Below are 80,825 nucleotides of genomic sequence, written 5' to 3'. Positions count from 1 at the left end.
TATCAAAAGCTAGTTAAAAAGCTAAACCTTGGACAATCCATGTCAAGAAGAGGAAACTGTTGGGATAACGCCCCACAAGAATCATTTTTTGGTCATCTGAAAGATGAAGCTCATATAAAACCTTGCGTGTCCTTTAATGAATTGAAACAAGAGATTAAGAAATATATGACGTATTATAATCATTATAGATATCAATGGAATTTAAAAAAGATGACTCCTGTTGGATACAGAAATCATCTTCTTGATGTTGCCTAACTTTTTTCAAAATGTCCTTTACAAAGGGTACAGATTAAATCGACTTTCAGTTTTTTTTATTTGTTCTGGAAAAATGACAAAAAAATGAACTTTTAGTCGAGGAAGAGGGAAGTTATTTTCTATTTTTGAATAACATTATTTCGAGTTTGAATTTTAAAAATACATTTTTCTCTTGACAAAAAACAAGCGTTTATCGAGGGTGGTTTCGAGGACATTTTTTCGGGTGAAAGTCAAGTGTATGAAGAGAAAAACGATTGTTTTATAGATATAAAAGTAAGAAGTATATTGAAAAAACACATTTTGCTAATGAGAAAAATCTGATTCAAAAAAATGACAAAAGACATATTTCAGACAAAATGATGTCAATAATACGTCAAAAATAACCTGAATTTACTATGCAGGTATATTATACAATTCGATTAACGAATAAAACACTACAGAAATAGTGAAAAGGTAAAAAATAGCATTACAATAGTTTGAAAAACTGAAACTTCATATTTTTCGACAATACATACAAAATGTTTTTGTCTTTTCGTATTTCTTAATAATTGAGTTTGATAAGATTGCTCAATTAACTTTTATTATAAAAACTATGAAGGAAGTGATTTTAGTATGGAAACGCTCGAATTGGCACGAATACAGTTCGCATCAACAACGATTTTCCATTACTTTTTTGTTCCGCTGTCAATTGGTTTAGCTTTTATTATTGCGATCATGCAAACGTTGTATGTGGTAAAAGGGCAAGAAGTATATAAGAAGATGGCAAAGTTTTGGACGCAATTATTCCTTATTAACTTTGCAGTAGGTGTAGTAACAGGTATTTTACAAGAATTCCAGTTTGGTATGAACTGGTCAACGTATTCACGTTTTGTAGGTGATGTATTTGGTCCATCACTTGCGATTGAAGGATTACTGGCATTTTTCATTGAGTCTACATTCCTGGGGTTATGGGTATTTGGTGAGGATAAATTACCGAAGCGAATTCACTTAATGTGTATTTGGCTCCTTTCAATTGGAACGATGTTATCAGCATTCTGGATTTTAACTGCAAGTGCATTTATGCAGTCACCTGTCGGGTATGAAATGGCAGCTGATGGTCGTGCGCAAATGAATGATTTCTTAGCCATTATTCAAAACCCACAACTATGGGTACAATTCCCGCATACAATTACAGCGGCAATTGCAACAGGTGCATTCTTTATTGCTGGTGTAAGTGCATGGAAAATTACAAAAGGACGAGAAACTGTAGTATTTAAAAAATCTTTCCGAATTTCTATCATTGTTGGAACAATTACAACGGCGCTTGTATTATTCTTCGGTCATGCACAAGCGCAACAATTAATTAAGACACATCCAATGAAGATGGCGGCAGCTGAAGCGCTATGGAATACAAGTGAGGATCCAGCACCATTTACAGTATTTTCGAAAATTGATACAGAGAAGAAAGAAAATTCGTTTGAAATTCAAATCCCTTATATGCTAAGTCTATTATCGTATGATAAGTTTAGCGGTCAAGTTGAAGGGATGAATCAAATTCAAAAACAATATGAGGAAAAATATGGACCTGGAGATTATATTCCTCCAGTGCATACAATGTTTTGGAGTTTTAGAGCGATGGTAATGAGTGGAACATTCATGCTTCTTCTAGGAGCTTACGGATGGTTCTTATCAAGAAAAGATCGTTTAGCGGAAAAAACGTGGTATTTAAAATTAATGGTGTATGCAATTTCTCTTCCATTCATCGGTAATACAGTAGGGTGGATTATGACTGAAATGGGTCGTCAACCTTGGGTTGTATTTGGTGTAATGAAAACAGAAGATGCTGTATCACCAAATGTAACATTCGGTGAAGTATTATTCTCACTTATTTCATTCACATCAATGTATTTAATTATGGGTGGAATTTGTGTGTACTTATTTGTTCGTACCATTAAGGGCCACACGAATAAGAAAACGAAAAAGGATTATCAAAGCCATGATCCATTTGATAAGGAGGAAGAGTATGTTATCTCTTAATGAGTTATGGTTTTTAGTTATTGCAATCTTGTTTGTTGGATTCTTCGTACTGGAAGGTTTCGACTTTGGGGTAGGAATGGTTTCGAGGTTTTTAGGAAAGAATGATTTTGAAAAACGAGTTTACTTAAATACAATAGGACCGTTCTGGCACGCGAATGAAGTATGGCTTGTTTGTGCTGGCGGAGCGATGTTTGCGGCATTTCCGCACTGGTATGCAACTTTATTTAGTGGTTTTTATATTCCGTTTGTATTTATGCTTCTTGCTTTAATTTTAAGAGGTGTTTCCTTTAAATTTCGTGCGAAAATAGATAATCATAAATGGAAGAGTGCATGGGATTGGGGAATGTTTATTGGAAGTATGTTACCTCCTATCCTTTGGGGAGTTGCGATTGCAAACTTTATGGTAGGTGTACCTATTGATGAGAGTAAAAATGTTGTAGGTGGATTCCTGCAATTACTTCATCCATTTGCGTTACTTGGAGGAGTAATGTTTCTCCTACTATGTATTGTTCACGGATTACAATTTCTTACGATACGTACAACTGGTAAATTGAGAGAACGTGCACGAATTGCTGCAATAAAAATTGCACCATTTTCATTAATTACACTTCTTGTTTTTGCTGGTGTGGGGTTATGGAAAACCGACATTTTCACTGCTCATGGAACAGAATGGATTATGGTGCCAATCGGAGCTTTTGTAGCACTATTAGTGTCCACTTTATTAAATAAAAGAAGAAGAGATGGTTGGGCTTTCTTTATGACGAGTTTAACAATCATTTTACTAAGTGCGAGTGTATTTATCGGTATGTTCCCACGTGTTATGATTAGCTCTTTAGGAGCAATGAATGATTTGACAATTTACAACGCAGCATCAGGAGCTTATGCATTAAAACTTATGACTTACTTTGCGATTGCTATTTTGCCTTTCGTTATCGGAAGTCAAATATGGAGTTATTATGTATTTAGACAACCTGTTAAGTCAGACAACGATTTGGAGTACTAATGAAAAGAAAAAGAGGACTTCCGTCTTATCCCGGTAGCCGTATTTTATATGTAGCGTTAACGATTATTAGTATTTTAGAAGCTTTTAGTATTATTGCGCAAACAATCTTTTTAGCACGAGCTATTACGTTTTTATTTCATGGAGAGACAGTACAAACAATATTAAGTGAAATTGTTTATTTTGGTATCGCGTTTGCAGCGCGTCATATAGTAGTTCGAACATCACAAATATTAGTGGAACGTTTTGCTGAAAAAACAGGGTCGTTACTAAGAAAACAACTAGTAGAGGCATATTTCACATTAGGTCCAAGGTATGTTCAAACTGTTGGGACTGGTCATCTGGTTACCTTATCAATTGAAGGGATTGAGAAATTTAAAACATATATTGAATTAACGATTCCTAAAATGATTAGAAGTAGCATCGTTCCAGGTCTAATTGTACTATATGTTTTTACGCTAGATATTGAGTCTGGAATCATTTTAGTTGTAACGATTCCTATCGTGATCATATTTATGATTCTTCTCGGATTAGCAGCGCAAAAAATGGCAGATAGTCAGTACGAGATATATCGTGTACTTTCGAACCATTTTGTAGATACGTTAAAAGGTTTAGAAACATTAAAGTATTTAGGGAAAAGTGAACAGCACGAAGGAAAGATTGAAAAAGTAAGTAAAAGGTATAGAAAAGCAACGATGCGTACTTTGCGAGTTGCTTTTCTTTCTTCTTTTGCATTAGATTTCTTTACGAGTTTATCAATTGCGTTTGTGGCAGTTGGATTAGGGATACGTTTAATAGATGGAACGATTATACTATTACCAGCCCTTACAATTTTGATTTTAGCTCCGGAATATTTTCTGCCGATTAAACAAGTGGGAGCAAATTATCATGCGACATTAGATGGACAAATTGCGATGGAGCAAATAGAAGAGATTTTGCAACAACAAAAAGGAATACAAAAGAAAGATTTAAATGAAGATATAGTATGGAATGCCTCTAGTAGCTTGAAATTACAAGACATCAAAGTTAATAATACTGAATCTGAAAAGGCTATATTAGAAGGAATTAATTTTACTTGGGAAGGTAACGGTGCTATTGGTGTTATTGGTGAAAGTGGTGCAGGCAAATCGACGTTAATCGACGTATTAGCAGGTTTTTTATCTCCTTCGAGTGGAAAGATGTTAGTAAATGGTGTAGAAGTTGATGGATCTACTCGTGAAGATTGGCAAAAAAATATCGCTTATATTCCGCAGCAACCTTATATTTTTCCGCTTTCATTAAAGGATAACATTTGTTTTTATGAAACAAATGCAACAGATGAAGAAGTTGAAAGAGTTATTAATGAAGTCGGCCTTCGTTCACTCGTTACATCACTTCCAAATGGGATGCACGAAAGAATTGGAGAAGGTGGACGTATGCTAAGTGGCGGACAAGAACAGCGTGTTGCTATGGCGCGTGCGCTTTTAAGTAAAAAACCAATCATTTTATTAGATGAGCCTACGGCACATCTTGATATTGAAACCGAATTTGAAATAAAGCAAGCGATGTTACGTCTATTTAATGGAAAGTTAGTATTTTTAGCAACCCACCGTCTACATTGGATGAAACAAATGGACCATATTCTTATTTTAAATAAAGGGGAAATGAAAGAAAGTGGGACGTATGAAGAACTTTTAGAGAATGAGACATTACATTTTCATAGGGAAGAGAGGGGAGAGAAATGAGTAACTGGGTTAAACCTTATATAAAACAAAATAAAGGTAGAATGACTTTAACTATTTTCCTTGGTCTTCTTGGAGTTAGTTCAGGAGCGATGTTACTTTTTATTTCAGGTTATTTGATCTCAAAATCTGCCCTTAGACCAGAAAATGTAATGGCTGTATATGTTCCTATTGTTGCAACAAGAGCGTTTAGTATAGGGCAAGCTGTATTTCATTATATAGAGCGCTTAGTCGGACATGATGTCGTACTACGTATATTAGAAAAAATGAGAACGAGGCTATATATAATAGTAGAACCACAGGCGTTATTTTTCCGTTCTCGATTTCAAACGGGTGATATGTTAGGAGTGTTATCCGAAGATATAGAGCATTTGCAAAACCTATATTTACGTACAATATTTCCTAGCATATTAGCGCTAGTTGTTTATAGTATCTTCGTACTTATTATCGGTGCATTTGATTTTGTTTTTGCACTTATTGTAGGTTGTATGTTAGCTATTATCGTTTTTCTTCTTCCGTTTGTATCATTACTTTTGATGAAGAAACATCATGTTACTTTAAAGCAAGGAAGAAACCGTTTGTATCAACAACTGACAGATGCTGTTTTTGGATTATCTGATTGGCAAGCAAGTGGTCGTAAAGATGAATTTATTAATGAGTATGTAAAACAAAATGATCAGTTGTTAAAAATCGAAAAGAGAGTGAAACGCTGGTATCATATTCGGGACAGTATCATTCAATTAGTAGTAGGTATTGTAGTTATTTCGATGATCATATGGACTGGGAATGAAGCGGCAAGTGAACAAATTGCTCCTACAGTTATCGCAGCTTTCGTATTAATGACTTTATCTGTAACGAACGCGCTTATTCCTATTGCAGATGCCATCGATCGAATACCGTCGTATGTAGAATCTACCCATCGTCTTAATGGCGTAGAAAGTGATAGTGTTTTACATGATGAAACGGATTTGCATGGAGAGAAAGATTATATTGAACCAAAGCATGTAGATATTGAACTGAATCACGTATCGTATAGTTATCCAGATAGTAATGAGATTGTATTAAAAGATGTATCATTACAAATAAAAGCAGGGAAGAAAATTGCTATTTTAGGGAGAAGTGGGACAGGGAAATCTACTTTACTAAAATTGTTAACAGGGGCGTTAAGCCCAGTAAATGGCCAAGTTGTACTAAATGGTGAACGAGCTCATACGAATCTTTTATCTAAATATATTTCTGTATTAAATCAAAAGCCGCATTTGTTTGATACGACAATTGGAAATAATGTACGAATTGGCAAACCAGAGGCGACGGATGAAGAGATATGGAAAGCTTTAGAGAAAGCACAATTAGCTTCACATGTTACTTCTCTTCCAGACGGATTACAAACAAAAATGCATGAAATGGGAAAGCGGTTTTCTGGTGGAGAAAGACAAAGGGTTGCTTTTGCTAGAACTCTTATGCAAGAAACACCAATTATTGTACTTGATGAACCGACTATCGGTTTAGATCCAAAAACAGAATTGTCTTTAATTGAAACAATGTTTTCTGCAACGGAAGAAAAGACGGTTATTTGGATTACGCACCATCTTGTAGGAATAGAACATGTAGACGAAGTTATATTCCTTGATCGTGGCCAAATTGTCATGCAAGGTAGTCATAAACAACTTCTGAAAGAAAATGAAAAGTATCGTAAACTTTATGAGTTAGATAAAGGAATATAATTTGAATAAGCAATAATTGTAAAAATAGCTACGCCTAATGGTGGAGCTATTTTTTTTGTTAGATTGCAGGTGTATATGATTGTTACGAATTAAAAATGAATTTCATATTATACATATAATGGAGGGGATGTACATGAAGGAGCAATATAAAATCATTGTTTTAAGTGATGAATTATCAGGGGATAGGATTCGAAATACGTTAGACAAAAATAAATGTAAAACAATAGTTCATGTTGTGGACGTTTCAGATGTTGTTCGTCTAGAAAGTTCTTTTCAATATATAGTCATTTGGAGAGGGGACGCAGAAAAACTTACAAATGACTTGATAAATAGGGGCGTGCAAAGTTCAAAAATTATTAATTTAACAAAATACATGTATGAATGGAAGGATAAATTAATTTCTATCTATCAAATAAATCCGGATCTTATGTCTTTATACATTTCTATGAAAAAAGCAAAGAGTGATCCGACGTATGAATTGTTTGCTACCGGTTTGTCTTATCCGCATTGTGGCATAAGTACGGAGCTTCTCTCAAAAAAGTCAATAAAATTAACACTTCCATCGCAAGATCTATACTATGATTATTTAATAGCGTCACAACTTTTATCAAACAATCATTCATTTCAATATTGTTTAATAGGAATAGCCTATTTCTCGTTTTACTTTGATATGTCGTTATCCTCCGAATCATATAGAATTCACAAAGTATATTATCCATTGTTTCAAGATGGTCATCATACTGTAGTTCACTCTCCTCTACCCACTGATGGATTCTCCCATCTAAATACTCCGAAACCACTTCTTTCTATTTTTAATTTGCATTTTGAATATATTTTATTAGATGAACTAAAAGATGAATCATTGATACTGCCTTGGATAAATGCTGAGTGGAATACCACTCCTCTTCACATTCCTTTTGAAGAACACGGGAAAATAAGAGCAGCTTCACATGCTAAATTGGCGTATCCTCAAACTTTAGTTGAAAATAAAATAATTTTTAAAAAATATTTAGAATTACTGTTAAAAAATGATATAAAACCATTAATTGTTGTATTCCCAGTTACTTCACATTATTTCAATTGTAGTAGTAAGAAATTAAAAGAAGATTTTTATAAAGTTATAAATGATTTTCAAACTCAATATTCTTTTCAAATTATAGATCTATTTGATTCACCATTATTTTGTGATGATGATTTTTATGATAGTGATCATATGAATAAAAAAGGTGCAAATAAAATGTCCGCATTATTAAATATGTTTATTCAGGAACGAAAAGTATGATAATTTGTTTCATGTTTGCATAAAAGTATATAGGCTCCATACAGTTAAAGTAATGTGATTTTTGTGTCGCGTATATAAATAATATGCGAAGAGGTGAGAGAGTTAAAATGAGAACTCGTATCGAAAGAACTGAAGAGGTGGTAGAGCAACTTCCGTTGGTAAGTGTATTAATTCCTACGTATAATCGTCCTCGTTACTTTGAAAAGGCGCTATGTAGTGTGTTAGAACAAACGTACCCTAATATAGAAATTATAGTTGGAGATGACAGCACGAATGATGAAACAGAAAAAGTGTTACAAAAATACTTATGTGATCATTCAAATATTATTTATATAAAAAATAAATCAACTCTTGGACAGTTTGAAAATGCGTTAATGTTATTTAATGAAGCGAACGGTGAGTATATAAATTTTTTAATGGATGATGATGTATTTCATGTGAATAAAATTGAAAAAATGATGAAGTATTTTTTCGATGATTTAGATAATGAAATTAAGCTTGTAACATCTCATCGTCAAGTCATTGATGATAAAGGGAAAGAGCTACGACATATTTATTCGACTGTCCGTTTATTTGAAGAGGATACCATTATAGCGGGAACAGAATTAGGAAATAAGGTAATTGTGGATCAAAAAAATTATATTGGAGAACCGACAACAGTTTTATTTCGTAAAAATGATTTACAAGAACCGTTTGGGATTTTTGATAAGAGGCGGTATTTATGTAACGTAGATATAGCTTCATGGTTATCTTTATTAAGTAAAGGAAAAGCTGTATATATAGCAGAGACACTTAGTTACTTTCGATTACATCCAGATCAACAGTTAAATGAATCTAATAAAATGATGGATGGTTTAGAAGATTTTTCACACAGTATTATAGCAGGAGAACAATATGGTTTCTTATCCACTGAAAAAGAGTTAGACAAAGCGATAACTAATTTTCTAGATTATGCAAGAAGGATAGTTCCATCATCAATATTATATACATTAGACTATTACCAAAAAATTAGAGCGAAGAAAATAAACATAGAAAAGAAAAAACAACATATAAATAATAATTCTTCTTTACCGAAAGTAAGTATACTTATTCCCGCATACAATAGACCTTATTACTTGGAATTAGCACTCAACAGCGCTTTGAATCAAACATATGAAAATATTGAAATTATTATTTCTGACGACAGTACAAATGATGAAGTCAATGCTATGATTCAACCGTACTTACGTGAATATGAGTGTATTACATATGTTAAAAATGAAACGCCGTTAGTTGCTGAAAACTTTAATAAGTGTGTAGAACTTGCGAATGGGGACTATATAAACTTTTTATTAGATGATGATTTATTTCATCATGAAAAGATCGAGAGAATGATGAAATACTTTTTGACGTTAGAAAATATTTCATTTGTGACGTCATATCGTGAACTGATTGATGAGAATGGAGAGATATTACCACCTTCAACATTAAATATGAAAATCGCGAAAGAAACTACACTTTTTGAAGGAAAAGAATTAGGGAATTATATGTTAAAAAACTTGAAAAATGTAGTTGGTGAGCCAACAACTGTTTTGTTTAATCGGAATTTGTTTGACGGGAAGTTTGGATATTTTAAAGGAAAGGCTTATTCTGCTATTAATGACATTGCAACTTGGCTAGATATGATGAGGAAAGGAAAAGTAGTTTATATACAAGAACCTCTTAGTTATTTTAGACAACATAGTGGACAAAATCAAAAACAAATGCATTTTATTTTAATGACAATTGAAGAGTGGATTGAATTAATTATAGATGCATATAATAGTGGATTTTTAAGCTCCGAAAGTGAGTATAAAGAGAGTTTATCTTATTGTTTAGAAAATGCGGGATTTATAGTTAAGGATGCAGTAAGAAATGGCGAACTAGATCAAATTTATAATGAAAAGATAAAAAAAGGGTTAAACAAGTTAGTTGCTCATATGTTTGAGAAAGAATTTTGTTATTGTCAATATTGCAATCAACAATTTGAAAAATTTTCACCTTGGCCAGCACATTATGATTTTCCGAAATATAAATTTGAAATGTGGAATAAAGATACAGGGATATGTCCAGTTTGTAATTCGATGGATCGTGAAAGATTGTACCGTGCGTACATTGAAACGGAAACGGACTTGTTAAATAGAAACTATACTATGCTTCATATTGCACCTGAAGCAAAGTTAAGAGATTGGTTTAACGAGTATAAAAATATTACGTATGTATGTGGTGACTTAGAACCAAAGGATCCATTAATGAAGGAAATTGATGTTACAAGGATTACATATGATAGTAATACTTTTGATGTAATATTATGTAGCCATGTGTTAGAACACGTTCCTGATGATGACAAAGCAATGCGAGAGTTATATAGAGTGTTAAAGCCAAATGGATGGGGAATTATTCAAGTACCGATCGTAATGAATGTAGATTTTATTATAGAGAATGAATTAATTGTAACACCACAATTGAGGAAATTAGCTTTTGGTCAAGAAGATCATGTGAGAATTTACAATCAATCGGGATTTATTCAACGATTAATGAATGCAGGATTTAAGGTAGAATTATATAACATAGCGGAAAAACAAGGAATGAAAAGTGCTAGGAAATTTGGATTATCTGAAACAGATATGCTCTATATTGTCCGAAAATGATAGGAAGGAATAGATAGATATGGAGAATATTCCTTTTTTACGTGCTTCAACTGTACCTGTAAGTGAGTATTTGGACGAATTGAAGGAAATTGATACATCTCACATATATACGAATTATGGACCTATAAATCAACGTTTTGAGGAAACAATTATGTCGTCATTTTTTCAAAACAGGGGAGCTGTTACAACAGTAGCAAACGCAACGTTAGGGTTAATGGCGGCTATTCAACTAAAGAAAAGAAGAAAGGGAAAGTATGCTCTCATGCCTAGCTTTACATTCCCTGCGACTGCCTTAGCCGCTATTTGGTGTGGATTGGAACCTTACTTTATTGATATTTCAATAGATGATTGGTATATGGATAAAACCGTACTTTTGGATAAGATAGAAGAATTAAAAGAAGAGGTTGCGATTGTTGTCCCGTACGCCACTTTTGGATCATGGATGAACTTAGAAGAATATGAAGAATTAGAGAAGAAGGGGATTCCGGTTGTCGTAGATGCGGCGCCGGGATTTGGTTTAATGAATGGAGGAATGCATTACGGTCAAGATTTTAGTGGAATGATCGTATATAGCTTTCATGCAACAAAGCCTTTCGGAATTGGTGAAGGAGGGCTCATATATAGTAAAAACGAAGAAGATATACAACGTATTAAAAGAATGGGGAATTTCGGATTTGATAAAAATCGTGAATGCACGATGATGGGGTTTAATTGTAAAATGTCTGAATACGCAGCAGCTATTGGGATTGCGACTATAAAAAAGTGGGATCAAAAATTAAAAGAACGCACTCGTATTTCTGAATGGTATAAACAGTTGTTACAAAATACTGGGTTAATGAAAAAAGGGTGGAAAGTCCAAAAGACAGAAGCAGTTATTCACCAATTTATGCCTATCATTTGTCCAGAAGAAGTTCGCAACATACAAGTAATAGAAGAACTGAAAAAACAGAAAATAGAAGCTAGATTATACTTTTCACCATCTTGCCACCAACAAGTTCTTTTTAAAAACTATAAGTCTACAGATTTAACAAAGACGAATAAAATAGCAAAACGAATCGTAAGTTTACCTTTATGGGAAGGAATGACGAAAGAACTAGTAGAGCAAATTGTAATCTGTTTAGAGCAGAAGGTGGTGTCGGTAGATGAATAGTTTTTATAGTCAAGAAGAACTAAAGGAAATTGGATTTTTATCTGTTGGGAAAAATGTATTGGTTAGTAAAAAAGCAAGTATATATAATCCGAGTGCTATATCAGTTGGCAATCATGTAAGAATTGATGATTTTTGCATTTTAAGTGGCAAAATCACAATTGGAAGTTATTCGCACATATCAGCGTATACAGCGTTATATGGAGGGGAAGTTGGGATTGAAATGCATGATTTTGCAAACATCTCAGCTAAAACAATCGTATATGCAGTACTTGATGATTTCAGTGGAAATACATTAATGGGGCCAACCGTCCCGAATCAATATAGGAATGTGAAAGCAGAAAAAGTTATTTTTAAAAAACATGTGATTATTGGTGCTAATTCTATTATTTTTCCAAATGTAACGGTAGGAGAAGGTACGGCAGTCGGTGCGATGAGTATGGTAAAAGAGAGTTTAGATGATTGGTATATTTACGCTGGAGTTCCCGTAAGGAAAGTAAAACCTCGTCAAAAAAAGATGCTAGAGTTAGAAATTGATTTTTTAAAAAGCATTCATTCTTAACAAAAAAGAATGAATGCTTTTTATTTTTATCCCGCTATTTGCCGATAAAGAGTCGACTTGTGAGGGCTAATTAAAGTTTCACTTTATGATAGAGCAGAGTGTATCTTAACTTATTATGTTTTAAATTTTGCTGACCAAGGCAATACTGAGCCATAGTGAATGTAAAGTTGGAGGGCGAGCGTATATGTTTGATGAGGATGGGATTGTTTTAATTATGGAACCAGCTGATGAAAGAAACTTGAGGAGATTTATTTTTTCAGTGCCAAAGTCAGTGTATGAAAAGAAGGGGCTTACATTGCACTATGGAACAGCTATAGGACAAGGGTATATGGATATAATTGAAGATATTATAAGCGTACATATAGAAATAGATGTTGTAACGATAATAGGGCATGTAAGAGGGTAAATAGCTATTTGAAAAAGGTTATAAACAATTTAGCTAGAAGTTATGTATAGAGAAAATTACAGACAATTATAAGGACGAAGGGGGTCTAAAATGAAAATAAAATCAATTGTATTAGTATTCATAGTTTCAATTGGTTTAATGGGATGTTCAATAGTGGAAGAAGGAAAGAACTCCATAGATTATGCTCAAAAGGCGACAGACTATGTAAATGAAATAAGTGCATTTGCAAATGATGCACCAGCATTAGCAGAAAAGGCCGTTAATGATAGCGAGGCTCGAAAAGAATTAGAAACGAAGCTTAGTGAAATTAAACAAGATATACCCGCATTCAATGAATTAACGCCACCTGATGTAGCAAAGGATCTTCATCAACAAATCGTCGGATATAACGAAAAGTTAAATACGTTAATTGATACGGCGAAGACAAAGATAGAAGAAGGCAAAGTGGATGTAGAGCAATTTAAAAACTCTGAGCTTATGCAGACGGTAGATCAAGTTCGAGATTTGAAAGATAAAGTGCAAAATTTAGGTCAATAGTAAAAAGCTCCGTTTGTGATAAACGGAGCTTTTTACTATTGGATACAATAAACGATTACACCAACGATAATAATCATGTTGCCGATGAGTTTACGTTTCGTTATTTTTTCTCCTAGGAAATACCAACCGAAAATTAATATGATGATATAACTTAAGGATTCTAATGCTGATGCTTGTTTTAATGCCATGCCCTTCATGGCGATAACATTTAATCCGGCGTTAATTACAAATAAAGAGTAGCCGATAATAACATAAGGATTCACATATTCTTTTATTCTAGAATCGTATTGTTGCAAAGTAGCTTTTTTTAATAATATTTGTGAGTAATTAGCTAAAATTATCCCGAAAATAAATAATAACATATAACTATTCATCTTTTGTCACCACCACAATCCCGACGATAATAATAGCTGCACCAAGTAAATGATTCCACTGAATCGTATCTCCAAATAGAAATACTGACCAAAGCATTGACCACAGTATAATAATTCCGCGATGTGAATATGCTTTTGAAATTTCGAAATGTTTAATTACTTGTTGCCATAAAATTGCATATCCGAATAAAAGTATAACTAGTCCGAAATAAGCAACAAAAAATGAGATGGAAGCAATGGGGAATTTAGCTGCCCATTTCATGTAAACCATAATGATAGAATATATCAAAAAAGCTACATGTAAAAATACGTAATTTTTAATAGTTGGTTTCATTTATTCACTCTCTTTTGCATATAAATATATATTTATACCTAATTTTTCTAATGATATATATTGGAACGTATTTTGTTTAACCTTTCACATTCCAAATTATATAGTATCATGGCTTTTATTGTAAAACAATAGAAGCTATCTATGAATTCATTTTTTCCAAGGTTCTACAATATGTATCGTTTTATTTGTTGCATCCAACTCTACTTGAACACCGATAGGTATGGTAATCATGGGATGTGTATGACAACAATCGAAGTCAGCTAGAAAAGGAATTCTTTGATTTTGAAGTACTTCTAATAGTATTTCAAAAGGTTTTCGGTTGGTACCACAATCATCAAATTGCTCGTGTTTTCCAAGAATGATACCTGAAATTTTATCGAATACACCGTTAATTTTAAGTAATGAAAAGCTTCTTTCAATAGTAGCTGCATCTTTTGAACTGTCCTCAATAAAGAGAATGTCGCCTTCTTGAATATGTGGCATATAGGGGCTACCCAAAATTCCTTGTATCGTGTTTAAATTCCCGCCAATAATACGCCCAGTAGCTTTTCCATCAATTACTGAAATCCAATCGTTTGGTCGAAGTTCTTTCTCCTTCGTCTTTTCTTCCCAATTAATAAATTCATCTGACCAAAATAATGGTTGTTTTATATGATAAGGAAGAGAATGATCATGTAGTAAAGTTTCAGCAAAATATTTGTATGTGCAATCAACAAAAGGTTCAAATTCGCCAAAGGAAGGGACGAGAGCTGGTCCATAAAATGTAGGGATTCCTGTTTTGGCGTAAATTGCTAGTAATAAAGCAGTTGCATCTGAATACCCAATCATTATTTTAGGGTTCTTTAGAAAAGCATCATAATCAATATAAGGTAATATTGAATTTGAATTCATCCCACCAATTGTTGACATAATACAAGAAATATTAGGATTTCTTATTAAGACATTTAGCTCCTCAGCACGCTCTTGTATACTACCAGAACGATAAAAATCATATCGACCTGTTAATGAACCTTCTAATATATGAAACCCTTTCTGTTGTAAGTAAGATTTTGCTCGTTCAAATCTTTTTGGAGAAGTGTAGGTTACTGGTGAAGAAGGGGAGTAGATCCCAATTGTGTCTCCGTATTTTAATGATTTTGGAAGTAGCATTTGTATGAATCCCTTCTATTAAATAGTTTATCTCGCTATTTGACGGGTAGCCCGATTGGGGGGCTGATTAAAGTTTCGCTTTATTTACGAGATTTTATTATTGAATATTCTTACGTTTCAATATTGTAAGTTTAACATAAATAAATTAAAATAATCATTGCTGTATATGAATAAATATACCTTTTACCTTGACTATATAAAGGAATTGTTGTTAAGGTTAAATGTGAGTGTATAAAAGGTTTGCTAAAGGAGTTTTGAAATGAATCGGTTAAAATGGGGAAGGATGACAGTCCTATTAGTTATTATTTTAGGGATATGTTGGTTCTTATTCCAAGGAAATCAAAAGAGCATAGCGAATGTAGAGGGACAACCTTTGCAAGTGGCAGAACTACCTAAAGCAGGATTTACTGAAAAAGTAGTCCCGCCAAAGTACATCCCACCAGAAATTAACGCAAAAGCAGCTATGATTATCGATGCGAGTGATGGAGATATTATTTATCAATATAATGAAAATGAAGCTTTTGCACCGGCTAGTATGTCTAAGATGATGACAGCGTATCTCTTACTAGAGAGTATACATAACGGGAAAGTTCGCTGGGAAGATCCAGTAAAAATGAGTGCGAAGGCGGCACAAACAGAAGGAGCGAGAATCCCAGTACAAGTTAATGACACATTAACTGTTAAAGATTTATATCATGCATTAATGATTGAGTCAGCTAATAATTCGGCTGTGGCTTTAGCAGAACATATGGCAAAATCGGAGAAAGATTTCGTTCAGCTTATGGATGCAAAAGCGAAACAGTTAAAAATGTCGGAACATGCTAAATTTGCAAATGCTTCTGGATTACAAGAGCCAGATGGAAGTGAAACAAAAATGACGGCTGGTGATGTAGCACAATTGGCGTATCATCTTATAAAAGATTATCCGGAAATATTAGAAGTGACTCACTTACGCCAAAGTCAGCTAGCATTTAATAATATTAATGTTATAAGCACAAACGACATGTTAAACAAAAATAATAAAAGTTTATATATAGAAGGAATGGACGGACTAAAGACTGGATTTACAGATAGTGCAGGATACTGTTTTACTGGGACTGCAAAGCAAGGTGATAATCGAATTATTACAGTGGTCATGGGGACATCAAGTAAAACAAAACGTTTTACAGAGACAAATAAGTTAATGTCGTATGCATTTGGATTAGTTAATTAAGTAAGTAAAATACGAATCTAGATCGCTACATAAGTAAGACTGTTTGTTGTTACTAATTTTAGATAACAACAAACAGTCTTTTTATTTTTATTTTAAAAAGGAAAAAGCTTCTAAATATAAGTGTTATTATTTGAGTTTGTTTGTTGCTGTGATATTATAAAGTTATAAGCTTATTAATAATAAGTTTGAGGGGCGTAATATGATATATACATATGAAATAGCCTCAATTGAAAATTGGAGGGAATTATGATGGCAAAAGATTTTTACTCAGCAATTGAAGACAGAAGATCTATTTATGCAATTAGTAAAGAGCAAGTAGTTTCTGATGAGAAAATTCAAGAAGTGATTTATCATGCTGTAAAACATACACCTTCAGCTTTTAATTCTCAAAGTGCTCGCGTTGTTGTTTTATTAGGGGAACAACATGATAAATTATGGGATATTACGAAAGAAACGTTACGAAAAATTGTACCTGAAAATAACTTTGCACCTACTGAAGAAAAAATGAATGCATTTAAAAGTGGTTATGGAACGGTTTTATATTTTGAAGACAGTGAAGTAGTGGAAAGCCTTCAAGCAAACTTTGCATTATATAAAGATAATTTCCCAACTTGGTCTCAGCAATCATCAGGAATGTTACAATTTGCAATTTGGACAGCTTTAGAAATTGAAGGGTTTGGTGCTACGTTGCAGCATTACAATCCGCTAATTGATGAAGAAGTGAGAAAAGAGTGGGATGTTCCAGCAAATTGGAAGCTCACTGCGCAAATGCCATTTGGTAAACCGGTAGTACATGCTGGTGAAAAAGAATTCCAACCGTTAGAAGCCCGTGTGAAAATTTATAAATAAAATAATTTGATAAAAGGTGAACAGGAATATAACCTGTTCACCTTTTTTTATACGTAATAAGGGTTTTTTTGTCCAGCATTTTTCATCTGATTTTTTAATTCATTTTTACGTGTTTCAATAGCTGATACTTTTTGTAATGTTATCATTGAAACGAATTGAATAAAAGCATAGTATAACTCTATATTTTTTTGTATTGGATCATCTATTATATTTCTCACAAATATGCTCCTCTTTTTATTCCAATAAAACTCCGCATTAATGGGCAGCCCGAGTGGTGAGGGTTAATAATTAGCGGAGGATGTATAAAACCCTTACTGATTAAAGTTTCATTTTATAAGGGAGTGAAACTTTAGTCAGTTCGCTAAAATTCTATTTTATTAGGATATATATAATACTATAAATATCCTATAAATTCCAGTATCGGAAAAAGAGAACAGTTGATATAGTGTGTGTTTTCTTTAAAGGAGAAATGGCTTTTTTGAAATAAATCTTACAATTCGTCAAATTATTTCAAAATTGTAGATAGTATAGAAATTTAGTTTTCTAAAAATATTATACTATTGATAAATAGAGTGATTTTTGTCATGATGAAAGTATACTTCATGTAAGGAGCTTTATAAGGAAATACATAATGTGGTTTGTATTAGGTTAATAGAATTTTTTATAGAAGATAGAAAAGGGATGTTTTATATTGAGATATTAAATGAAATGTCGAATTTTCATGCGATATATGAGAAATTTGAAAAAATCATTGCAAAAACACTATAATTAATGATAAAGTTCACATGAAGTTCACACGGATTTCACTTTGTTCATTTAAAATGAACTCTGTGTGAAAAATAAAACTCTTGCTAAAAAATGGAACTGGATGAATATTTTACTTTGATAATATTGTAAAGTATTAAAGTTTTAAGTTTTTTTAAGAGGATAGTAGGGAAAGGAAGTAAAGACAACTTATGAAAAAAGTAATTGCAGGTTTAGCAGCAGCTTCTGTAGCTGGCGTTGCAGTTCCAGGAATGGATTCTGCTCATGCACAAGTTTCAAATGAAGCGCTAAAAGAAATTAATGGACAAACTCAAACGACTGTAACTGAAACAAAAACTGTAGAAACAACTTCTGAATTAAAATACACAGTAACTGCTGATGTATTAAATGTTCGTTCAGGTGCTGGTACAGGACATAACGTTATTTCTAAAGTGAAATCAGGTCAAGTGCTACAAGTAGTTGGACAAGAAAACGGTTGGTTCAAAGTAAACGTAAATGGTCAAACAGGTTATGTAAGTGGTGACTTCGTAACGACTGGTGGTAAAACAGGAACGACTGTTCAACAAGGAACAGGTACTTACACAGTAAACGTTTCTTCACTTAACGTACGTACAGGCCCAAGTACATCTCATACAGTATTAGGTTCTGTAAACAAAGGTAAAACAGTACAAGTTGTAGGTGAAGTACAAGATTGGTTTAAAATCAACTTCAATGGTGGAACTGGATACGTAAGCAAAGACTTCGTAACAAAAGGTGGTTCTGCTGTATCTAACGAAACACAACAACCAACTACAAACAACAATACTACAACAGTTCAAACTGGTGGTTCTTATGTTGTTAACACTGGTGCTTTAAAAGTACGTACAGGCCCAGCTACATACAACGCTGTAATCGGTGGAGTAACAAATGGTAAAGTATTAAACGTTACTGGTGCTGAAAATGGTTGGTACAAAATTAACCATAACGGCCGCACAGGTTATGTAAGTGCAGACTTCGTTAAGTTTGTAAAAGGCGGAGTAAACAACGTTACAAATAACAATAATGTTACAAATAACGTTCAACAACCAGGTAAAGACGTACAAAAACCAACAACAGGTGGAGATACATCTTCAATCGCTGGATTCGCTAGATCTTTAAATGGTTCACCATACAGAACTGCTGGTACAACACCTGCTGGTTTTGACTGCAGTGGATTCATTCACTACGTATTAAATCAAACTGGTCATAAAGGCGCTCGTCAAACAGTTGCTGGATACTGGAGCTCTAAAACAAAAACTAGCAATCCACAACCAGGTGATTTAGTATACTTCCAAAATACTTATAAATCAGGTCCTTCTCACATGGGTGTTTACTTAGGAAACGGTCAGTTCATTAGTGCAGAAACAGATGCAACTGGTGTACGTATTAGTTCTGTAAGTAACTCTTACTGGAGCAAGCACCTATTAGGTTACACAAAAGCATACTAAGAAAAAGTAGTTTTATATACTTTTCGTATAGAGAAAAGGCTTTCCAAGGAAACTTGGGAAGCCTTTTTATAGTTGAATAAATTGGAAGTTTAATAGTTTTTATTTTAACTTTCCATTTAAAAATCGATCATATAAGTCATGGAAATAGTTAGGACGAAATAAGTTCGCTGCATGTCCCGCTAACGGTATTTCCTTATATAGAACGTTAGGTAAAATAGATTTTAAATCAAATAGACAAGATTTATAGAGATGATCATGCTCTCCCATTACCCATAGTATAGGGTGAGGAAGTGATTTTAATTTAGATTTTAAATCGAATTCTAACCGATGTCGTAATGACTGGGCAATTATAGATGAATGTAATTGTAATCCGAAACGGTAGTAAATATTTCTTGAAATGACTGCGAACGGATTTGCTTTTAATATACCGCTTGGAAAAATAGTATTTGCGTATTGAGAGAGCCATTTAGAGTATTCATCTCCTCGCTTCTCCCAAAAATTTTGAAATACATTATATAAACGAGAAGGGTTATTGTAATGTCCTCCAATATGACAAATACTTAATACTTTTTCTGGATGCATTTGTGCAAAAATTGTAGAGATGTAACAGCCGTAACTTAGCGCACAAATATGTGCTTTTTTAATACCTTCTTGTTCATATAAGTTTAATAATTGATCTACGAGGCGCTGTAATGAAAAGTCGATTGCTTCTCCTTTATCATCACCGTGACCTAATAAGTCATAAGTTATAATGTTGTAGGAGGCAGAAAATCGTTTTTGCTCTTTTTTGAAGGCGCGACGATTGCCAACTAATCCATGAATAAAAATAATTGTTTCCTTTTCAGAATGTATATTTGTTTGCAAAAAGGATACTCCTTTCACTAACTGGAGATTTATATCGTGTTGTAAATTATTTATCTATAATTTACATAGAATAATATTAAGTACCAGGTAATAATATCAGATGTTTATATCTGTTGTAAAGATGAGTTTTTATGTATATTTTGTAAAAATAGAAAAAGTGTGTTTACATTCAGTTTACATTTGTATCGTATTCTAATTTTAGAAAGAACAGTTTTGTTTAACATGAGGAGATGAACAGGAATGGAAGTTAGAAATGAAATAAAGAAAAAAGGGAGTTGGAGGCAGTTTTTACGCCTTATTCAAGATACAAATCCTCCGAAAGGAATTTTAGTTTTTGCGTTGTTAATGAGTTTGCTTTCTACGGGAGCGAGTTTATTTATTCCTATGCTGACAAAAGGATTAGTAGATAATTTTTCGCTTTCTTCAATTAGTGCAGGACAAATTGTTGGGTTAGTTGCTTTCTTTGTAATGCAAACTATTGCGGCAGGGTTGTCTATATATTTACTAAATTATATTGGGCAGAAGATTGTAGCGGGACTAAGAGAACGTTTGTGGAAAAAGGTACTTATCTTGCCGGTATCTTATTACGATCAAAATAGAACAGGTGATACTATTAGCCGTATGACGAATGATACAGGTGTTGTGAAAACGTTAATTTCTGAGCATTTGTCAAACTTATTAACAGGTGGTATTTCAATTGTTGGATCGTTAATTGTATTATTTGTTTTAGATTGGAAAATGACTGCGTTACTTTTAACGGTTATTCCGTTGTCTGTGTTAATTTTAGTTCCACTTGGACGAAAAATGTATAAGATTTCAAAAGCGCTTCAAGATGAAACTGCATCTTTTACAAGTGTGTTAACGCAAGTGTTATCAGAAATTCGTTTAGTGAAATCTTCAAATACAGAAAAGAGAGAATATGAAACGGGTAATACAGGTATACAAAAGTTATTACAATTTGGTTTGAAAGAAGGAAAAGTGCAAGCATTAATTTCGCCAGTTATGTCGTTTGTTTTAATGGCACTACTTGTTATTATCGTAGGGTATGGCGGGATGCGAGTTTCTAGCGGTGCATTAACAACCGGTGAACTTGTAGCGTTTATTTTGTATTTAGTTCAAATTGTAATGCCAATGAGTCAATTATCTATGTTCTTTACACAATTCCAAAAGGCAATTGGTGCAACGGAAAGAATTAGTACGATTTTAGAATATGAAGTAGAAGATCATGAAACTGGTGTGAAAGTGACAAATGCTAAGCAACCGATCGTTCTTGAAAATGTACATTTTGAGTATAACGAAGAAGAGCAAGTTTTGAAAAATATTGATTTCACAATTGAATCTGGAAAAGTGACAGCGATTGTAGGACCAAGTGGTAGTGGGAAAACAACGTTATTCTCATTACTGGAACGTTTTTATGAGCCAACTAGTGGTGCCATTAAATTAGGAAAAGAATCAATTACGAGTTATTCATTAGAGTCATGGCGACGTCAAATCGGTTACGTATCACAAGATAGTCCGTTAATTGATGGAACGATTCGTGATAATATTTGTTATGGTGTCGAGGGCGAAGTAACGGATGAAGAAATTGAAAAAGTAGCTGCAATGGCATATGTTGATGCATTTATTCATGACTTACCAAACGGTTATGCAACAGAAGTTGGAGAACGCGGTGTGAAACTTTCTGGAGGACAAAGACAGCGAATTGCCATTGCCCGAGCGTTACTTCGAAATCCGCAAATTCTTATGTTAGATGAGGCGACTTCAAGCTTAGATAGTAAATCTGAGTCTGTCGTTCAAAAAGCGTTAAATAACTTAATGAAAGGCAGAACAACGTTAGTGATTGCGCATAGACTTTCTACTGTTGTAGATGCAGATAAAATTGTCTTTATTGAGAAAGGGAATCTTACAGGTAGTGGTACGCATGATGAATTATTACAGACGCATGATATGTATCGTGAGTTTGCAACGCAGCAATTGAAAATTAAAGAGGGGGCATTATAAAATGAATCATCAGTGGGATTTTACTCAACTGATGATTCATTTTTAAACAATATATTAGATGCTAAGTAGAAAGGAAATGGTTCCTTTGATACCAAAAATTTTAATAGTAGATGACGATCCACACATTAGAGAACTCGTTTCGGTATTTTTAGAACGAGAAGGTTTTCAAACATATGAGGCAATTGATGGAGTAGATGCACTTCAGAAAATGGATGACGTAAAAGTCGATATGGTTATTCTTGATATCATGATGCCAAATATGGATGGATTTGATGTATGTTTTGAATTAAGAAAATACTATGATATCCCGGTTCTGATGCTAACTGCCAAAGGGGAAACATCACAAAAAGTAAAAGGATTTCACCTTGGGACAGATGATTATCTTGTAAAACCATTTGACCCTATAGAATTAGTAGTGAGAGTAAAGGCATTATTGAAACGTTACCAAATTACAGTTTCCCAATCGATTCAAGTTGGAAATGTATTATTAAATCGTAAAACATTCGAAGTTACATCTGGAGAACAAACGGTTACATTACCGTTAAAAGAATTTGAGCTGCTCTTTACTTTAGGGTCTAAATCGGGAAGAACTTGTTCGAGAGAGCAATTAATTGAAGAAATATGGGGATATGATTTTGAAGGGAATGAGCGTACACTAGACGTTCATATTAATCGGTTACGTGAGAAGTTTCAAGAAGAGCAGTCGAAATTTAGTATTAAAACAATAAGAGGATTAGGGTATCGCTTAGAGGTAAGTAAATGAGAAAAAGAAAACGAATGAGTAAGTTGAAGATGCTGAAAGTATTTGGAGCGGTATTAGCGCTCTTTTCTTTTCTTACTATCATTTGGTCTATCGCATTTTATGTAGCAACTAGTATATTGAATGCTTTTGACGTAAACGTATCGCCGTTTGTTGCCTTTCTAATTAGTGATATGGTCGGTTTTGTATTTATTATTCTTATTTGGACATTGATTGGAATATTAATGAGACCAAAACGAGAGGCGATGATTTGGACTATTATTGAACCGATACAAAAAATTGCAAAAGGAGACTTCTCCGTAAAAATACGAAATGAAGAAAAGTATGATGGAGAAATTGGCGTGCTCGTAAAAAGTATAAATGATATGACAGATGAACTGAATACGATGGAGAAAATGAGACAAGAATTTGTATCGAATGTTTCTCATGAAATACAGTCACCATTAACTTCTATAAAAGGATTTGCTAGAGCACTACAAGAAGATAATTTTTCTGAGGAAAAAAGAAAGCATTATCTTACCATTATTGAAACTGAAACAACGAGATTATCTAAACTAAGTCAAAACTTATTGAAGCTAACTCTTTTAGAATCAGAAGAGTATACACCAGAAAGAGTGAGTTATCGATTAGATCAACAGTTAAAGCAAATTGTGTTAAATAGTGAACCACTCTGGGCTGAAAAAGAAATTGAGTTAGAACTAGATTTAGAAAAAGTACATGTTATTGCTGACCAAGAAAGTATGAGTCAAGTGTGGATTAATTTAATTCATAATAGTATTAAATTTACTCCAAGCGGTGGTACGATTACTATTCAGTTAAAGGAACATGAGACAGTAGTGGAAGTGCGTATCCGTGATTCAGGAATTGGTATATCAGAAGAACAGAAACAACATATTTTTGAACGTTTTTATAAAGCGGATTCTTCACGAAATCGTGCCTATGGAGGAAGTGGCTTAGGTTTAGCTATTGTAAAGAAAGTACTCGACCTTCATCAAGGAGAGATAAAAGTGGAGAGTGAGGAGGGAAAAGGTACTGAATTTATTGTGCGTATGCCGAATCATGAAGAGAAATAGTGTTAGAAGGAGAACCTTCTAACACTATTTCTCTTTAAAAATGCATTTGCCGTTACTGCAATTATATTGATAAGCTTTTCCTTCGCTTTTCATACTCATACACTCCCCTATGCTGGATTTGTTTTTATTTTACATGAATAATGGTAAAAAAATGAAACTTATAAATAAAAACTTTCTATAGTTACCTACAAGTAACCTACGCACATGAAAGTGCATCATTGCCTTTTTACATAAACATAGATACAATTTTAATATAATACATAACTGAAATGATTAAGGAGTGTTATACTTGGCAGAATTATTACAAGGTAAAAATGCTTTAATTACAGGAGCCGGTAGAGGGATTGGTCGCGCTGTAGCGATTGCATTAGCGAAAGAAGGCGTAAATGTAGGACTTTTAGCTCGCTCAGAAGAAAACTTAAAAGCTGTAGCGAAAGAAGTAGAAGCAGAAGGCGTAAAAGCTGTTATTGCAACTGCAGATGTTTCTTCATACGAAGAAGTAACAACTGCGATTGAAACGTTAAAAAATGGTTTAGGATCTATTGATATTTTAATTAATAACGCTGGTATTTCTAAATTCGGTAAGTTTTTAGAACTAGACGTTGCTGATTGGGAAAAAATCATTCAAGTAAACTTAATGGGTGTATACTATGCAACTCGTGCAGCCTTACCGAGCATGATTGAACAACAATCTGGTGATATCATTAACATTTCATCTACAGCAGGACAAAAAGGTGCACCTGTAACAAGTGCATATAGTGCTTCTAAATTTGGTGTCCTTGGCTTAACAGAATCGTTAGCGATGGAAGTTCGCAAACATAACATTCGTGTAACAGCTTTAACTCCAAGTACAGTAGCAACTGATATGGCTGTAGATTTAGGATTAACTGATGGAAACCCTGATAAAGTAATGCAAGCGGAAGATATTGCAGAATTTATCGTAGCGCAGCTGAAATTAAATAAACGTACATTTATTAAATCTGCTGGACTTTGGTCTACTAATCCATAGGAATTAAATTTAACTTTAAAAGAAGGGATATCTATTCTGTAAGGGGGAGATGTCCCTTCTTTATTTTTTGTATTTGAGACGGAATTTTCTGTATGATTAAAAGTGAATGGTAGAAAGCATTGGTAAATTGAAAGGAATGGCAGTTGTAAAAGAGTGATGTAAGGAGGAAAAAGGGATGAAAAAGAAGTTTCAAAAATTATAACATGTATCGGGTATAACGAGATTAGCTCGTGGACCTCCAGTATACATAACACTATATTGTATATTAAAAAATTGGAGGCTATAAGTAGATGAGAACTGAAAAAGAAATGTTAGATTTAATTATAAATACAGCAATAGAGGATGAAAGAATTCGAGCTGTCATCATGAATGGATCGCGTGTAAATCCAAATGTGAAAAGAGATTGTTTTCAAGACTATGATATTATGTATGTTGTAAATGATATACAATCTTTTACGTCTAATCATAATTGGATTCATAGATTTGGAGAAATAATGATTGTACAAATGCCAGAAGAAATGTCGTTAGTTCCACCAGATGAAGATGGGAAGTTTCCATATTTAATGCAGTTCGTGGATGGGAATCGGATTGATTTAACGCTAGTTCCAGTTGAGTTAATAAAAAAGTTCGTTGGACAAGATAGTTTAAGTAAACTGCTTCTTGATAAAGATAATTGTCTGGAAGAATTCCCGCCAGCAAGCGATAAAGATTACTTAGTAAAAAAGCCTACAGAAAAAGAGTTTTTAGATTGCTGTAATGAATTTTGGTGGTGTAGTACGAATATCGCAAAAGGGTTATGGAGAGAGGAGCTTTCTTATGCAAAAGGAATGCTTGAAGGACCGGTGCGAGATATGTTCATCGTAATGCTAGAATGGTATATTGGTATGAAAACAGACTTTACAGTTAATACAGGGAAGTTTGGAAAGCATTTTGAGCAATATATTGAAGAAGATATGTGGGAGCAATTTAAAAGAACATTTTCTAATGCAGAATATGAAAACATATGGGATTCATTCTTTGTCATGGGTGATTTATTTAGGGAAGTGGCGAACGAAATTGCTAACACGTATGAATATCAATATCCGCAAGATGATGATGATAAAGTGACGAACTATTTAAAACATGTGAAAGCTTTGCCGAAAGATAGTACATCGATTTATTAATAATATAAAGCAGCAAGACTGTCCTAATTAAGGACAGTCTTATTTTTTGTTTATGAATAACAATTTCTCTAACAAAGTGCAGATGAATCACATATGAAACTTTAGGGAGGTTTTTATTATGTATTATTTTTATTCGCCACAAATGTTTGCCCCATATCATTGGGGACTAGAACGAGATGTTTCATACGCCTATATGCCATATGACTCATTTTATTATGGAGACTATATAAGTTCATTGCCATACGTATATACCCCTCAAAACTATGAAGTACAAATGAAAGCATATGAGCGTGGATCGTGGACACCATTTTCATGGGTCGAAAAATATGCGTACGCATTTTCCGGACCGTACAATAAAGCGGAAGTAGCTCTTACATTTGATGATGGACCAGATTTAGAATTTACGCCAAAAATTTTAGATAAGTTAAAACAACATAATGTAAAAGCGACTTTCTTCTTACTTGGTGAAAACGCAGAAAAATTTCCGAACGTAGTAAAGCGTATTGCGAATGAAGGGCATGTAATTGGTAATCATACGTATAGTCATCCGAACTTAGCGAAAGTAAATGAGGATGAGTACCGTAATCAAATTATAAAAACGGAAGAAATATTAAATCGTTTAGCTGGTTATGCACCGAAGTTTATACGTCCGCCATACGGTGAAATACTTGAAAATCAATTAAAATGGGCCACAGAGCAAAATTTTATGATTGTACAGTGGAGTGTTGATACGGTTGATTGGAAAGGTGTGAGTGCTGATACGATTACAAATAATGTGTTAGGGAATTCATTTCCTGGAAGTGTCATCCTCCAACATTCAACACCAGGTGGGCATTTACAAGGATCTGTAGATGCACTAGACAAAATCATTCCGCAGTTAAAAACGAAAGGGGCACGTTTTGTAACACTTCCAAGTATGTTCCAGACATCAAAAGAAAGAAAGTGAATGTGTTATGAATTGGGAAAATAAGGTTTATGTCGTATAATGAAAGTGTAAGTTAGGGGGGATATAATTGATTTATGCACTAGTAAACATAGGAATAAGCATATTGATTAGTATTATTTTTATATTTGCGGCAATTATTCTTCAAAAGAATCCACCGACCGATATTAATGCGGCATATGGTTATCGTACGAAACGATCTATGAAAAATAAGGAATTATGGGGTGCGGGTAACAGGTATAGTGCAGAAGTGATGAAGCAAAATGGATTCATCATGATGTTAATTGGAAGTGTTATTAGTATACTGTTTAGATACTCCCATACAACGTTAGCTATAATGATCTTTATGCTAGTACTAATCATTCGCTTATTCATACGAGTAGAGAAAAGATTGAAGGCACTTGAGCAATAATGAAAAATAGGACTCCACGCAATATAATGCTAGGAGTCCTATTTTATTTATAAACTATTATTTTCTAGTAAGTCTTTTCCTTGTTCAACAACAAATTCATAGTATGCAAGATCATATGGATAAATATCATCAAAAGTTATCGTTATCGGTTTATTGCTCAAAACAGAAGTAGCTGTAAAAGATGAAATTTCACCATTTAATAGTTGTAGAAAAGAAGTTGCATGTACTTTCATCACATCGTCTACTTCTTCACCTGGTGCGAATGGAAGTGGATTGATGACATTGTGAAAATACATATGACAAAATTCACGATCAGTAAGATTTGAAAGTTCATAATCTATTTTAAAGATTCCTTTGTATACTAAATCAGTAGTTTGAAAGGAAAGCCCCAATTCTTCTTCGATTTCACGAAGACCACCAATTTGTACATCTTCATCATGCATAATATGTCCAGCTGAAGTAATATCCCATATAAGTGGAGCTTCTTTTTTATTTTTAGAGCGTAATTGGAAATATAAGAATATATCTTTAGCATCTTTTTCTACAAACCAACAATGAAATGTTTCGTGCCAATCACCGTCACGATGCACTTCATCGCGTAATTTCTTCCCAAGTGTATTTCTTTCAGAATCAAATATTGTTAACCACTCTGTCATTTTAATTCCCCTTTCTGCAAATTTTATTATACAATATTCGTATTGAATTTTGGGAAAATAAAGAAAAAGGGGCGATTATAAGTGGAGATAGAGCGTATGGAAATAAAATCGATTATTTCAACAGAGGAAGAGTTACGGAAAATATTGGGGAAACCAAGTGAGCGAGCATTGAAAAAAGTTATTTCATCATTAGACCACCATTGTGTAGATTTCCTTTCTAAATCTCCTTTTCTAGTATTATCTACTGCAAATAAGTTGGGGGAGTGTGACGCCTCGCCGAGAGGAGACGCACCTGGATTTGTATACGTACTCAATAATAATAAAATTATCATTCCAGAAAGGCCAGGAAATCGTCGTATAGACTCCATTTTGAATATTATTTCAAATCCACGTGTAGGACTAATCTTTTTTATTCCAGGTCTTGGGGAGACACTTAGAATAAATGGCCGAGCGTATATTACAAACGATGAAGAAATTTTGAAAGAAATGCAGGCGAATGGACGTAATCCGTTGCTTGGAATTGTTGTTGAAATAGAAGAGTGTTACATTCATTGTGCAAAAGCGTTTATTCGTTCGAAGATATGGGATCCAGAATCTTGGTTACATAAAAAAGAGTTACCTTCAGCAGCAAAAATGTTGTTAGAGCATGCGAAAGTGAATGCTTCAGAAGAAGATGTTGCACGTTCTTTAGAAGAAAGTTATACAAAAAGATTGTATTAAAAATTTTATTGATATAATTTTGTAAGGTGAGTATGTACGGGTTTTAGAATGGGGATTTATCCCGCATTAACGGGCAGTAACACCCCTACCTCAAAATTCAGCGAAAGCAAAGAAGTTAGGTGGGGATCAACTGCCCGTAAAAGCCCGATTGGTGAAGGCTAATAATCAGTGGGGATGAACAAAATCCCCACTGATTAAAGTTTCACTTTATATATGAACCGTTGATTTATAAACTGGAGAAATGACAAAATAGGTAAATTGAGTGGCAGTTGCATAATGCTATTGTGAAATATAATAAAAAATTATTTTGAAAATAGTTAGTAAAAATAGGCTTGCTTTTTAAAAATTTGATAACTATAATAAGTTAACAAATAGACATGAACGAAAAAGTAATGATAAGGACACGAAATCATTTTTACGGTTTACAGAGAGGGAAGCCAAGGGTGTGAGCTTCCTAACACGAGAAATGATTTTACCACCTTTGAACTTCAATAGTGAACGAGTAATCTAGTAATTATTGGCGGTATCAGCCGTTATCTGAACTTGAGCAATCTAGAAGGAGATACGTCTAGATTGGAACAAGGGTGGAACCACGAAAACACATTCGTCCCTTTCCTAGGGATGAGTGTGTTTTTTATGGTATAAGAGATTGAAAATTTAAAATAATTAAAAAATAGTATTGATTTTGTTTTTTATGCGAGTATAATGAGTTAACAAATAAACATGAACGAAAAAGTAACGATAAGGACACGAAATCATTTTTACGGTTTACAGAGAGGGAAGCCAAGGGTGTGAGCTTCCTAACACGAGAAATGATTTTACCACCTTTGAACTTCAATAGTGAACGAGTAATCTAGTAATTATTGGCGGTATCAGCCGTTATCTGAACTTGAGCAATCTAGGAGGAAATACGTCTAGATTGGAACAAGGGTGGAACCACGAAAACACATTCGTCCCTTTCCTAGGGATGGGTGTGTTTTTTTACTTTGAAAGGAGGTGCGGTAATATGAAACGATTTATAAGTACGGAAATAACCACCACCTGCATGACAAAAAAGCAGAGTAAGGTGATGTATAGATGTAATAATTAAACTTTTAGGAGGAGATTAGAAGATGAATAACGTTATAAATGTTGGGGTATTAGGTTTAGGTACGGTCGGAAGTGGTGTTGTTCATATTTTGAAAGAACATTATAAAAAAATCGCACTTGATACAGGATACGAAGTGAAAGTGAAAACAGTCGTTGTACGTGATTTGGAAAAAGAACGCGATGTTTGTATTGACGGGATTGCAGTAACAAGTCATGCAGATGAAGTTCTAAATGATTCAAATATTGATATTGTAGTAGAGGTAATGGGCGGAATTGAAGAAGCAAAACAGCATATTGTTAAGGCTTTACGAAATAAAAAACATGTCGTAACAGCAAATAAAGATTTAATGGCTGTATATGGTGCAGAGCTTCTTCAACTGGCGAACGATAATGATTGTGATTTATGTTACGAAGCGAGTGTAGCGGGCGGTATTCCAGTGTTAAGAGGACTAACTGATGGGCTAGCATCAGATCAAATTGAAAAAATAATGGGAATTGTAAATGGTACAACAAATTATATGTTAACAAAAATGAGTCAAAATGGATGGTCTTATGAAGAGGCTTTACAGGAAGCACAAAAATTAGGCTTTGCAGAATCGGATCCGACAGCAGATGTAGATGGACTAGATGCGGCGAGAAAGGTAGCAATTCTTGCAAACTTAGGTTTTTCGATGAATGTTTCATTAGATGATGTGCAAGTAAGAGGGATTCGAAAGGTCGAAAAAGAAGATTTACAAATGGCTGAAAAGTTAGGATTTACTATGAAGTTAATTGGTAAGGCTGAAAAACAAGGACCAGCCATTCATTTAAGTGTAGAACCGACGCTTTTACCGAGCCAGCATCCATTATCAAATGTGAATAATGAATTTAATGCGGTGTATGTCCATGGCCAAGCGGTAGGAGAAGTGATGTTTTATGGACCCGGAGCTGGGAAGTTACCGACTGGTTCTGCTGTAGTAAGTGATATTATTTCAATCGTTAAAAATATGAATCAAGTTCCGAAAAATAAAAGTGCGTTAAAAGAACCAGTTCCTTATGAATTACAAGGTGATGAAGAAGTAGTTTCGAAATATTTCTTACGCATTTCATTACAAGATGAGCCTGGGATGTTACAAAAAATAACAGAATGTTTCGTTAATTATTCTGTAAGTTTAAAAGAGGTTATTCAATTACCTTTAAACCGTGAACTGGCAGAAGTCGTTGTTGTGACACATCGAACTTCCAAGTATCAATTTGAACGAGTTTTAGAAGCGATAGAAGCTGTCGCAAGTGAAATAAACAGTTACTACATTATTGAGGAGGAAAAACAATATGTATAAAGGACTATTAAAACAATATGCGTCTTATTTACCGGTGAATGAAAATACACCTGATGTCAGCTTAATGGAAGGAAACACACCACTTATTCCATTATTAAATATATCAAAACAATTAGGGATTCAGCTATATGGTAAGTACGAAGGAGCGAATCCGACAGGTTCTTTTAAAGATCGTGGTATGGTCATGGCAGTTGCTAAGGCGAAAGAAGAAGGTTCAGAAGCAATCATTTGTGCATCAACAGGTAATACATCAGCATCAGCTGCAGCATATGCGGCACGTCTTGGGATGAAATGCATTATCGTAATACCGGAAGGAAAGATTGCACATGGGAAATTAGCGCAAGCGGTCGCTTATGGAGCTGAAATTATTTCAATAGAAGGGAATTTCGATGATGCGCTTAAGGCTGTAAGAAATATTGCTGCAGAAGAGCCGATTACGTTAGTAAACTCAGTAAATCCTTATCGAATTGAAGGGCAAAAAACAGCAGCGTTTGAAATTTGTGACCAATTGCAAAATGCACCAGATGTTCTAGCTATCCCTGTTGGGAATGCAGGGAATATTACAGCGTATTGGAAAGGCTTCTGTGAATATGAGAAAGAAAAAGGTTATAAAAAGCCAAGAATTCATGGCTTTGAAGCGGAAGGAGCAGCTGCAATTGTAAAAGGGCATGTAATTGAAGAGCCTGAAACAATTGCAACAGCGATTCGCATCGGTAACCCAGCAAGTTGGGCGTATGCAGTAGAGGCTGCCGAGCAGTCTCGTGGTGAAATAGATATGGTATCAGATGAAGAAATTTTACATGCGTATAGGTTATTAGCAAAAACTGAAGGAGTTTTCGCTGAACCAGGATCAAATGCTTCATTAGCCGGCGTAATTAAACATGTTCAATCTGGGAAAATCAAAAAGGGAGAAACAGTTGTTGCGGTATTAACTGGAAATGGTTTGAAGGATCCTGATATCGCTATTTCTTCAAATCAACTAGACATCGCAAGTGTGTCAAATGATATAGAACAAATTAAAGATCATATTAAAGGGGTGATTATGTCGTGATACCATTTAGCGTTCGTGTCCCTGCTAGTACGGCGAATGTTGGTCCTGGATTTGATTCAGTTGGAATAGCTTTGTCATTGTATTTAGGTGTGGTGGTTAAAGAAAAAGCTGATAAATGGCAAGTAATCCATTCCTTTGAAGAATCAATTCCGACAGACGATAAAAATTTAATCGTTAGCACGGCATGTAAAGTATGTCCTTCTATATCACCCCATATAATAGAAGTTACTAGTAATATCCCATTAACGAGAGGGCTAGGAAGTAGTGCATCAGCGATTGTAGCTGGGATAGAGCTTGCGAATCAACTAGGCAATTTGAACTTAACTGCTGATCAAAAAGTTCAAATTGCTACAAATTTTGAAGGACATCCTGATAATGTTGCTGCTTCTATATTAGGTGGAACTGTAATTGGAGCACTTGATGGAAAGGATGTTTCCGTCGTAAGAATTGAGAGCAAGGAATTGGGTGTAATTTCTCTCATTCCGAATGCAGAATTAAATACAGATGAAAGTCGATCTGTATTACCAAAGATGTTTCCGTTTCATGAGGCAGTTAAAGCTAGTGCGATAAGTAACGTATTAGTAGCTGCATTATGTCAAAAGCGGTGGGAAGTTGTAGGTGAAATGATGGAGAGAGACCATTTTCACGAACCATATCGTTTAGAACTCGTACCATTATTACCATCTATTCGTAAATGCGCAAAAGAATTTGGTGCGTACGGCACAGCACTTAGTGGTGCGGGGCCATCTATTTTTATATTAACGCCATATGAGAAGCGTCAAGAAATCGCTGAGCAATTAGCGAGAGTATTTACAGATATGAAAGTATGTGAGCTTGAAATCGACCATAAAGGTATTATTGTAAATAAGGAAGAGCATATTGGATCGTAAAGAAAGCTGGCATGGCTAGCTTTCTTTACGTTGCAAACCTATTTTAAATTAGGTTTTTTCGGAAAAATATAAAACAAATGTTGATTTTGAATAATGTAAGTAAAGAGTGCATTCATTTTGGAGGTGATTAAATGAATAAAGAGTCACCAGAAGAAAAAAGAGAGCGTATGAGACAAAGTGAATTAAAAAGTAATCCTACGGGTTCTTTACGTGACGGACTCAATAGAGCGGAAACGGGTAGTCCAGTTGATATAGCAGGCGGTATGAATTGGAAAGGTACAGGAATAATCATTTTAGTACTACTTTTAGGATACATTGTATACACTTATTTTTTCAGTTGAAGAATGCTTGTTAAAATTTTGATTTGTTTAGTTTCATAATTGTTGAGAAAAAATGTAGTTACTGTATTACATATCTTCTAAGCGAATTATAGTTGTTCATATCAACTTTTAATACTCCAAACAGAGCTAGCAAAATGCTAGCTCTATTCTTTTTTGCCACATTCCTGTAACAAAGCATCTGTATATTCATTGGTGGAGGTGCAGAGGATGAAAAAAACGATAGCGATATGTCTTCTTACAACTATGTCGTTTTCGACTTTAGTCGGTTGTGACGTAAAAGGTAGTAATGCTGTACAAGAGTCTAAAATAAAGAAAGCGACGTATAAAGATTTTACTTATGATGTAAATCCAGAAACATTCACATTAACTGTAGAACATGAGGGGGCAAAGGAACAGGCATCACAACCCCTACCGAAAATGAAGGTATCGAATGTAAAAAAAGAAAAGGATCGTACATCGTGGGAATATCCAGATCAAAAAGTAAAAATAAAATTAGAAAAGAAAAAAGACCACTTAAACATTGAAATGGAATCGACTGGTGCAGAAAGCTTTACATGGCCGAAAGTAGAAGCTGAAAATTATACACTTCCGTTATGGGAGGGTAAGCAAATTCCGAGCAATGATGAGAATTGGAAGAAGTTTTTAAAGGATGATGCATATTCATTTGCTGAATCATTTTCTATGAAGTTTTTCGCATTAAATGGTTCGAAATATTCAATTGTATATATTGCAACGAATATGTTTAATAATGAATTGAAATTTCATTCGGATCCGAAAATAGGATTTGATTTTACACATGAATTTCCGAGCATAAATAAAAATAAAACATATGGATTTCAATTATATGTGACAAATAATGATGCGGTAAGCATTGCTAAACTGTATAAGGATGATATTGTTCGAAAAGGTGAATTTAAAACATTACAAGAAAAGGCTAGAAAAAATAAAGAAATCGAAAAGTTATATGGAGCGGCGCATTTTTATTTTTGGAATCAAAATGGTTTATTAGAAAATAATATAAATTGGCCAAAACTAAGGGAGCAAATAAATAGCCCGCTGTTTAGTCATATAAAAGAACTTATTCAAAAGAATAGTTCCGAGCCTGGGGAACTGAATGTATTGGATCAAGTAAGTAAACAAGATTTCATTGATAAGTATCAAAAAAATGTTATTTTACGTTATATAAACGAAGTATTATCGATGAAGGAATTTTATAAAGAGGATATTTTTCAAAACGTTAATCAGGAAGCTAGTGTGCTATTAAAGAAAGGTGTAGGTCACTTAACGAATACAGAATTGTATAGCTTAAATAAGCATTTATTAAAGTCGCTACTTGGTGATGCGGTTGAAGAGGTAAGTAAATGGGGTAATGCAGATGGAACGGATATATTAAAGGAAATGAAAGAGGCAGGAATAGAAAAAGCGTGGATTGGTCTGCCGAACTGGGAACAAGGATTTATGCAACCTAATTTCGTAACAAAAGCTAAGGAAATGGGGTATTTAGTTGGTCCGTATGATTCGTATCATTCCATTCACGAAAAAAGTGATAAAAATTGGAACACAGCATCCTTTAATGACCCGTCATTATACGAAGAGGCTACTGTAACGAAGAAAAACGGAGAAAAGGTGCAAGGCTTTTTAGGAAGAGGTCGCAAGTTAAACCCGACTTTATCGCTGCCTAGTGTAAAGGAACGCATGAATGATATATTACAAAATGGTCCTAAATATAATTCATGGTTTATTGATTGTGATGCGACAGGTGAAATTTACGATGACTATTCAGCGAAACATATAACGACGCAAGAGCAAGATTTAAAAGCACGTTTAAAACGAATGGACTACATTGCGCAAGAAAAGGGTATGGTCGTTGGTTCTGAAGGCGGAAATGATTTTGCTAGTAGTACGATTGCATTTGCACATGGAATTGAAACACCTGTTATTAAATGGGACGATGAAGATATGCGGAAAAATAAAACAAGTCCGTATTATGTCGGTGGATATTGGTCACCAAATCAAAATGTGCCTGAAAAATATGCAAAACAAGTACCATTGAAAGAAGAATATAAACAAGTATATTTAAACCCAGTATATTCGGTACCATTATATAAATTAGTATACAATGATTCCGTTATTACAACACATCATTGGGAATGGGGAAGTTTAAAGGCAAAAGATGAAGTTGGAAATCGAATGCTGTCTGAATTATTGTATAATGTTCCTCCGTTGTACCATTTAGATGAAGTAGAGTGGAATAAGCATAAAAAAGAAATTACAGAGCATCTAAAAGTTTGGAATGAAGTTCATGAAAAAGCAGTAAAAGAAGAGATGACGAATTTTGCGTATTTGTCAGAAGATAAGCTAGTACAATCTGTTTCTTATGGAAAAGATATTAAAATCATTGTGAACTTCTCAAATGAAGACATGGAAGTAGAAAAAACAAAAATAAAAGCAAAGTCGGCTTACATTGATAATCAGGGGAAGAAAAGCGTGTATACGCCGTTTGAGAAATAATAACGTCAAATATACTGTATTCATAGAGATTTTATAATTAGCTGGATTCTTTATTCATATCGTTTGTTAAGAAAAAGACATCCTAATTTAAAATGAAAGAGTTAATAAATTTGTAAATTCATATGTTGCGAAGTGCTAAATTTTTGAAATTGGTAAATAGTGACTTGCCAAAAATAAGTACGAGAGTATAATGTGAAATGGAATACGTATTGGGTTTAAGTAGTAACCTTACAAAATTGTAAGGTTAGTGAAAGGAAATTCAATATGAAGATAAATAGACTTACATTATACTTGGTAAAGAGAAAGAGAGGCGAATGGGTATGAGCTCTGAATTAGAACAAAATACGAGAAGTAATAAAAAGCGTTCTAAAAGAAAGTCAATAAAATGGTTCATATTAATTCCATTTTTCCTACTTATTTTTGGAGGAGTAGGATATGGTTCGTTTATATATAATAAAGCAAAAGCTGTTGTAAATGATGCGTATGCAAAAATTGATAAGTCATCAAAGCGTGATAAAGAAGTCGAACCTTTAAAGGATAATATTTCAATATTAATCATGGGTGTAGATGGAAGTGAAATGAGAAAAAGCCAATATGGCGAAGCAGTTCGAACAGATGCACTTTTATTAGCAACAATTAATAAAGATGATAAGTCTGTTAAGCTAGTAAGTATTCCACGTGATTCACGTGTTTACATTCCAACTAGAAAAAAATTAGATAAAATTACTCATGCTCACGTATTTGGTGGCGTAGAAAGCACACGCGATACGGTGGAAAGATTTTTGAATGTACCTGTTGATTATTATGTGAAGTTTAACTTTGAATCATTCGTACAAATTGTCGATTCAATTGGTGGTATTGATATTGATGTACCAGTTACTTTCACTGAACAAGATAGTAAAGACCAAGCTGGTATGATCCATTTAGAAAAAGGTTACCAACATTTAAATGGAGAACAAGCTCTTGCACTTGCAAGAACGCGTAAAATTGATAGTGACGCAATGCGTGGACAGAGACAGCAACTTGTAATAGAAGCAATTGCTAAAAAAGCGATGTCTGTTCAATCAATTAGCAAAATGGGCTCTTTACTAGATGCGGTTGATAAAAACATGAAAACGAACTTAACATTTGACGATATGCTTGCTATTACAAAAAATATGGCAGGATCTAATTTGGAAATGGAAAAAATGCAAATAGAAGGTACAGATAAACGTATCGGTGGTATTTATTATTACATTCCAAATGAAAAAAATGTAAAAGATATTTCCAAAAAATTAAATGATCATTTAGGTGTAACGCCAAAATCAGTCCGAAACGAATAATAAAAAAAGATTGGCTTTTGCCAATCTTTTTTTTTGGAATGTATTTGTAACTTTTCTGTAACGATTTTTTAGTTTAGAAAAATTATACTCATATGTATGAGTATAATGGATAGGTAAAAAAGTAAAAGGACATATTCAAAATTTGTGGTAAGGAAAGATATCATATGCAGAAATGGTTAAGCATGATGGGAATTATCTTTATATTGACTGGATGTAAAATGTCTGAAGCTCCAACAAGTCTAATGGAAGCTCCTACAAATGAAAAATGGATTAATGAATTAAAGGAAGAAATTGATAAAGATTTACCTGTTAATTATCGCTTACTTACTCCAATGTCTAACAAAGATAAACAGATGATTTGGTCAATGAATTTTAAACAAGATAATAAGAAGGAAGCCATCTTATTTTATAAATTGCCGAATGAAGATCATAGCGTATATTTAGCCGTATATGAAGAAATCGGAAATGGCTGGAGAATAAAGTCCACACATAAATTTGATGGAGGAGATGTAGATATCGTTGAAGTCGGTGATTTTACAGGGAACGGGAAGAGAGAGTTGTTAATCGGAATCTCTGTAAATCGTGAATCGTTAGAACATGTTATGTATGTTTTTTCGGAAGAAAATGAAGAGATGAAGGAAATATATAATCGAAGTTATACGAAGTTATTCATAGAGGATCTAAATGAAAATGGACTGAAAGATATAAGCCTTGTTACATTTGAAAAAGATGAGAAGCTGACAGTTGAGTTCATGGAACAATTTAAGACTTTATCTGAAGTGTCATACGATCCATTTATAAATAGTATTCAAAGAATACAAATGGGGCGTATATCTAAATCACTAAAGGCGGTAGTAATTGATGCAGGAGTTGGCGCTCATTCAGGTATAACTTATGTAGCAAAATTTGATCAGGATCATTATGAAGTATTACCTATAGATGGGAAAGAAGATTTATTTAATGAATATGTTGTAGAAAGTAAAGATGTTAATGAAGACGGCATTATTGAATTTGTTCGTACTGTACGTCCAAAAGGTTGGGAGGATAAATCACATGGCGATAGTCCGCTTTTTGAACGTTACATACAGTGGAGTGAATCTGGAATTAAACCAATTGAAGAACGATATATAGATATAGAAAAAGGGTATTATGTGAAAATTCCTAAAGAGTTAATAGGGAAAATTACAATACCAGATCAGCAAAAAGAATCAAATTCTCAAAAGTTTTTGGATACAAGAACAAATAAAATATGGCTTGAAGTTCATATTTTTAAGCGGAAAGAATGGTTCAATATAAAAGGCTACAGCGCAGCAATTAAAACGGCTTCTCACGTATATGCAGTACCGAAGCAATCGGAATTTGAAAAAGTGAAAGCATATATAAAACCGCTAGCGGATTATCAACAAGAGTAGGAGGTGGGAATTATGTCAAAAATTTTAGTTTTAGAAGATGAATTAACGATCCGTAGCTTTATTGTTTTAAATTTAAAACGTGCTGGATTTTATGTAATAGAAGCTACTACTGGAGAAGAAGCGTTACAGATTTTGAGTGAACAAACTGTTGATATAGCACTGCTGGATGTTATGTTACCGGGAATTGATGGTTTAGAAGTTTGTAAGGCTATCAGGAAAGAAAATGAAAAAATAGGTATTATTATGTTAACCGCACGTGTACAAGATGAAGATAAGGTGCAAGGACTAGGAATAGGGGCAGATGATTATATTGCAAAACCGTTTAGTCCAGTAGTATTAACTGCACGTATACAGTCTTTATTAAGAAGAATAGAAGTACATGAAGAAAAAACGAATATTGTTACGTCAGGTCCATTTTCGTTAAATATTATAGAAGAAAGATTGTATAAAGATGGACAATTAGTCGATTTAACACCTACAGAGTATATGATATTACAGTATTTAATGAATCAGGCTTCAAAGCCAGTTTCGCGTGATGAAATTTTAAATATGATTTGGGGAACCAATTACGTAGGCGAGACGAAAGTAGTAGATGTAAATATGAGACGGTTACGTCAAAAGATAGAATGTAATCCATCAGAACCTGAATTTATTCTTACGGTGTGGGGAAAAGGATATGTGTGGAAGGAAAGTATGAGATGAAACGGAAAGTGACTTTATATTTTATGACGGTCATTACACTTATGCTTGTATTATTTGAAGTTGTATTTTCAGTCTCAATTTATCGATACTATTATAATGGTATTGTGCAATATATAGAGTCTCATGCGAAAACGAGTACACGTTTTTTTTCAGAATACAATTCACTATACTTTATTCGATTACAAGAATATAGTGGTGACATAATTAGTAGCTTTCAATTAGAAGGAACAGAATTACAGTTAATTGATCGTCACGGCTCGGTTATACAATCTTCAAGTGGTGAAAAGGTAGAAGGTAAAGTGAATATTCCACAATCATTATTAGAAGGTGAAATGTATAATCAAGTTACTACGAAAGGTAATAAAAAACAACTAGAGGTGCTAAGCCCACTTATACATCAAGGACAAACTATTGGTGTTTTAAAATATACGACTGTTTTAACAAATGTAAATAAAAAGATTATTGAAATTATTACGTTTACTATTTCTGTAGGTATTGTTATTTCGGGAGTCGTCTTCTTAATTAGTAGACGTTTGGCAAATTCATTTGTTGAGCCAATTGAATCCATTATTCAAGCCTCTTCACAAATTGCAGAAGGCACATTAAAGCAAAAAATTAAAGAAGATTATCCTGGAGAATTAGGTGAATTGGCACATAGTTTAAATTATATGGCCTATAAAATAGATAAGGCTGAGCAGATGAAAAATGAATTCATTGCTTCTATTTCGCACGAAATACGAACGCCTTTAACAGGAATTAAAGGTTGGAGTGAGACGTTAAAAACAGTAGATTATTTAACAGAAGAAGAAATAAAGCAAGGTATGGGCATTATTTCAGGTGAGACAGATAGATTGATTCATTTAGTAGAAGAATTGCTAGATTTTTCAAGATTACAATCAAATCATTTTAATTTATATAAACAAAAGGTGCAGTTGTACGATATACTAGAGGAGACGATTTGGCAATTAACTCCTAAATCGGAAGAGAAGGAAATTCAATTTATTACTACTATAGACCGAATTGAATTGATGGGAGATCGAAATAGGTTAAAGCAAGTTTTCTTGAATATTGTTCAAAATGCAATTAAGTATTCACATAAAAAAAGTACAATACACATTGAAGCGACTAAAATAGAAGGACAAGCAGTGATTAAGGTAAGAGACGAAGGGATTGGAATTGCTAAAGAACATTTACCATATATTGAGCAATCATTTTACCAAATTAATAATCATGCTGCAGGTGCAGGTATTGGTTTAGCTATCGTTAAAAAAATGGTAGAGCTTCATGGTGGTGTGCTTAGTGTTACAAGCAAAGAAGGAATAGGAACAACAATTTTGATAAAACTCCCATTATAATACAAATAAAATCTATTTATATGGTGAAATAAAAATAAATAGATGTATAATTATATTGGGCGATTTATATATAAGATTAATAGGGAGAGGAATTCGATAGAATGGAAAAAGCTTTAAAAATTAAACAAATAGTAGTCGTTTTAATAGCGATTGCCGCAGTAGCTATTGGGTATTACATGTTCCAATCAATTACTTCACCAGCAAAAGCTGTTGCGAAACAAGAAAATGTAGTGCAGCTTGCAAGTGAACAGCCGAAAGTTGAAATGAATAAAACGGCACCAAGTCGTTTTAATGGAAAAGAAAGAAAAGTTGCTTATCTTACATTTGACGATGGGCCAGGGAAATATACGGCTGAATTATTAAATACGCTAAAACAACATGATGCGAAGGCGACGTTCTTTTTAATTGGAGCGAATGTAAAAGAATTTCCTGATTTAGTGAAACGTGAAAATGCTGAGGGTCATTATGTAGGCATGCATAGTATGACACATAATTTCGCAAAGTTATATAAAAATGGCGAGTATGTAAATGAGATGAAAGAAGATCAAGGTTTAATCGCTAATATTATTGGGAAATCACCTAAATTAACACGTCCTCCATATGGTTCGATGCCTGGATTAAATGAAGGTCTTCGAAATAAAGTGGTAGAAGGCGGATTTAAAGTATGGGATTGGACAATTGATTCATTAGATTGGAGATACAATAAAATGCCAGTTGATGCAGCTGCAGCACAAATTGCTCAAAATGTATTAACAAACGCAACAAAACCACAAGAAGTAATTTTAATGCATGATATTCACCCGCAATCAGTTGCTGCTGTGCCAGCAATTTTAAAGGGGCTAAAAGAAAAAGGTTATGAGTTCGAAGCTTATCATGAAGAAAGTCACTTCCCAGTGAACTTCTGGCATGATAACCGTATGTAATGGAGGAATGAACGTTGAAGTATGGAAAAGTAGCAGTAGTTGGAGCATTATCAGTAGGACTTTTAACAGGTTGTTTCGGTGAAAAGCCAGAAGAAAATCTATATACAGCTTTTGAAACAGCAGCAACACAAGAAAAATCTTTAGTGGATGAAGCAAAAAAATTAGAGCAGTTAGAGAAACAAGGCCAAGAATTATATTCTCAAATTTTGCAAGAAGGCAAAGATCATAATGAAGCAGTTGTGAAGAAACTAGAGCAAGCTACTGCAAATGTAGATGATCGTGAAAAAGTATTGAAAAATGAAAAAGAAATGCTAGAAAAAGCTCAGAAAGAAACAAAATCTGTACAAGGAAATATAGAGAAGCTTGAAGATAAAAAGTTACAAAAACAAGCAAAAGCAGTAGAAGAGTCGTATAAGAATCGTTATGATGCATTCCAAAAGATGAATGAAAATTACACGAAAGTGTTAGCGACTGAAAAAGAACTGTATGAAAAATTAAAAGTAAAAGAAACGAAATTAAAAGAAATCGGTGAAAAAGTTAAAACTGTTAATGAATTAAATGTGGAAGCACAAAAGTCGAAAGAGCAGTTTAACAAATTTACAAAAGAGTATAATGACAGTAAATTAGCATTCTACAAAGATGCAGAAATTAAGATTAAAGATCAGAAATAAAGAAGAATCTGAAGTGTAATAAAAAGCCGGAGAAACATCGTTATAAATGTTTTTTCGGTTTTTTACGTTAAATGAATAGAAAAGACTGGAATTGATATCATAAAAGAGTTATAGTGAGTTATTCTAAGGGAAACATTGTAAAGTAAGGAGAATGGGAATATGTCATATGAATTTTTACTCAAATTAGGTTTAGCACTCTTTTTAGGATTATTCATCGGGATAGATAGGCAGCTAAAGAATAAACCACTTGGTGTGAAAACAAGTATGGTTATTTCTGTAGCAAGTTGTTTAATTACGATGGTTTCAATTGAATCTGTGCATGTATATTCTGTTCCAGGACATACAAATATGGATCCGATGCGACTGGCCGCTCAAATTGTTAGTGGAATTGGTTTTCTTGGCGCAGGTGTCATTTTACGAAGAAGTAATGACGTTATTTCTGGATTAACAACAGCTTCTATGGTGTGGGCTGCTTCAGCTTTAGGAATCGCAATTGGTGCAGGATTTTATTTACAAGCGACAGTTGCTATGGTTTTAATTATTTTAGCGATTAATGTACTTCCGCAACTTGTGAAAATTGCAGGACCGTATTCATTAAGACAAAAGGATTTATCTATAAAAATTACTGTTAAAGAGCATCATGAGTTAGATGGTATATTTAAGCAAATTAAAAATTTAGGCATGCATGTGAAACGCGTGAAAATTAAAGATATAGATAGTGGAGCATTTCAGCAACTGGAGATGGTTATTTTAGCTCCAGAAGATTTATATACAACAGAGTTATATAGTTCCCTGAAAGAGATTGATCGAGTAGTTTCAGTTGAAGTGGAAAGTAGATAATTGTGATAAAAAAGAGTGAAGTGAATTCACTCTTTTTTATTTGGATTTTTAAGGAATGAAATTGATATAATGATGAGTAATAAGGGGGGGAGAAATGATGGGAATACATATTAGAAGAGCAATAAAGGATGATATACAAGGTATAGCAAAGGTGCATGTTGATAGTTGGAAGACAGCGTATAAAGGGATATTTGCTGAAGAAATTCTAGATAATATAGCATATGAGAAACGAGAAAAACAATGGGAAGATATTTTTCAAAAAGAAGGTAATCATCAATTTAGATTTGTAGCAGAGAATTTAAATGGAGAAATAGTTGGATTCATCGATGGGGGAGTAGAAAGAACTGGTACATATAATTGTGATGGAGAATTATATGCAATCTACCTTTTACAACAGTATCAAGGAATGAAAATAGGACAAAAGTTATTTCAAGCTTTATTATCGGATTGTATAAACAATGATATGCAATCACTTTTAGTTTGGGTTGTTACGAATAATCCTTCTAAAAAGTTTTATGAAAAATTTAACCCTGAAAAAATTGATACGAAATTTTTAGAGAGAGTAAGGGTAGAAGAAACAGCGTATTGTTGGAGAGATTTGAATTTGTTATACAAAAAGTTATATAGATTTGCTTAAATAATATTATTATGTAAACTTTATGTTTGAAAGAGGTATACCAATTAAGGTATACCTCTTTTGTTTAACCATTTTGGATAGATTACTAATGAAAAATAATAAGTATGTAGTTTGAAACTGAGTATTTTTTTCTTGTATTTTTAACTAGATTAAAGAAAAGAGAGAAAACAAGAAAAATTAAATCAGATAAAAAAATTCTGAAATATACTCTTGAATTGAATATCATTATCAATTAGAATCATAATTGATAACGACATTCAATTATCGTTTATTATATAAAATTTCGATAGCTTTAATATAAAGAGGAGGACCAACATGCAGCTTGCGAAACAAATCGCAGAACATGCAACATTACAAAGCTTTTTAAACTGTTATTTAAGAGAAACAGGGAGTGGAGAATGGATTACAGAGGATGAAAGAATGAAAAGTATCTTCAGTAATACGTTGAATAGAGATACAGTCCCCACATATTTATGTTGTCGGCTATCGGCACAGAACGTTACTTTGTATGGAGAAGTTATATATAAATCACCAACAGATCGCCATTTGTTTGGAGAACAATTTTATTATCAAATTGGAGATAGTAATTCTGTTATTACAGCAGATTACGTTACAGTTATTACGTTTTTAATAAAAGAGATGTCGATCAACTACGGAGAAGGAACGAATCCTGCGGAACTTATGCTTCGAGTTATCCGTAGTTGTCAAAATATTGAGGAATTTACAAAAGAGAGAATAGAAGATACATCCGCATTATACGGTTTCCATACAACTTTTATAGAAGCGGAGCAGTCTTTATTATTTGGGCATTTAACTCATCCTACACCAAAGAGTAGACAGGGGATATTGGATTGGAAAAGTGCAATGTATTCTCCAGAATTAAAAGGGGAATGTCAGCTTCATTATTTTCGGGCACATAAAAGTATAGTAAATGAAAAATCATTATTATCAGATTCTACAACAACGATTATAAAAGAAGAATTAAGTAATGATGAGATGGTTAGTAAGGAATTTATAGCGAAGTACTGTAAGGAAGATCAATATGCATTAATTCCAATTCATCCGCTTCAGGCAGAATGGCTCTTGCATCAAGCTTACGTACAAGATTGGATAATTCAAGAATTGCTTGAGTATATTGGTCCTGTAGGTAAGTATTATATGGCAACATCATCACTAAGGACGCTATATCATCCCAATTCGAAGTATATGCTTAAGTTTTCATTTCCGGTGAAAGTAACGAATTCAATGCGTATTAATAAACTGAAAGAACTTGAGAGTGGTCTTGAAGGGAAGGAAATGTTAAATACGGCTATTGGTGAAGTACGAGAAAGATTTCCAGGATTTGATTTTATTTGTGATCCAGCCTTTATTACATTAAATTATGGAACACAAGAATCTGGATTTGAAGTGATTATTCGTGAGAATCCTTTTTATAGCGAACATGCAAACGACGCAACATTAATTGCTGGGCTAGTTCAAGACGCTATACCTGGGGAGCGTACGCGGTTATCGAATATTATTCATCGCCTAGCAGATTTAGAAAGTAAAAGCTGTGAAGAAGTAAGCTTAGAGTGGTTTAGACGATATATGAATATTTCTTTAAAGCCAATGGTATGGATGTATTTACAGTATGGTGTTGCATTAGAAGCTCATCAGCAAAATAGCGTTGTTCAGCTAAAAGATGGTTATCCGGTCAAATATTATTTCCGTGATAATCAAGGATTTTATTTCTGTAATTCAATGAAAGAGATGCTTAATAATGAATTAGCTGGTATTGGAGAACGTACTGGAAATTTATATGACGACTATATTGTGGATGAGAGATTTCGTTACTACTTAATTTTCAATCATATGTTTGGCCTCATTAATGGTTTTGGCACAGCAGGATTAATTAAGGAGGAAATTCTTCTCTCGGAATTAAGGTCTGTACTTGAATCATTTCTTCCATATAACCGGGAACCTTCTACATTTTTAAGAGAATTATTGGACGAAGATAAGTTAGCGTGTAAAGCAAATTTACTAACGAGATTTTTCGATGTCGATGAGTTAAGTAATCCATTGGAGCAAGCTATTTATGTGCAAGTACATAATCCACTCGTTAGAGAAGTGGCTGTTCGTTCATAAATAACGTTAAAATTTCACGTAATACAAATAATGGTATTTTGTCATAAAGTGGAGGGTTTTATGAGAGTGGACATGTATCATACGAAAGTATTGAAGGCGCTCGAATCAGAAGATTACATTTCAGTACGAAGAAGAGTGCTACGTCAATTAGTAGAATCGTTAATTTATGAGGGGATTATTACACCGGTTCGCATAGAAAAAGAAGAACAACTTCTTTTTCTAATACAAGGACTTGATGAAGAAGGCAAAAGTGTCACGTACAAATGCTATGGCAGGGAACGGATGACATTTGGACGTATTTCGTTAGACTCATTAATAGTAAGAGTTCAAGATGAACAGCAAGAAATACAATCTGTCTCGCAATTTCTAGAAGAAGTTTTTCGGGTTACTAGTGTAGAACAAGCTAAATTAGATTCTTTTATACACGAATTAGAACAAACAATATTTAAAGACACGATTGCACAATATGAAAGAAATAATAAGAGAGAATATACTCAAAAATCTTACGATGAGTTTGAAAGCCATTTAATAGACGGCCATCCATATCATCCTAGTTATAAAGCACGTGTTGGATTTCAATATCGTGACAATTTTCAATATGGTTATGAATTTATGCAGCCAATAAAACTCATATGGATTGCAGCGCATAAGAATTATGCGACTGTAGGTTATGAGAATGAAGTGATGTATAACAACCTTTTAAAAGAGGAGATTGGCGATCGTAAATTAGAAGAATTTATGGAACGAATTCGTAATAAGGGATGTAATCCAAAACAGTACGTGTTTATACCTGTTCACCCATGGCAGTGGGTGAATTTCATCATTTCAAATTATGCGGATCATATACAGGGGAAATTTATTATTTATTTAGGAACATCAGAGGACGATTATTGCGCGCAACAGTCAATGAGAACATTAAGAAATATTACGAGTCCAAAGAAACCGTACGTTAAATTATCGATGAATTTACTCAACACTTCAACACTTCGTACGCTGAAACCATACTCTGTTGTGAGTGCACCAGCAATATCAAATTGGTTAAATGATGTTGTAAGTAATGACGCCTATTTAATGGATGAAGCACGTTTAATCTTGTTAAATGAGTTTTCCAGTGTAACGTATGACACGAATAAAAAAGCTATATATGGTTCATTAGGATGTATTTGGCGCGAAAGCATTCATAAGTATTTAGATGCACAAGAAGATGCAATTCCTTTTAATGGTTTATACGCTAAAGAGAAAGATGGTACACCAATTATTGATGCGTGGTTGAATAAATATGGAATGAAGGATTGGCTACAATTACTTATTCAAAAAGCGATAATACCAGTTATACATCTTGTTGTAGAGCATGGCATCGCACTGGAATCACATGGACAAAATATGATTCTAGTTCATAAAGAAGGGGTGCCTGTTCGTATTGCGTTAAAGGATTTTCATGAAGGGCTTGAGTTTTATCGTCCATATTTGAAAACGGTTGACAAATGTCCCGACTTTACTAAAATGCATAAAACATATGCGAATGGAAAAATGAATGATTTCTTTGAAATGGATCGCATTGAATGTTTGCAAGAGATGGTGTTAGATGCACTATTCCTGTTTAATTTAGGAGAATTAGCATTCGTACTTGCGGATGAATATGGATTGAAAGAAGAACATTTTTGGATGATGGTTGTTGAAGAAATTGAAAATCATTTAAGAATATATCCACATTTGAAAGGTAGATTTGAAAATATTCAATTATATGCACCTACATTCTATGCTGAACAATTAACGAAACGTCGATTATATATGGATGTGGAATCGCTTGTTCATGAAGTTCCAAATCCATTGTATAGAGTAAGACAACTTATGAAACAAAAATCAGCTGTTACAGGGGGAAATTATGCTAATCGTTAATAAACAAGAGTATAGCAAAAGTGATTTTGAATTGAGATTACAAGTTTATGAGGAAATGGAACAATTTAAAGAAGCAGAAGGAAATAGATTTGCACTTTGTCTGAAAGATCCATTCGATATTATTACGATTGTGTTTTTCTTAAAAGAAAAGAAATCATCAGTATTACTTATACATGAAGATACACCAAAAGAAACAGCTATTGAAATGGCAAAGCGTGCAAATTGTGTAGGAATTTTATATGGAGAATATGGCGATTGTACAAAATTAGAAGTAGGGAACTTTTTACTAGAAGAGCCTTCTTTACTGCAATATAGTTCTGGAACTACAGGGGAACCGAAACTAATTCGTAGAGCATGGACGGAAGTTGATACGGAAATTACCGCTTATAATGAAGCTTTAAACTGTGAAGTAGATGAAGTGCCAATCGTTATGGCTCCTGTTTCACATTCATACGGACTAATATGTGGTACTTTATCAGCAATTACGAGGGGGAGCCAGCCTGTAATCATTACGAATAAAAATCCTAAATTCGCATTAAATATAGTTCGCAATACAGAAAAACATATTATATATGCAGTACCACTTATGTTACACATTATGGGGAGTTTTCCATTAGGAACGTTCCAGTTTCATAAAATTATGACATCAGGATCGCCTTTGCCAGAAGCACTATTTTATAAACTAAAAGAAATGACAACATATATGATGCAGCAATATGGTTGTTCTGAAGCAGGTTGTATTAGTATATGTCATGATATGAAGAGCCATTTAGATTTAGGAAACCCTCTACCTCATGCGAGTATAAGCATAGGTTCAGATGAAAATGCACCGGAAGAAATCGTCGTGAAAATGAATGATAAGGAAATCTTCACGAAAGATTTAGGGTATAAATCTGAGCGTGGCATTCATTTTATGGGGCGTATGGACGATGTAATTAATGTTTCGGGATTAAAAGTCTTTCCTATAGAGGTAGAAGAAACGATGCTTCGATTGGAAGGTGTTCAAGAGGCAATTGTATATCGAGGGAAACATCCTGTCATGGGCGAAATAGTTAAAGCGAAAGTGATCTCTCATGTTAATCCAGTACAAATAAGAGAATGGTGTATTCAGCACTTACCTTCTTATAAAGTTCCCCATGAAATTGAAAGTGTAAATGAAATTCCTAAAAATAAAACTGGAAAAGTAAGTAGAAAGTTACTAGAGATGGGAGAGGTTACAACATGAGACGGGAAGCGTTAAAGAATGCCGTGTTAAAAATTATGATAGAAAAAATGGAACTGAAAAATGTAAAGCATTTAGAAGAAACGATGCGCTTAAATCAAGATTTATATATAGATTCGGTAATGATGTTACAGCTTATTGTATACATAGAAATGGATATAAAGCTATGCGTTCCAGAGGATGAGGTAGATCCAAAGGCATTTCTTACTGTAGGATCTTTGCTTGATTTTATGGAGGAGTTACAAGAAGTAAATGTGAATAACTAACCTTTAGGAAAGTGGATGAGAGTATGACTTCAATAAAAGTGCACTGTTTAGTGAGTTGTTTTTGTGAAATTATAAAAAGGCGTAGCGACATTGATTTTCGTCCATTTTATTTTGGACTATGGGATGGAGATTTTGATATAACAGAAGGCGGAATTATTTCATATCACTCTGAAAACATTAACCATGATCATTATTTACTTTGGTTTGAAAAATTGTACGGTATTAAAGTAAACGAATGGTATGATCATGCAAAAGATAAAGATAGCAATGTAGAAACGTTTTTAGAATTAGTAGAAAACAAGCCGGAAAATCGTTATGTCATTGTAATGGTTGATATGTCTCTATTACCAGAGAGGGAAAATAAATTTCATCAAAAACCGTTTCCACATTATTTAATGATATCAAAAACAGAGAAAGAAGAAGAGTGGTTCATGCTAGATCCTGATTTTCGTTGGGAAGGAAATATGGAAAGAGAAAAAGTACTTCACTCTATTCAAGATAACCCATTTGGTGGAGGTTATTTCATTGATATAGAAGGAATTGGGGAGCCAACGCAAGAAACAGTAGCTAGTTATTTCACAGAAACATTCAAAAAGAACGACAATGAACTGACTATGGAACTGAAAAATTTAATTGTAAAAATGGCAAATGAGGAAGAAGGATATGCGCTTTCTGGACTTGTAGCAGCAGTAAAACAAATACCAGTACTTGCAATTCGTAAATATAGTTATGAGCATGCCTTTGCATACTTCCGTGAAACGTTGCAATATTCGGAGCAAGAATTTGATTATTGGTGTGATCGGGTAGAGGATATTGTACAAGGATTTACAAATGTACAGTATCGTGCAATTAAAATGGCAATGACGAATAATAAAGGTATGCTAGTATCGATTATTGAAAAACTGGATGAAATGAATGCAATTGAACTGCAAATTAAGAAGGAATTAGAGAGACAGTTTCTATCATGGAAAGGTATGAAAACAAATCAGTCTGTCGCAACTTTTTAATAAGCTAACTGAATTTAAGATAGGGGAGTTTAATGCTATGAAATATTCGCTATGTACCATTTCATTTCGTCATCAATTAATTTCATTTACTGATATTGTTCAATTTGCATATGAAAACGGTTTTGAAGGAATTGAATTGTGGGGGACTCATGCACAAAATTTGTATATACAAGAACGCGAAACGACAGAACGAGAATTGACTTTTCTAAAGGATAAAAACTTAGAAATTACGATGATAAGTGATTACTTAGATATATCATTATCAGCAGATTTTGAAAAAACGATAGGGAAAAGTGAACAACTTGTAGTACTAGCTAATTGGTTTAATACGAATAAAATTCGCACGTTTGCTGGGCAAAAAGGGAGCAAGGACTTCTCGGAACAAGAGAGAAAAGAGTATGTGAAGCGAATACGTAAGATTTGTGATGTGTTTGCTCAGCACAATATGTATGTGCTGTTAGAAACACATCCCAATACACTAACAGACACATTGCCTTCTACTATAGAACTATTAGAAGAAGTAAATCATCCGAATTTAAAAATAAATCTTGATTTTCTTCATATATGGGAGTCTGGCGCAGATCCAATAGACAGTTTCCATCGATTAAAGCCGTGGACACTACATTACCATTTTAAGAATATATCTTCAGCGGATTATTTGCATGTGTTTGAACCTAATAATGTATATGCTGCAGCAGGAAGTCGTATTGGTATGGTTCCGTTATTTGAAGGTATTGTAAATTATGATGAGATTATTCAGGAAGTGAGAGGTACGGATCTTTTTGCTTCCTTAGAATGGTTTGGACATAATGCAAAAGAGATATTAAAAGAAGAAATGAAAGTATTAATAAATAGAAAATTAGAAGTAGTAACTTCGTAATGTGAAATGATGTGAGAGTCTCGTTTTAGAGGCTCTTTTTTTATGGTAAAAAATAACCAAAAATTTCCATGTATTTTAATTTGAATTTAACACAATTTATATATAAATAAGGAGGTGATTGGTAATGGCTAGAAATCGTAATTCTAATCAATTAGCATCACATGGAGCACAAGCAGCTTTAGATCAAATGAAATATGAAATTGCACAAGAGTTTGGTGTACAACTTGGCGCTGATACTTCTTCACGTGCAAACGGTTCTGTAGGCGGTGAAATTACAAAACGCCTTGTAGCGATGGCAGAACAACAACTTGGTGGCGGATATACTCGCTAATTGTAGAAGGTTATAGGAGAAAGGAAGGATTCTTCCTTTCTTTTTTTTTCAATTAATTGGTATGGATATATTGTGAACTGGATTCAAAGAATAGGAATAATACTATAATTTCCCCAATTTCTTTTGTTGTGAATGGGAAGTAGTAAAGATGTAATAGCCCTGGTGGAATGAAAAGTTACGTTCCAGCGGGGCTATTATATGGTAAGAAATATATGATGAAAGGTTTCGAAGCCAACATGTTAAAAAAAGAAAACTGTTGTTTAATTGCGCTTGCATCAGTTCCACTTGTTATGACATTAGGGAATTCAATGCTCATCCCAATTCTGCCGACTATTGAAAAGAAATTACATATTTCATCGTTTCAAGTATCCATGATTATTACAATTTACTCTATCGTAGCCATTCTACTTATACCGATTGCTGGTTATTTATCAGATAGATGGGGACGAAAGATGGTAATGGTTCCGAGTTTGCTGATTGCAGCTATAGGAGGAGCGATAACTGGTTGGGTATCTTGGAAGGTTGATAATCCCTACAATTGGATATTGATTGGTAGAGCGATTCAAGGTATTGGTGCTGCTGGTGCAATGCCAGTTGTTATACCGTGTGTTGGTGATTTATACAAAGACGAAAAACAAGTTAGTACAGGTTTAGGAATCATAGAAACATCCAATACATTTGGGAAAGTGCTGAGCCCTATTTTAGGGTCTGCTCTTGCTGCCGTTGTATGGTTCTTACCATTTTGGGCGATTCCAATTTTATGCGTAGTATCAATTGTTTTATTACTTGTTCTAGTAAAGGCAAAGAAACAAGAAGGAGAAGTACCACCACTTAAAGAGTTTATAAAATCTATTCTGTCTACGTTTCGAGAAAAAGGAAGATGGTTAATTGCCATTTTTGCATTAGGTGCAATTATTATGCTTATTTTATTCGGAATTCTCTTTTATTTGTCGACTATACTGGAATCAAAGTATGACATTCATGGTATATGGAAAGGGTGTGTGCTTGCTATCCCGTTACTTGTACTGTCACTTAGTTCATATATGGCCGGTAAAAAAATTGGAGATAATCAAAATGTTATGAAGAAGTGTATCTATATTGGTTTTTTAATGGCAGCTGCATCAGTCATCATTCCTTTATTTATAAAAGGGATTTATTTACTACTTCTTTGTCTCGTTATTATGGGGATAGGGATTGGTATGGCACTCCCATGTTTAGATGCCCTCATTACACAAGGAATTGAAAAGGAGCAAAGGGGAACAGTTACGTCATTTTACAGTTCAATGCGATTTATCGGTGTAGCAGCTGGACCACCTTTATATTCTTTTTTCATGAAAGGGGCGGACCATGAAGTGTTTTATTTGACTAGTATTTTCGCTGCCATTGGTGCTGTCATAGCAATCATTTGGATTAAACCAGCAAAGGATGCAAAGGCGGTAAAACAGAAACCGGAACCTACTTCATAATTTGTAAGAGAATTGCATGATGTTTTGAGTAACATGCAATTCTCTTTCGTTCATTAAGAATAAATAACTTGTTTTAACATATAAAGTGCGACACCCCATATGATGAGACCAGAAAATTTATTTAATAATAAAATTGTCTTTCCGGTTGAGTCTAGTCTTTTTAGAAATTTCCCCGCTAAAGCTAAGCTTATAAACCAAATCCAAGAAACGATAATAGTTGCAAGTGTGAAAGCCCATTTTTCACTTCCTATGTATTGAATAGAATTTGTTCCAATTACACCGATTGTGTCTAAAATAGCATGTGGATTTAATAACGAAACTGATGCTGCGAAAAGGATTTGCTTTTTTAAGGGCATACTTTTTTCTTGTGTTACATCGTTGGAAGGGCTACTTCTCCAAATAACAAAGCCCATGTATAGGAGAAAGAAAAATCCAATTATATATAATGAGTTAGTTAGCCAAGAAAAAGTAAGGAGTACAAGGGAGACACCTTGCACTGCAATCAATATGAGTAACGTATCACATATAGAGGCAGTTAATACTACAGGGGCTGCCCTCCAAATGTTTGGTTGGCTCGCACCTTGGTTAAAGACAAAAACATTTTGTACACCTAATGGAATGATAAGTCCAAATGCAAGAATGATACCATGAATAATTGCTTCACTCATCATATTACCTCCTATTTTAATTCATTATGATAGTGTATATTGTATAGAAGAAATGAAAATTTGTATCCATCCATATGGTTGGGGAGGTTACCAACCAAAAAGAATATAAGGTGATATGATGGAAAGATTCGTTTGGAAACCGGATATGTCTCTAGCGACGCCGCTGTATAAACAAATAGAAACGTATATAAAAGAAAGGATCGTTAATGGAGAATGGACCGTTGGAACGAAATTACCTTCACAAAGAGATTTGGCCCATACATTTGGTGTGAATCGAAGCACAATTGTAATGGCTTTCGATGAACTAGTTGCGAAGGGATATATTGAAGGGAATGGCAGGAAAGGAACAATTGTTGTAAATAATAATGAGAATGTTTCAACTTACGCACCCCCGCCTAATTGGCAGTCTTATGTAGAAACAGGACTTCATTATCCGAATCTCCCAGCTATTCAAGAGATTAATCAAGCTGAATTTTACCCACATGTAATTCGGTTAGGAACAGGTGAGCTCGCGCCGAGTCTCTTACCTGAGAAAAAGATGAAAGAAATTATGAATAACCTTTTAAAGTCAAATGTGACGCTTGGGTATGAAGAGCCGAAAGGAAATCTTTATTTAAGGGAAAAGATTTCCGAATACTTAAAGGAGCATGGCGTATATGTATCTCCTGACTCTATATTAATTGTTTCAGGAGCAATTCAAGCGCTGCAACTTATTTCTATGGGGCTTCTTTCGAAAGGGGCATCAATCTTATTAGAGAAACCATCCTATTTATATTCGCTTAATGTTTTTCAATCAGCAGGAGTACGTTTAATTGGAATCCCAATGGATGAAAGCGGGTTACATACATCATATATTAAGAAATATAAGAAGCAATTTAATGCCTCTATTTTATATACAATCCCGTCTTTTCATAATCCAACGAACTTTAGTATGAATGCGAAGAAACGAATAGAAGTGATGGAAATATGTAATGAAATTGGATTACCTATTATAGAGGACGCAGTGTATCAAGACTTATGGTTTGATGCACCTAGTTCGAAACCTTTAAAAGCCTATGATAAAAATGGAATCGTACTACATATTGGAAGCATGTCCAAAGTAATTAGTCCAGGTTTAAGAATTGGATGGATTGTTGGACCCGAGCCAGTAATTCAAAGATTGTCAGACATAAAGATGCAAACAGATTATGGTTCAAGCACTATATCCCAGCAAATTGCAGCAGAGTGGTTTACAAATGGTCTATATGATGAGCATTTGCGATTTGTAAGAAGTGAATTGAAAAAACGAAGAGATTTTATGTTACTAATGTTAGATAAATATCTTCGTGAAATAGCAACTTGGCATGAACCAACAGGCGGGTTTTATATATGGGTACATATAAAAGTACCCATTTCATATCGCAGTTTATTTGATAAAGCTCTGCAAGAAAAGGTTTTATTAAACCCAGGTACTTTATATGATAGAAGTGCAAATCAATTTTTGCGCCTATCGTATTCATACGCAACGTTAGAAGAAATTGAAATAGGTATAAAAAAACTTGCACAACTAATGAAAAAGTAAGAGGAGAAAGTAATGAAACAATATGTAATTTGCCAAATGATCAATGGAGAAAAATATTTAGCTGCTTATGCGGAGACGAAGCAAGAGGCGATTGAAAAAGCAGAACTGTTAGGATTAAGAACGGGAAATCGTTACATAGTTATAACTGCAGAAGAAGCCGAAGGCTTAACGTATCCTTAAACAATGTATGAGATTATATAGGAAGTAAATAAGTCTAGTAATATAAGAATTTACTAGGCTTATTTACTATTAAGTTGTTAAACGTTCTCGTATTTATACGCAAAGTAATAATATTATGAGTCAAGTTGACGAAAAAATCGATTTGTCTTTCGGTCTTGATTTCCTTTTCTATACTCATCAATATATTGCCTAAAGTTCCAAGCTTGTAAAAATTTATTAGCAGAGTTATAACCAGAATTGTAAAGCCAGTCTTTTTCTTCCTTCGTCAGTTCAAAATTAGTACTTGTAATCGTTCCTGTTGGAATTGTAATCGTTCTTGCTTTTGACTCCTTATCTAAATGACGTAAATCATGAGCTTGCATCATTGTTTTAAATAGTCCTTTGAACATAGAAATAGGCTCGTTATAGTGAGCGGGATCAGCTTGAATCTCATCTTTTACAAAATGAAATCCGAAAGTCGGCCAGCGAGGAGCGGTAGGTGAATCGAAGATCCAAATTGGATAATTACTTAGAATTCCTCCGTCAACCATATAACAAGGCTGCTTCCATTTTGGAGTTCTCCATTTTACGGGTTCAAAGAAGAAGGGGATTGTACTACTCATTCTTACCGCTTTAGCGATAGAGAAGCGATAATTTAAAAATCCGTAGTTTGGTAAGTCGTCAGGAAAGACAACCATTTTACCATTACTAATATCAGAAGCGATGATTTTGAGTTTGTTTAGATCCGGTAAATCAGTAAATAAATGAACACCTTTTTTTCGAAGTAATTCTTCAATCCATTCTTCTATAAATACATTAGAGTATATACCTAGAGTAGTCCATGCACTTAGTCCTTTTCCGATAAAGGGGATTTTGTCAATAAAGGTTTTCTTCGTAAATTTGTTATAATTGATATCAGTTATAATGGTTTTTAGCTCTGAACAAGAATATCCTGCAGCTAAAAGTGCCGCGATAATTGCACCAGCTGATGTTCCAGCTACACGTTCCCATTCATAACCTTTTTCGGCTAACGCGCAAATTGCCCCAACATGCGCAATACCGCGCACACCGCCTCCTTCAAAAACACCATCAATCTTCATTAAACATACTTCCTTTCAAATAAAAGATTTGGAAATGGAAAAAAAGCACGTATTGTACGTGCTTTTTTACAATGGTTTTTAAGTTTACTAGCAGCCTACAAAGCCGCCCCAACAGCTAGCTCCGATGATGATTAGAAGGATGAATAAAACGATTAATAAAGCGAAACCTCCGTAACCACAACCACCACAGCTACCGCCGTAACCGTAACCGCCGCAACTATATCCGTAACCCATGTGGAATTCCTCCTTATATTAAAAATAAAAATGAACGAGGGGAAAATGTACTGGAAGAACTAAAGAACTATCGTGTTTGTAGGAACAATGTATAGTATGCTTTTTTAAACTTGTTCGCGTACGAAGGATAAGCCCGTTTTTGAAGGCTTGTTGATTTTGTAAAGAATGAAGTATAATCTTTGTACTATGATATAAATAAGTATGTAAATGTAAGGAGAATTTATGAATAAAAAAATTGAAGTATTAATTGATAAATATGAACTAACACACTTGAAAGAGGAACTTATTAATACTGTATTTCCTTGTATAAAAGTTGTGCCAAAGCAGCAGGAAACTGTTGCGATAGGTAGTTCGAAAATGGGAGGAGTTCCTGATTTACCAGCTTTATTTGAATATCCAAAGTATAAAGGAAATCCACTACAATTTATCGCGCAATTTAACTTAAGTGATTTACAAAACGTTGGTATGGATCACAATCTTCCTAAGACGGGGATGCTGTATTTCTTTTGCATTGAAAATTATTTTGAAGAAAATGTGAAGCTAACAGAGGCTGGGCGTGTACTTTATTATGATGTTCCTGTAGAGCAATTACGAAGAGGAAATGAAGTACAAGCGAAATATAACCAGTGTGCAATTACTTTTGAACTGACATACAAATTACCAGAACTTTTCATTGAAGATGAGGCTGATTCAGATTGTTTCTTGCAATTACTTGAAGAGCTAATTCCGGATAACTACGATAACCATCAAATGTTTGGTGAGCCATTCTCTGTACAAGAAGAAGTGTTATATGAGACGGGAGAATATATGGGAGTAGACCCGCAGCAAATGACTCTTTTATTCCAAATTGATTCAGATCATAAAAATTGTAATATGGTTTGGGGAGAACTAGGGATGCTATATTTCTGTATTAGTAATGAAGATTTGAAAAATCAACGTTTTGAAAATACATGCTGCGTATTACAAACATGCTAATGAAAAAAGGTTGTTCTTTTAAAAAGAACAACCTTTTTATGTGAATTAGTTAATATGCATAATCTCATATGACCTATACGAAAAAGTATTGTATACTCTGAAACTATACGATACTTTTTCGTATAGTTATAGAATATAAGGAGTGACAAGATGGGAAAGACAAGTAAGTATGTGACAGCTGCCGCACTTTGTTCAACTATAGTAATGGGAGGCTTACAAGCGTCATCTGTATCTTATGCAGCTACAAATCCGACTACAGTGACAGCACAATCAGATGTAAAGTTATTAGATGATTTCAGAAAAGAATTAAAAAAACAGATTGATAATCGAGAAGAAAATATTACAATCACATATAAAACAAAAGATAGAAATGCTAGAAATATTATGGATCAATTGTATGGTGAGTTTAATAAAATTGTAGATGCTGATGAGTATGTAAAATATAATGTAGCGTCTACTAGACATTCCATTAAAGGAATGCCAGGGGACTATACGTTTACACTGCAAGTAAAATACCGTGAATCAAAAGAACAAACTCAATATGTAAAAGCTCAGGCGAAATCAATTGTTGGATCAATTGTAAAACCAGGGATGGATGAGCATGAGAAAGTAAAAGCTATTCACGATTACGTTGTTAAGCATGTGTCTTATGATACGTCTTATCAAGCGTATACAGCATATGAAGCATTAGCGAATCGTTCTGCCGTTTGCCAAGGATATACATTATTAACGTATGAGTTGTTAAAAGAGGCAGGTATTCAAAATCATATTGTAACAGGCACAGGAAACGGACAAGCTCACGCGTGGAATTTAGTGAACATTGAAAACAAATGGTATCACCTAGATACTACATTTGATGATCCAGTACCAGATAAAGCAGGGCGTGCAACTTACTCATATTTTAATATGTCTGACGAACAGTTAAGTAAAGATCATGAATGGGATCGTAGCAAATATCCAGCGGCAACTACAAGTTATTTTGGTGAATTAACAAATAAAATAAAAGCTGGTAGCTCAAAAACTGTCGTATATGAGCAGATGTTAAAAGAAACAAATTTACAATACTTATCTGCAGAATACGGAGCAGAAAATTATAATGAATTTAAGCAAAAGTTGCAGCAAAAGTTTGCAGCCAAACCAGAAAAAGTAGAAGTACGATATAAGCAGTCCATGGATGGGACGATGCAAGATATAAAGAAAGTATTAAATGAAATAAATTGGCCAAAAGGTGCAAAGCGTGTGTCTTATCAAGTAGCGCCTTATAGTGCATTGGCGGGTTATTCATTAGCGACAATTACATTTACGTATTAAGCAATGGGAAAAAGCATCTGTAAAAGGTGCTTTTTTTATTAATTGATTGCTTTTAAATATTAAGAATTGTGTGATAAAATAAAAGGATAAGGATGTGAATGTGGAATGAACTTGTTCGAAAGCAATATTTTTACATTGATATATGCTTGTTTAGTAATCGGACTTATCGTTTTGTTTTTCATATCATTTATTTTGTTTATTAGAAGAGTATTACAAAGCAGTGCTGCAAAGAAACACCACGTGATTAATATGAACCAGAAGCTAGATCGAATCATTGAATTGCTTGAAAAAGATAAGAAATAGCGATAGAAGAAGTATGAAAAGGGGGAAAGAGAATGGCGAATTATATAAAAGAATTACGTGAAAAAGTAGGACATGATTATGTTTTCTTAAACTTTGCCGGTGGTTGTGTATTTAATAAAGAAGGAGAAGTATTACTGCAAAAAAGAGGAGACTTTAACGCTTGGGGATTTCCAGGTGGCGCAATGGAGATAGGGGAATCAGCTGCGGAAACTGCAATCCGAGAAATAAAAGAAGAAACCGGGTATGATGTAGAAATAAATGAGCTTATTGGAGTGTATACAAAATATTTTCAATCATATCCAAATGGAGACAAGGCCCAGTCAATTGTGATGTTCTTTTCATTCTCAATAGTTGGAGGTGACAAAAAAGTAGATGGTGATGAAACGTTGGATTTGAAGTTTTTCCCGTTAGATGACATGCCACCGTTATTTTGTAAACAACATGAAGATTGCCTGCAAGATTTATTGGAGAAAAGAGTAGGGGTATATCGTTAACATATAAAAAAGAAGCTAAATGAAGATTAGCTTCTTTTTTATGTTTCATTTATTTCCACCAATCATCAAACATTGACGCTGGTACTTGTCTTTTATGCTCACTCACTGTGTAACGTTTTTCAATTTTCTCTGCAACGTCAGCTGGAACTGCTTTACCTTCTAAATAATCATCTAATTGATCATAAGTAATACCTAACTCTGTTTCATCAGCTTGACCTGGTTTTTCATCTAATAAATCAGCTGTTGGCATTTTTAAGTACAGTCGCTCGTCTGCACCTAACTCTTGTAATAATGCACGTCCTTGACGCTTCGTTAATCCCGTTAATGGTAATAAATCTGCACCACCATCTCCGAATTTTGTAAAGAACCCTGTTACAGCTTCTGCAGCGTGATCTGTTCCGATAACAAGTAGCCCTTTTTGTCCACCAATTGCATATTGAGTAACCATACGGATACGTGCTTTCACGTTACCTTTATTGAAATCTGTTAATGATTCACCCAATAAGTTTTCATATTGATTTGAAAAAGCATCAACAGTTGAAGCAATATCAAATGCAACAGATTGATCTGCTTGAATGAATTGTAATGCTAATTGTGCATCATCTTCATCTTTTTGTACTTTATAAGGAAGACGCACGGCGATAAACGTTGCATTACCACCTTCGTTACGAATTTCTTCAACTGCAAGTTGTGCTAAGCGTCCTGCTAATGTAGAGTCTTGTCCGCCGCTAATACCAAGTACAAATCCTTTTGCACCTGTTTTTTTTACATAATCCTTTAAGAAATCAACTCGTTTACGAATTTCAATTTTTGGATCAATTACAGGCTGAACATGTAATGCTTTCATAATCTGTTCTTGTAATGTCATTATGTTTCCTCCTATTCATATTAAAGCGGTAATTAAGTTTATATGTATAATGGTACATACTTCTATCCTTTATTATTTCGCAAAATTAACGAATATACAATAGGATGTGTGTATGAATATGAATGTAGTCATTATAAATAAAGTACTACGTATAAGCAATTTTTTTAAACCTTTCAAAAATGTAAGGTTTTTGTCATTTGAATCGATGGAAGGTATTTCCGCACTTTACTAATATAAAAACATAGATAGTAGAAGGGCGGAGAAGTAATATGAACATTAGAGAACTAGCATATCGGAATGTAACCCGAAATAGACGGACATACTCAGCCTATTTTTTGAGTAGTGCATTTGCAATTATGGCCTTTTTTGTGTATTCATTTTTTGCGTTTCATCCGGCATTAAGTGCAGGAGAATTAGGTCAGTACGTATTCGTAAGTATGTCTTTTGCACAGTCTATTATTTACTTATTTACATTCTTCTTTATTTTATATTCGATGGGAATGTTTTTAAAAACGAGAAAGCGTGAACTAGGGATTTTAATGATGTTAGGTATGACGAAATATCAATTAAAGCGTCTAATCTTTTTTGAAAATATTATGATTGGAATAGGGGCAATTATTTTTGGTATTCTTTCAGGTATGTTATTTTCAGGGGTATTACTATTTGTCGCTCCGATGATATTGAAACTAGATATCTCCTTATCCTATTACATACCGATGAAAGCAATTGTTGTAACGAGTATTATGTTTTTTATTTTATTTATGATCATATCATTGTTTAGTGCAGGAATGATTCGTAAAAATAAGATTATGAAGTTGTTTAGAGGATCGGCAGAGGCGAAACCGGAACCGAAAGCATCAATCATTTCTTCCATATTAGCAGTAGTATTGCTTAGTGCTGGCTATGCAGGAGCTCTTCTATCACATGGAGCAATGGTATTTATTATGATGATTCCTGTTACAACGGTAGTTATTATTGGGACGTATTTGTTGTACAAGCAGCTGAGTGTCTTTATTATTCGATTATGTAAAAAAAGTAAACGTTTCTATTGGACACAGACTAATATTATTACGTTATCAGATTTAGCGTATCGCATGAGAGATAACGCAAGAATGTTCTTTATTGTAACCATTATTTCTACTGTAGCATTTTCCGCAATAGGGACATTAGTTGGCTTCGCATCCATGACGAAAGGGATAATGGAGAGACCGATTTCGTTTCATTACCATTCTAAGCAAGGGAATAGTAACGAATCACAGCATATACAAATGATTGACAAAGGATTAAAGAAACATAGTATAGCAGCTTCAAAAGCTAATATTTCGATAAAGAAAACGGAGGAACAGTCGTTAAGAAGCGCTATTTTTATAAAAGAATCAGACTATAAGAAATATGCAAAGTTAACAGGAGAACCATTTAATACTGTAGCAAATAAAGAAGTTGTATTTTTGTCAGCTAATATACCAGGGCCAACAATGAAAGAAAGAAAAGAAATTACTTTACCTAATATGAATGAAAATTTAAAAGTGAAAAAAGTTACTTCATCTTCATTGGGGAAAATATTAAGAGGAAATGTTTATGTAATCTCTAATAATCAATATGATTCATTACAAGATGGGTTTATAGAGACAAAAGATTATATGTATAAAACTGAAAGAACGAAAGATGAGATTGAAATTGGTAAAGAGCTTACGCATCAAATTAAACCGTATCAAGAATATTCAACGTTTAGTGCGGAAGAGTACGAGCAAAACCAAAGTTTACAAATTGCAGGACCGATTTTATTTGTAGGTTTCTTTATTGGTATAGTATTTTTCGTTTGCGCAGGAAGTTTCCTTTACTTCCGTTTATTCTCCGATTTGGAGGATGATGTTCGTTTGTTCGAAATGATTCGTAAAGTTGGATTGACAAGTAGGGAATTATCGAAGGTAGTTACAATTCGATTGGCGCTTTTATTCTTCGTTCCAATTGGTGTTGCAACATTACATGGAGCAGTAGCCTTAACGGCGTTAGGGCAAATGTTTGAGTACTCATTGTTTAAAGAAAATACAGTTGTATTAAGTATTTTCATAGGTATTCAAGTTGTATACTTCTTACTTATAAGATCCCGTTATGTAAAACAATTGAAAGAGAGATTACGTATGGATTAAATGTTTTTTTTTAACTCGAGTACAAAATTTTCTAAAAAGAGGCAAGTATTGTCAAAAAGTGATAAAATGGAAAAAGCGAGGTGAAAAAATTAATAGAGAGTAAGGGGGGAGAAATATGAAAGCAACAGGAGTTATTCGAAAAGTAGACGAATTAGGACGAATTGTTATCCCTAAAGAATTACGCGATGTATTGGGAATACAAATCAAATCACCGCTTGAAATTTTTGTAGAAGCAGATAAAATCATTTTACAAAAATATCAACCTTACAATGCTTGCCAAATCACAGGTGATGTTTCAGGGCAGAATATTACATTAGCAAATGGAAATATTACAGTTGGTATAGAGGGAGCGGAATATTTAGTAAAAGAAATAGAAAAGTTTTTAAACAAGAGTGAGATTTAGTCTTAATTTATATTATTTTTCAAATTACATATCATTCTTTTAAAAGACTGTAAGAGGACCATTAATTGGTCCTCTTATTTTGGTTATTAGTTGAACGACTCGGGTTGTTACTTCCTACAAATCATAGGGAAAATAAAAAAGTAGTAGAGAGTTAGTAAATGATGTTGAGAAATATTTGAAAAGAAGGAAAACAAAAAGAATAAAACGAATGTTACATTTACACGTATTCAAAAGTGGTCTGAAATGAAAATAATACATTTTCAGGAGGGATTACGATGAGTAGTACAGTGAATAAACAAAAAGGTATACAATTGATTCCGTTTACCGTAAATAAGGTGGTAGAACAAGTAAATGAAATTCCACCAGGTGTACAATTGATTCACGCTCCGCAAGTATGGGAAAAGAGTGTGAAGGGGCAAGATGTAGTCGTTGCCGTATTAGATACAGGGTGTGATACTAATCATATAGATTTAAAAGATCGTATTATCGGCGGAAGAAATTTCACAAAAGATTATGAAGCTGATCCAAATGTGTATCTTGATAATAACGGACATGGTACTCATGTTGCGGGAACGATTGCCGCGACTGAAAATGGTGTCGGTGTATTAGGAGTTGCACCACTTGCTAAAATGTTAGTATTAAAAGTTTTAGCGGGAGATGGTTCTGGAAGTTATGAGCAAATTATTGAGGCAATTAATTATGCTGTAAATTGGAGAGGGCCGAATCAAGAGAAAGTGAGAATTATTTCAATGTCACTTGGTGGTCCGCAAGATGTGCCAGAATTACATGAAGCAATTCAAAATGCGGTAAAGCAGGATGTTCTCGTTGTATGTGCTGCTGGAAATAATGGAGATTGCGATGATGAAACAGAGGAACTAGACTTTCCGGGTGCGTACTCCGAGGTAATTGAAGTTGGTGCCGTTAATTTAGAGCGGAAGATTGCATGTTTTAGTAATTCAAATCAAGAAATTGATCTAGTAGCGCCAGGTGATGAAATATTATCTACGTATCCAGAAGGAAAATATGCTGTGTTAAGTGGAACTTCCATGGCGACGCCGCATGTTGCTGGAGCGCTCGCCTTGCTCATTAAACAGTGTGAGAAAGAATACGGTCGAAAGTTATCGGAGCCGGAAATATATGCACAACTCATTAAAAGAACTGTACCTTTAGGGTACGAACGTACATCTGAAGGGAATGGATTAATAGATTTATTAAAAGAATAGCCATATTAAAAAACATCTCATATTCATATGAGATGTTTTTTAATATGGCTCTGTCGTATGTAATACTTCCCTATTTAAAGAGTCTTATTGTTGTTGAATACTTTTTCTTTGTTTTATTTTTTGTGACAGGAATTTTGTTTGTATTAATGATGAGGCACTTACAAAACATGTCTAGTGTAGCAAGAGGAATAGGAGCCGCGCTTGCAAATGCTTCTATGTACATTGGTCAAATGATTGGTGCGGCAATAGCTGGAATGTTATTTGCAATATCTCACAATTTTATACTTATAGGTAGTTTTACTGCGTTACTATATATAGGAGCTTTATTTTTGTTTAGAAAAAGTGAAAAACTTACCGAAAATAGTGAAACAGGAATTGCATCATAAAGCTTGTATAAATATTTCGCAAATCAGAATTAATAAGAGTGTGAATACATGAATGTGCTTTTAATTAAAGTGGTTACTAAAAGTATAGAAATAGTAGAAGAAATGTATTGTAACAAAGTTATGAGGAATCAAAAAATAAAAATCCCTATAAAGATAGGGATTTATATATCGGCATATAGTTCCTTGGAAAAGGATATACTTAGTTTAGCATATCGGACTACTTATATTTGTGAAATAGATGTGAAAGTAATGTGAAAAATGCCGAAGGAAAAAATTATTTAAATAGAGGGCAATTTAGATGGGGATATGGATTTTACATAAATGTTGTGTTATATTTCTACTTATCTGTTAATAATTACATATTTTAATTTTATTGGGGATAAAAGGGAGAGGTTTAAATGCAATGGTATTTGAAAGCTCTAAAGAATTATGGGAATTTTAGTGGTAGAGCTACGCGAAAAGAGTACTGGATTTTTAGTTTATCCAATATCGTAATTTTTTGGCTACTGTTATTTTTATCATCATTTTCAGAGGTGTTAGTTGCTATTATTGCGTTGCTATTTATGTTAGTAATGATTATACCAAGTTTTTCGGTTGGTGCACGACGATTACATGATATTGGGAAAACGGGATGGTGGCAACTATTAAATTTTGTACCGTTTGGTAGCATTGTTTTACTTGTATTTTTTATCATTGAAAGTGAAGAAAATGACAATCAATACGGACCAAATCCGCATTCAGATTTAAAAGAAGCGATTTAATAAACTTATTTAGTTTGTAGCATTACTAGTTCAATTATTTTATCTATTATTAAAATGGTTTGCGTGGACTAATATTATTAGGTTGATCTTTAGGTCTAGATGACTTTTGAAACTGTAAAAATGGAAAGATAAAGGCAGAGAGAATATAGCATGGAAAGAAAAAAATTCTAAATAAAAAGCACTGTTTTAGCTAATGTAGCTAAAACAGTGCTTTTCTCTTTGATTGAACAGTTGCAGCATTTTCATCATGTATACCTGCATCTTTTATAATTCGTTGTTTTGCTTTATTTAATAGATGGTTTACTGCTTCGCCAAAATAGTTAGCTTCGCTTTTTGTGCGGGCTTCTCGTAAACATTTATAGTTTTCTAGCAGTTCCTCTTTTTCGGAGTTTGTTAAGAAATCTTCTATTTTCTTTTTTGTCATACGAAACACCCTTTCTCCTGACAAACGACGCAATAGAAAATATTTATTTCTCATTATAACAATAATTTTAAAAGAAAGTATACACTAACGTCGCAATAATTTGTCAATTTCTTGAATCTTCTCATCAGCTTTCCCAATTTGCGTATTTTTAGCCTGTTCGCCACCAAGAGCTTGATGTAGTAAAAAAGTTTGACCGGAAATAGCAGTTACAATGGATACTTTTATAATTTCTTTTATTGCGGTGACATCGAATAAAACGAGCCCAAGAAGTGCGGCTAGGCTACCAGTAAAAATATCAGTTAAAAATCCAAAATGAAAAAATGTTTTCAAACGGCGTGGAAGCAATAACTTACCTTGGTTATTGATTAGATGGGAAACGAAGCCGGTAATGCCACCAACGAGAACAGCGGTTAGCCATTGATACATTTCCATCGAATCCACTCCTTTTAGTGAATAAGATTCGATTATTTTATATTGATTCCTTTTAATATTTCATATAAGCATATTGAGAAAGTTTGTTTGGGTATATTTTGTATTCAAATTAATTATAACAGAAAATTTAGATAGATTTCAGTCTATTATATGAATCATTTTTACAATAATATGAATGCAGAAAGGGGTGCGTGATATGAATATAGATTATCGAATAAGAAGTGTAGATGGTTATACAAAAAAAATAGGGGAATTAGTAAGCCTGCTTGAGCATACGAGAGCTGTAACATTAGGCGAAGTAAAAATTTATCAGTTGAGCAATTAGATTTAATTATGCAAAGCAGCGGAAATTCAATTGGCGCCTTATTAAAGCATATAGCAGCTATTGAAAAAGTTCATCAGCTTATTTCATTTCAAGATCGTGACTTTACAAAAGAAGAATTAGAAATATGGGAAGATGCACTGTATTTAGGGGAAGCGGGTAGAGCAATCCGTGGTCATGAAATACAATATTATGTACAACTTCTACAAAGTGTTCGAGAAGAATCTCTGAAGTATTTAAGTGAACAAGGTGATGAGTGGCTCATGTCAGAAAGAAAGTGGCCTAACGGTGTAGCATATAACCAGCGCTATCTATGGTTTCATGTGCTAGAAGATGAAATTAGTCATCGAGGACAAATTAGAATGCTCAAAAAAGTTATTTGAAAATTACGTAAAATAATGTAGCTTTTTATAGGAGAATTCCATATAATGAGAATAATTAAAATAAGAACGGGGTGATGTATTATGGCGAAAATAACTTATATGAATAATCAACCAAATACAAAGGTGGATGGAAAGGGCGATATTATATAAGGTAATTCGCAATCCTTCCACTTAGTACAAACTAGGGAGGATATTTATTTGAATCAAAATATTTTAGAATCTTTCGGCTGGGATTCATTTTTTGAAGAACAAGTTACAGAGAAAAATTATGAAGTAGGTCGTATTTTACTTGAGCATAAGCATATATATCGCATTATTTGTAATGATGGTGAATATATGGCAGAACTGTCTGGGAAGTTTCGGCATGAAGCGGTTACGAAAGGCGATTATCCAGCAGTTGGTGATTGGGTGTATATAAAGAAATTAGAAGAGGAAAAGAAAGCGATTATTCATCGTATTTTCCAGCGAAGAAGCTCTTTCTCAAGACAAGAGGCTGGAACAAGAACAGAAGAACAGATTATAGCAGCAAATGTAGATTATTTATTTTTAGTGAATGCACTTAATCATGATTTTAATGTTAGAAGGATGGAACGTTATTTATTATTAGCGTATGAAAGCGGCGCTATGCCAGTTATTGTTTTAACAAAGAGTAGTATATGTAATGATGTGGAAGAGAAAATTGTAGAAACGGAAGCTATAGCAATTGGTGTTCCTATTTTCGTTGTTGATAGTTTAGAGCATACAGGTATAGATTCGTTGAAACAATTCGTTTCTTCAGGGAAAACAATTGCTTTAGTTGGATCATCAGGGGTAGGAAAGTCAACTTTGTTAAATGCTTTAATAGGAATTGATGTAGCAAAAACGGGAGATATACGTGAAGAGGATAGTAGGGGGAGGCATACGACAACGCATCGAGAATTATTCCAATTGCCTAGTGGCGCTCTCGTGATTGATACGCCTGGCATGAGGGAATTGCAACTTTGGGAAGGCAGCGAAGCGATTCAAACAGCATTCTCTGATATTGAAGAACTTGCGACAACATGTCGTTTCCGTGATTGTAAGCATGAGAATGAACCAGGATGCGCGGTGTATAGTGCAATTGAAAACGGACTTATTACGATAGATCGTTTGAAAAGCTATAAAAAATTACAAAGAGAACTGGCGTATTTTATGAGGAAACAAGATGCAATCCTTGCCAGAGCAGAGCGTGATAAATGGAAGAAAATTTCTAAACAACATAAAAAAATGTAAAAACCAAAGGGGCCCCTTTGGTTTTTTCTATTTGTAAATTTTATAATAATGTTATTCATATATATAGACAAAGAGAAATTAATTGTTTAAACTTTACAAAGTATTCACCATAATAGCTTATGAAAATAATAATTAGGGAATGGGAAATATTCATAATTAACTCAATTTAACTTTTAAATTTGAAAATTAGGAGGTTCATAATGGGTAAACTATTAAATTTGTTTCGTGATATGAAAGTAGCAAAAAAGCTATTAATTTCATTCTTTGTAATTTTAATTGCAGCCGTTTCTATAATCGGGGGCATGTCTTATCAAACTGCTAAAAAGAATTTTGAATCACAAATTACGAGTAGTGCTAACGATAATATAAAAATATTAGATAATTTAATCAATCAAATGATTGAAGCAAAATTTAACGATGTGAATAACTTTGCACGAGTAATTCAAGGGAATATGTATCAAGGGGATAATCAGGATGAGCTAAGAAAGACATTATCTCAGTATATCAATTTGAATATAGATGTTGAACAAGTGTATGTTGCCGGTAATGATAAGAAATTTGTACAGGAACCAAATATACAAATGGCAGCAGATTATGATCCAACAACACGACCTTGGTATAAAGATGCAGTGGCAAAACAAGGTGGTATTGTTGTTAGCGAGCCATATAAGGCAAAAGGAAATGGACATATTGTCGTAACGATTGCAAAACAAACAGAAGATAAAAATGGGGTTGTTGCGCTAGATTTAAGTTTAGACAATTTATTAAAAACAACAAAGTTAATCAATATTGGTAAAAAAGGATATGCCTTCATTTTAGATGGAAAGCAAAAAATCATTGCTCATCCACAAGAAAAATCAGGGGATAAAGCAGCTGATTCTTGGGCAAAGAAAATTTATGAAGATAATCATGGTGCTTTTACATATTCTTATGGTGGTAGTGAAAAGAATATGGTATTTGCTACAAACGTAAAAACAGGTTGGAAAATTGGTGGGACGATGTACGCAACTGAAGTAATTGAAGCTGCTCAACCTGTATTTTATAATATGTTAATTGTTATGCTTATTTCGTTAGTAGTAGGTGGAGTACTTATTTATTTTGTGACACTTTCAATTACGAAGCCTTTAAAGAGATTAGTTATCACTTCTAAAGAAATAAGTGAAGGGGATTTAACGCAAACAATTGAAATTCATTCTAATGATGAAATTGGTCAACTTGCGAAAGGTTTTAACGAGATGACAAATTCATTACGGACGTTAATTGGAAGGATTAACACTTCGGCAGGACATGTTGCAGCAGCATCAGAAGAACTAACTGCAAGTGTAAGACAAGCGAGTGAAGCAACTGAGCAAATTACAACAGCAATGGATGAAATATCAAGTGGGGCAACGACGCAAACAACAAGTGTAGAAAATGGTGCTATGTTACTGTTTGATGTAACGGAAGGAATTCAGCATGTAGCAAATAGTTCATCATCTATTAATATCGCTTCTGCTCATACTCGTGAAAAAGCAGAAGATGGTGGGAAACTAGTAGGAAGAACAGTAAATCAGATGCAGTCTATTGCAGAATCGGTTTCACAATCAGATGCTGTTATACAGTTACTAAATAATAAATCAAAACAAATTGGTGATATATTAGAAGTAATTCAAAACATTGCAGATCAAACAAATCTTCTAGCTTTAAATGCGGCAATTGAAGCGGCAAGAGCTGGTGAACATGGAAGAGGTTTTGCAATTGTTGCAGATGAAGTACGTAAATTGGCAGAGCAGTCTAGCATATCTTCCAGTGAAATTAGTAAATTAATAGGCGAAATACAAGACGATATGGGTAAGACAGTCAAATCAATGAATCATGTAAATGAAGAAGTTCAATCTGGACTTGTTATTGCAAATGAAACGAAGCAAAATTTTGCTGAAATTTTACAATCTACAAATGAAATAGCTAATCAAATTAAGACGATGGTTGAAACGGCTAATGGAATGTCAAAAGGGGCAAATGAAGTATCTATTTCAGTAGGACAAATTGCAATGACAGCACAAAATAATGCGACAAGCACACAAAATGTTGCGGCTTCAGCTGAAGAACAGCTAGCTTCGATGGAGGAAATTGGATCAGCGGCGGGTACGCTATCTCAAATGGCTGAAGAATTGCAAGTATTAATTGAGAGATTTAAAGTTTAATAGAGAACAAACTCCCCCTAGTAGCATTATGACACTAGAGGGTAGTCTGTTTTATTATGTAAAATCAAATGGAGATGTAAACTTCCTTTATGACGTTTAAAATGGTATTTTGCATAATATTTGTCGAAAAATAGAGGTGTTTGTTAGCTTTGTGTATAATTATTAACCTATAGAATACAAATAAAAGGAGAGTATTATGGGAGTGTATTGGGGGACAAAAAGACATTCTTGGCTTAGTTACGTCTCATTTTGGCTAAGTATTTCATTTTTTATTGTTTTTCTAATTGAAGTGTTTATATTAAAAACACTTTCGAATAGCTCGGTGCAAATTGTTAAATATTTTTATTTTATACTTGTACCAGTAAATATTTTTCTTAGTTTAAAGTTACTATTTAAGAAGAATGAAAAGAAAGCGCTACCTATTTTTAGTTTCATTGTCTCATTATTATTTGCAATTTTAATAATCGTATTAGTTTTAGCAGCTATAGGGAAGTTCTTTTAAGGGGAGTGGTATAAGTCACTCTCCTTTTTTATTTGTGGTAGTCTTACTATATGTAAAAGTGTGAATGCTGTGAGCTAATAAAAGCGGAGAGTAGACAATATTTGCATGGATTAAAGTCTGTCGTTATTTGAACTTGTAAGAGTGTATGGAGTAATGAGGTAATATACATAATAATGGAGATAGAATTAGTTATTTTATAAGTGTGTATGAAGCAAATGAATACGGTAAGAACGGTGATATATGGTACAATAGCTATGGATAGTGATAGAGATAAAGGGTATATAAAATACTCATCGTTTTTTAGTAAGAGAGGGGTTATCTTATGCTATACGAGGATTTGGAGACATTATTTCAAACAGCTCCGAAAGAAGATAGAGGCGGATGGAAATATATAATCCAAGAACAAAATGATACATTTAAAATTGGTGATGAAATACTGAAAAATCAAATGAGTGTCGAATTGTATTTTAATGAATACGATGAGGTGAAAATCACTTTATATAAAGATGGAATTCCCATTACGACTATGCAAAAAATTACGATTTCAAAAGTTGAATTAGACGAAGATGAAGAAGGTATTCAATTTGTTTTAGAACGCATGCCTAGTCGAATGATTCGGTTGCAGTTAAAGCCGTATTTAGCATTAGAAATGGGACCGTACTGGGAAGTATGTGATGATTGTGAATGAACATAAAAAAGCATCCAATAACATGGATGCTTTTTTATGTTTTTTGAAGTTGTTTAAACGCAATGATTGGAAGTATAACAATACTTACCCATCCGATGATAGGATATAGAATGTGAAGTAAGTCACTGTAACCGATGTAACTAAAGCAATAACTAATTAGTAAAATGAAGAAAATAATATTGTGATTTTTCCACCCAGTAATAGATTGCATCTGTTTTGTCATTCCGAACACATTACCAACTAAAGTTGTGAAAACTTCACCGAAAATAATGAGAACGAAGAAGAAGTGAAAAGTTGCATTAAATCTTCTTATGACTTCAGCCATTGGGATGTTATATTGATAAAATTGATCGACTGATAAGATTGCTAAATGGCTGCATAATAAAATTAAAGAAAGTCCAGCACCACCTAAAATCCCACCCCAAAAAATGGCTTTTCGATCCTTTACTTCACTGGCTAATGGGACGAGAACACTTTGGGCGAGAGAAAGGTTTAAGGCGACATATGTAATAGGGCTAGTAATCCATTTCATATTCCAGCTCTCTGCAGGAATAGTGTTATTAATAGGAGGTGTACCGTGAAAAAAGGTTGTAATAGCAAGTCCTATAATAAAAATCATCATAATAGGTACGACAAGTGTATTTACTTCAAAAACACCTTGTAACCCGCGGCTACTTATAATGAGACAAGCGATAACTGTAATGAGAATACCGAGTTGTCTTGGTAAGCGAAGTTGCTCTTCAAATACTGCACCAGCGCCTGATAACATAACGCTCGTTACGCCGAATAAAACGAGTAATAATAATGTGTTTACAACATTCCCAAATACATCCCCAAATAAATATTTGTTAAATTCTTGAGCTGAAAATGCCCCGATTTGTGATGAAAGTAACATCATCTTTGTACCAAGCCAAATAAAAAAAAATCCACTTACACATATGCCAATTGTCCCGTATAATCCATTCACTGTGAAAAATTCAACAATTTCTCGTCCAGTAGCAAATCCAGCTCCAACGACAGTTCCGATATAAGTAGCAGCTACTTTCTTTGCTACTTGCCATTGTTGATTGTCCATGTTATCCCTCTTTCTACTATGATGAGCTTGATGTACTATTATGCATATGTATGAGCTTGGACAATTAGACGTATGAAGTGTTTGAAAAAATACATGAATTAAATGATATTAGGGAAGCATTAAAGGTGTTAAAACTTTGTTACATATAAGCCAATTGTTCGAAAGGAAAGGGAATGTATGGTAAAATGTAATTAAGTTATTAAAAGATAAACATTACAAAATGATAAGAGGAGTGATTGTATGAGTACGAAAACAAATGTTGTTGAAGTATTAAACAAGCAGGTAGCAAACTGGAATGTGTTATATGTTAAACTACATAATTATCACTGGTATGTGACAGGGCCACACTTCTTTACATTACATGAGAAATTTGAAGAGTTTTATAATGAGGCTGGAACGTATATTGATGAGTTAGCAGAACGTATTTTAGCTTTAGAAGGTAAACCATTAGCGACAATGAAAGAATATCTCGCAACATCTAGTGTCAGCGAAGGGACAAGCAAAGAATCTGCAGAAGAAATGGTGCAAACATTAGTGAATGATTATTCTGCACTTATTCAAGAATTAAAAGAAGGTATGGAAGTTGCGGGTGAAGCTGGCGATGAAACATCAGCTGACATGCTGTTAGCAATTCATACAACATTAGAACAGCATGTATGGATGCTAAGTGCATTCTTAAAATAACGATAAATATATAGAAACCCATTGAAAAATTATTTCAATGGGTTTTTTTATGATTTTTCAGTTTTCTTTTATGCTATAATATAGTAAAAAGGAGGCGATGCGATGTTTCGCTTTTTCAGAACTGGAAAAGAAGAGCGGGAAATTACGAAAGATGAATTAGAACAAGCGATGGCTCAGTTTTTAGAAACAAATGCTAATATCGTTTATACAGTATTAGTAAATGACGATTATACAGTAAATTATGATTTGTTAAAACCATATTTACCTGCATTTCCAACAAATATTTTTCTCATAACGAAGGAAACGCTTGAGGTATTTGAACATACAGCAGAAAATTTAAACCTAGTGAAAGAAATTGATGTCGTACAAAAAGCAGTAGATCAATACGTAACAGAAAAAGAAATGTTCCCAATTGTTGAAGGTAGCGAAGATCGCCTCATATGCGGAATGAAACTAGGACCTTACTTAAATCGTAGCTTAAAAAGAGACTTATATATTTCAGAAAAACATTATTTAGTTTCAAGTAAACCAGATAGAAAAAAACAAAAGAGCGGGTAGATGTAATGAAAACAACAATACATATATTGTTGTCTTTTTTTGTTTATTAAAATATTGATTTTTCAGTCTATTCTTATTTATACTAAATGTATTGGACAGGGAAGAGTAACTATTAAGCATAATTCTGAGAATAAGGTATTGTTAGCGTGGGTTATACAAAGTGGTATAAAGATTCGCAAACAAATATTATAAAAGGTTTCGGGGGAATTGGTACATGAAAAATAGTATGACTTACATTCAATTATTAAATGAAACGTTACGTTGTTATGCAAATAAAGGAAGTTTTGAAGCGTACAATTATATAATGGAAAACGCTACAGGTGTAATAGGGAATGAGGCGCAAATATATAATTTTAAGTATGCACTCGCAAGTGCATCGGGACTTGAAAAAGAAGCATTACATTTAATGAGAGAGGCCATTATAGAAAAGGGATTCTGGTATGGAAATGAGTATTTAATTTCCGACGAAGATTTAAAATCACTACATAAATTTGAAGAATTTCATACAATGGTGCAATTATGTAAAGAAAGAGAAGAATTAGCACATAAAAAGGAAAGACCAGATGTGAAATATATATACAGCAAGAAAGAAGGAAATCTACTACTTACATTGCATGGTAACCAAGAAAATATGCAAATAGTAGAACCATATTGGAAATCTGTTTTGATACAAGATTATACGTTAGCTTTACCACAGTCTTCACAAATTGAGTTTTCAGATGGATTTGTTTGGGAGGATATAGAGAGAGGGAAAGAGGAATTAAAAGAGCATTACAATAAGTTTATAGAAAATCATACAGTAGAAAGTGTAATCATTGGTGGTTTTTCTGCAGGGGCGAGAGTAGCTTTATATACGATTTTACAAAAAGATATAAATGTAGATGGTTTTATTTTTATGGCACCATGGCTTCCTGAGATTGAAGAGTGGGATGAGTTGCTAAGAGTGCTGAAGGATAAACATATAAAAGGATATATAGTATGCGGGGATCAAGATGAAGATTGTTTCGAATCCACGCAGCAATTTGTACAACTATTAAGAGAGAAAAATATAGAACATAAGTATAAAGTTGTGCCTGACTTAGATCATGATTATCCTATTAACTTTGAAGAGCTATTAAAAGAAGCTATTGAATATATAGGAAATGAAAACAATAAGTAGTAAGAAAAAGAGATGCATCACATGTGATGCATCTCTTTTTAGAATTATAAATTAAAAGCATTTGCTAGTAAGCGATAAGAATTTAATTTATGTTCAAATTGATGAGTAATCGTGACAATTATAAATTCGTCAGTATTGTATGCTTTGCTTAAGTTTATTATTTTTTCTTTTACAGAAGACGGATCACCAACAATCATACGTTGACGATTTTCTTTTATACGGAATAAATCATAAGCGCTGTATGAATAATTTTGAGCAGTTTCAATAGAAGGAGTACCAGTAGTTCGTTTTCCTTGCTCTAATAATAAGATTGATAAATCTAAACTAGAAGCAATTTTTTCCGCTTCTTCATTTGTTTCTCCGCATATAACAAAGATGGCAACGATTGAATTAGGCTTATCTCCTAAAAATGAAGGCTCATATTGTTCTTGGTAAGCCCTCATAACTTCAGGGCCTCCGAAGCCGTTAATAAATTGTGCAAATGCGAAAGAAGCTCCGTTGTTTGCAGCAATTTTAGCACTCTCTCCGCTAGAACCGAGCATCCACATTTCAGGAGACGTTGGGATAACTGGAGTGGCTTTTAAGTTTGCATAGTGATGGTTTTCTGGTACTTGATCATGTAAGTACATTGCAACGTCTGCAATTTGTTCTGGGTATTGATCAAGTGAGACCATTTTCCCTTCTTGAAGTGCGCGAGTTGCTATTGGCATACCACCAGGCGCTCTACCAACACCGAGATCGATGCGGTTCGGATACAATGCTTCTAGAACACGGAAATTCTCAGCAACTTTATATGGGCTATAATGCGGTAACATAACACCACCTGAACCGACTCTAATACGGTCCGTTTTTGCGGCAATATGAGAAATAAGTATTTCTGGACTTGAACCAGCTAAGCTTACGGAATTATGATGTTCGGATACCCAAAAACGTGTGAATCCGAGTTTTTCAACTTCTTGTGCAAGCGTAACTGTATGTGAAAAAGCTTGGGCTGCTGTGCTACCATCTGAAATAGGTGATTGGTCTAATACACTTAACTTGATCATAGAATATACCTCTCAATCTTAATGTACATCCTATTATATATTTACTTATGAAAAATGCGTAGTGAAATGCTCAAAATGAAAAGCGGATAATCTTATTTCCGCTTTTAACGAGAAAATCCGCGTTCATAATGATTCATTTCGACTAGATTTAAAATATATTCATAGTTGTCAATTTCACGCTTTAGTTGTTCACGTTCTTTTTCAGATAGTGTCATATTGCTAAGTTTTTTACATAAGTTTTGTTTCTTTAATTCTAAATGTTTTTTTGTAGCATCGTAGTCATAAGTATGTTTCATTTTTAACCACTCCTTCTTTGTAGTTGCTATATTATACGAAGTATAAAGAAAAGTGAGATCTGTCTCTTATGTACTTTTAGTGAATATTCAAATTGCAATGGTGTTATGTTTATGGGGATTTATGAATAAAATGCACTAAACCACTAACGTCCATTTGATGAAGTAAGGGGTGGAATTGTGCAGAAAGATATAATGTATAATACTGAAATGGATGAAGCGTTAAAAGTTATAGATAAAGGATTGAAGAAGCCGATAAGTCCAAAACAAATTATTGTAGTGGGAGCTGGTATGGCTGGGTTAGTTTCAGCTTCTTTATTAAAGGCTGCAGGACATGATGTGAAAATTTTTGAAGCAAATAACCGGGTAGGTGGTCGTATAGAAACAGTTAGAATGGAAGATACCGGATTATATTTAGATGTTGGAGCAATGAGGATTCCTTATTCACATACATTAACGATGGCATATATAAGAAAATTTAGGCTACAGGTGAGACCTTTTATTAATAGGAATGAGACGGATATTATATACGTAAATGGACGGAAAACGACGTTAAAACAATATGAAAAAGATCCAAGTATTCTAAGATATCCTGTGGAAATGAATGAAGTTGGAAAAACGTCAGAGGAATTATTATTGTTAGCGGTACAGCCCATTATAAATTTTATAAAAAAGAACCCAGAAAAAAATTGGGATATTGTTGTAAAGGATTTTGGGAGATACTCTACTGGACAATTTTTAAAGTATCATCCTTATCAGTATAATACTTACTTTTCACCAGTAACAATTGAGATGATTGGTGTTTTATTAGATTTAGAAGGTTTTTTGGAACGGTCGTTTGTAGAGACTTTACGCTTTCTATACATTATGCAAGAGGAGAGCGGATTTTGTGAAATTGTGGGCGGGAATGATAGATTGCCAAAGTCATTTTTACCGCAATTAGAAGAGAATATTATATATAATCAAAAATTAATGAAGTTACATCAACACGATAATGGTGTGACAGCTTTCTATCGGAACGAGGAAACTTTTGAATATAGTAGTATTACAGGAGATTTAGTTATTGTTACCATTCCGTTTTCGACAATGCGTTTTGTAGAAGTAGATCCGTTTGATTCTATATCTCATGAAAAATGGAAAGCAATTCGTGAATTACATTATATGCCTGCGACGAAAATAGGAATTCAATTTAAAAGCCGATTTTGGGAAGAACAAGGACAATTAGGTGGCAGAATTATAACAGATTTGCCAATTCGTTATGCCTATTATCCAAGTTATGGAATTGGGGAGAAAGGACCGGCTATGATGTTAGGTAGCTATACATGGTCTTATGACGCGTTGTTATGGGATGGTTTATCAAAAGGGGATCGTATTTATTACGCATTACACAACTTAGCAACAATATTAGGTGGTCAAGTGTATGATGAGTTCATATCTGGAATTTCAAAAAGCTGGACATTGGATCCGTATGCGCTTGGAGGATTTGCACTTTTTCAAGCAGGTCAAGAATCTGAGCTGCAACCAGCGATTGTCAAACCAGAGGGGAGAATATTCTTCGCTGGAGATCATACAACGCTATATCACGGATGGATTCAAGGTGCGATTGAATCTGGAATTCGTGTAGCGGTGGAAGTGAATGAGTAAAAGGTTTTCAATTCAGAAAATTCTTTACTATATAACTTCAGATGGATATTATTATATATAAAAGAAATATAGGGAGTGTTTACAGTGAATCCGTTATTATTCGATTTTCCTTCTGAATTTTATACTGATAGACTTTTTATTCGAATGCCGAAACCAGGAGATGGTAAAGTTGTATATGATGCAATTCAGGCTTCAATACAAGAACTAAAACCTTGGATGGTGTTTGCACAAAAAGAGCAAACAGAGCAAGAAGTAGAAGAAAGTATTAGAAAATCACATATTCAATTTTTGCAACGTGAGGATTTAAGATTACTAGTATTTTCGAAAGAAACAGGTGAATTTATTGCATCAGCTGGATTACATCGTATTAATTGGGATATACCTCAATTTGAAATCGGATATTGGATTGATACAAGGTTTAGCGGAAAAGGCTATATGGTAGAGGCTGCGAAAGGTATAACGGATTACGCTTTTTCTGAATTAAAAGCAAATCGTGTAGAAATTCGTTGTGATTCTTTAAATAAGAAGAGTAGAGCGATACCTGAGAAATTAGGTTTTAAGTTAGAAGGTACGTTAGAAAGTGCGAGTGTTGCGGTAGATGGAAACGGATTAAGAGATATGTGTGTATTTGCCATGACTAGAAATACATATGAAAAAGAAGAGCTGTAAAAAAACAGCTCTTCTTTTTATGCATTATGGTACAGGATGTCCATTAGAGCTTTCGAAAATTGTAAACCATTGTTGACGGTCTAAGTTAACTTTTGTAGCAAGAGCGGCAGTTTTTACGCGATCTAATTTACCGGAGCCAACGATTGGCATCATATTAGCTGGATGAGCAAGTAACCAAGCATACATAACCGTATCGATACTAGAAACACCTAGCTCAGTAGCAACTTTTTGCACAGTTTCACGTACGCGTACAGCACGTTCTGATTGACCAGTAAAAATTTCCCCACCAGCAAGAGGTGACCAAATCATTGGATTGATTCGTTTTTCTTGGCATAAATCAATTGTCCCTTTTTCAAAATGCTCAAGCTGCAATGCAGAAACTTCAATCTGGTTCGTAATAAGCGGGAAATCTAAGTACGAACTTAACATATTAAATTGTGAAGGTAAGAAGTTAGATACACCGAAGTGACGAACTTTCCCTTCTTGTTTTAATTGTGAAAATGCTTTTGCCACTTCATTTGGATCCATAAAAGGATCGGGACGATGAATAAGTAATACGTCAATATAATCTGTATGTAAATTTTTAAGTGATGCTTCTACACTTTGCATAATATGCTCTGTACTAGTATTGTAGTGAGCAACATATCGTTCTGGAAATTTCGGTGATGGGGGAGCGATTCCACACTTTGTAATAATTTGCATGTTTTCTCGTAAGGAAGGCTTTAATTGTAAAGCTTCGCCAAATAACCCTTCACACGTATATGCGCCGTAAATATCAGCGTGATCAAAAGTAGTAATTCCCATATCCATACAATCTTCAATGAAAGAAAGTAATTCTTGTTTTGTCATATTCCATTCTGCTAAACGCCAAAATCCTTGAATAATACGAGAAAATTCTAGCGTTTCAGCCATTTGAACTCGCTCCATTATAAGTACCCCCTTGATGAATAATAATGTTTTGAAAAGGCTTTCTTACTACATATTATTATATAGTTAATTAGGTGTACAGACAATAAATATGTTTTGCTATAAAAACGATTTTTTCTATCATGCCTTTCGAGAGGACTCCCATCTCTAAACGTAAATGAAGGTGGTGAGGTGAATCGAAAGAAATATTTTATTTTTGAGAAAAAACGGAAACGTATGTTCTTTTTTGCTATAATATCCTTAACAAGGAGGTGAATAAAATGGCAAAAGAAAATCCATCAAACTATAAAACTCTTCAAATCTGGATAAAAAAAGGGCATCGTATGTATTCTTATTTTCAAGAATGTTGTCATAACGCTAAGAATATGTACAACACCACAAACTTTTATATACGCCAGGTGTACACTGGATTAACACAAGAAAAAGAGTTGCAGCCTTTGCAAAAAGAAGTTCTGGATAATATTCATAAAAATATTGGGAAGATGAATGACACACAACGTCTTGCCTATCAGAAGAAATTGGAAAAAGAGAAAGTAAAGCCTAAAGAAGAACAGAAAGAGATTACATGTAATTTGTTTTCAGAACCTAATTTTGAAAAACCTTATGTAGATTACAACTTTCTAGATGCACTATTTAAGGCTATGATTCAAAATGATTATCG

Annotated in this window: 79 protein-coding genes, 4 pseudogenes and 2 other annotated features; of the genes and pseudogenes, 66 read left to right on the top strand and 17 right to left on the bottom strand. The window is 33.8% G+C overall.

Features of this window, described 5'->3' with window-relative positions; translation table 11 throughout:
- The 11 genes from D1166_RS23575 to D1166_RS23525 form a co-directional block, all read left to right on the top strand.
- A partial coding sequence (locus D1166_RS23575) for an IS3 family transposase (RefSeq protein WP_165851663.1) occupies positions 1-255 on the top strand: 255 nt, incomplete at its 5' end.
- Between the two features lie 612 nt (positions 256-867).
- Positions 868-2,271, top strand: coding sequence for a cytochrome ubiquinol oxidase subunit I (cydA, locus tag D1166_RS23570; protein ID WP_000448873.1), 1,404 nt, complete (start codon positions 868-870; stop codon positions 2,269-2,271).
- Positions 2,258-3,274 (top strand): cytochrome d ubiquinol oxidase subunit II, encoded by a 1,017-nt coding sequence (gene cydB / locus D1166_RS23565; RefSeq protein ID WP_000950083.1) that lies wholly within the window; start codon positions 2,258-2,260, stop codon positions 3,272-3,274. Before cydA ends, cydB begins: the two co-directional genes overlap by 14 nt.
- Positions 3,274-4,995: a thiol reductant ABC exporter subunit CydD gene (cydD, locus tag D1166_RS23560; protein ID WP_097855742.1), complete on the top strand. Its 1,722-nt coding sequence runs from the start codon at positions 3,274-3,276 to the stop codon at positions 4,993-4,995. The genes cydB and cydD overlap by 1 nt, the downstream gene beginning before the upstream one ends.
- A complete protein-coding gene (gene cydC, locus D1166_RS23555) occupies positions 4,992-6,716 on the top strand; it encodes a thiol reductant ABC exporter subunit CydC (RefSeq protein WP_097855741.1) in 1,725 nt (574 codons plus the stop codon). The genes cydD and cydC overlap by 4 nt, the downstream gene beginning before the upstream one ends.
- Positions 6,717-6,849: 133 nt before the next feature.
- Positions 6,850-7,998: a hypothetical protein gene (locus tag D1166_RS23550; protein WP_061139432.1), complete on the top strand. Its 1,149-nt coding sequence runs from the start codon at positions 6,850-6,852 to the stop codon at positions 7,996-7,998.
- A 107-nt stretch (positions 7,999-8,105) separates the two neighbouring features.
- Positions 8,106-10,667, top strand: coding sequence for a glycosyltransferase (locus tag D1166_RS23545; protein WP_097855740.1), 2,562 nt, complete (start codon positions 8,106-8,108; stop codon positions 10,665-10,667).
- Between the two features lie 19 nt (positions 10,668-10,686).
- The gene (locus D1166_RS23540; RefSeq protein WP_000427968.1) at positions 10,687-11,817 is read left to right on the top strand and encodes a DegT/DnrJ/EryC1/StrS aminotransferase family protein; all 1,131 of its coding nucleotides are present in this window, start codon (positions 10,687-10,689) and stop codon (positions 11,815-11,817) included.
- Positions 11,810-12,376 carry an acyltransferase gene (locus D1166_RS23535; RefSeq protein ID WP_001084164.1) on the top strand — a complete coding sequence of 189 codons (567 nt, stop codon included), beginning with the start codon at positions 11,810-11,812 and terminating at the stop codon, positions 12,374-12,376. Before D1166_RS23540 ends, D1166_RS23535 begins: the two co-directional genes overlap by 8 nt.
- 184 nt (positions 12,377-12,560) lie before the next feature.
- Positions 12,561-12,782: a hypothetical protein gene (locus D1166_RS23530; RefSeq protein WP_000459099.1), complete on the top strand. Its 222-nt coding sequence runs from the start codon at positions 12,561-12,563 to the stop codon at positions 12,780-12,782.
- A gap of 90 nt (positions 12,783-12,872) precedes the next feature.
- Entirely contained in the window at positions 12,873-13,319 is a 447-nt protein-coding gene (locus tag D1166_RS23525) for a DUF6376 family protein (protein WP_000695229.1), read from the top strand.
- A gap of 35 nt (positions 13,320-13,354) precedes the next feature.
- Here the strand turns inward: D1166_RS23525 and D1166_RS23520 are convergent, their stop codons facing one another.
- The 3 genes from D1166_RS23520 to D1166_RS23510 form a co-directional block, all read right to left on the bottom strand.
- The gene (locus D1166_RS23520; protein ID WP_001089868.1) at positions 13,355-13,693 is read right to left on the bottom strand and encodes an EamA family transporter; all 339 of its coding nucleotides are present in this window, start codon (positions 13,691-13,693) and stop codon (positions 13,355-13,357) included.
- Positions 13,686-14,027, bottom strand: coding sequence for an EamA family transporter (locus tag D1166_RS23515; protein ID WP_000805125.1), 342 nt, complete (start codon positions 14,025-14,027; stop codon positions 13,686-13,688). The genes D1166_RS23520 and D1166_RS23515 overlap by 8 nt, the downstream gene beginning before the upstream one ends.
- A gap of 147 nt (positions 14,028-14,174) precedes the next feature.
- A complete protein-coding gene (locus D1166_RS23510) occupies positions 14,175-15,176 on the bottom strand; it encodes a S66 family peptidase (protein ID WP_000926315.1) in 1,002 nt (333 codons plus the stop codon).
- 259 nt (positions 15,177-15,435) lie between these two features.
- Here D1166_RS23510 and D1166_RS23505 point away from each other — a divergent pair, with 259 nt between their 5' ends.
- Positions 15,436-16,389, top strand: a complete 954-nt coding sequence (locus D1166_RS23505; protein WP_001080871.1) for a D-alanyl-D-alanine carboxypeptidase family protein — start codon at positions 15,436-15,438, stop codon at positions 16,387-16,389.
- A 246-nt stretch (positions 16,390-16,635) separates the two neighbouring features.
- Positions 16,636-17,238, top strand: coding sequence for a nitroreductase family protein (locus D1166_RS23500; protein ID WP_170950841.1), 603 nt, complete (start codon positions 16,636-16,638; stop codon positions 17,236-17,238).
- A 47-nt stretch (positions 17,239-17,285) separates the two neighbouring features.
- On the opposite strand, the gene D1166_RS23495 is transcribed toward D1166_RS23500, so the two are convergent.
- Entirely contained in the window at positions 17,286-17,456 is a 171-nt protein-coding gene (locus D1166_RS23495; protein WP_001244279.1) for a hypothetical protein, read from the bottom strand.
- Positions 17,457-18,194: 738 nt separating this feature from the next.
- On the opposite strand from D1166_RS23495, the gene entFM reads away from it, so the two are divergent.
- Complete coding sequence (gene entFM, locus D1166_RS23490) at positions 18,195-19,469, top strand: enterotoxin EntFM (RefSeq protein ID WP_118043441.1); 1,275 nt, start codon at positions 18,195-18,197, stop codon at positions 19,467-19,469.
- A gap of 99 nt (positions 19,470-19,568) precedes the next feature.
- On the opposite strand, the gene D1166_RS23485 is transcribed toward entFM, so the two are convergent.
- Positions 19,569-20,333 carry an alpha/beta fold hydrolase gene (locus tag D1166_RS23485; protein ID WP_001194306.1) on the bottom strand — a complete coding sequence of 255 codons (765 nt, stop codon included), beginning with the start codon at positions 20,331-20,333 and terminating at the stop codon, positions 19,569-19,571.
- A gap of 240 nt (positions 20,334-20,573) precedes the next feature.
- On the opposite strand from D1166_RS23485, the gene D1166_RS23480 reads away from it, so the two are divergent.
- The 3 genes from D1166_RS23480 to hitS all read left to right on the top strand — a co-directional run bounded on the left by D1166_RS23480 (position 20,574) and on the right by hitS (position 24,167).
- Positions 20,574-22,334, top strand: a complete 1,761-nt coding sequence (locus D1166_RS23480; protein WP_000453867.1) for an ABC transporter ATP-binding protein — start codon at positions 20,574-20,576, stop codon at positions 22,332-22,334.
- 85 nt (positions 22,335-22,419) lie between these two features.
- Positions 22,420-23,097 (top strand): envelope stress response regulator transcription factor HitR, encoded by a 678-nt coding sequence (hitR, locus tag D1166_RS23475; protein WP_000612414.1) that lies wholly within the window; start codon positions 22,420-22,422, stop codon positions 23,095-23,097.
- Complete coding sequence (hitS, locus tag D1166_RS23470; RefSeq protein ID WP_001231622.1) at positions 23,094-24,167, top strand: envelope stress sensor histidine kinase HitS; 1,074 nt, start codon at positions 23,094-23,096, stop codon at positions 24,165-24,167. Before hitR ends, hitS begins: the two co-directional genes overlap by 4 nt.
- 24 nt (positions 24,168-24,191) lie before the next feature.
- On the opposite strand, the pseudogene D1166_RS32395 reads toward hitS, so the two are convergent.
- A pseudogene (locus tag D1166_RS32395) lies at positions 24,192-24,260 on the bottom strand (DUF3139 domain-containing protein); the annotation flags it as partial.
- Between the two features lie 196 nt (positions 24,261-24,456).
- Here D1166_RS32395 and D1166_RS23465 point away from each other — a divergent pair.
- The 4 genes from D1166_RS23465 to D1166_RS23450 all read left to right on the top strand — a co-directional run bounded on the left by D1166_RS23465 (position 24,457) and on the right by D1166_RS23450 (position 27,694).
- Positions 24,457-25,176, top strand: coding sequence for a 3-ketoacyl-ACP reductase (locus D1166_RS23465; RefSeq protein ID WP_000818985.1), 720 nt, complete (start codon positions 24,457-24,459; stop codon positions 25,174-25,176).
- 290 nt (positions 25,177-25,466) lie between these two features.
- Complete coding sequence (locus D1166_RS23460) at positions 25,467-26,339, top strand: aminoglycoside 6-adenylyltransferase (protein WP_097855739.1); 873 nt, start codon at positions 25,467-25,469, stop codon at positions 26,337-26,339.
- 118 nt (positions 26,340-26,457) lie between these two features.
- Positions 26,458-27,285, top strand: coding sequence for a peptidoglycan-N-acetylglucosamine deacetylase (locus D1166_RS23455; RefSeq protein ID WP_097855738.1), 828 nt, complete (start codon positions 26,458-26,460; stop codon positions 27,283-27,285).
- A gap of 70 nt (positions 27,286-27,355) precedes the next feature.
- Entirely contained in the window at positions 27,356-27,694 is a 339-nt protein-coding gene (locus D1166_RS23450) for an SdpI family protein (protein ID WP_025966230.1), read from the top strand.
- Positions 27,695-27,741: 47 nt separating this feature from the next.
- On the opposite strand, the gene D1166_RS23445 is transcribed toward D1166_RS23450, so the two are convergent.
- A complete protein-coding gene (locus tag D1166_RS23445) occupies positions 27,742-28,350 on the bottom strand; it encodes an NUDIX hydrolase (protein ID WP_097855737.1) in 609 nt (202 codons plus the stop codon).
- 81 nt (positions 28,351-28,431) lie between these two features.
- On the opposite strand from D1166_RS23445, the gene D1166_RS23440 reads away from it, so the two are divergent.
- The 22 genes from D1166_RS23440 (at position 28,432) to bcbE (ending at position 53,328) form a co-directional block, all read left to right on the top strand.
- A complete protein-coding gene (locus D1166_RS23440) occupies positions 28,432-29,070 on the top strand; it encodes a pyridoxamine 5'-phosphate oxidase family protein (protein WP_000402130.1) in 639 nt (212 codons plus the stop codon).
- A 383-nt stretch (positions 29,071-29,453) separates the two neighbouring features.
- Positions 29,454-29,685, top strand: a binding site (T-box leader).
- 114 nt (positions 29,686-29,799) lie between these two features.
- Positions 29,800-30,031: a binding site (T-box leader), on the top strand.
- A 151-nt stretch (positions 30,032-30,182) separates the two neighbouring features.
- The gene (locus D1166_RS23435; RefSeq protein ID WP_001066899.1) at positions 30,183-31,478 is read left to right on the top strand and encodes a homoserine dehydrogenase; all 1,296 of its coding nucleotides are present in this window, start codon (positions 30,183-30,185) and stop codon (positions 31,476-31,478) included.
- A complete protein-coding gene (gene thrC, locus D1166_RS23430) occupies positions 31,471-32,529 on the top strand; it encodes a threonine synthase (protein ID WP_000276433.1) in 1,059 nt (352 codons plus the stop codon). Before D1166_RS23435 ends, thrC begins: the two co-directional genes overlap by 8 nt.
- The gene (thrB, locus tag D1166_RS23425) at positions 32,526-33,419 is read left to right on the top strand and encodes a homoserine kinase (RefSeq protein ID WP_000612105.1); all 894 of its coding nucleotides are present in this window, start codon (positions 32,526-32,528) and stop codon (positions 33,417-33,419) included. The genes thrC and thrB overlap by 4 nt, the downstream gene beginning before the upstream one ends.
- A gap of 131 nt (positions 33,420-33,550) precedes the next feature.
- A complete protein-coding gene (locus D1166_RS23420) occupies positions 33,551-33,760 on the top strand; it encodes a DUF6366 family protein (RefSeq protein ID WP_001031483.1) in 210 nt (69 codons plus the stop codon).
- Between the two features lie 207 nt (positions 33,761-33,967).
- Positions 33,968-36,271, top strand: coding sequence for a glycoside hydrolase (locus tag D1166_RS23415; RefSeq protein WP_097855736.1), 2,304 nt, complete (start codon positions 33,968-33,970; stop codon positions 36,269-36,271).
- Positions 36,272-36,591: 320 nt separating this feature from the next.
- Complete coding sequence (locus D1166_RS23410) at positions 36,592-37,593, top strand: LCP family protein (RefSeq protein ID WP_001987131.1); 1,002 nt, start codon at positions 36,592-36,594, stop codon at positions 37,591-37,593.
- A gap of 164 nt (positions 37,594-37,757) precedes the next feature.
- Positions 37,758-39,005: a hypothetical protein gene (locus D1166_RS23405; RefSeq protein ID WP_044584364.1), complete on the top strand. Its 1,248-nt coding sequence runs from the start codon at positions 37,758-37,760 to the stop codon at positions 39,003-39,005.
- A gap of 12 nt (positions 39,006-39,017) precedes the next feature.
- Positions 39,018-39,707 carry a response regulator transcription factor gene (locus tag D1166_RS23400; protein WP_044584365.1) on the top strand — a complete coding sequence of 230 codons (690 nt, stop codon included), beginning with the start codon at positions 39,018-39,020 and terminating at the stop codon, positions 39,705-39,707.
- Positions 39,704-41,062: a sensor histidine kinase gene (locus tag D1166_RS23395; RefSeq protein ID WP_097879673.1), complete on the top strand. Its 1,359-nt coding sequence runs from the start codon at positions 39,704-39,706 to the stop codon at positions 41,060-41,062. The genes D1166_RS23400 and D1166_RS23395 overlap by 4 nt, the downstream gene beginning before the upstream one ends.
- A gap of 101 nt (positions 41,063-41,163) precedes the next feature.
- Positions 41,164-41,985: a peptidoglycan-N-acetylglucosamine deacetylase gene (locus D1166_RS23390; protein ID WP_000409484.1), complete on the top strand. Its 822-nt coding sequence runs from the start codon at positions 41,164-41,166 to the stop codon at positions 41,983-41,985.
- A 14-nt stretch (positions 41,986-41,999) separates the two neighbouring features.
- Positions 42,000-42,656 (top strand): YkyA family protein, encoded by a 657-nt coding sequence (locus D1166_RS23385; RefSeq protein WP_000873574.1) that lies wholly within the window; start codon positions 42,000-42,002, stop codon positions 42,654-42,656.
- Between the two features lie 159 nt (positions 42,657-42,815).
- A complete protein-coding gene (locus D1166_RS23380) occupies positions 42,816-43,496 on the top strand; it encodes an MgtC/SapB family protein (RefSeq protein ID WP_000119510.1) in 681 nt (226 codons plus the stop codon).
- 94 nt (positions 43,497-43,590) lie between these two features.
- Positions 43,591-44,133, top strand: a complete 543-nt coding sequence (locus D1166_RS23375) for a GNAT family N-acetyltransferase (RefSeq protein ID WP_043328419.1) — start codon at positions 43,591-43,593, stop codon at positions 44,131-44,133.
- A 315-nt stretch (positions 44,134-44,448) separates the two neighbouring features.
- Positions 44,449-46,257 (top strand): IucA/IucC family protein, encoded by a 1,809-nt coding sequence (locus D1166_RS23370; RefSeq protein WP_044584366.1) that lies wholly within the window; start codon positions 44,449-44,451, stop codon positions 46,255-46,257.
- A 60-nt stretch (positions 46,258-46,317) separates the two neighbouring features.
- Positions 46,318-48,156, top strand: a complete 1,839-nt coding sequence (locus D1166_RS23365; RefSeq protein WP_001261835.1) for an IucA/IucC family protein — start codon at positions 46,318-46,320, stop codon at positions 48,154-48,156.
- Complete coding sequence (locus D1166_RS23360; RefSeq protein ID WP_097855734.1) at positions 48,143-49,381, top strand: AMP-binding protein; 1,239 nt, start codon at positions 48,143-48,145, stop codon at positions 49,379-49,381. Before D1166_RS23365 ends, D1166_RS23360 begins: the two co-directional genes overlap by 14 nt.
- On the top strand, positions 49,378-49,644 hold the full coding sequence (asbD, locus tag D1166_RS23355; RefSeq protein ID WP_097855733.1) for a petrobactin biosynthesis protein AsbD: 267 nt from the start codon (positions 49,378-49,380) through the stop codon (positions 49,642-49,644). Before D1166_RS23360 ends, asbD begins: the two co-directional genes overlap by 4 nt.
- Before the next feature lie 23 nt (positions 49,645-49,667).
- The gene (locus D1166_RS23350) at positions 49,668-50,651 is read left to right on the top strand and encodes a DUF6005 family protein (protein ID WP_000200704.1); all 984 of its coding nucleotides are present in this window, start codon (positions 49,668-49,670) and stop codon (positions 50,649-50,651) included.
- Positions 50,652-50,688: 37 nt separating this feature from the next.
- Complete coding sequence (locus D1166_RS23345) at positions 50,689-51,531, top strand: sugar phosphate isomerase/epimerase family protein (protein WP_097855732.1); 843 nt, start codon at positions 50,689-50,691, stop codon at positions 51,529-51,531.
- Between the two features lie 124 nt (positions 51,532-51,655).
- Positions 51,656-51,862, top strand: coding sequence for an alpha/beta-type small acid-soluble spore protein (locus D1166_RS23340; protein ID WP_000113545.1), 207 nt, complete (start codon positions 51,656-51,658; stop codon positions 51,860-51,862).
- Positions 51,863-52,098: 236 nt separating this feature from the next.
- Positions 52,099-53,328 carry a bacillibactin exporter BcbE gene (gene bcbE, locus D1166_RS23335; protein WP_033667350.1) on the top strand — a complete coding sequence of 410 codons (1,230 nt, stop codon included), beginning with the start codon at positions 52,099-52,101 and terminating at the stop codon, positions 53,326-53,328.
- A gap of 53 nt (positions 53,329-53,381) precedes the next feature.
- Here the strand turns inward: bcbE and D1166_RS23330 are convergent, their stop codons facing one another.
- The gene (locus tag D1166_RS23330; protein WP_001287305.1) at positions 53,382-53,996 is read right to left on the bottom strand and encodes a LysE/ArgO family amino acid transporter; all 615 of its coding nucleotides are present in this window, start codon (positions 53,994-53,996) and stop codon (positions 53,382-53,384) included.
- Between the two features lie 118 nt (positions 53,997-54,114).
- Between D1166_RS23330 and D1166_RS23325 the strand changes: the two genes are divergently transcribed.
- Together D1166_RS23325 and D1166_RS23320 are read left to right on the top strand one after the other, a co-directional pair.
- A complete protein-coding gene (locus D1166_RS23325) occupies positions 54,115-55,557 on the top strand; it encodes an aminotransferase-like domain-containing protein (RefSeq protein ID WP_000439399.1) in 1,443 nt (480 codons plus the stop codon).
- 12 nt (positions 55,558-55,569) lie between these two features.
- Positions 55,570-55,737: a DUF3933 family protein gene (locus tag D1166_RS23320; RefSeq protein ID WP_000816389.1), complete on the top strand. Its 168-nt coding sequence runs from the start codon at positions 55,570-55,572 to the stop codon at positions 55,735-55,737.
- A 113-nt stretch (positions 55,738-55,850) separates the two neighbouring features.
- Here the strand turns inward: D1166_RS23320 and D1166_RS23315 are convergent, their stop codons facing one another.
- Together D1166_RS23315 and D1166_RS23310 are read right to left on the bottom strand one after the other, a co-directional pair.
- The gene (locus D1166_RS23315; RefSeq protein WP_097855731.1) at positions 55,851-56,816 is read right to left on the bottom strand and encodes a patatin-like phospholipase family protein; all 966 of its coding nucleotides are present in this window, start codon (positions 56,814-56,816) and stop codon (positions 55,851-55,853) included.
- 87 nt (positions 56,817-56,903) lie between these two features.
- Complete coding sequence (locus D1166_RS23310; RefSeq protein WP_000540425.1) at positions 56,904-57,050, bottom strand: YjcZ family sporulation protein; 147 nt, start codon at positions 57,048-57,050, stop codon at positions 56,904-56,906.
- A gap of 222 nt (positions 57,051-57,272) precedes the next feature.
- On the opposite strand from D1166_RS23310, the gene D1166_RS23305 reads away from it, so the two are divergent.
- The 4 genes from D1166_RS23305 to D1166_RS23290 all read left to right on the top strand — a co-directional run bounded on the left by D1166_RS23305 (position 57,273) and on the right by D1166_RS23290 (position 60,133).
- Positions 57,273-58,025, top strand: coding sequence for a YwqG family protein (locus tag D1166_RS23305; protein ID WP_097855730.1), 753 nt, complete (start codon positions 57,273-57,275; stop codon positions 58,023-58,025).
- A gap of 150 nt (positions 58,026-58,175) precedes the next feature.
- Positions 58,176-59,336: a transglutaminase domain-containing protein gene (locus D1166_RS23300; protein ID WP_118043440.1), complete on the top strand. Its 1,161-nt coding sequence runs from the start codon at positions 58,176-58,178 to the stop codon at positions 59,334-59,336.
- 105 nt (positions 59,337-59,441) lie between these two features.
- On the top strand, positions 59,442-59,639 hold the full coding sequence (locus D1166_RS23295) for a DUF4083 domain-containing protein (protein ID WP_001048097.1): 198 nt from the start codon (positions 59,442-59,444) through the stop codon (positions 59,637-59,639).
- 32 nt (positions 59,640-59,671) lie between these two features.
- Complete coding sequence (locus D1166_RS23290; RefSeq protein ID WP_000024999.1) at positions 59,672-60,133, top strand: NUDIX hydrolase; 462 nt, start codon at positions 59,672-59,674, stop codon at positions 60,131-60,133.
- A gap of 49 nt (positions 60,134-60,182) precedes the next feature.
- Here the strand turns inward: D1166_RS23290 and nadE are convergent, their stop codons facing one another.
- Positions 60,183-61,001 carry an ammonia-dependent NAD(+) synthetase gene (gene nadE / locus D1166_RS23285; RefSeq protein ID WP_000174891.1) on the bottom strand — a complete coding sequence of 273 codons (819 nt, stop codon included), beginning with the start codon at positions 60,999-61,001 and terminating at the stop codon, positions 60,183-60,185.
- Positions 61,002-61,270: 269 nt separating this feature from the next.
- Between nadE and D1166_RS23280 the strand changes: the two genes are divergently transcribed.
- From D1166_RS23280 to D1166_RS23255, 6 genes and pseudogenes are all read left to right on the top strand, one after another.
- Positions 61,271-63,151 carry an FtsX-like permease family protein gene (locus D1166_RS23280; RefSeq protein WP_097855729.1) on the top strand — a complete coding sequence of 627 codons (1,881 nt, stop codon included), beginning with the start codon at positions 61,271-61,273 and terminating at the stop codon, positions 63,149-63,151.
- Positions 63,152-63,266: 115 nt separating this feature from the next.
- Positions 63,267-63,554 carry an AbrB/MazE/SpoVT family DNA-binding domain-containing protein gene (locus D1166_RS23275; RefSeq protein WP_086409195.1) on the top strand — a complete coding sequence of 96 codons (288 nt, stop codon included), beginning with the start codon at positions 63,267-63,269 and terminating at the stop codon, positions 63,552-63,554.
- Positions 63,555-63,829: 275 nt separating this feature from the next.
- Positions 63,830-64,777 (top strand): serine protease, encoded by a 948-nt coding sequence (locus D1166_RS23270; protein WP_086409194.1) that lies wholly within the window; start codon positions 63,830-63,832, stop codon positions 64,775-64,777.
- Between the two features lie 47 nt (positions 64,778-64,824).
- A pseudogene (locus D1166_RS23265) lies at positions 64,825-65,163 on the top strand (MFS transporter permease); the annotation flags it as partial.
- A gap of 48 nt (positions 65,164-65,211) precedes the next feature.
- Positions 65,212-65,418: a hypothetical protein gene (locus tag D1166_RS32185; protein WP_001101741.1), complete on the top strand. Its 207-nt coding sequence runs from the start codon at positions 65,212-65,214 to the stop codon at positions 65,416-65,418.
- Between the two features lie 143 nt (positions 65,419-65,561).
- Positions 65,562-65,924 carry a DUF805 domain-containing protein gene (locus D1166_RS23255; protein WP_001198794.1) on the top strand — a complete coding sequence of 121 codons (363 nt, stop codon included), beginning with the start codon at positions 65,562-65,564 and terminating at the stop codon, positions 65,922-65,924.
- 199 nt (positions 65,925-66,123) lie between these two features.
- On the opposite strand, the gene D1166_RS23250 is transcribed toward D1166_RS23255, so the two are convergent.
- Together D1166_RS23250 and D1166_RS23245 are read right to left on the bottom strand one after the other, a co-directional pair.
- Positions 66,124-66,348 carry a hypothetical protein gene (locus D1166_RS23250; RefSeq protein ID WP_000162602.1) on the bottom strand — a complete coding sequence of 75 codons (225 nt, stop codon included), beginning with the start codon at positions 66,346-66,348 and terminating at the stop codon, positions 66,124-66,126.
- A gap of 84 nt (positions 66,349-66,432) precedes the next feature.
- On the bottom strand, positions 66,433-66,780 hold the full coding sequence (locus D1166_RS23245) for a DUF4257 domain-containing protein (protein ID WP_000426317.1): 348 nt from the start codon (positions 66,778-66,780) through the stop codon (positions 66,433-66,435).
- Positions 66,781-66,976: 196 nt separating this feature from the next.
- Here D1166_RS23245 and D1166_RS23240 point away from each other — a divergent pair.
- The 5 genes and pseudogenes from D1166_RS23240 (at position 66,977) to D1166_RS23220 (ending at position 72,109) form a co-directional block, all read left to right on the top strand.
- Positions 66,977-67,501, top strand: a pseudogene (locus D1166_RS23240) (DinB family protein).
- Between the two features lie 182 nt (positions 67,502-67,683).
- Complete coding sequence (rsgA, locus tag D1166_RS23235; RefSeq protein ID WP_097855728.1) at positions 67,684-68,736, top strand: ribosome small subunit-dependent GTPase A; 1,053 nt, start codon at positions 67,684-67,686, stop codon at positions 68,734-68,736.
- Between the two features lie 200 nt (positions 68,737-68,936).
- The gene (locus D1166_RS23230; protein WP_000517294.1) at positions 68,937-70,919 is read left to right on the top strand and encodes a methyl-accepting chemotaxis protein; all 1,983 of its coding nucleotides are present in this window, start codon (positions 68,937-68,939) and stop codon (positions 70,917-70,919) included.
- Between the two features lie 196 nt (positions 70,920-71,115).
- The gene (locus D1166_RS23225) at positions 71,116-71,421 is read left to right on the top strand and encodes a hypothetical protein (RefSeq protein WP_000539571.1); all 306 of its coding nucleotides are present in this window, start codon (positions 71,116-71,118) and stop codon (positions 71,419-71,421) included.
- 322 nt (positions 71,422-71,743) lie between these two features.
- Positions 71,744-72,109: a DUF3979 family protein gene (locus D1166_RS23220; protein WP_000965059.1), complete on the top strand. Its 366-nt coding sequence runs from the start codon at positions 71,744-71,746 to the stop codon at positions 72,107-72,109.
- 34 nt (positions 72,110-72,143) lie between these two features.
- Here D1166_RS23220 and D1166_RS23215 read toward each other — a convergent pair whose 3' ends face one another.
- Complete coding sequence (locus tag D1166_RS23215) at positions 72,144-73,184, bottom strand: YkvI family membrane protein (protein ID WP_000370203.1); 1,041 nt, start codon at positions 73,182-73,184, stop codon at positions 72,144-72,146.
- 240 nt (positions 73,185-73,424) lie between these two features.
- Between D1166_RS23215 and D1166_RS23210 the strand changes: the two genes are divergently transcribed.
- The 3 genes from D1166_RS23210 (at position 73,425) to D1166_RS23200 (ending at position 75,585) form a co-directional block, all read left to right on the top strand.
- Positions 73,425-73,868, top strand: coding sequence for a Dps family protein (locus tag D1166_RS23210; protein ID WP_000105199.1), 444 nt, complete (start codon positions 73,425-73,427; stop codon positions 73,866-73,868).
- Between the two features lie 102 nt (positions 73,869-73,970).
- Positions 73,971-74,426 carry a DUF3939 domain-containing protein gene (locus D1166_RS23205; protein WP_044795770.1) on the top strand — a complete coding sequence of 152 codons (456 nt, stop codon included), beginning with the start codon at positions 73,971-73,973 and terminating at the stop codon, positions 74,424-74,426.
- A gap of 214 nt (positions 74,427-74,640) precedes the next feature.
- Complete coding sequence (locus D1166_RS23200) at positions 74,641-75,585, top strand: alpha/beta hydrolase (RefSeq protein WP_097855727.1); 945 nt, start codon at positions 74,641-74,643, stop codon at positions 75,583-75,585.
- Positions 75,586-75,629: 44 nt separating this feature from the next.
- Here the strand turns inward: D1166_RS23200 and D1166_RS23195 are convergent, their stop codons facing one another.
- Together D1166_RS23195 and D1166_RS23190 are read right to left on the bottom strand one after the other, a co-directional pair.
- The gene (locus tag D1166_RS23195) at positions 75,630-76,631 is read right to left on the bottom strand and encodes an LLM class flavin-dependent oxidoreductase (protein WP_097855726.1); all 1,002 of its coding nucleotides are present in this window, start codon (positions 76,629-76,631) and stop codon (positions 75,630-75,632) included.
- 104 nt (positions 76,632-76,735) lie between these two features.
- Positions 76,736-76,927: a DUF3896 family protein gene (locus D1166_RS23190; RefSeq protein ID WP_000683359.1), complete on the bottom strand. Its 192-nt coding sequence runs from the start codon at positions 76,925-76,927 to the stop codon at positions 76,736-76,738.
- Positions 76,928-77,104: 177 nt separating this feature from the next.
- Here D1166_RS23190 and D1166_RS23185 point away from each other — a divergent pair, with 177 nt between their 5' ends.
- Both D1166_RS23185 and D1166_RS23180 read left to right on the top strand, forming a co-directional pair.
- Positions 77,105-78,568, top strand: coding sequence for a flavin monoamine oxidase family protein (locus D1166_RS23185; protein WP_001168109.1), 1,464 nt, complete (start codon positions 77,105-77,107; stop codon positions 78,566-78,568).
- Between the two features lie 84 nt (positions 78,569-78,652).
- Positions 78,653-79,237 (top strand): GNAT family N-acetyltransferase, encoded by a 585-nt coding sequence (locus tag D1166_RS23180; RefSeq protein ID WP_001068750.1) that lies wholly within the window; start codon positions 78,653-78,655, stop codon positions 79,235-79,237.
- Positions 79,238-79,261: 24 nt separating this feature from the next.
- Here the strand turns inward: D1166_RS23180 and D1166_RS23175 are convergent, their stop codons facing one another.
- Positions 79,262-80,164: an aldo/keto reductase gene (locus tag D1166_RS23175; RefSeq protein ID WP_000442785.1), complete on the bottom strand. Its 903-nt coding sequence runs from the start codon at positions 80,162-80,164 to the stop codon at positions 79,262-79,264.
- Between the two features lie 260 nt (positions 80,165-80,424).
- Here D1166_RS23175 and D1166_RS23170 point away from each other — a divergent pair.
- Positions 80,425-80,825: pseudogene (locus tag D1166_RS23170) on the top strand (RNA-guided endonuclease InsQ/TnpB family protein); the annotation flags it as partial.

The sequence above is a fragment of the Bacillus sp. ISO11 genome (assembly GCF_003458115.1).
Lineage (GTDB): Bacteria > Bacillota > Bacilli > Bacillales > Bacillaceae_G > Bacillus_A > Bacillus_A cereus.
This window is presented reverse-complemented; position numbering and strand designations above follow the sequence as displayed.

Coding starts and splice junctions, on each gene's coding strand:
- cydA (WP_000448873.1), top strand. CDS start 868: ATGGAAACGCTCGAATTGGCACGAATACAGTTCGCATCAACAACGATT.
- cydB (WP_000950083.1), top strand. CDS start 2,258: ATGTTATCTCTTAATGAGTTATGGTTTTTAGTTATTGCAATCTTGTTT.
- cydD (WP_097855742.1), top strand. CDS start 3,274: ATGAAAAGAAAAAGAGGACTTCCGTCTTATCCCGGTAGCCGTATTTTA.
- cydC (WP_097855741.1), top strand. CDS start 4,992: ATGAGTAACTGGGTTAAACCTTATATAAAACAAAATAAAGGTAGAATG.
- D1166_RS23550 (WP_061139432.1), top strand. CDS start 6,850: ATGAAGGAGCAATATAAAATCATTGTTTTAAGTGATGAATTATCAGGG.
- D1166_RS23545 (WP_097855740.1), top strand. CDS start 8,106: ATGAGAACTCGTATCGAAAGAACTGAAGAGGTGGTAGAGCAACTTCCG.
- D1166_RS23540 (WP_000427968.1), top strand. CDS start 10,687: ATGGAGAATATTCCTTTTTTACGTGCTTCAACTGTACCTGTAAGTGAG.
- D1166_RS23535 (WP_001084164.1), top strand. CDS start 11,810: ATGAATAGTTTTTATAGTCAAGAAGAACTAAAGGAAATTGGATTTTTA.
- D1166_RS23530 (WP_000459099.1), top strand. CDS start 12,561: ATGTTTGATGAGGATGGGATTGTTTTAATTATGGAACCAGCTGATGAA.
- D1166_RS23525 (WP_000695229.1), top strand. CDS start 12,873: ATGAAAATAAAATCAATTGTATTAGTATTCATAGTTTCAATTGGTTTA.
- D1166_RS23520 (WP_001089868.1), bottom strand. CDS start 13,693: ATGAATAGTTATATGTTATTATTTATTTTCGGGATAATTTTAGCTAAT.
- D1166_RS23515 (WP_000805125.1), bottom strand. CDS start 14,027: ATGAAACCAACTATTAAAAATTACGTATTTTTACATGTAGCTTTTTTG.
- D1166_RS23510 (WP_000926315.1), bottom strand. CDS start 15,176: ATGCTACTTCCAAAATCATTAAAATACGGAGACACAATTGGGATCTAC.
- D1166_RS23505 (WP_001080871.1), top strand. CDS start 15,436: ATGAATCGGTTAAAATGGGGAAGGATGACAGTCCTATTAGTTATTATT.
- D1166_RS23500 (WP_170950841.1), top strand. CDS start 16,636: ATGATGGCAAAAGATTTTTACTCAGCAATTGAAGACAGAAGATCTATT.
- entFM (WP_118043441.1), top strand. CDS start 18,195: ATGAAAAAAGTAATTGCAGGTTTAGCAGCAGCTTCTGTAGCTGGCGTT.
- D1166_RS23480 (WP_000453867.1), top strand. CDS start 20,574: ATGGAAGTTAGAAATGAAATAAAGAAAAAAGGGAGTTGGAGGCAGTTT.
- hitS (WP_001231622.1), top strand. CDS start 23,094: ATGAGAAAAAGAAAACGAATGAGTAAGTTGAAGATGCTGAAAGTATTT.
- D1166_RS23460 (WP_097855739.1), top strand. CDS start 25,467: ATGAGAACTGAAAAAGAAATGTTAGATTTAATTATAAATACAGCAATA.
- D1166_RS23455 (WP_097855738.1), top strand. CDS start 26,458: ATGTATTATTTTTATTCGCCACAAATGTTTGCCCCATATCATTGGGGA.
- D1166_RS23445 (WP_097855737.1), bottom strand. CDS start 28,350: ATGACAGAGTGGTTAACAATATTTGATTCTGAAAGAAATACACTTGGG.
- D1166_RS23435 (WP_001066899.1), top strand. CDS start 30,183: ATGAATAACGTTATAAATGTTGGGGTATTAGGTTTAGGTACGGTCGGA.
- thrC (WP_000276433.1), top strand. CDS start 31,471: ATGTATAAAGGACTATTAAAACAATATGCGTCTTATTTACCGGTGAAT.
- D1166_RS23420 (WP_001031483.1), top strand. CDS start 33,551: ATGAATAAAGAGTCACCAGAAGAAAAAAGAGAGCGTATGAGACAAAGT.
- D1166_RS23415 (WP_097855736.1), top strand. CDS start 33,968: ATGAAAAAAACGATAGCGATATGTCTTCTTACAACTATGTCGTTTTCG.
- D1166_RS23410 (WP_001987131.1), top strand. CDS start 36,592: ATGAGCTCTGAATTAGAACAAAATACGAGAAGTAATAAAAAGCGTTCT.
- D1166_RS23405 (WP_044584364.1), top strand. CDS start 37,758: ATGCAGAAATGGTTAAGCATGATGGGAATTATCTTTATATTGACTGGA.
- D1166_RS23400 (WP_044584365.1), top strand. CDS start 39,018: ATGTCAAAAATTTTAGTTTTAGAAGATGAATTAACGATCCGTAGCTTT.
- D1166_RS23395 (WP_097879673.1), top strand. CDS start 39,704: ATGAAACGGAAAGTGACTTTATATTTTATGACGGTCATTACACTTATG.
- D1166_RS23390 (WP_000409484.1), top strand. CDS start 41,164: ATGGAAAAAGCTTTAAAAATTAAACAAATAGTAGTCGTTTTAATAGCG.
- D1166_RS23380 (WP_000119510.1), top strand. CDS start 42,816: ATGTCATATGAATTTTTACTCAAATTAGGTTTAGCACTCTTTTTAGGA.
- D1166_RS23375 (WP_043328419.1), top strand. CDS start 43,591: ATGATGGGAATACATATTAGAAGAGCAATAAAGGATGATATACAAGGT.
- D1166_RS23370 (WP_044584366.1), top strand. CDS start 44,449: ATGCAGCTTGCGAAACAAATCGCAGAACATGCAACATTACAAAGCTTT.
- D1166_RS23365 (WP_001261835.1), top strand. CDS start 46,318: ATGAGAGTGGACATGTATCATACGAAAGTATTGAAGGCGCTCGAATCA.
- D1166_RS23360 (WP_097855734.1), top strand. CDS start 48,143: ATGCTAATCGTTAATAAACAAGAGTATAGCAAAAGTGATTTTGAATTG.
- asbD (WP_097855733.1), top strand. CDS start 49,378: ATGAGACGGGAAGCGTTAAAGAATGCCGTGTTAAAAATTATGATAGAA.
- D1166_RS23350 (WP_000200704.1), top strand. CDS start 49,668: ATGACTTCAATAAAAGTGCACTGTTTAGTGAGTTGTTTTTGTGAAATT.
- D1166_RS23345 (WP_097855732.1), top strand. CDS start 50,689: ATGAAATATTCGCTATGTACCATTTCATTTCGTCATCAATTAATTTCA.
- D1166_RS23340 (WP_000113545.1), top strand. CDS start 51,656: ATGGCTAGAAATCGTAATTCTAATCAATTAGCATCACATGGAGCACAA.
- bcbE (WP_033667350.1), top strand. CDS start 52,099: ATGTTAAAAAAAGAAAACTGTTGTTTAATTGCGCTTGCATCAGTTCCA.
- D1166_RS23330 (WP_001287305.1), bottom strand. CDS start 53,996: ATGAGTGAAGCAATTATTCATGGTATCATTCTTGCATTTGGACTTATC.
- D1166_RS23325 (WP_000439399.1), top strand. CDS start 54,115: ATGGAAAGATTCGTTTGGAAACCGGATATGTCTCTAGCGACGCCGCTG.
- D1166_RS23320 (WP_000816389.1), top strand. CDS start 55,570: ATGAAACAATATGTAATTTGCCAAATGATCAATGGAGAAAAATATTTA.
- D1166_RS23315 (WP_097855731.1), bottom strand. CDS start 56,816: ATGAAGATTGATGGTGTTTTTGAAGGAGGCGGTGTGCGCGGTATTGCG.
- D1166_RS23310 (WP_000540425.1), bottom strand. CDS start 57,050: ATGGGTTACGGATATAGTTGCGGCGGTTACGGTTACGGCGGTAGCTGT.
- D1166_RS23305 (WP_097855730.1), top strand. CDS start 57,273: ATGAATAAAAAAATTGAAGTATTAATTGATAAATATGAACTAACACAC.
- D1166_RS23300 (WP_118043440.1), top strand. CDS start 58,176: ATGGGAAAGACAAGTAAGTATGTGACAGCTGCCGCACTTTGTTCAACT.
- D1166_RS23295 (WP_001048097.1), top strand. CDS start 59,442: ATGAACTTGTTCGAAAGCAATATTTTTACATTGATATATGCTTGTTTA.
- D1166_RS23290 (WP_000024999.1), top strand. CDS start 59,672: ATGGCGAATTATATAAAAGAATTACGTGAAAAAGTAGGACATGATTAT.
- nadE (WP_000174891.1), bottom strand. CDS start 61,001: ATGACATTACAAGAACAGATTATGAAAGCATTACATGTTCAGCCTGTA.
- D1166_RS23280 (WP_097855729.1), top strand. CDS start 61,271: ATGAACATTAGAGAACTAGCATATCGGAATGTAACCCGAAATAGACGG.
- D1166_RS23275 (WP_086409195.1), top strand. CDS start 63,267: ATGAAAGCAACAGGAGTTATTCGAAAAGTAGACGAATTAGGACGAATT.
- D1166_RS23270 (WP_086409194.1), top strand. CDS start 63,830: ATGAGTAGTACAGTGAATAAACAAAAAGGTATACAATTGATTCCGTTT.
- D1166_RS32185 (WP_001101741.1), top strand. CDS start 65,212: ATGAATGTGCTTTTAATTAAAGTGGTTACTAAAAGTATAGAAATAGTA.
- D1166_RS23255 (WP_001198794.1), top strand. CDS start 65,562: ATGCAATGGTATTTGAAAGCTCTAAAGAATTATGGGAATTTTAGTGGT.
- D1166_RS23250 (WP_000162602.1), bottom strand. CDS start 66,348: ATGACAAAAAAGAAAATAGAAGATTTCTTAACAAACTCCGAAAAAGAG.
- D1166_RS23245 (WP_000426317.1), bottom strand. CDS start 66,780: ATGGAAATGTATCAATGGCTAACCGCTGTTCTCGTTGGTGGCATTACC.
- D1166_RS23230 (WP_000517294.1), top strand. CDS start 68,937: ATGGGTAAACTATTAAATTTGTTTCGTGATATGAAAGTAGCAAAAAAG.
- D1166_RS23225 (WP_000539571.1), top strand. CDS start 71,116: ATGGGAGTGTATTGGGGGACAAAAAGACATTCTTGGCTTAGTTACGTC.
- D1166_RS23220 (WP_000965059.1), top strand. CDS start 71,744: ATGCTATACGAGGATTTGGAGACATTATTTCAAACAGCTCCGAAAGAA.
- D1166_RS23215 (WP_000370203.1), bottom strand. CDS start 73,184: ATGGACAATCAACAATGGCAAGTAGCAAAGAAAGTAGCTGCTACTTAT.
- D1166_RS23210 (WP_000105199.1), top strand. CDS start 73,425: ATGAGTACGAAAACAAATGTTGTTGAAGTATTAAACAAGCAGGTAGCA.
- D1166_RS23205 (WP_044795770.1), top strand. CDS start 73,971: ATGTTTCGCTTTTTCAGAACTGGAAAAGAAGAGCGGGAAATTACGAAA.
- D1166_RS23200 (WP_097855727.1), top strand. CDS start 74,641: ATGAAAAATAGTATGACTTACATTCAATTATTAAATGAAACGTTACGT.
- D1166_RS23195 (WP_097855726.1), bottom strand. CDS start 76,631: ATGATCAAGTTAAGTGTATTAGACCAATCACCTATTTCAGATGGTAGC.
- D1166_RS23190 (WP_000683359.1), bottom strand. CDS start 76,927: ATGAAACATACTTATGACTACGATGCTACAAAAAAACATTTAGAATTA.
- D1166_RS23175 (WP_000442785.1), bottom strand. CDS start 80,164: ATGGAGCGAGTTCAAATGGCTGAAACGCTAGAATTTTCTCGTATTATT.